This is a genomic window from Adhaeribacter swui (assembly GCF_014217805.1).
GTDB classification, from domain to species: Bacteria; Bacteroidota; Bacteroidia; order Cytophagales; family Hymenobacteraceae; genus Adhaeribacter; species Adhaeribacter swui.
In genome coordinates this window covers 5,767,140-5,882,482 of record NZ_CP055156.1, presented here as the reverse complement: position 1 = coordinate 5,882,482, position 115,343 = coordinate 5,767,140, and the positions used below count along the sequence as shown (strand labels likewise).

General features: G+C 43.5%; 79 protein-coding genes and 1 pseudogene (2 of these 80 cut by a window edge). 37 read left to right on the top strand and 43 right to left on the bottom strand.

Annotation, left to right across the window (positions count from 1 at the left end; genetic code table 11):
* The 3 genes from HUW51_RS24190 to HUW51_RS24180 all read right to left on the bottom strand — a co-directional run.
* Window positions 1-2,772: the 5' portion of a TonB-dependent receptor gene (locus HUW51_RS24190; RefSeq protein ID WP_185272147.1), read on the bottom strand. 654 nt of this gene lie to the left of the window's left edge; only the first 2,772 of its 3,426 coding nucleotides appear in the window; its start codon is at window positions 2,770-2,772; the stop codon falls past the left edge of the window.
* A 189-nt stretch (window positions 2,773-2,961) separates the two neighbouring features.
* Entirely contained in the window at window positions 2,962-4,158 is a 1,197-nt protein-coding gene (locus HUW51_RS24185) for a FecR family protein (RefSeq protein ID WP_185272146.1), read from the bottom strand.
* A 181-nt stretch (window positions 4,159-4,339) separates the two neighbouring features.
* A complete protein-coding gene (locus HUW51_RS24180; RefSeq protein WP_185272145.1) occupies window positions 4,340-4,891 on the bottom strand; it encodes an RNA polymerase sigma-70 factor in 552 nt (183 codons plus the stop codon).
* A 521-nt stretch (window positions 4,892-5,412) separates the two neighbouring features.
* Between HUW51_RS24180 and HUW51_RS24175 the strand changes: the two genes are divergently transcribed.
* Window positions 5,413-6,942: a sulfatase family protein gene (locus tag HUW51_RS24175; RefSeq protein ID WP_185272144.1), complete on the top strand. Its 1,530-nt coding sequence runs from the start codon at window positions 5,413-5,415 to the stop codon at window positions 6,940-6,942.
* A 12-nt stretch (window positions 6,943-6,954) separates the two neighbouring features.
* Window positions 6,955-8,364, top strand: a complete 1,410-nt coding sequence (locus HUW51_RS24170) for an arylsulfatase (protein ID WP_185272143.1) — start codon at window positions 6,955-6,957, stop codon at window positions 8,362-8,364.
* A 325-nt stretch (window positions 8,365-8,689) separates the two neighbouring features.
* On the opposite strand, the gene HUW51_RS24165 is transcribed toward HUW51_RS24170, so the two are convergent.
* On the bottom strand, window positions 8,690-9,742 hold the full coding sequence (locus HUW51_RS24165) for a glycerophosphodiester phosphodiesterase family protein (protein ID WP_185272142.1): 1,053 nt from the start codon (window positions 9,740-9,742) through the stop codon (window positions 8,690-8,692).
* Window positions 9,743-10,728: 986 nt separating this feature from the next.
* Here HUW51_RS24165 and HUW51_RS24160 point away from each other — a divergent pair.
* Entirely contained in the window at window positions 10,729-13,542 is a 2,814-nt protein-coding gene (locus HUW51_RS24160; RefSeq protein ID WP_185272141.1) for a S8 family serine peptidase, read from the top strand.
* Between the two features lie 788 nt (window positions 13,543-14,330).
* Here the strand turns inward: HUW51_RS24160 and HUW51_RS24155 are convergent.
* Together HUW51_RS24155 and HUW51_RS24150 are read right to left on the bottom strand one after the other, a co-directional pair.
* Entirely contained in the window at window positions 14,331-16,244 is a 1,914-nt protein-coding gene (locus tag HUW51_RS24155) for a CocE/NonD family hydrolase (RefSeq protein ID WP_185272140.1), read from the bottom strand.
* A gap of 369 nt (window positions 16,245-16,613) precedes the next feature.
* A complete protein-coding gene (locus HUW51_RS24150; protein WP_185272139.1) occupies window positions 16,614-20,114 on the bottom strand; it encodes a CHAT domain-containing protein in 3,501 nt (1,166 codons plus the stop codon).
* A 227-nt stretch (window positions 20,115-20,341) separates the two neighbouring features.
* Between HUW51_RS24150 and HUW51_RS24145 the strand changes: the two genes are divergently transcribed.
* The 3 genes from HUW51_RS24145 to HUW51_RS24135 all read left to right on the top strand — a co-directional run bounded on the left by HUW51_RS24145 (window position 20,342) and on the right by HUW51_RS24135 (window position 23,854).
* On the top strand, window positions 20,342-22,009 hold the full coding sequence (locus HUW51_RS24145) for a tetratricopeptide repeat protein (RefSeq protein ID WP_185272138.1): 1,668 nt from the start codon (window positions 20,342-20,344) through the stop codon (window positions 22,007-22,009).
* A gap of 440 nt (window positions 22,010-22,449) precedes the next feature.
* Window positions 22,450-23,019, top strand: coding sequence for an RNA polymerase sigma factor (locus tag HUW51_RS24140; protein ID WP_185272137.1), 570 nt, complete (start codon window positions 22,450-22,452; stop codon window positions 23,017-23,019).
* 4 nt (window positions 23,020-23,023) lie between these two features.
* A complete protein-coding gene (locus tag HUW51_RS24135) occupies window positions 23,024-23,854 on the top strand; it encodes a tetratricopeptide repeat protein (RefSeq protein WP_185272136.1) in 831 nt (276 codons plus the stop codon).
* Between the two features lie 829 nt (window positions 23,855-24,683).
* On the opposite strand, the gene HUW51_RS24130 is transcribed toward HUW51_RS24135, so the two are convergent.
* Entirely contained in the window at window positions 24,684-25,763 is a 1,080-nt protein-coding gene (locus HUW51_RS24130) for a PAS domain-containing sensor histidine kinase (protein WP_185272135.1), read from the bottom strand.
* An 832-nt stretch (window positions 25,764-26,595) separates the two neighbouring features.
* Here HUW51_RS24130 and HUW51_RS24125 point away from each other — a divergent pair.
* From HUW51_RS24125 to HUW51_RS24105, 5 genes are all read left to right on the top strand, one after another.
* The gene (locus HUW51_RS24125; protein ID WP_185272134.1) at window positions 26,596-26,919 is read left to right on the top strand and encodes a hypothetical protein; all 324 of its coding nucleotides are present in this window, start codon (window positions 26,596-26,598) and stop codon (window positions 26,917-26,919) included.
* Between the two features lie 54 nt (window positions 26,920-26,973).
* Window positions 26,974-28,218 carry a DUF4153 domain-containing protein gene (locus tag HUW51_RS24120; RefSeq protein ID WP_185272133.1) on the top strand — a complete coding sequence of 415 codons (1,245 nt, stop codon included), beginning with the start codon at window positions 26,974-26,976 and terminating at the stop codon, window positions 28,216-28,218.
* 115 nt (window positions 28,219-28,333) lie between these two features.
* Window positions 28,334-28,624, top strand: a complete 291-nt coding sequence (locus tag HUW51_RS24115; RefSeq protein ID WP_185272132.1) for a hypothetical protein — start codon at window positions 28,334-28,336, stop codon at window positions 28,622-28,624.
* Between the two features lie 321 nt (window positions 28,625-28,945).
* Complete coding sequence (locus tag HUW51_RS24110; RefSeq protein WP_185272131.1) at window positions 28,946-30,427, top strand: alginate lyase family protein; 1,482 nt, start codon at window positions 28,946-28,948, stop codon at window positions 30,425-30,427.
* 290 nt (window positions 30,428-30,717) lie between these two features.
* On the top strand, window positions 30,718-31,413 hold the full coding sequence (locus HUW51_RS24105; protein WP_185272130.1) for an SOS response-associated peptidase: 696 nt from the start codon (window positions 30,718-30,720) through the stop codon (window positions 31,411-31,413).
* 5 nt (window positions 31,414-31,418) lie between these two features.
* On the opposite strand, the gene HUW51_RS24100 is transcribed toward HUW51_RS24105, so the two are convergent.
* Complete coding sequence (locus HUW51_RS24100; protein WP_228466887.1) at window positions 31,419-31,724, bottom strand: helix-turn-helix domain-containing protein; 306 nt, start codon at window positions 31,722-31,724, stop codon at window positions 31,419-31,421.
* A gap of 151 nt (window positions 31,725-31,875) precedes the next feature.
* Here HUW51_RS24100 and dinB point away from each other — a divergent pair, with 151 nt between their 5' ends.
* Both dinB and HUW51_RS24090 read left to right on the top strand, forming a co-directional pair.
* Window positions 31,876-33,042, top strand: a complete 1,167-nt coding sequence (gene dinB, locus HUW51_RS24095; RefSeq protein WP_185272128.1) for a DNA polymerase IV — start codon at window positions 31,876-31,878, stop codon at window positions 33,040-33,042.
* 10 nt (window positions 33,043-33,052) lie between these two features.
* Window positions 33,053-35,995, top strand: a complete 2,943-nt coding sequence (locus HUW51_RS24090) for a DNA polymerase III subunit alpha (protein WP_185272127.1) — start codon at window positions 33,053-33,055, stop codon at window positions 35,993-35,995.
* A 343-nt stretch (window positions 35,996-36,338) separates the two neighbouring features.
* On the opposite strand, the gene HUW51_RS24085 is transcribed toward HUW51_RS24090, so the two are convergent.
* From HUW51_RS24085 to HUW51_RS24070, 4 genes are all read right to left on the bottom strand, one after another.
* Entirely contained in the window at window positions 36,339-36,779 is a 441-nt protein-coding gene (locus HUW51_RS24085) for a hypothetical protein (protein ID WP_185272126.1), read from the bottom strand.
* 144 nt (window positions 36,780-36,923) lie between these two features.
* Window positions 36,924-37,640, bottom strand: coding sequence for a YqjF family protein (locus tag HUW51_RS24080; RefSeq protein WP_185272125.1), 717 nt, complete (start codon window positions 37,638-37,640; stop codon window positions 36,924-36,926).
* A 107-nt stretch (window positions 37,641-37,747) separates the two neighbouring features.
* Complete coding sequence (locus HUW51_RS24075; RefSeq protein ID WP_185272124.1) at window positions 37,748-38,521, bottom strand: class I SAM-dependent methyltransferase; 774 nt, start codon at window positions 38,519-38,521, stop codon at window positions 37,748-37,750.
* A 183-nt stretch (window positions 38,522-38,704) separates the two neighbouring features.
* Window positions 38,705-40,438, bottom strand: coding sequence for a phospho-sugar mutase (locus HUW51_RS24070; RefSeq protein WP_185272123.1), 1,734 nt, complete (start codon window positions 40,436-40,438; stop codon window positions 38,705-38,707).
* 581 nt (window positions 40,439-41,019) lie between these two features.
* Between HUW51_RS24070 and HUW51_RS24065 the strand changes: the two genes are divergently transcribed.
* The 11 genes from HUW51_RS24065 (at window position 41,020) to HUW51_RS24015 (ending at window position 56,947) form a co-directional block, all read left to right on the top strand.
* Entirely contained in the window at window positions 41,020-41,418 is a 399-nt protein-coding gene (locus HUW51_RS24065) for a hypothetical protein (RefSeq protein WP_185272122.1), read from the top strand.
* Window positions 41,419-42,065: 647 nt separating this feature from the next.
* The gene (locus HUW51_RS24060; RefSeq protein ID WP_185272121.1) at window positions 42,066-45,233 is read left to right on the top strand and encodes a SusC/RagA family TonB-linked outer membrane protein; all 3,168 of its coding nucleotides are present in this window, start codon (window positions 42,066-42,068) and stop codon (window positions 45,231-45,233) included.
* A 15-nt stretch (window positions 45,234-45,248) separates the two neighbouring features.
* Complete coding sequence (locus HUW51_RS24055; RefSeq protein WP_185272120.1) at window positions 45,249-46,766, top strand: SusD/RagB family nutrient-binding outer membrane lipoprotein; 1,518 nt, start codon at window positions 45,249-45,251, stop codon at window positions 46,764-46,766.
* A gap of 185 nt (window positions 46,767-46,951) precedes the next feature.
* Window positions 46,952-47,917: an RraA family protein gene (locus tag HUW51_RS24050; protein ID WP_185272119.1), complete on the top strand. Its 966-nt coding sequence runs from the start codon at window positions 46,952-46,954 to the stop codon at window positions 47,915-47,917.
* A gap of 41 nt (window positions 47,918-47,958) precedes the next feature.
* Window positions 47,959-49,251 (top strand): mandelate racemase/muconate lactonizing enzyme family protein, encoded by a 1,293-nt coding sequence (locus HUW51_RS24045; protein ID WP_185272118.1) that lies wholly within the window; start codon window positions 47,959-47,961, stop codon window positions 49,249-49,251.
* Between the two features lie 75 nt (window positions 49,252-49,326).
* Window positions 49,327-50,826: a mandelate racemase/muconate lactonizing enzyme family protein gene (locus tag HUW51_RS24040; protein ID WP_185272117.1), complete on the top strand. Its 1,500-nt coding sequence runs from the start codon at window positions 49,327-49,329 to the stop codon at window positions 50,824-50,826.
* Between the two features lie 105 nt (window positions 50,827-50,931).
* On the top strand, window positions 50,932-52,062 hold the full coding sequence (locus tag HUW51_RS24035) for a bile acid:sodium symporter family protein (RefSeq protein ID WP_228466885.1): 1,131 nt from the start codon (window positions 50,932-50,934) through the stop codon (window positions 52,060-52,062).
* 67 nt (window positions 52,063-52,129) lie between these two features.
* Complete coding sequence (locus tag HUW51_RS24030; protein WP_185272116.1) at window positions 52,130-52,561, top strand: nuclear transport factor 2 family protein; 432 nt, start codon at window positions 52,130-52,132, stop codon at window positions 52,559-52,561.
* Between the two features lie 154 nt (window positions 52,562-52,715).
* On the top strand, window positions 52,716-53,648 hold the full coding sequence (locus tag HUW51_RS24025) for an RraA family protein (protein WP_185272115.1): 933 nt from the start codon (window positions 52,716-52,718) through the stop codon (window positions 53,646-53,648).
* A gap of 177 nt (window positions 53,649-53,825) precedes the next feature.
* A complete protein-coding gene (locus HUW51_RS24020) occupies window positions 53,826-54,758 on the top strand; it encodes an RraA family protein (RefSeq protein ID WP_185272114.1) in 933 nt (310 codons plus the stop codon).
* A gap of 674 nt (window positions 54,759-55,432) precedes the next feature.
* A complete protein-coding gene (locus HUW51_RS24015; protein WP_185272113.1) occupies window positions 55,433-56,947 on the top strand; it encodes a mandelate racemase/muconate lactonizing enzyme family protein in 1,515 nt (504 codons plus the stop codon).
* A 122-nt stretch (window positions 56,948-57,069) separates the two neighbouring features.
* On the opposite strand, the gene trpS is transcribed toward HUW51_RS24015, so the two are convergent.
* From trpS to HUW51_RS23965, 10 genes and pseudogenes are all read right to left on the bottom strand, one after another.
* Entirely contained in the window at window positions 57,070-58,050 is a 981-nt protein-coding gene (trpS, locus tag HUW51_RS24010) for a tryptophan--tRNA ligase (RefSeq protein ID WP_185272112.1), read from the bottom strand.
* A gap of 209 nt (window positions 58,051-58,259) precedes the next feature.
* Window positions 58,260-59,048 carry a queuosine precursor transporter gene (locus HUW51_RS24005; RefSeq protein ID WP_185272111.1) on the bottom strand — a complete coding sequence of 263 codons (789 nt, stop codon included), beginning with the start codon at window positions 59,046-59,048 and terminating at the stop codon, window positions 58,260-58,262.
* A gap of 196 nt (window positions 59,049-59,244) precedes the next feature.
* Window positions 59,245-60,162, bottom strand: a complete 918-nt coding sequence (locus tag HUW51_RS24000) for a ribonuclease Z (protein ID WP_185272110.1) — start codon at window positions 60,160-60,162, stop codon at window positions 59,245-59,247.
* A 24-nt stretch (window positions 60,163-60,186) separates the two neighbouring features.
* A complete protein-coding gene (locus HUW51_RS23995; RefSeq protein WP_185272109.1) occupies window positions 60,187-60,564 on the bottom strand; it encodes an STAS domain-containing protein in 378 nt (125 codons plus the stop codon).
* 84 nt (window positions 60,565-60,648) lie between these two features.
* On the bottom strand, window positions 60,649-61,581 hold the full coding sequence (locus tag HUW51_RS23990; protein ID WP_185272108.1) for a phosphoribosylaminoimidazolesuccinocarboxamide synthase: 933 nt from the start codon (window positions 61,579-61,581) through the stop codon (window positions 60,649-60,651).
* 217 nt (window positions 61,582-61,798) lie between these two features.
* A pseudogene (locus HUW51_RS24965) lies at window positions 61,799-62,017 on the bottom strand (PIN domain-containing protein); the annotation flags it as partial.
* Window positions 62,018-62,155: 138 nt separating this feature from the next.
* The gene (locus HUW51_RS23980; protein WP_185272107.1) at window positions 62,156-62,320 is read right to left on the bottom strand and encodes a hypothetical protein; all 165 of its coding nucleotides are present in this window, start codon (window positions 62,318-62,320) and stop codon (window positions 62,156-62,158) included.
* A gap of 150 nt (window positions 62,321-62,470) precedes the next feature.
* The gene (locus HUW51_RS23975) at window positions 62,471-62,854 is read right to left on the bottom strand and encodes a hypothetical protein (protein WP_185272106.1); all 384 of its coding nucleotides are present in this window, start codon (window positions 62,852-62,854) and stop codon (window positions 62,471-62,473) included.
* A gap of 227 nt (window positions 62,855-63,081) precedes the next feature.
* Window positions 63,082-64,230 (bottom strand): diaminopimelate decarboxylase, encoded by a 1,149-nt coding sequence (gene lysA / locus HUW51_RS23970; RefSeq protein WP_185272105.1) that lies wholly within the window; start codon window positions 64,228-64,230, stop codon window positions 63,082-63,084.
* A complete protein-coding gene (locus HUW51_RS23965; RefSeq protein ID WP_185272104.1) occupies window positions 64,223-65,554 on the bottom strand; it encodes an aspartate kinase in 1,332 nt (443 codons plus the stop codon). Before HUW51_RS23965 ends, lysA begins: the two co-directional genes overlap by 8 nt.
* A 333-nt stretch (window positions 65,555-65,887) precedes the next feature.
* Between HUW51_RS23965 and HUW51_RS23960 the strand changes: the two genes are divergently transcribed.
* Window positions 65,888-66,346: a hypothetical protein gene (locus HUW51_RS23960; RefSeq protein ID WP_185272103.1), complete on the top strand. Its 459-nt coding sequence runs from the start codon at window positions 65,888-65,890 to the stop codon at window positions 66,344-66,346.
* 437 nt (window positions 66,347-66,783) lie between these two features.
* Here the strand turns inward: HUW51_RS23960 and HUW51_RS23955 are convergent, their stop codons facing one another.
* The 8 genes from HUW51_RS23955 to HUW51_RS23920 all read right to left on the bottom strand — a co-directional run bounded on the left by HUW51_RS23955 (window position 66,784) and on the right by HUW51_RS23920 (window position 76,853).
* A complete protein-coding gene (locus HUW51_RS23955; RefSeq protein WP_185272102.1) occupies window positions 66,784-67,980 on the bottom strand; it encodes a beta-ketoacyl synthase N-terminal-like domain-containing protein in 1,197 nt (398 codons plus the stop codon).
* Between the two features lies 1 nt (window position 67,981).
* Entirely contained in the window at window positions 67,982-69,262 is a 1,281-nt protein-coding gene (gene bioA / locus HUW51_RS23950) for an adenosylmethionine--8-amino-7-oxononanoate transaminase (RefSeq protein ID WP_185272101.1), read from the bottom strand.
* Window positions 69,259-69,873 (bottom strand): dethiobiotin synthase, encoded by a 615-nt coding sequence (gene bioD / locus HUW51_RS23945; protein WP_185272100.1) that lies wholly within the window; start codon window positions 69,871-69,873, stop codon window positions 69,259-69,261. Before bioD ends, bioA begins: the two co-directional genes overlap by 4 nt.
* Window positions 69,870-70,997 (bottom strand): aminotransferase class I/II-fold pyridoxal phosphate-dependent enzyme, encoded by a 1,128-nt coding sequence (locus HUW51_RS23940; RefSeq protein ID WP_185272099.1) that lies wholly within the window; start codon window positions 70,995-70,997, stop codon window positions 69,870-69,872. Before HUW51_RS23940 ends, bioD begins: the two co-directional genes overlap by 4 nt.
* Window positions 70,998-71,000: 3 nt before the next feature.
* On the bottom strand, window positions 71,001-71,993 hold the full coding sequence (gene bioB / locus HUW51_RS23935) for a biotin synthase BioB (protein ID WP_185272098.1): 993 nt from the start codon (window positions 71,991-71,993) through the stop codon (window positions 71,001-71,003).
* Window positions 71,994-72,272: 279 nt separating this feature from the next.
* Complete coding sequence (murA, locus tag HUW51_RS23930) at window positions 72,273-73,580, bottom strand: UDP-N-acetylglucosamine 1-carboxyvinyltransferase (RefSeq protein ID WP_185272097.1); 1,308 nt, start codon at window positions 73,578-73,580, stop codon at window positions 72,273-72,275.
* 259 nt (window positions 73,581-73,839) lie between these two features.
* A complete protein-coding gene (locus tag HUW51_RS23925) occupies window positions 73,840-74,502 on the bottom strand; it encodes a DUF4290 domain-containing protein (RefSeq protein ID WP_185272096.1) in 663 nt (220 codons plus the stop codon).
* A 122-nt stretch (window positions 74,503-74,624) separates the two neighbouring features.
* On the bottom strand, window positions 74,625-76,853 hold the full coding sequence (locus tag HUW51_RS23920; protein WP_185272095.1) for an ATP-dependent helicase: 2,229 nt from the start codon (window positions 76,851-76,853) through the stop codon (window positions 74,625-74,627).
* 214 nt (window positions 76,854-77,067) lie between these two features.
* On the opposite strand from HUW51_RS23920, the gene HUW51_RS23915 reads away from it, so the two are divergent.
* From HUW51_RS23915 to HUW51_RS23900, 4 genes are all read left to right on the top strand, one after another.
* On the top strand, window positions 77,068-77,433 hold the full coding sequence (locus HUW51_RS23915) for a BlaI/MecI/CopY family transcriptional regulator (RefSeq protein WP_185272094.1): 366 nt from the start codon (window positions 77,068-77,070) through the stop codon (window positions 77,431-77,433).
* A gap of 10 nt (window positions 77,434-77,443) precedes the next feature.
* Window positions 77,444-78,757: a M56 family metallopeptidase gene (locus tag HUW51_RS23910; RefSeq protein ID WP_185272093.1), complete on the top strand. Its 1,314-nt coding sequence runs from the start codon at window positions 77,444-77,446 to the stop codon at window positions 78,755-78,757.
* Window positions 78,758-79,067: 310 nt separating this feature from the next.
* Window positions 79,068-81,512, top strand: a complete 2,445-nt coding sequence (gene hrpB, locus HUW51_RS23905; protein WP_185272092.1) for an ATP-dependent helicase HrpB — start codon at window positions 79,068-79,070, stop codon at window positions 81,510-81,512.
* A 404-nt stretch (window positions 81,513-81,916) separates the two neighbouring features.
* Window positions 81,917-82,480, top strand: a complete 564-nt coding sequence (locus HUW51_RS23900) for a hypothetical protein (RefSeq protein ID WP_185272091.1) — start codon at window positions 81,917-81,919, stop codon at window positions 82,478-82,480.
* Between the two features lie 137 nt (window positions 82,481-82,617).
* Here the strand turns inward: HUW51_RS23900 and HUW51_RS23895 are convergent, their stop codons facing one another.
* Both HUW51_RS23895 and HUW51_RS23890 read right to left on the bottom strand, forming a co-directional pair.
* Window positions 82,618-83,094, bottom strand: coding sequence for a DinB family protein (locus HUW51_RS23895; RefSeq protein ID WP_185272090.1), 477 nt, complete (start codon window positions 83,092-83,094; stop codon window positions 82,618-82,620).
* Between the two features lie 161 nt (window positions 83,095-83,255).
* On the bottom strand, window positions 83,256-84,299 hold the full coding sequence (locus HUW51_RS23890; RefSeq protein WP_185272089.1) for an aldo/keto reductase: 1,044 nt from the start codon (window positions 84,297-84,299) through the stop codon (window positions 83,256-83,258).
* Between the two features lie 203 nt (window positions 84,300-84,502).
* Between HUW51_RS23890 and HUW51_RS23885 the strand changes: the two genes are divergently transcribed.
* Window positions 84,503-85,165 (top strand): NAD-dependent epimerase/dehydratase family protein, encoded by a 663-nt coding sequence (locus HUW51_RS23885; protein WP_185272088.1) that lies wholly within the window; start codon window positions 84,503-84,505, stop codon window positions 85,163-85,165.
* 162 nt (window positions 85,166-85,327) lie between these two features.
* Here HUW51_RS23885 and HUW51_RS23880 read toward each other — a convergent pair whose 3' ends face one another.
* A complete protein-coding gene (locus HUW51_RS23880; RefSeq protein ID WP_185272087.1) occupies window positions 85,328-85,918 on the bottom strand; it encodes a DUF4304 domain-containing protein in 591 nt (196 codons plus the stop codon).
* Window positions 85,919-86,208: 290 nt separating this feature from the next.
* Between HUW51_RS23880 and treF the strand changes: the two genes are divergently transcribed.
* From treF to HUW51_RS23860, 4 genes are all read left to right on the top strand, one after another.
* The gene (gene treF / locus HUW51_RS23875; protein ID WP_228466883.1) at window positions 86,209-87,897 is read left to right on the top strand and encodes an alpha,alpha-trehalase TreF; all 1,689 of its coding nucleotides are present in this window, start codon (window positions 86,209-86,211) and stop codon (window positions 87,895-87,897) included.
* A 542-nt stretch (window positions 87,898-88,439) separates the two neighbouring features.
* The gene (locus HUW51_RS23870) at window positions 88,440-90,167 is read left to right on the top strand and encodes a GMC oxidoreductase (protein WP_185272086.1); all 1,728 of its coding nucleotides are present in this window, start codon (window positions 88,440-88,442) and stop codon (window positions 90,165-90,167) included.
* Window positions 90,168-90,281: 114 nt separating this feature from the next.
* Window positions 90,282-90,848 (top strand): gluconate 2-dehydrogenase subunit 3 family protein, encoded by a 567-nt coding sequence (locus HUW51_RS23865; RefSeq protein WP_185272085.1) that lies wholly within the window; start codon window positions 90,282-90,284, stop codon window positions 90,846-90,848.
* Between the two features lie 127 nt (window positions 90,849-90,975).
* Complete coding sequence (locus HUW51_RS23860) at window positions 90,976-92,070, top strand: Gfo/Idh/MocA family protein (RefSeq protein WP_185272084.1); 1,095 nt, start codon at window positions 90,976-90,978, stop codon at window positions 92,068-92,070.
* Window positions 92,071-92,282: 212 nt separating this feature from the next.
* Here the strand turns inward: HUW51_RS23860 and tamL are convergent, their stop codons facing one another.
* From tamL to HUW51_RS23825, 7 genes are all read right to left on the bottom strand, one after another.
* Window positions 92,283-94,637 carry a translocation and assembly module lipoprotein TamL gene (tamL, locus tag HUW51_RS23855; RefSeq protein WP_185272083.1) on the bottom strand — a complete coding sequence of 785 codons (2,355 nt, stop codon included), beginning with the start codon at window positions 94,635-94,637 and terminating at the stop codon, window positions 92,283-92,285.
* Window positions 94,638-94,748: 111 nt separating this feature from the next.
* A complete protein-coding gene (locus tag HUW51_RS23850; protein WP_185272082.1) occupies window positions 94,749-99,974 on the bottom strand; it encodes a translocation/assembly module TamB domain-containing protein in 5,226 nt (1,741 codons plus the stop codon).
* 398 nt (window positions 99,975-100,372) lie between these two features.
* A complete protein-coding gene (locus HUW51_RS23845; protein ID WP_185272081.1) occupies window positions 100,373-101,245 on the bottom strand; it encodes a manganese catalase family protein in 873 nt (290 codons plus the stop codon).
* Between the two features lie 44 nt (window positions 101,246-101,289).
* A complete protein-coding gene (locus tag HUW51_RS23840; RefSeq protein ID WP_185272080.1) occupies window positions 101,290-102,153 on the bottom strand; it encodes a hypothetical protein in 864 nt (287 codons plus the stop codon).
* A 551-nt stretch (window positions 102,154-102,704) separates the two neighbouring features.
* Window positions 102,705-103,427 carry a methyltransferase family protein gene (locus HUW51_RS23835; protein ID WP_185272079.1) on the bottom strand — a complete coding sequence of 241 codons (723 nt, stop codon included), beginning with the start codon at window positions 103,425-103,427 and terminating at the stop codon, window positions 102,705-102,707.
* A gap of 201 nt (window positions 103,428-103,628) precedes the next feature.
* Entirely contained in the window at window positions 103,629-104,375 is a 747-nt protein-coding gene (cmoA, locus tag HUW51_RS23830; RefSeq protein ID WP_185272078.1) for a carboxy-S-adenosyl-L-methionine synthase CmoA, read from the bottom strand.
* 207 nt (window positions 104,376-104,582) lie between these two features.
* The gene (locus tag HUW51_RS23825) at window positions 104,583-105,059 is read right to left on the bottom strand and encodes a hypothetical protein (RefSeq protein WP_185272077.1); all 477 of its coding nucleotides are present in this window, start codon (window positions 105,057-105,059) and stop codon (window positions 104,583-104,585) included.
* Between the two features lie 276 nt (window positions 105,060-105,335).
* Here HUW51_RS23825 and HUW51_RS23820 point away from each other — a divergent pair, with 276 nt between their 5' ends.
* Entirely contained in the window at window positions 105,336-105,536 is a 201-nt protein-coding gene (locus HUW51_RS23820; protein WP_185272076.1) for a hypothetical protein, read from the top strand.
* 161 nt (window positions 105,537-105,697) lie between these two features.
* Here HUW51_RS23820 and HUW51_RS23815 read toward each other — a convergent pair whose 3' ends face one another.
* Entirely contained in the window at window positions 105,698-107,158 is a 1,461-nt protein-coding gene (locus HUW51_RS23815; RefSeq protein WP_185272075.1) for an APC family permease, read from the bottom strand.
* 522 nt (window positions 107,159-107,680) lie between these two features.
* Here HUW51_RS23815 and corA point away from each other — a divergent pair.
* Window positions 107,681-108,634 (top strand): magnesium/cobalt transporter CorA, encoded by a 954-nt coding sequence (gene corA / locus HUW51_RS23810; protein WP_185272074.1) that lies wholly within the window; start codon window positions 107,681-107,683, stop codon window positions 108,632-108,634.
* Between the two features lie 144 nt (window positions 108,635-108,778).
* On the opposite strand, the gene HUW51_RS23805 is transcribed toward corA, so the two are convergent.
* Window positions 108,779-109,255, bottom strand: a complete 477-nt coding sequence (locus tag HUW51_RS23805; protein WP_185272073.1) for a hypothetical protein — start codon at window positions 109,253-109,255, stop codon at window positions 108,779-108,781.
* A gap of 720 nt (window positions 109,256-109,975) precedes the next feature.
* On the bottom strand, window positions 109,976-112,750 hold the full coding sequence (locus tag HUW51_RS23800; RefSeq protein WP_185272072.1) for a Kelch repeat-containing protein: 2,775 nt from the start codon (window positions 112,748-112,750) through the stop codon (window positions 109,976-109,978).
* Between the two features lie 791 nt (window positions 112,751-113,541).
* Between HUW51_RS23800 and HUW51_RS23795 the strand changes: the two genes are divergently transcribed.
* Window positions 113,542-115,343: the 5' portion of a beta strand repeat-containing protein gene (locus HUW51_RS23795; RefSeq protein WP_185272071.1), read on the top strand. The gene runs 1,588 nt beyond the window's last position; the window shows 1,802 of its 3,390 coding nt (coding positions 1-1,802); its start codon is at window positions 113,542-113,544; its stop codon lies beyond the right edge, outside the window.

The following is a 115,343-nucleotide window of genomic DNA, read 5'->3' as shown; positions in this document are numbered from 1 at the left end:
CTGAAAAATGCCATCGGTAAGCCAACCAAAATAATAACCCACCGGCATGCCTTCTTCGGTTTTGGTTATGGTTTCTCCTAAATGGGCAGTGGAGTAGATGGGTTCACCACCTCCTAATGTAAGTACCTCATTCTTGAACGTAGAAATGTTGGCCAGCACGCTATAATTAAAGGCGCCTAATTTATTTTTATGAGATATCTGGAACTCCCAACCTTTGTTAACCATACTTCCAGCGTTCGACCACGGGAAATTAGGATAGCCCATGGTAGTAGGCAGTGGTACAATCATCAGCATGTCATCTACTTGCTTGTTAAAGTAATCGGCCACAAACCCGATTTTTCCGTTCAGGAAATCTAATTCTAAACCAATATCGGCCTGTTTAGATGTTTCCCACTGTAAGTTAGGGTTACCAATAGAGGTGCGACCGGCGCCTAAATAAGCCGTATTAACATCGCCAAATAAATAGCGGCTGGTATTTCCGTATGTAGAAAGATAGGCTCCGCTCCCAATATTCTGGTTGCCAATTAAGCCATAACTGCCTCTTAATTTCCCGCTGTTAAACCAGGCTGGGATTACAGCTTGTAAAAACTCTTCTTCCGTAAACCGCCAGGCTCCGGAAACGGAGGGGAAGGTGCCCCAGCGGTTCTCTTTAGCAAATCGGGAAGTGCCATCGCGACGAATATTAGCGGTTAAAATGTATCTATCAGCAAAATTGTAACTAATACGACCAAAGTAAGAAGCCAGGGAATTAGATCCGGAAAACCCAGATGCGCCCGGGTTGATAGTTGCGGCATTTATGATGCGCATATCTTCGTCGTTATTCACTAAACCTTGCTTGGAGGCTCCGTATTCTAAGGCCTTGGTAAGTTCTGCTGACCCACCGGCTAAAGCTGTCACATGATGGTTTCCCCAGGTTCGGTCGAAGGTTAAGGTGTTTTCCCAAATAAAGTAATTGGTCCACCAGGAATAATTACTAATTGAATTTAAAACGCTTCTCTCTTCCGGATCTAAATCGTAGCGGGGCGTAAATCCGCGAGATAAATCCCGCCGGATATCTAAACCAAAATTACTTCGAAAAGCCAGCGGATCCAGAATTTTAAATTCTGCATTGGCCCCACCTTTAAAGTTAATTCCTTCCCAAATGCTTTGGCGCATTCTTTCTATCTGAGCCACCGGGTTAGGTTTGTTGGAGTATAAAACCCCGGCATACTGTGAGAATGGGTTATTGGCCTCGTACCCATCCAGAATGTTTTCCATGAAAGAGGGCACCTCTTTTAAATTATTGCGATAAACCGGAGTGATTGGATCAGCAGTCATTGCACTAAAGATGGTACCCGTATAAGGGTTGTTCTCATCAATATTCCGGCGGCTTTCATAAACTATAGCGAAGTTAGTACCGAACTTTATTCTTTCTGATAACTGGGCATCCAGATTAGTACGCCAGGAAATCCGGTTATAATCGGAGCCCTTTACAATACCTTTCTGGTCCATGTAGCCTAAAGAAGAAGAATAGCCTAGATTTTTACTGCCGCCAGAAAAAGAAAGGTTATGGTTTTGCAAGGGCGCTTGGTTGTCAATAATTTTTGCCCACCAATCGTTGCCACCAGGACCTGAGTTGGCATTAACAAAACGTAATACTTCATCAATGCGGGCCGGAGTAGAAAAATGAGAAGGAAGCGGCGCATTTACTGCCTGAGCAGCCCGGTTTTTATATTCTATAAATTCTTCAGCATTAAGCATGTGCGGCCTTTTCCATGCCGATTGAAATCCATAATAAGCATCATACGAAACACTTATTGGACGCTCTGTTTTGCTTCCTCTTTTTGTTGTGATAATAACTACCCCATTCGATGCCCGGGAGCCATAAATAGCTGCGGCCGAGGCATCTTTATGAATGTCCATCGATTCAATATCATTAGGGTTTAACCACCCAATGCTACTTTGTGGTAACCCATCTACCAGATATAAAGGATCATTACTGCCGTTTACAGAACCAATACCTCTAATGCGAACAACGCCCATAGAGCCTGGGCTGCCACTGCTTTGCGTTACCATTACACCAGCTGCTTTTCCCTGCAGGGCATCAGAAGCACTTCTAACTGGCATATTTTTTATTTCGTTGCCACTTACGCTACTAACAGCTCCCGTTATTTCTTTCTTTTCTACTGTACCATAACCAACTACTACCACCTCGCTTAAAGCTTTTACATCCGGGGCTAATGTTACATTAAGGGTAGTTGCATTACCTATAACAACTTCTTTCGATAGAAAACCAATGTAAGAGAAAACCAGAGTGCCCTTATTATCAGGTACAACTAACGAGTAATTGCCAGAAACATCCGTACTGCTTCCTGTGGAGGTGCCTTTTAGCACTACCGTTACCCCAATTAAAGGCTCCCCAGACTCGGAAGTTACTTTTCCGGTAAGGGTTACATCTACACTGGCTTTAGAGGCTGAATTTTGGGTTTCAGGTTTACTTACTTCTTTGGGTTTGATTACAACCGTTTTATTTAAAATTTCATAAGTAAAGGGTTGGTTTTCGAAGCATTTTTCTAAAGCTTCTTCCAAGGTTACTTCTTTAAGGTGCAGATTTACTGGCCGGGCTTTTTGTAGTAAATCAACTTTGTAGAAAAAAGAATAGTTGGTTTGCTTCCGTAATGATTTAAATACCTTTTCTAAAGAAATATTATTCTCCGAAATGGTGATTTGTTGTGAAACTGCTCTAGCACTTACCTGCAGACAGATAACTGTTAGTAAAATAACAAGCTTCATAATTAAAAATGGTTTGGGTGGATAGAAATAAGGAAGCGTTCCACTCTGAAAGAGTCGATTTAATTGCATAAATTTGTTTTTTAAGGTGAAGTATTAGTATTCTTTTGCTAAGGTATTTTTATTCAGCCTTTTCATTACCGGTGGTGTTGGCGCACTACCGGTATTTTTATTTTAAGCCGAAAAACGTATTTATTCTTTGGGTTCTACCATAATCCTCCTTCCTGCTTGCTTAAATTTAATTGAACCGGATAATTCTAACATTTGTAGTACCTGGTTAAGATTGGTATTGCGCGGAATAGCACCGGCAAATTTCCAGGAACCAATGGTGGGCGGATAAGTAAATTCTACATCGTACCATCTTTCCAGTTGGGGCACTATAGCATTAAAATCTTCATTGTCGAACTGAAAATAACCTTCTTTCCAGGCTATTACCTGATCCAGATCAGCGGTGGTTGTTTTTATTTTAGCTTCTTGGTCTGTTATGGCCTGGAAGCCTGGTTTTAATATTAATCCCTCAGCGGCCTTGTTTACTTTAACCGAGCCTTCCAATAAAGTGGTTCTGGTTACACCTTCCTCAGAGTAAGCTTTAACATTAAAGTGGGTACCCAGCACCTCCACGATAATAGCGTTGGCAGTTACTCTAAAAGGTTGTTTCTTATTTTTGGCTACCTCAAAATACCCTTCGCCGATTAAAGTAACTTGGCGTTCGCTTGAGGTAAAAGCTACCGGAAATCGCAAAGTAGAGGCAGCATTAAGCCAAACCTGGGTGCCATCCGGGAGAGAAAGCTGGTATTGTCCTCCTTTAGGTGTGGAAATAGTATGGTATTCCAAAGCCCTACCGGCAGCCGGCTTACCCATAAATTGGTAAACTACTCTGCCGTTTAGTTTGGTTATTTTAATCTGGTCGTTAGCTCGTAATATTCCATCTTTGGTTTCATCGAGTATTAATTCGGTGCCATCGGCCAGGGTGAGTTTGGCTTGGTTCTTACCGGGTTTAATTTCTGGTAACTCAGCAGAAATAGCAGGATGTAAAGCTATGTTGGGCTGTTTTTTACTTACATAAACTGCTAAAAACGACAAGGCAACCAACAGAAAGACAGCCGCATATTTAAAAATGGATGGGTTAGGCCAAAGCTTTCTAATTCTATTTTCCGGCTGCGATTTTTCTACTAATTGCTGCCAATTCTTTTGGGTATCAATCGAAGCATAAAAATCCAGCTCTGCCTTAAGTTTCTCCTCATCTTGAATTGTTTGAAGAAAGGCTGTATTGGCTTTACTCTGGTTTAACCACCCTATTATTGCCTCCTCTTCCGAAGAATTTAATTCCCCGCGCAGGTACTTCATAATGAAGATGGCATTTGCAAAAGGATCTCGCTTGTTTTCCATAAGTGTGCTTCTATTTATTAAGACACACTCCTGTTGCAATTGGATGGAATAGCTTGAAAGTTATTTTTTTAAAAAAAGCTGAAGAACTAAAAGGAAGTCCGCTAAAAGCAACCAGTACATAGGTTTAAAAGCAGGAAGGGCAATATGGGAAAGTATTTGCTAGCGTAATAAGTTAATAAATTTATTCCGAAAGGAAGATAAGTAGGATTGCACCGAATATTTCGGGTTTTAACCGGAGGCGAAGTAATTGCAGCGAACGTTGCTTTTGGGACTTAACTGTAGCAACCGAAATACCCAACTCCTGGGCAATTTCCTGATTTTTCTTTTCTTCAATAAAGCTTAAATACGAAATTTTTTTGCAGCCCTCCGGAAGAGCTTCTAAAGCTAAATGTAACTCCGCTATTACCTCGGCCCTAGTTATAGAGGTGGCAATATAATCTTCATCCACTTCCGAAACAGCTACTTGCTCTAAGTATTTTGCCTCTACTTTATGATGTCGTAAGGCATTGAGGCTGGCGTTTTTTACAGAACTGTACAAATAAGGAAGCAAATTATTAATTGCAGCATGGGCATTTTCTCCTTCCTGATTCTTGTAATATTTCAGAAAGATTTCCTGCACAATATCTTCAGCAGTTTCTTTGTTAGCTACAATTTGAAAGGAAAAATAAACCAATTTTCTGAAGTGGGCATTAAACACGGTTTCTAAATCCATATCAACTGAGCTGGTAGTCATGTATTGGCTTGCGGGTTAAATTATGTGCAAAATGTATATTACAACCATAAAATATTAGCATTACTTTAAATAAGCAAACTAAATTTTAAATTTTTAGCAAATTAATAAAGGCTAGTCGATTAAAAAGTATGTGTTTAGTTTGCGGGTAACGTAATACGCTCTGCCTTAATCGAGCAGGAGTAAGGGTTAGGTTTGCTTTTGCTATTAAGCACGCACCAACAAAAAGCCCAGTTCCAACAAATAATCCAGAATACGAATAAATAAATTTTAATTTAATGAGCCCCGAGTAAGGAAAAACTGAATTAACCAAACTGCTAAAAAAAAATCACTAGATTCCTACTGGTAAGTTCCCTGCGAGCATGGTAGTGCGGGTATTATACCAAAATAGGGGCTCCTGCTTTATCGAACATTTGTTTATATTTCGGCCGGAAAATTAAAATTTTAAAAATTTACAGATTCCCGGAGCTAAAAATCTAGATATATCCGGCAGTGTAGCTAATTACCTAACCAATAACTTACAAATGAGGAAACAATTATTTTTATTAGTACTGAGCCTTTTTACCAGCTTATCCATTTTTGCGCAGCAGAAAAAGAAACAACCTAATATTTTAATAATCGTTTCGGACGACCACGCTTACCAGGCCATCAGCGCCTACGGCAGCAAATTAATGCAAACCCCCAACATCGATCGTATTGCCCGGGAAGGTGCAATTTTTAAAAAAGCGTACGTTACCAATTCTATTTGCGGGCCTAGTCGGGCGGTACTCTTAACGGGCAAGTACAGCCACAAAAACGGCTTTAAAGACAACGAAAATTCGCATTTCGACGGTAGTCAGGATACTTTTATTAAACAATTACGCGCCGGCGGCTACCAAACGGCCTGGGTAGGCAAGTGGCATTTAGAAAGCCAGCCGCAGGGCTTCGACTTCTGGCAAATTCTGCCCGCCCAGGGCCACTATTACAACCCGGATTTTTTAATGATGGATGGCACCCAGAAGCAGATAGAAGGGTACGTATCGGATATAACGGCTGACGTGGCCGAAAATTGGCTGGAGAAGCGCAACCCCGAAAAACCTTTCTGTTTGGTAGTGGGCCATAAAGCTACCCACCGTACCTGGTTGCCCGCTCCCGAAGATATGGGGCGGTTTGATAAAGTTACCTTTCCCGTTCCGGCTAACTTTTACGACACCTACCAAAACCGTGAGGCCGCCCGGGTGCAGGATATGAGTGTAGAAAAAACCATGCTGATGGGCTACGATTTAAAAATGTTTCCGGCCGGCGAAGAAATTAAAGACGGCACCATTACCCGCATGAACGCCGCCCAACGTGCTAAATTTGATGCGTATTACCAACCCATTCAAGCTGATTTACAAGCCCGTAACTTAACCGGCCGGGCCTTAACCGAGTGGAAATACCAGCGCTACCTGCGCGACTACCTGAGCACTGCCGCCTCCCTGGACCGCAGCATTGGCCGTACTTTAGATTACCTGGATAAACATCAATTAACCGATAACACCATTGTGATTTATTTATCGGATCAGGGTTTTTTCATGGGCGAGCACGGCTGGTTTGATAAGCGGTTTATGTACGAAGAATCGTTCCGGACCCCAATGGTAATGCGTTACCCGGGAGTAATAAAACCCGGCACGGTTTCTAACGACATGGTCATGAACCTGGATATTGCCCCTACCATGCTGGAAGCCGCCGGTTTGCCGGTACCTCACCAGATGCAAGGCCAATCGTTTTTACCAATTTTAAAAAATAATAATTCCAAAGGCCGCGAAGCTCTCTATTACCATTACTATGAAAATGGTGAACACGCTGTTTCGCCGCACTTTGGCGTAAAAACCAGCCGGTATAAACTTATCCGGTTTTATAAGCGCGTAGAAAGCTGGGAACTCTACGATCTGCAAAAAGACCCCCAGGAGATGCATAACATATATGGCCAGAAAGGCTACGAAAAAATTACCGCTACATTGCAAAATCAACTGACTAGCTTAATTAATAAATACGAGGACGAGGACGCTAAAAAGTTGTTAGCTAGTAAATAAGTTATGTAACACATGATGCTGAAAAAGATAAGCTGCTTCTTTTTAATTGTACTTGGCGCCTTCACCAGCTTTGCCCAAAATAAACCCAACGTGGTTTTTATCTTGGCCGACGATTTAGGTTACGGCGATATTGGCGTTTTCGGTCAGAAATTAATTAAAACCCCCAACATTGATAAATTAGCGGCAAATGGTATACGCTTTACGCAATTTTACGCGGGTACCTCGGTGTGCGCCCCATCGCGGGCGGCTCTGTTAACCGGCAAACATACGGGCCATACACCGGTTCGCGGCAATTACGAGATCCAACCCGAAGGTCAGTTTCCGCTGGCGGATTCTGTTTTTACCACGGCTGAGCTGTTCCGGAAAGCGGGTTATGCTACGGGATTGTTTGGCAAATGGGGGTTGGGTTTTCCGGGTTCGCCGGGCGAGCCCAATAAACAAGGCTTCAACCAGTTTTACGGGTATAATTGCCAGCGGCAATCGCATAATTTCTTTCCAAGTCATTTGTGGCATAATCAGCAACGGGTTAATTTAACGAATACGCCCACGGTTCAGCCGCAATATGCTCCCGAACTGATTCAGGAAAAAGCCTTGGCTTTTCTGGCGGCGAATAGTAAAAAACCTTTTTTCTTGTACCTGGCTTATACTTTACCGCACGCTGCTTTGCAATTGCCAGCAGATGATAAAAATTTAAAATTTTACAAAAAGCAATTCAACGAGCAGCCCCAAACTGTGCCGGCTACCTGGAATGGCGTGGGCTACCAGCCCCAAGCTTACCCCCGGGCTACCTACGCGGCCATGGTTACCCGCCTCGACGATTACGTAGGGCAAGTAGTGAGTCAGCTTAAAACTTTAGGATTAGATAAAAATACATTAATTGTTTTTACCAGCGATAACGGCCCGCACCGCGAAGGAGGGAACCAACTGGAGTATTTTAACAGCAGTGGTGGCTTCCGGGGCATTAAGCGCGATTTATACGAAGGCGGCATCCGGGTACCCATGATTGTAAGCTGGCCAGCCGTCATTAAACAAGCCCGGCAATCGGATTTTGTGGGGGCTGCCTGGGACTTTATGCCCACTTTTGCCCAACTCGTAAATCAACCGTTACCTAAGAACCTGGACGGAATTTCGATTTTACCAACCATACGGAACCAAGGAAAACAAACGGCTCACGAATTTTTGTACTGGGAGTTTCACGAAGACGGGGGGCGGCAAGCCGTGCGACTGGGTAATTGGAAAGGCGTACGATTAAACGTAAAGAAAGACCGCAACGGCCCCATTCAATTATTTAACTTAGCTAACGATCCGGGCGAGAAAAATGATATTAGTGCAGCACATCCGGAAATAGTCAAGCAAATAGCTAACCTCATGGCACGGGAACATGTTCCGAACAAAGATTTTCCGTTGTTGGCGATGGAATAGAAAAAATTTAAAAAATAGTTGGCCAACCTGATAGGAAGATGAAAGGCAGTAAAAACGTTGCGCATTAGTAGTAAGAAAACTATCTAGCGAAAACGTTTTTGCTGCCTTTTATTTTAAAAGCTTTTTAGCTTGTAAAGTTTATTAATTGTAATTGCCTTTAAGGTTTATACCATCCGTATTTTGGTGAGATGCCCGGTAATTGGTGGTAAAGACACCACCCATGGCGATGATTTTCGATGTTATTTAAAATTCTAAACAGCTTTTACGACCAAAGTCTAACATCTAATATCTAGCATCTAAAATCCAGAACAGCCCAGCATTGCTTTTACTTTACAGAAATTAGGTTTAAAAGCATTTCGGGTTCGTTGGTAGTAATAAAATCCACGTTTTCTTTCAACAGATTTTCCATAACAGCTTTATCATTTACCGTCCAGACGTTGATGGTTAATTTGTTTTGTTGCGCTTGTTTTATCCAATCGGGGTTTTTCTGTAATACACTAAAATGATAATCCAACCCATAAAACTTAGCTTGAGCCAATTCGGCTGGCGATTTGTCGCCGTTTAAATAAGCTACATGGGCGTAGGGCGCCAGCTTCATTAATTCCTGGCACACCTCATAGTCAAAACTAATGTAATCTACCCAGGCAGAGGCTTGTAGTTTTTCGACCAGGGCCACAATTTTGCGGGTAGCCGCCAGCGAATTTTCTTTACCTAATTCCGAAGCTTTAATCTCCAGTACCAGCTTGGTTTTATTTTGCTTCATGCCGGCTACTAAGTAATCTTCCAGGGTAGGCAGGTTTTCGCCGCTGCTCAGCTTTACGCTTTTTAATTGATCTGAAGTAGATTTAGCAACAGAGAGTCCTTGAATATCGGGGTCGTGGTTAATAAACAAAACCGAATCGGCAGACATGCGCACATCGAATTCGCTGCCTTCGCAACCCAGCGCAACCGCTTGGTTTAGAGCTGCCACTGAGTTTTCGGCCGCGCCCGTGTTTTTCCAGGCGCCCCGGTGCGCTACCACTTTATTCCGGATAAAAGCATCTTTTACTACCCGGAAGTTAGCGCTTACGTTACCGTTCGTTGTTTTTGCCGATACCACCACATCGGCCCAGTTCTGGCCCGGTTGCAGTTTTTCTTTGCGAATAGTTAACTTGTTATCTTTGCTTATTTTAAAAATTCCGGCCTGCGGACCGCTTAAAGTAATGGCTTTAATTTGAGAACCATTCCCTGCCCGGAGTTTAACTTGGCCCACCTCGGGTTGCTTATCCGAAAAAGTATAATTTGTAAGATAAAGCGGAGATTGTTCTTTGGTTTGTCCGAAGCTGTTCACGGATAAAAATGCTAGTTGCAACAAAATAAGAAAAAAGAATTTCTTCATGAGCCGAAATAAGTTGAAGTTTAAAAATTTAAAAAGAAGTTCTAAAGTATAAAAAGTGTAGCACTCCCGTAGCATGCAGGGCGTCAATCCAAACAAATTTTAAAAATTTAAATTTTTTGCGTACCACAAAATTAGTATTTATCTGAATTGCAGAAGCATTCAACATCGCTGCTTACAGTTTTAAAGCCGGCGAAATTAGAATGTGGTTGTTACCGAAAAATTAGCCCAGGATTAATAAATGATTAATAATCCAACCAAAACTGGTAAAATCAAGGCAGAAGCTATAGTTATTCAGCGGGATAAAAGCTTTATTTCTCTTGTGATGGGAGGAATAAGTACTGCGGAAAAGTAAATTTTTAAAAAATTAATGAATCAATGGAGCAAATTAAATAATACCTGCTAAGTTGAAATACAAACATCCTTCTATGTGTAGTAGGGAGATTTTTCCCATTGAAGCGGCGTGTGTAAATAAACATTTAAGGTAGCTAACTGGTAAACAAGCGTGGGTACCTTCTTTTGTTTTTTATCGGCGAACTTCTTTTTTTACTTAGGTTGGAGCACATGCTGGTAGAGCAAAATTTTCTCGCTTCTTTTGCCAAAAAATAACTAACTATTTTCGGGTTCAGAAGTATGTACATTACAATTATACCTGTTATTCAGGGCATAATATTTTTTAACTTCTTTGGTTTCGGGCAAAATCAATTTACTTTGTGAAATCAGTTAAGCCTTTAATTAATTAAAGGTCAAGGGCTTGTTGCTGTATAAAGTGCAGTTAAATTTAAAATAATATAAACACCAAAGCCCCAGGTTAAAAGCTAGGCAATTGGGGTGCTATAGCCTTTATAAAGTTGTGGTTAAAAGTATATCTTAATATAAAGTTAGTTGTTATTTACCTGAACCGGGAATGTGCCTTATATAAAATTTACGTCCTAAACTAAAAATTAATACATGCAAAACATTATGTACTCTAAACTTTACGCACCTCTATGACCAACCTGTACCCTCCCTTATTAACGGTTTTAAACCGGCTTTTTTTATGCTTTTTTTTCTTTGCTCTAACCATTTCGGCCACTAAGGCGCAACGCTCTCCAAACGCAGGCAAGCCATCTTTAAAAATGGCGCCTAACCAGGCTTTACGCAAAATCGGGCCGGAACTAGCTACTTTAAAAGCCCAACAGGCAGCCCGCCAGAATAATGCGGCAGCGCCCTTGGTTGCACCCCGTACCAATAAAAGTTTGTTGCAGGTAAAAGGTAATTACGTAGTAATAGAAGCCCTCTCGGAAAATTCTACACCCCAATTACTCGCGGATTTGCAAGCCCTAGGCATGACCCAATCGGCTTCTTTTGGCCGCATGGTATCGGGCGTGGTGCCCATTGCGAACCTGGATAAAATTGCTAAACTTAAAAGTTTGCGCTCGGCCCGGCCCGCATATAAACCTATTTCTAAAATTGGTAAAACAACTTCGCAGGGAGCCCGGGCGCTGTACACCGACGAAGCCCGGAAACAACAGGTAATTACCGGTAAAGGCAGCAAAGTAGGCATTATTTCGGATAGCTATAATGCGTTAGGCGGCGCCGATCAGGGCGTTAAATCCGGTGACTTACCCGGCAAAAACAATCCGAATAATTTTACCACGCCCGTAGAAGTTTTGCTGGACGAAGCCGCCGATTTTGGAAGCGACGAAGGGCGGGCTATGGCCGAAATTGTGCATGATTTAGCGCCGGGTGCCGAATTAGCTTTTTACTCCGCCAATTTTGGCGAAGCCAGTTTTGCCCAGGGTATTCTGGATTTACAAAAAGCGGGTTGTAATGTAATCACCGACGATATTACTTACCTGGCTGAGCCCATGTTTCAGGATGGTATTATTGCCCAAGCCGTAGATTCAGTTAAAAAAGCGGGTGCCAGCTACTTTACGGCCGCCGGTAATAATGGGCGCGAATCATATCAGGCACCTTTTAAATCCGGCGGAGTGGCTTACTTTGGCAGTAAGTCTTCTTTTGGGTCGCAAAAGGTAAAAAATGCGCATAATTTCGCTCCGGCTGGTAAGAAAAAAGATCTAACGCAGAAGATATACGTGCCCCTGGGCGCCACCATTATTTTTGCTTTTCAATACAGCGAACCATTTTATTCCGTGGGCAATGGGGCAAGCGAGGGCGCTAAAACAGATCTAGATATTTACCTGCTCACCGAAGACACTACTGATGTAGTGGCTTCTTCGGTTTACGCCAACCAGGGCAGCGACCCCGTCGAGATAATGTCTTTTACTAACGATGGTTCTTACGATAGTAATTACTTTAACCTCCTCATCGATAAATTCGACGGTCCGGCTGTTGGTCCGGGTACCATGAAATACGTGGTTTTTAAAGATAACAACGATATTTCTATCGAAGAATACCATACCAGTAGCAGCACCATTTACGGGCACAATAACGCGGCTGGTGCTATAACTACCGGAGCCGTATTTTTTATGGATACCCCGGCTTACGGAATTTCTACGCCCGTAGCTGAAAGTTTTTCTTCGGTGGGCGGCACGCCTATTTTATTCGATAAAAACGGAAAATCACGGTCGCGGCTCATCCGGCGCAAACCCGAAGTTATGGCTCCCGATGGGGTAAATAACACTTTCTTCGGAGATTCTTTCTTAGACGAATTTTACTTTTTTGGTACATCGGCGGCGGCTCCGCACGTAGCGGCCGTAGCCGCCCTGATGCAGGAGGCCAACGGGAATAATTTAAATGCCGACCAAATTAAAACGGCCCTGCAGCAAACCGCCCTGAACATGAACGAACCCGGCTTTGACTATGAAACCGGTTACGGCTACATAAACGCGCAAAAAGCCATTGCCCGCGTTGCCAAACCCCGCATCCTGGATTTTGTGCTAATAGATGCCGATTCCCGGCAGATTATTCAAGTATTACATACCGGCGATGTCTTAAACCTGACCCGGTTACCTTCGCGTAACGTGTACATTCAGGCGCGTACCGGTCCGGCCAAAATAGGCAGTGTTTTAATCGATTTTAATGATAACCAAGTTATTGAAAACAAATTGCCTTATGTTTATCCCGGGGCTATGGCTGAATTTTTTAAATTAACTGAAGGCAGTTACACCTTAACCGCCGTGCCTTACTCGCAAGCCAAAGGCCAGGGCAACGAAGGCGTGCCTTCAACCATCAGCTTTCGGGCGGTAGAAGAAAAAATTGTACGCTTTGAGTTGTACCATGTAAGCGACGGTAATGTAATCCGGGAATTAAAAGAAAACACGGAACTGGACCTGGCGACTTTGCCAGCCGATTTAAACATCCGGGCGGTAACCAACCCGGTGGTAGTGGGCAGTGTACAATTTGATTTAAACGGGAATACTACCGTTGAGAATATTAATACCTACGACTTAGCGGGCAGCTCCGGGCAGAGTATTTCGTTTAAACCAGGCGATTATACGTTAACTGCCGGTATTTATCCTTATGCAAAGGCTCGCGGCCAGGTAGGCGGCTCTTTAACCATCAACTTCCGGGTAATTAACAGTACGGTGCGTGCTCAGGATGCGCAGCTAAGCGTTGCGCCGAACCCATTTGCGCAACAAGCCCGGCTTAGCTTTAGCGTGCCCACCACCGACAACGCTTCCCTGATTATTTACAACTTAAATGGGAAACAAGTAGCGGTATTGCATAACGGCGAAGCTGTTGCGGGCAAACAATACGAGTACGTGTTAAACGGGAACTCCTTACCGGGCGGTTGGTACATTAGCCGTTTAGTAACGAGTAAAACCAGTCTGCACCAAAAACTACGTTTAGTAAAGTAAATTTTTAAAAATTTAAATAGCCACCTGCTTCCTTTATTGTTCGGGAGCCAGGTGGCTTTATTTTAAATTTTTATTCCGGCAGCAACAATTTATCTTCTTTAAGGTTGCTTCCCGCCTTCATGTTTTGGTGCTATCTAACTAGCAAGTTAAAAGATTTGCCTCGTGGTCGGCGGGCCTCGTTTACCCCTCCACCTAAAGGCAAGCTAAAACAGGGGAGGAGATGCCGCTATTCTGTTTCCTCAACTCCGTTTGCTGAATTTTGCTGCGCAAAACCGAAATCCTAGCAGGTGCACTTGAGCCAAACTGGTATTTTTGCTTGTAGTCGCTGCTTTTCTTCCAAGTCTTGTATAATTAAGAATAAGAAAAATGGGTTTAATTGGCGGCTAAAAATTACAAGAGTTAATGGAATTAAACTTCCTTATTCCGCTTCCCTCTCTTAACATATTTAATAAATGTGGCTTCATACAATTTAATAATATTTTAAAAAGTAAAAACCAAAGCTAAGCGCTACTGACCCCAGTTTGGCTGTTGAGGACCTTCTAAGGTTCCGGTGCGCAGCATTGCGAGGCACGAGCAAAGGAAGCTTAGACCGTCCGAAAGAGCCAAATGAGGCCCGCCGGCCACGAGGCAAAATCTTGTAGTTAGCCAGTTAGATAGCACCACAGCCTGGAGACTTGAAAAGGCTCCAAAGAAAAAACTTGCTTCCACCGTACATGATCTAGAGTTCAATCTGTTTAAAATCATTATATAAAAATACCGCCTCTGCAAAAACAGCATTTTTAAAAAATTTACTTTTCCAGCACCTTTACTTGTAAACGCGAGGCATTTTGGGCATCGTGGTATACCCGGATGGTGGATTTAAGGTAATCTTTGGGTTCGGCTTCGTAGATGTTCATAAACTGCTGCGGATTGCGGTCCGAGAGTGGGAACCAGGAACTTTGAATCTGCACCATCACTTTGTGGCCTTTTTTAAAAGTATGCAGCAAATCCGGGATTTCATATTTAACTGGTGTAACAGTGTTGGGCTGAAAGGCCGTTGGTTTTTCGAAACTGTTCCGGTATTTGCCCCGCATAATTTCGGCGCGCACCAGTTGCTGGTAGCCACTCATGTTAACCGTGCGGTCTGGAGCCGCCACCGAATCAGGGGTATCTTCCGGGTACACATCAATCAATTTTACCACGAAATCGGCATCGGTGGTACTCAGGCTCACGCGCAAATCGGCTAAAATGGGACCCGCTAAAGTTAAATCGCTGGAAAGTGGCTCGGAGGTAAACGTTAATACATCGGGCCGGGTAGCGGCAAACCGTTGATCATCGAGCATGTATTCGCGGGTGCGGGTCCGGTGTACGGGGCCTTGATAAGGTACGGGTTTGGCCGGGTCCGAAACGTATTCGGCGAAGGCATTGGTAACGGTAGGAGCGGAGAAGCCTAGTTGGTTGTTTGGTAATAAATACTGGCTACGTTCTTGCAGGTTAGCTGGCGGCCAGTTAGCAAATTTGCGCCATTGATTGGTACCGGTCTGGAAAATAGTGGCTTCGGCAAGTTCAGGCGCATTGCCTTGGTTTTTTAAATGGTAATTCATGAAAGGTAGAAACAAGCTATCCAGATAAAATTGGCCGGTAGGCGCTCCAAACGAAATATCGCCTAACGAACTTGCTTCGGACCACCAGCAACCGTGACACCACGGACCCATTACTAATTTGTTATCTGCCCGCGGGTTTTGTTTTTCCAGTTTCTCGTAGGTTTCCAAAGCCCCGTATAAATCTTCGGCATCGTACCAGCCGCCTACGGTTAGCAATGTAGGTTTTAAGTTCTTCGCGTGCGAAAGCGGATTGCGGCTTTGCCAGTAACTGTCGTAATCTGGGTGGGCCAGTATATCGTTCCAGAACGGAATGCTGTCTTTAAAAAATTCAGTATTGGCGCGCTTGGGCGTTTGAATGGTATTTAAAAAATAATCGTAATTGTTCCGGTTTTTACTATTGGTTACGCCAAAGGTACGGGTGGCAGGTTTGTCGGGTGTGTCTTGGTTAAAGCGCGGCAGAAAATCAAAAAAATCCATCCAGAAAAAAGCGCCTTTGTGGTGCACATCGTCACCGATAAACCAATCCGTTACCGGCGCCTGCGGCGATACCGCTTTTAATGCCGGATGATTGCTGATAGCCGCGGCCGTGGCATAAAACCCCGGATATGATACACCGTGAATGCCCACTTTGCCGTTATTGCCTTTTATATTTTTCAGCAGCCAGTCAATCGCGTCGTACGTATCGGTGGCTTCGTCGGGTTGTTTTTGTTTCTTCTTTTCGGCGTTAGCTACCAGGGGACGTTCGTGGTCGAATTTGCCCGTGGAGCGCCAGCGGCCGCGGACATCTTGTTCTACCAAAATAAAACCTTCGCGCAGCAGGCGGGCAAAACTAGGCGCGGTATAAACCCGGCTGTACAAGCGCGTAGCATTATACGGCGTCCGGATCATTAAAAAAGGATATTGCTGCTTCGGCCCGGCATTATTGGGTACCAGTATTTCGGTGTATAATTTTACTCCGTCGCGCATGGGTATCATTTCTTTGCGCCATTGGTAGTTTTGCACCAGGTACAAACTATCTTGTTTTTGCTCGGCGGTAAGCTTCACTGCCGGGGTTTGAGCCTGCGCATTTACAGTAATCAGTACGCCGATCACGAAGAGGAAGAGTAGCTTTAATCGCATTATTTTAAAATTTAAAAATTTGGTGAGAAGCCGAACTAAAACTTGAATGTAGCGAGATTTGTAAACCCATGAAAGATTTATTTAAACAGAGAGGCAACAAGGCAAGAAACAATTTGATTATATCAGAAGCTGGTATCTTGTTATTTAAATAACGGCCAGATTATAAGTTGTTTAGCTTTGTAAAGTTTGTCATGAAAAGCATTAGCTAGGTATTGTGCCAGAAGTATTGTGGTGAGAATATTTCCAACGGCGACACTTTTCGAAAAAAATTAAAATACGAGGTAGCTTAATTAATCTGGCCCAAGTAAATTTTAAAAATTTTAAAAAATCACAGCGATGTTGCAGGTTAGATAGATAAAATAATTTTTGCTATTTCCCGATTAAAATAAAAGGAGCCCAGTAAAAAGGCGAGCGGTAGGAGCTATGGTTTATCAGTTTGCGTTTTGCAATTTGTAAAGCAGTGGCTTTATCCTTGCCGGCTAAAAGGGCCTGGTAAAAGTATTTCATTAAGTTAGCCGTAGATTCGTCGGACACTTTCCATAAAGAAACAACGATGTTTTTGGCGCCCGCAAACAATAAAGCCCGGCTTAGGCCAATAACGCCTTCGCCTTGCGCTAATTTCCCTAATCCGGTTTCACAAGCCGAAAGGGTTACTAAATCGGCATTTAAATGTAAATTATAAATTTCGCCGGTATACAAAATGCCATCTTCCGGACCAGGGTTGTTTTGAGCCAGCATTAGACCAGATAATTCCGGAAAGGTTTGGTTCACGAAGCCGTGGGTGGCCAGGTGCAGGTAATTATACTGGCTAATATCCGGACTTTTTAAATGATCTTCGGTGGCTTTTTGGTACAAGTATACTTGCGCCCTGGCTCCTTTGGCCCGGAACAATTGCCCAATAGTTTCGACCTCGCCTTCCGAAGCCAGCAGCGGCATAATAGGTTGCTCTTCTGCTATTTGGGTGCCGATTCGGGTAATTTCCTGATGAAGCGCGTAGTGTTGCTTGCTTCCCAATTTAATTTTGCTGGTAGCTGCGGAATGGCTCAACATTGAATCTGCAAATACTGGCGCCAAGGCTAACAAATGCTTCGCGGTAGTTTCTTTGGTTTGCATTAACCGTTCGTAAAGCAAGCGCCCCGAATACGCATAACTTACGTTGTATTTATGCAGCAAGTAAGCCCCCGATCTATTAAGTTTCACTTTGCCGGCTTGGGTGAGTAGCGCTTCAAACGGAAATAAATTTAATTTCCCGTCCGGTATAATAATTAAAGATTTTGTATTGGCCGGAATAGACGAAGGTATTAATATCCGGTACAGTTTATAAGCTACTTGCCGGTACAGATCGGCGTCTTTTAAAACAATGGCATCCCGGAAAGCATCTAGTTGTCGTTCAAAAAGACTGTCGATGGGGATGGATTTTACCTCAAAAAAGTGATTGCCCAACATAAATACCTGCAGCGCATCTGGGCTCAGGGCATACTCCAGCACTACCGTCCGGTCAGTTAGTTTTTCCTGCAACTGCTGCGGCGAAACTACCGCGGCCTGGTACTTTAAATCGTAGTACCGGGGATAAAATTCTTCGAATTGGTTTACCAGTTTTTCTTTTTGGCGGTGCGCATTAAATAATTGGTTTTGGTAGCTTATTAGTTTTGCGCTGTCTGCTTCCGTGCCTTTGTTTAATTCTTTAGCTAAGTGTTGGGTATACTGGGCTAGCTGGCTGCGTAAGTTTTGATCTTGTTGTAACAACGAATCGGGAATGCCCGCAAAAATTTTTGCTTTAGACTCCAGCAAAGAAGAAAGTAACACGCTGGATTTTCCGCGTTCCGCAAAGTAAAAAGCTTTATCCAGATAAGTTTGTTGTCGGGTTAGGTTATACAATTTTAAACATAAAGGCAAAGCTTGTTGGTAAAGCTCTACGGTGCTGGCGTTAAAGGCCACCTTATCGCTTTCACTTTCCTGGTTTCGCTGAATTTTGTTGGCTAAAGAATCGGTGAGGCAGGCAGTTTGGTAAGCTACTAGCAGGTCGGTAGTATCGTGCGATTGATTAAACGAGGTTTCCAGCACTTTGGCCTTGGTTCGTAACGAAACAAGCAAGGTTTTAGAAGTTAAATATGGTTTAGTTTGCCCCGCCAGAATAGGATTGCGAGCAACCAGGGTATCCTGAAAGGCGGGTACGTTCGCGATAATAGCTTGCTGATACAATTGCAATGCTTTTCGCAACTGTCCTTGCTGGGCATATACTTTTCCTAATTGGTTGTAAGAATCGGCTACGCTGGGATGCGATGTGCCAAAAATTTTTAAAAAGTGGTGTAAAGCCTGGTTGTGGTAAGCCGCGGCTTTGGCATAATCTTTTTTGGCCAGGTATAAAATACCGTGTTGCGTGTATGATTCGCCAATGCTGGGGTGGTTTTCGCCAAATACCGAACGCCGGATTAAAAGGGCCATTTGATGGTAATCCAAGGCTGTTTCATAATCACCTTGCATTAAGTATACGTTGCCTAAATTATAGTAAGCATCGGCTACTTTGGGATGTTTTTCGCCCAACCCAGAACATTTTATTTGCAGGGCTTTCAGGTGGTATTCTAAAGCTGTTTTGTAATCTTTTCTTAATTCAAAAACATTGCCTATATCGTTGTAAGAAGTGGCCACGTGCGGGTGCGATTCGCCCAGGGCCACCCGCCGGATTTGCAGGGCTTTCTGGTAGTATTCTAAAGCTTTGCTGGATTCTCCTTTAATCAGGTAAATGCTCCCGATGGTTTGGTGCGAACTGGCCCTGCCGGGATGCATTTCCGGTAAAATGGAACTTCTGATTTGCAACGATTTCTGGTAATATTCTAACGCTTTATCGTAGTCGCCTTTTTCGCTGTATAAATTGCCGAAAACGTGGTAAGAGTCGGCTACGTCCAGGTGTTGTTCGCCAAAAACCACTAGCCGGATTTGCAATCCTTTTTGGTGGTATTCCAAGGCTTTGTCAAACTCCCCGGTAAGGTGGTACACGTTGCCAATATTGTTGTAAGAACCGGCAACACTCGGGTGGTTTTCACCGAATAAAGTACGCCGGATGTGCAAGGCCTTCTGGTGATACTCCAGGGCTTTATCGTACTCGCCTTTATAATGGTAGTTGTTGCCGATGCTGTTTAAAGAATTACCTACATCCAGATGGATTTCGCCCAGGGCAGCTTTCCGGATCTGTAATCCTTTTAAATGGTATTCCAGACCTTTATCGTACTGACCCGTTATAAAATAAACGTTGCCGATATAATAATACGAATTACCTATTCCTAGGTGTGTTTCGTTTAAAGTAGCGCGCCTAACTTTTAACGATTTCTGGTGGTATTCTAACGCTTTGGGGTATTCGCCCTGCCCGAAGTAAATGTTACCGATTAAATTATAAGAATCGGCTACATCCGGATGGAGCTGCCCCAGAGTGGCTATCCGCAAGAGCAAAGCCTTTTGCTGGTAATTTAAGGCTTGCGGGTACTCGGCTTTTATTAAATGCACATGGCCCAACGTAATATACGTGGAAATGGCCTTGCTGGAATCAATAGGTTGTTTAGTAAATATCTCTTTTAATGTTTGGTTGGCTTTTTCTAAGGCTTCGGGGTATTTACCAACCAAATATAAACTCCGCGAAAGCTTATTGTCGCAATCTATTTTTTCGGCCCATTTTTTATTTTTCTGAAATAAAACAGATGCCTGATTAAAAAGTGGGACTGAGGCGCTGTAGTTTCCTTTTTGTTCGAAGGCCTCGGCTTGCTGGTAATACTGGCGGGCCGTGTTTATTTCGGTTTGTGATGGCAGTTTTTGCGCCCAAACAGTCTGTAATGTAATGCCACACAAAAGAAAGAAACCTGCTAAAAAAAACTTCATCGGGGTAAATACCGGGTAGTAGTTTAAATACTTGCCAAATTTGAATATACCAGTAGAAAAGTAATAATTTAAACTGCTTATTCCTATTTAAAATAAAAAATTTACCATAAATTGTAAGTCATTGAAGCTAAATTAGCTATTTGAAAAAAAGCAGGTTCATGGACTTAAAGTATCTTGCCTGGTTTAACTTTAAACAGAAATGGTAGGTGAACGAAGCTTAGGTAAAAATGAAAATACAGTTACATACCCGAAATTTATTTTTTTTTAAAAATCGTCATTTATCTGGTTTCCGGAAGAGCCTTTGCTTTAGCTTGCTTTTTACCGTAATAGCAGTAAAAGCCAATAGCCAGGAATTATTGTCGGTTGCATCGCCTAAGTACCAGGTAGCGCACCAGGTGTTCGACCGGTTAACGTATGCTTTTGCCGATACTCGTCCGCAGCCCCGCCTGGAAATAGTAGCCCGCAGTTCTAAAAAAAATAAAGTAATAGCGCAATACCGCCCGGGCAGTCAACCGGTTATTCAACTGGACGAAGAAGTATACGACTTATGCCGGAAATTACAACAGGATTCGCTGAATGCATTGGCCGTTTTGCTTAGCCACGAGTTAGCGCATCATTACAAAAACCACGATTGGTATTTTACTTTTGGCATTGCAAATAACACAACTTCTAAAGAAAGCATCCGGCAGTTTGAGTCGGCGGCCGATTTTTACGGTTGCTTTTACGGCGAATTATCCGGTTTTGCTACGGCTCGGGTTTTTCCGCGGGTACTGGATTTAATTTACCAACATTTTAATCTGGCAAACCACCTGGAGGGATATCCTACCAAAGAAGAACGTAAAGCCATTTACGCCGAAAAGCAAAAAGAAGCCATTAAAATGGTGGCGGTGTTTAAGTCAGGTTTGTTTCTTTATTTGATTCAGGAGTTTGGGCCGGCCGCCCAGTGTTTCGATTATCTGGCCAACCAGTTTCCGAGCCGGGAAATCATCAATAATTTAGCGGCGGCCAAGCTGCAACTGGCCTTGCAAATTTATAATAAGCAAGAGCAGCCTGGCTTTGTATACCCAGTAGAGTTAGACGCCAATAGCCGTTTGGCATCTGCCCGCCGCGATATGCCCGATGCTTACAATAATAAACAGTTAGAAGATTTATTAACGGATGCGCGGCGCAACGCCGAAAAGTCGCGGGAAATTGATCCAAGCTATGTGCCGGCGTACATTAACCTGGCTTGTATTTATTCGTTGCAAGGCAACCAACCCGCGGCCATTGGCATTATAAACGAGTTAAAACCCGCCACGATCACGGGCAATGCTCATGCGGTTCGGGCTATTGCTTATTATAAAGATAACCAGTTAGTTAAAGCCAAAAAAGATTTTGAACTAGCCCAGCAGAAAGGCGCCTATAAAGCGCAGTATAACCTGGAACTATTTGGTAGAATGAATGAATCGCTGGCCGGTAGTTTAACTACCTGGATCATGAGCTGGTTTCAGGAAGAAGCTGCGCTGCATACCACCCGGTCTGGAATGAAAGAAAAAATAGGAAACCAGCCTATTAGCGCACCTTTGCCGGCCCAAACTCCGCGCGTAGCCGTAAACAAAAACCCCGCGCTGGTTATTCAATGGAGTGAGCAAAATGATTACCTGCAACTGGGTATCCAAAATGCGAACCGCCATTACCTGGTGCACCTAACTCAGGAAAACTACAATCACCCTACGGCCCGCAAAATAAAACGAGGTACCTCGCTGGAAAATTTAAAAAATAAGTACGGCGATCCGGCCTATAGCTTTTCGGGTGCTACCGGCGATTACCTGGTTTACCCTGAAAATAAAATAGCGTTTCTGCTGGATAAAAGTAAACGGGTAAACAGTTGGCTGGTATATGGCCGCACCTTGTAAGGCAAAACAACGCCGTTTTTAATTTAATATTAGCTAGACTACAGCCTTTTTTTTGGCCTGATTACGCCGGAAAAAAGGTTGTATTTTTTTGTACGTACAAAATATACTTTGTTCATTTTAAAGTCTTTGTTACGCTTTTTACAAGTCCACTGGTTTTATTGCTAAGCAGGATAATTCGTAGTTGCCACTCACCTAAACCTAAAATAACAAATTCAAACTCAAGCAATTTTTTTAAAAATTTTTATTGTAGCGGTAACAAACCGGCCGTTAAAAGTATGTAAGATTGATTGGTGCTGGTTTTCCGCCAAAGTTAATAGAGTTTATATTTTAAAATTTTTTAATAATTAACAATTACGAAATAAGGTTGTAAGCCTAACTTTCTGGATGATTTTACAGCCACTCATTTTATAAACATTAAAACTTTACATAATTTACGCTGGATGAAACATCCAGATCAAAAATACATCGAAGCCTTAGTATCTAACAACGAAATTCTGGTAGAAGAAATTTACCGAAGGTTCTCCGGCAAAATTAAGTGGATGGTTATAAAAAATAATGGTACGGAAGCCGAGGCGGGTGATATTTTTCAGGAAGCTTTATTGGCTATTTCGCACAGAGCAAAAACGCAGGGGCTTATTTTGTCTTGCCCTTTTGATGCCTTTATTTATTCTATTTGTAAGAATCTTTGGCTTAAAGTTTTAAACAAGAAAAAGTCACATTCTTCCGTAACAGACCCCGAAGAAATGGAAATAGGAGAAGACAGCTTGCAACTGGCCGAAGAATGCCTAATACAGGAGCAACGGCTACAATTATTGAATGAGAAACTAGACGAACTAGGCGGCAAATGCGCCGAACTGCTCCGGTTAAACTGGAGCGGAAAATCCATGGAAGAAGTAGCCGAGGATTTACAAATAAGTTACGCCTTTGCCCGCAAAAAAAAGGTGGGTTGTATGGATAAATTAATTAATCTAATAAAGCGCGACCCGCAGTTTAATACTTTGAAATGGTAATGTAATGAATACAGATTATTTAGAGAAAATAGAAGCTTACTTAAATAACGAAATGAGTCCGAGCGATAAAAAACAGTTTGAAGCGGATTTAACTACCGATCCAGAACTGCAAAGTGCGTTGCAAATGTACCGTACCATTGATGCCGATATGCGGGGCTACGAAAAATACAAGTTACAGAATAATGCCCTGAAAAGCACCTTAAGTAACTTAAATAATAAATATTTTGAAAATGAGCCACAAGCAGTAGCTAAAGTGGTGCCGCTGTATTCCCGGAATATTTTCAAAATACTTACGGCCGTAGCTGCCAGCGCTGTACTGTTGTTGGTTACGTATTTTGCCTTTTTCCGGTCAACAGCCGATGTGCAGTACCTGGCAAATGCTTACGTGAAAGAAAATTTGCAACACATAAACCAAACAGTTAGCGTGCCCGAAGATACCCTGCAATTTGGTTTAGCCGGAAGATATACCGTGAAAAATCCAGGCCTGGATAGTTTAGAGGCCGGCATTACAGCTTTCAACAATCAGGAATTTAATTCGGCTTTGCGTTATTTTCAGGGATTATTAAAAACTCATCCGGATGATGAAGCGGCAAAAAAATATACGGGGATGGTTTACCTGCGAACTAAAGCGTATGACCAGGCTTTGCGGGAGTTTACCGAACTAGCTCATAAACAAGAATCGTCGGACAATCCCGGACTTTTCCTGCAAGCAGTAACCTTAATGCTGCGGAACCAGCCCGGAGACCAGCACGAAGCCAAACAAGTTTTACAACAGGTAGTAAAAACAAAAGCCGAAGGCAGCCAAGAAGCAGCCCGGTGGCTGGAAGAATTTTAAAATTTAATTTATAAGATTCCTTATAAAATCTGCTACTCCAGCTCAGAGGAAGAACAATACGCGTCCGGGGAAAAAGTACAATTATCCTTTCTGGTTAGTAAATTGCCTTCTGTTTTCCTAAATATCCGGAAAGTTATAGAATTTATTTATTTCTTAAGTGGGCCATACTTCATTGAAAAGCTATCGCAATCAGCATATCTTCATTTGCTTTCATTAGAGAAGACAAAAACGCCTAAACTCAGATAAAAAAACAAAAAATTAAAATACAGGGTAACAAATGGCAGCTCTACAGAATATATAAACGAAAGTTCGGGTGATAGTACCTGTTTTGTTGTAAACAATAGTAATTTCTTTCGAGGTGTTTTAAAAAAAATATCTGAGGAACAACAAGTACTATCGCAATTTTAAAAAACGCAAAGGCTGGGATATAAAGTTGGATTTTTATAAAAATTGAAAAGCTGATTTTTTAAAAAATAAGAATAAGTAACTGAAGAAATAAGTCGCTGCAATTAAGGTGCTTGAAATAAAAAAGTTTGGTATTTGGCTTGGCTAGACTAAAGTTAAATCGAATAGCTTAATCCGGCGTCTTGTAACTCTTTGCAATGCTGCTCCCGCTCTCCGCAGTTCCGTTTACAGTATCTGCGCACAGGGACACGAACAAAAGTCTGGGCTACCATTTGCCTTTAATTGCCAGAACTCGCCCCGAGTATTAGTTGTACTACCACTTAGTGCAACCCGTAGGAAATGGTAGTACCGGCCGGAGAGCGGCCAGCATTGCAAACTAATATTTAAAAAATTAACGGCAAATAACGCCGGTGCCTCGATCAAATTAAGCCAGCAACGGAAAAGTTAAAGTAAAAGTAGTGCCCTTATTTTCCTGACTTTTCAGGGCTATTCGCCCGCCTTGTACTTCTACCAGATCTTTAATAATAGACAAGCCAATGCCATTGGGTTCTTCGCCGTTTAAGCCATTTCTGCGGGCCTTGTTGCTGTACTTATCAAACAAGTAAGGTTGTATTTCTTCCGGAATACCAATACCCGTATCGGTGTGCGTTAATATAAAATCAGAACCATGTGTATTTAAAACGAGCGAAATTTTTCCGTTTGCCGGAGTAAATTTTATCGAATTTGTTATCAGGTTATTTAAAATCTGGGTAAACTTCATCTCATCCAGCTCCACAATTATTTTGTCTTCCGGACTTTCTACCAGAATGGGCACTTTTACTACCTGAGATTTAATGTAATACTCCACGGTTTGACGGGTTTTTTCTACGGCATCAAACCGTTTTCTTTTAACCGGGGTGCCCGCCGACTTTATATGTTCGTCCTGTAATACTTCTTTTATTAATTTTAAGCAATCTTCGTAAGCCCGGTCGATTAACTCGGTGTAATTGGCAATTTCTTCGTAACGGCCCTCGGCATGGTCCATACTCAGTAAAGAAGTTACGCCTTTCATAATAGCTAAAGGGCCCTGTAAATCGTGGGCTACCACCTGCAATACGTTATTTTTTTTGCGGCCAAACTCCAGCAAGTGCTCGCGGTATTGGGCTTGTTGGGTAACGTCTTCGGCATAGCCCATTAAGTGTGTAAGCGTGCCAGATCCGTCCGCGATGGGTTGGGCATCTACTTTTACCTGCTTCAAGCGTTTATCCGGAAACTCTAAACCAAATTCAATTTCACAAGCATTGCCCTGGCAGGCTTTCTCGAAACGTAATCCGACGGCCTCGCGATCATCTTCTTCCACCAGCGCAAAGAGTTGCCCGGGATTTTTTAAAATTAAATCCCGGTTTATTTCCCAAATAAACTCAAAGGCAGTACTGAGGTAATCAAACTGTTTGCTTTGCAGATTAAAGATATACAGTACCTTTTTGCTGGATTGGCTCCATTGGTCGAAAATAGCCGGGATCATAGTAGCGTTGTAAGAATTTGTTTTGGTAAAATTACAAATACCCAGATGTAAAGTTTTTCTGGAGCTAATATTAATGAATAAAGTTTAAAATACGCGGCGCCTCGCAGACCTGCTATTTAAATAAATAAGAATAATTAGCACTATACTTATAAGGGCGTGGTGTCCGCTATTTATATTTATTCATTAAAAGAACTTTTAGATTTTTTGCTGCTAAAATGCGGGGAGATGGCCGGTATTAATTGGGACGAAAACCCATTGCCAGGTTTAGTACTACTATACAAGATAAAAAATGCTTCAAAACTCGCTCCGAGAGCTTTCAACTTGTTTATAATTTTATAAATAAACCTTTAAAGGCTTATTTATAGATAAGCCCAACTTGATAAATAAAAAAATATATTAACCATCTTGCTTGTAAATACGTTATCAATCAGTAGCTTTGAAGTGCAAAGTACTTTAATATTATTTTTAAAGTATATCAGCTAAAATGTTCAGGTAAAATCAGAGCAAGGGCATTGTTTCGTTAGTATTTAACCACTGAATAACCTAAACATAGTTTCTGCTGGTGAGATGGTTTTGATTTTTGCGTTTGGAAGTATGATTACCGATACAGTTGCGCTGAGAGATTAGGAATTACTTATTTTAAAAAATTAGGCAATTAACATTAAGTTAAAGCAAGTTATGTATCTACCTTCTAATTTGGAATAATTTAAAAGGCTGATACATGACTTGGGATTAAAGCAGTGAGCAGAAATTTTTTTGATTCTATACTTTGTAAAGCAAAGTTCTTTTATTGATTGTTATTTATTTTTAATTCTAAAACCAGTATCCCATTATGATGACTCCCAGAGAAATTCAGACCCAAACAGTAGGTAAACGTGCTGGACAAGGAGCCTTAATTGCGCTTGGGCTCGTTACTATTTTTATTGTGCAATTACAGGCTATGGACGTGGATTATGGAGCTTGGGTGTTGTTACCTTTGCTTACGGTTTCGGTAGGTGGCGCTATTGGCGGAATAATTTACTACCTGGTGGAGCCAGCGCGACAAGGAAGCAATGGGAGAAAATGGCTCGTAAATATAAGCTGCGCCTTGGTTTATTGCTTGATATTGTGGCTAAGTTTAATTGCGGCCCTGAGTGTAACGGGGCACTGGGATTAAACAATAAGCATATACTTACCTCAGTATCATTTTTTAAATTTTTAAAATTTAGCCATGCGCGACGACATTTTAGCTCACCTCCACGACCCAGCGCAACTGGAGCAGCTATACCGAAACAATAAAGCCGCTTTTAAGCAACAATTTCAGGAGATTTACCCCCAATTAAACAATAATGTACTGGCCAACTTCTGGTACGAAAGGTTGCGTTACGAAACCGACGAAATAGCCTGGGGATCCGCTAAAGAACTTAAGTTTGTGGTGCTGGCCTGTTTGCTGGCGGGTTTGCTGGCTAAATGGCCCGCAATTTTCGCTGTTAGCGAAGAATTCTTTTATCCGCGTAATATCGGCTTTATCGTGTTCCCGTTTTTAGCAGCTTATTTTGTCTGGAAAAACAAAATTCCTGGTAACAAGAAAGCGTTCCTGGCTGGAGTTCTGCTTGTTTGTTTGGTATACATTAACTTATTGCCCCACCAACCCGAAAGCGATACTTTAATTTTAGCCTGCATCCATTTGCCTTTGTTGCTATGGGCCGTTTTGGGAGTTTCGTTTGCCGGCGACGATTTTCGTTCAACCCAAAAACGGCTGGATTTTTTGCGTTTCAACGGCGATTTGGCTGTAATGTGTGCGCTTCTGGGAATTGCTGGCGTTATTATGACGGCGATCACCATAAATTTATTCTTACTGATAAACTTACCCATCGATCAGTTTTATTTTAAATACGTTGCTGCTTTTGGATTGCCCGCCGTGCCTATTGTAGCCACCCACCTTACCCAGACTAACCCGCAACTGGTAAACAAAGTGTCACCGGTTATTGCCAAAGTATTCAGCCCGTTGGTACTCGTAATGCTGGTTATTTATTTGGGTGCCATTATCTTTTCGGGCAAAGACCCTTACAACGACCGCGAATTTCTGTTGCTGTTTAACCTACTTTTAATGGGGGTAATGGCTTTAATATTCTTTTCTGTGGCCGAAAGCTCAAATAAACCCATTGCTCCTTTAAACACCGGCGTGCTTTTGCTACTGGCTTTTGTTACGGTAGTGGTAAATGGCATTGCGTTATCGGCCATATTATTTCGTTTAGTGGAGTGGGGGATTACGCCGAACCGCGTGGCGGTGCTGGGCGCTAATGTTTTAATAATGGTTCATCTGCTTCTAATAACGGTTATGCTTTATAAAAACATTACCCAAAAAGTTGCTATTAGCGCAGTAGGTCAAGCCATTGCAAGGTACTTGCCCATTTACTTTATCTGGACATTAATCGTAGTTTTCATTTTTCCTTTACTTTTCAACTTTAAATAGCAAGTGAAATGAATTAAAAAAACAGTATTAATAAAGTGATTCAGGTAATACAGTATAAATAAGATGCCTGATTTTATAGGATTGGAATTCTAAAATTTTAAAAATTTAATAACAGATGATTATGCAAAACAAAAGATTATGGAGCATGGTGCTCATAGTAGCGCTGCTGTTGTTTATCCCTTTCGTGGCCATGCAATTTACTGCAGAAGTAAACTGGTCCTTGTTCGATTTTATAGTGGCCGCTGTATTGTTGCTCGGCACGGGGCTTTTATGCGCACTGGTAATAAGAAAGGTAAGTACAATCAATCGCCGGGTAGTTATTTGCGCCGCTATTCTTGTGGCCTTGGCCCTGATTTGGTTAGAACTGGCAGTAGGAATACTGGGAACACCGTTTGCCGGCAGTTAAATTAAAATTTATCCAGGATAAAGATGATACCGGTTCCTGGTTTGGGGTAGTGGTAATGTGAAGCGTATAAAATCTGTTGTTGGTATACCCCGTACCAGGATCGGTTATTACAAGCAATTAACTGCAAAAAATAAGAGAACCGGTACTTTGTTCGTAGGCTAACTAAAGAAATATAGTGCTATTTACCTTACTTCACGTTGCTTTATCGTTAGAAGATTGTATGCCATGTTTTAGATTTAAAAAAGAAAAGATTTAATTCTGGTATAATTTTTTCGCGTAAATCTCAACCGAAAAGGCTGGTTTGGTGTTATACTGATTCCTATGAAACAATTTGCTCTGCTTTTACTTTGCTTTGATTTAACCATTGCTTGTACTTTCGAAAAAAAAACGGAAAATAATCAAAGCGCTACTGCTTTGCCTTCAACTGCCGATATTAAACTTTTGCCCGATTCTACTCCGCAAGTAAATACAGCAACCCGGCTGGTTGCCCAGGAAACACCGGCTCTTCCGGAAACGTTGGCTTTAAAGCAGGTACCGAAACGCCAGGCAGCGCAAGACACCACAAAATTTAAAAAAATAACTCCTTCCGGTAAAAAATTACCCGACGTACCGGTTAAGCCAGGTGCCCGCGGCGTAATGACCAATACGGCCTTATTAAACAAAAATTTGCGGGCTGCTTCTTCCGGTAATCTGCTTTTGAGCAAAGCAGTAGAAAAAGCCATTACCAACGGGTACAAAGCCTTGCAGCAACCCATTCAGGTAATTACCACCAAAACCTACATGGTAGATACCGACGATAAGCACAATTTTAATACCGTGGCCCCTTACTGGCATCAGCAACCCGATGGCAGCTGGGAAAAAATAGATGGCAAAGGCAACGGTTTAAGCAAAAAAATTGGCGACACCGAAAAGCTGCAAAAAGGCATCGGTAAAGTGGTGCCGGATTTAGCCTTGGCTTACGTAGCCAGCAGCGACCCCGTAGAAAAAGAAAAGTTTGCGGCCCGCGCCATTGAGTACTGCCAGCAATTTTTTCTGGATCCGGCTACCCGCATGAACCCTAATCTGGATTACGCCCAACTCATACCGGGGAAAAAGAAAATCCGGATAGAAACGGCCGTAGAAGGAGAGAAGCTCGTGGATATTGTGGATGCCTTGTTGCTGCTGCAAACCAGCAAGCACTACACGCCCGAGTTCGACCGCCAGATCCGGAAATGGTTCGCCGATATGGCCGATTGGATGGCCAACAGCCCCACCGGTAAACAAGCCGATAAAAGAACCGTTGGCAACATTGGGGTGATCTACGAAAGCATGCGGGCGGCCTTTGCTATTTACGGCGGCGATACCTCGTATGCCCGCCAACGTTTGCCCCGCATTAAAGAACGCTTATCCGACGAAATGAACGCCGATGGCGGTCTGGAACACGAATTGGATCGGGCTAAACCCAACATGTACAGCAACAAAGCCTTACAAGCCTGGGTACGGCTGGCGCGTATTTTATCTATCCAGGGCATTAACCTCTGGACCCTGGAAGAAGACGGTAAAAGCTTAGAAAAAGCTATTTTGTTTATGGTGCCCTACATGCTGGGCGAGAAGAAAATGAATAATACCGAAAAAATTCAGCCTAATTATTTTAGAAAAGTAGCCCGTACCGCGCAGTATGCCTACCGCGACCACCCGAAAACTGTGCAGGAACTCGAACGCTTTTTAGTAAAATACGATCAGGGTTTCCGGGAAGGCTACGACCCCTCTATTTTAACCGAACCATATTTGCCCTGGCAAGGGCTTGATGTAAGCAGTCAGTAAAGCTTGCAAATAGCTTGAATACTATGATGGTAAAAGATAGGATAAACTTTATCTTCGTGATCACCTTGTTTTGTTTTTAGCCTTTTTTAATGGCTTCTCCGGAAATGAGTAGAAATTTTTTACTTAAATTAAGATATTCTATTCCTGCTTTAAATCTAAATCATTGAATTGAGATACCGCACAATTGAGTATTGTGAAACTAGAATGTAATTGATATTTAATCTGTAATTCGGTAAATTGCTATTACAATTTTGTGTCTTTCCTCCTAAACTACAACGACCTAGTAAACCATGTGCGGACGGGCTTCTCAAACCAAGAAAAGAGTACCGGTAGAACATCGGTTTGCGCCTTATATCAACGAGGCTGATCTGGAGCCGGTTTACAATGCGGTGCCTTCCCAAAACTTACCCGTTATTACCAGTGAACAACCGGACAAGCTGCAATCTTTAGCCTGGGGCATTCCGATGGTGATTAATGGCAAAAACGATTTGCTCAGTAACTCCCGGCAGGATAAGCTCCTGCTTTGGAGCTATTACACGCAATTGTTGCAAAAAGGGCAAACCTGTCTGATTCTGGTTGATGGCTTTTACGAATGGCAAACGGTGCAGAAAAATTTTAAAATTCCGTACCGATTGGAGTTAAAAGATAAGGATGTATTTGCCATGGCGGGTTTATGGGATAAGAAAATAAACTCGAAGACCGGGCAGGAAGCTACTTTCTTCAGCGTGATTACGCTGGACCCTAATGAACTCATAAGATCCTTGCATGACCGTATGCCCGCTATTTTGCCGCCCGGCGAAGAAATGGTCTGGCTGCAATACTATTCCAAGAGCCAGAATTACCTGGACCAGATTAAAGCTTTTCCCGCCGACCAAATGACGGCTTATACCATTTCTAAAAAAATAAACACGCCGGGTTATAACGAGCCCGATATTCTGGAGCCGTATACCTGGCCTGCTTTACCCGAGCAATTGAATCTTTTTTAAAAATTTTACTCTTCCCGGTGCACACGCATGGAGGGAAATGGTACGGCGTTTTTCCAGGCCGGATTTTCCAGGGTGCCGTCGGTGCGGGGGAGCTGGCTAATAGCTATTTCTCTTAAATCCTGGGCTACTAACCCATCCAGGGTAATTTTAAAATAATTAGCCAACAGGATTAGCTTATCCAGGCTCGGTTCGCCCACGCCATTCTCGTAACCGCTGTACGTCGAGCGTTTGATGTTTAAGGCAAACGCTACGTCTTCCTGCGTCTTTTTTTTCAACTGTCGTAACCATTTTAAGTTCGAGGGTAGAAACATGTTCCTAGGTATTTTAGTATAAATGCTAAAATAATTAGTTAAATATAGCGCAAGTATGATTTATTTGGTTACATTTTACCAAAAATATTTGCTTAAAAACTAATCATTTTACCAAATGCAGTACCAGGTAGGTTTCTAACTTCTTGATTATATGCTACTCAACGACCAGCGAACCATTGCCCATTTTGATCTGGACACCTTTTTTGTATCGGTGGAGCGGCTGCGCAACAGCCAGCTAATGGGCAAACCCGTGATTGTGGGAGGAATGTCGGACCGGGGGGTGGTGGCTAGTTGCAGTTACGAAACGCGGTATTTTGGGGTACACGCCGGCATGCCCATGAAAATGGCCCGGCAGCTTTGCCAGGAAGCCATTGTACTGCGCGGCGACATGGAAGCTTACAGTAAGTATTCTACGGACGTTACCCAGGTAATTGCGGCGAAGGCGCCAGTTTACGAAAAATCATCCATCGACGAGCATTACCTGGACGTGAGCGGCATGGACCGGTTTCACGGTACCTGGCAGTGGACCAACGAGCTCCGGAATCTAATCATCAAGGAAACCGGCTTGCCCATTTCTTTTGGCTTATCCATCAACAAAACGGTATCTAAAATTGCGACGGGGCAGGCGAAACCCAACGGTAAAATGCAGGTACGCTCCGCGGAAGTAAAGCCTTTTCTGGCGCCGCTTTCCATTAAAAAAATACCGGGCGTGGGGCAAAAAAATTATCAGCTTTTGCGCAACATGGGCATTCCCACCATTGAGGTGCTCACCATGATTCCGGTAGAAATGATGCAGAAAGTACTGGGCAAAGAAGGCGTGAGCATCTGGGAAAAAGCCAACGGCATCGACGGGGCTCCCGTGGTTCCTTACTCCGAGCAAAAGTCCATCAGCACGGAGCAAACCTTCAGTACCGACACCACCGATATTGGTAAACTCAACAATTTGCTCGTTTCCATGACCGAAGGTTTGGCCTTTGAACTACGCAAACAAGGCAAGCTGGCAGGTTGCATTACGGTAAAAATCAGGTACGCCAACTTCGATACGCACACCCAGCAACTCACCATTCCGTACAATGCCGCCGACCACGTTTTAATCCGCAAAGCGAAAGAACTTTTTCAAAAATTATATAACCGGCGCTTGCTTATCCGGCTGCTGGGCGTGCGGTTGAGCAATTTGGTGCAGGGTTTTCAGCAGATTGATTTATTTGAAGATACCGCCGAAATGGCGAACCTCTACCAGGCCATGGATAAAATCCGGGTACGTTACGGCGACACGGCGGTGCAGCGGGCGGTAGGGTTAAAATCAGGTTTAAGATAAAAAACAACGTATGCTGGCATTTGTCCATTCGTATTATAGTTTGCGCTACGGCACCCTGTCGGTAGAAGACTTAGCCGCCGAAGCCCGGGCTCAGGGGTATAAAGCTTTAGCCTTAACCGATATTAACAACACTTCGGGTGTATTTCCTTTTATTAAAGCTTGCCTGGCGCAAAACATTCAGCCGCTGGTGGGTATGGAGTTTCGGCGCGATAACCAGTTGCTGTATACCGGCCTGGCTTTAAACCAAAAAGGCTTTGAGGAACTTAACAGTTTTTTAACTTACCACTTGCTGCGGCATCAGCCTTTGCCCGCTGCGCCCCCAGCTTTTACGCAGGCTATTATTATTTACCCGTTTGCCGCCGGTAAAAACAGGCAACTCCAGGAGCATGAATTTATCGGCGTTAGCCCCCAGGATTTAAATAAATTAGTATTCTCGGATTTACGACAGCAAGGCGCTAAACTACTCATGCAGCCGCTATTCACCTGCCAAAACGAGGAAGGCTACCACCTGCACCAGCATCTGCGGGCTGTAGATAATAATATTTTGCTGAGTCAGTTAAGGCCGGAACATGGCGTGGCCCAGGATGCTTGCTTTTATGCTTGCACCAAGCTGCTGACGCAATACCAGCGTTTTCCCGAACTTATCCGGAACACCGAAAAATTAGTGCAGCAAGCCACTTTTACGTTCGATTTTGAGAGCCGCAAGAACAAACGCCATTTTACCAACACCGCTTACGACGATAAATTGCTGCTGGAAAAATTAGCCCGGGATGGATTACAAAAAAGGTATACCGCATCGAACAAGGAAGCTAAACGACGCGTAGAGCATGAGCTGGGCATCATCGATAAATTAGGTTTTGCCGCGTATTTCCTGATTACCGAAGACGTAGTTACTTATGCCCGCAAGCGTAACTATTATCACATCGGGCGGGGGAGTGGAGCCAATAGCGTGGTGGCTTATTGTCTGGGTTTAACCGATGTGGACCCGATTGAGCTGGACTTGTATTTCGAGCGTTTTTTAAATCCCAAGCGCACGAGCCCGCCGGATTTTGACATTGATTTTAGTTGGAACGAACGCGACGAAGTGCTGGATTATATTTTTAAACGGTATGGCCGCGGCTACACTGCCTTGCTGGGCGCCATGAGTACGTTTCAGCATAACTCTATTCTGCGCGAGCTGGGCAAAGTATACGGCTTACCCAAAACCGAATTAGATGCGCTGGTCGAAAACCCGCACACAGCCGCTAACTCCGACCATATTACCAAAAAAATTCTGCAGTACGGTCGCTTGCTCTCGGATTTTCCGAATCTCCGTTCCATCCATGCCGGCGGGGTACTTATTTCGGAAGTTCCCATTACCAACTACACCGCGTTGGATTTGCCCCCCAAAGGTTTCCCGACCAGCCAGTGGGACATGTACACTGCCGAAAGCATTGGTTTCGAGAAGCTGGATATTCTGAGTCAACGCGGTATTGGCCACATTAAAGAATGCAAAAACCTGGTACAGCAAAATCAAAAAATCACCATCGATACCCACGATATTGCCCGGTTTAAAACCGATGAAAAGGTCCGCCAACAATTAAAATCCGGCGATACCATTGGCTGCTTTTACATCGAAAGCCCAGCTATGAGGGGTTTACTCAAAAAATTGCATTGCGATAATTATTTGTCCCTGGTAGCCGCCAGCTCCATTATCCGGCCAGGCGTGGCGCAATCGGGCATGATGCGGGCCTACATCCAGCGGTTTCACGAGCCAGATAAAATTCAGTACCTGCACCCGGTGATGGAAGAACAACTGAAAGAAACTTATGGGGTAATGGTGTACCAAGAAGACGTGATTAAAATTTGTCACCATTTTGCCGGTCTGGATTTATCGGACGCCGATGTGTTGCGCCGGGCCATGAGCGGGAAGTTCCGGTCGAAGAAAGAATTTGAAAAACTGGTAAATAAATTTCATGATAGTTGCCGCGCCAAAGGCCACCCCGAAGCCTTAATCAAGGAAGTCTGGCGACAGGTAGAATCATTTGCCGGCTATTCTTTTTCCAAAGCGCACTCGGCCTCGTTCGCCGTGGAAAGCTACCAGAGCTTATTTTTAAAAACCTACTACCCGCTGGAGTTTATGGTGGCGGTAATCAACAACTTCGGCGGCTTTTACAAAACCTGGGTGTACGTGCAGCAAGCGCAAAAAGCTGGGGCCGCCATGCATTTGCCTTGTTGCAACCGCAGTAACGTAACCACCACCATTTACGGGCAGGATATTTACCTGGGCTTTATTCACATCCAGAATTTAGAGCAAAAAGTAGCCAGTACCATTATGGCCGAACGGGAGCAGAATGGTCTTTATACCAGCCTGGAAGACTTTGTTACCCGCACCCAAATTACCCTGGAACAATTGTTAATTTTAATCCGGGTGCAGGCACTCCGGTTTACCGGTCAGGATAAAAAAAAATTACTCTGGGAAGCGCATCTGGTACTGGGGCATAAAGTAACGAACCCCTCGGCAAATGTATTATTCCGGGAACCCGCCCGGCAGTTTACGCTGCCCACCCTGTGCCACACGCGCATTGAGGACGCTTACGACGAAATGGAATTACTGGGCTTCCCGGTTACCTGCACTTATTTTGATTTGCTGCAAACCCCACATCGGGGCGATGTAAAAACCAAAAACATGCTGTTGCACCTGAATCAGAAAGTGCGCATGATGGGCGTTTTAGTGACGACCAAATACGTGCGCACCATCAAAGGCGAAGTGATGCAGTTTGGTACTTTCCTGGACGCCAGCGGCGATTTTTTCGATACCGTCCACTTTCCGCAATCACTCAAGCACTGGCCGTTTAAAGGCAACGGTATTTATCTGCTGTACGGCAAAATTGTCGAAGAATTTGGTTTCCCGAGCATGGAAGTAGAAAAAATGGCCAAACTCCCTTTCCAGAAAGATCCCCGGTACGGCTAAGCGTAACGGCGAGCGTTTTTTAAATTTCTAACCTGCAACCCAAATCCAATTCATCTTCAAATTATAATTTTTAAAAAATATGGCTATTTATTATCCCGCAAACCTTTACGGCATCCGCGGTTACTCTGCTTAAAAAGAATAAACAGGGAAGGTCTTAAATTTTTCCTTTTCTCTCCAAACTCTCTCCGCAACTTGCCTTGTTTTAACTTTGATTGTTCTCTGCTGTAATACTAGATCCCATACAATTGAATGTCAATTGCGGCTATTTAAAGACAAAGCTACTTCAATATGTAAGGCTTCCCGATTACAATACTTGCTACTATCTGGTTGTAGATTCTTCCGGCTAAGAAAATGGTTCATTTTGGGAGATGGGGGCAAACAGCCATTGGAGGGCGTGATCGATATCTACGAATATGGCTACTTTTATTCTGGATTGGAGATTAGCGTCTAATTCTACTAAGTCGTGGATGTGGTAAGCGCTCACTACTTCTGACACCCGGGGCTGAATGATGTAAGCATAGTTATGGTGTAAAACCGGGTCGAAAGCGGTAAATACGTGCTTTACTAACCATTTCTGGTCCTCGGATTCTATAAAATCTGCTTGTTGAATATTACACAGCCATTTGGTTAAATGATGCTCTTGGGCATAAGTCTGAGCCTGGATAATTACTTCCCGGAAAACCTGGCTGCTCGGGTGAGTTAACCATTCTAACTCGATGTAGCTACTTGCCAGATTTACCTGTATAACGGCGCTGTCGGTGCTTAGGATAGTTTGTAGTTCCATGGTTTATTAAAGTATAAGCTACCGGTAAAACCCAATAAAAGTTGTTAGTTTTAAATAAATATTTTTAAATCTATATTGCTGATATATAGATAATTATAAAATATTGGATAATCTGTAAATAACGCGTGGCAAACGGCGCAGCTTTTAATTGGGGGTAATATTGGTTTTGTTTTCGATGGTTATTGCGGAGCCTTCGGCAAGCATAACGGAGCTGGGAACGCAATTATTTAAAAAACGAAATGCTTTGCCGTAGTTCAGTTCAAAGTCTACCGAGATGGTGTAATCTGTAACGGCGTATTGCTGCCAGCGGGGGTGGGTAACCTCATACTGATTACTTTTTAAATTATTTACTTGGGCGTATCCCCAATAATGTTCCGAAATAAATTCCGTTTTGCTACCAATTGGTATCGGGATAGCCTCTTTATTGGCCAATAGGCTTATTACTTGCCAATTGCCTTTTATTTTCCATTGGTAGGCTATTTCCTGGTTGTTTTCCTGCTCGCGCCAGTGGTATTGCATCGGCCGGGTTTCGTACTTTTCGTTGTACAAAATGTTAGCCACAAGGGCCAAAGCAGGTAAAGGCACTATTTCTTTAATAAATACCACACCCCGGCGCCACTCCTGGTTTACTTTTCTTTTTACATAAAAACGCAGGTTAACTTCTTCAAAATTTACGTGGAAAGGGATTTTAAAGTCTAACAAGCGCGTGTTTAAGAACCGGAAGCCAATTAAACTTACATAACATTGGTCTTCCCAAAAATCCAGTTCGGTGCCAAAAGGTAAATAAGGTTGGAGTACAGTAGGGTTTACCTCGTAATTTGCAATGGCCAGCTTGCGCCATTCAGCAGTTAAAAAACTCATATAAGATAACGGGTGGTTTACCTTTACCAGATACGAAGAATCTCAGGAAGTAGGATTTAATTATTATAAAGGATAACCGGAAAGTAAATGTACCGGAAGTATAAAACTTATTTGGTGCCTATAAAAAGGTCTTCGTCCGGGTTTATGCCGTAGCGACTAAACTCGTTAAACAAGTTTAGTCGGGCTACTTTAAAGCCGGCTTGTTCTAGTCGTTGGGGGTAGTCCTGACCATAAATTCTAATGTGGTCCTTTTGGCCGAATATTATTTCCCTTTGTTGAGGATCGGAGATCGAGAAATCTTCAAATGTTTTTGCTGTATTCTTAGAAATAGGCACCTGCAAAATGGCTTGACCTTCTTTTTTTAAAACGCGTCTGAGTTCTTGCATGGCTTCTAAATCCGGAGGAACGTGCTCTAAAACATGGTTACAGAGAACCAGGTCAAAGGTATCATCGGGATAAGGTATGTCTAAAACATTCATGTTTTGAACGTGCGGCGGGTAACTGTATCCTGGGGTAAACAAATCGCCGCAAATGTATTGGCGAAAGTTAAAATTAAGTAAAACCCGGGATAACTGCTTTTCGGGAGCAATGTGCAGAATGCTTTTGTTCTTGTCTGCATCAAACAGCAAAAGTTTTTCTTTTAAATACGCGTAAATTAATCTTTCGCGGTCGGTAGAGCCGCATTGGTAACAACCACCTAACCTTCGGCCGCCGCCAATAATTTGTTTTTCCCGGTTAACCGGAATATCTAACCCAATAGGAGCTAAGTTTTTAGAGGAGTAGTGGCAAAAAGGGCAAAAGTATTTATCTCCCTGGTGTAAGAATACATTAACTCGCTTCTTCAGGCCGGCAGGAGTAATCTTGTTTATTAGATGTAACATGCTTACAAAAGATATGAGTGGAACGAAGCAATAATTTTAAAAAAGTGGTGTAAACCTCTCCGAAGTAGGGGATGCCGGGTAGTGACTGGCTTGTGCTTGTTATTATAAATTTAATAAAAAAGTATAAAACAAAAAGCCTGATGCGAAAAACACATCAGGCTTAAAATTTAAAATTTTAAAAAATTAACGTAACTGCATATCCGCAATTATCTCGTGGATGCGGCGGGTAAGCTGGGCATCTACCCGATCGAAGTCGGCTTCGGAAGGCAGTTTTTGCTGCACGCTAAAGTAAAATTTAATTTTAGGCTCCGTGCCGGATGGCCGGGCCGATATTTTAGAGCCATCGGCGGTAATAAACTGCAGCACGTTGGAGCGTTCCATATCAATGGTGTGCTCGGTACCGGTTTCCAGGTTTTTAATAATGCCGGTTTTATAATCCCGGATTTCGTGTACCCGGGCGCCGTTTATTACCTGTGGCGGATTGTCGCGCAAGGCCTGCATCATTTCGGCAATTTCCTGCTGACCGCGCTGGCCTTTTTTAGTTAAAGAAATTAAGTCTTCTTTAAAAAACTTAAACTCTTCGTACATGCTAATCATGAGCTGGTACAAGGTTTTGCCTTGGTCTTTGGCCACGGCGGCCATTTCGGCAATCATGGCGCAGGAAGCAATGGCGTCTTTATCACGCACAAAATCGCCGATTAAATAACCGTAACTTTCTTCGCCGCCGCCAATAAACGTTTCTTTGCCTTCCAGGCCCCGGATTACTTCGGCAATGTATTTAAAGCCGGTAAGTGTTTGGTACGATTTTACTCCGTATTTTTCGGCTACCCGGTTCATGAGTTCCGTGGTAACAATGGTGTTGGCAATAAATTCTTTGCCGGTTAATTTACCCGCGTCGTTCCAGGCTTTTACTAAATAATAAATAAGCAAACTGCCGGTTTGGTTACCGTTGAGCAGCACAAATTCGCCGTGAATATTTTTTACGCCAATACCTACCCGGTCAGCATCGGGGTCGGTGGCCAGCACTAAATCGGCATCTATTTCCTGGGCTTTTTGCAAAGCCAGGCTCATGGCTTCTTTTTCTTCGGGGTTGGGGTAAATTACCGTCGGGAAATTACCATCCGGGGTGGCTTGTTCTTCCACGATGGTAACGTTGGTAAAACCGAGTTTCTCCAGAATGCGGGGAACCAGCGTAATACCGGTGCCGTGCAATGGCGTGTACACAATTTTTAAATCGTGCTGGCGCTTAATGGCATCATGGGAGATAGATAAACCGGCAACCCGCTCCAGGTAAGCTTCGTCTACCTCGTTGCCAATCAGTTGAATGTTTTCGGGCTTGGCTGTAAACTTAATGTCCTCGATGGAAGTAATGGCGTTTACTTCGTTAATAATGTTTTTATCGTGCGGAGCTACTACCTGGCCGCCATCGTTCCAGTAAGCTTTGTAGCCGTTGTATTCTTTGGGATTATGTGAGGCCGTTAAAACCACGCCGCTGTGGCAGCCTAAGTGCCGAATGGCAAAAGATAGCTCCGGCGTAGGGCGCAATTCTTCAAAGAAAAATACCTTGATATCGTTGGCGCTAAAAACATCGGCTACAATTTGGGCAAACTCGGGGCTGTTATTACGGCTGTCGTGGGCAATGGCTACTTTCACTTGCTCGCCCGGAAATGATTTTTTTAAATAATTGCTTAATCCTTGTGTGGCGGCTCCCAAAGTGTACCGGTTCATGCGGTTGCTACCTACCCCCATTAAGCCCCGGAGGCCCCCCGTACCAAATTCCAGGTCGCGGTAAAAGGCATCGGTTAGCGACTCGTTTTGGGTACCGGTCATGAGTTCCCGAATTTGCGCTTTGGTGGCATCGTCGTAGGGTCCGTTTAACCAGGCGTCTATTTTACTTTGGATAGCTGGGTCAATCATAGTTTTATTTAAAATTAGAATGTGGATATAAATCGTTTTTTATACTAGTTATACGCAAACCAGTAATCTTATATATACTATTAAGTAATGAGAAAAAATTAAGTTAATTTAGTTATCTGGCAACTTTATACGCGCCGCAAAAGAAACTTTCGGTTATACCAACCAAGGTAACTAAAGCGGGCAATTTTTTACCGAAACAAAATTAAAAAATGCTGCTATATAAATCTGTTTCATTCTGGGTGTGTACTGTACGAAATTTAACGCCATCCGGATATAAAAACCTAAGTTTAAAAGTAAATATTAAAACCTATCAGCTTGGCAGTTGCCGGATTTAGCAAAATTTTAAAAATTTTATATTTTAAACCGGATAGTAGCTATTACCGTAATTGCTTTTTTAAAAGAGGTTTAAAGGTTATGCTCCCCGGGCAGGCGCCTATAAAGGTAAAATTTACTTAATTTTTTAAAGTAAATATTTGCTTAAAATACCTTGCAACATGCGGATTGCCGTTTTAAATTATTTGGTATTTACTTGCAATTGCTGATACATGTTTTAAAATTTGTAGAAATCATAGCATGCACACATGAACACGAATGAATTAAATTCATCCCTTGTAGCCATTATTCAAAAAAAGCAGGAACTAGGGCAGCTCACTTACGACGATGACCGGTACGATGAAGTGGAAGAAGAACTGCACGATCTGGAAGATGATTTTAATGAAAGATTTGGCGATTATTTAGAAGATATTTTAACCCAGGTACACGATAAAGTTTGTCCGGATACGGATGTTTTATTGCCAACTGCTTATTTGCCCACCCAACTGGCCACCGACGATAACACCACGATTTCGGCGAAAGAAGGGGTTTGGGTAGATACGGAAGAATACCCGGACCGGGAAGCCCGGTTAGTTTTAGTACCTAACCCAACGCGTTTGGTTTTATCTGTTGGTAAAAACGTGCGGAAGGAAGTTTGGAAAGCTTAATTTGCCGTAACTAACGTATTATTTTAAAAAAGTCCGGTGTGGTTTACCCACGCCGGACTTTTTACTTTTACCCCTTGAAGCTATTCGTATTTTCGCCAAAGCCCACCTTCTTTTATAAATTGTATTTCCGAGTGCCTTTGCACTTATTCTAAGGGTTTATATACACGATGGCATATTGCTGTTTTTTCTTAAAATGATACTAACAGTAAAGTGATACCCTATCTGCTTAGAAGTATAAATTATACCTAAATTTAATTAATTTTTACTATTGTATTTTTTACAATAAGTAATATATTTGTTAGATCGTGTTTTAGAAAATTGCTAAACAGTAGGGTAGAATGCTTCTTAAAATTAATTATTTTTCAAATTTTAAGCATCGAATTAGTTAAATTTTCAACAATAGTATTTTTTTAAAAATAATATTTTAGTGAAACCCGGATTTTAGTTAAATATTATATAAACAAGATGTTAGAGCGCTTTCTGCTACGTTTAGGGTTATATTAGTTTAAGCTGTCTTTTTATGTAAGGCTGCCGCAATAACAAAAAACTAGGCCAACAGAAGGGTTTAAAAACAAAAAGTAAGTAACCGGACGAGCAACAGATTCTTTTAGTTAATAAACCATTCAATTAATTTAAATAAAAAGTGTATGCACAAATCTAGACTCATTTTTTACTTGCTAACATTTTGCCTGGGAGTCTTCGGGGCAATAAATGTTCAGGCCCAAGGAAGGCAAATTACCGGAACCGTTACTTCGGCCAAAGACAAGCAGGCTATTATCGGAGCAACTATCCTGGTTAAAAACACCACTACCGGTACTACTACCGATGCAGAAGGAAAATTTAGTTTAAACGTTCCGGATAATGCCACTTTAGTAGTTAGTTATATTGGTTACACCAACCGCGAAATTGCAGTAGGCAATCAAACTACCATTAATATTGTGCTGGAAGAAAATTCGGAAGCTCTGGAAGAAGTAGTTGTAACGGCTTTTGGTATTAAGCGCGATGCCAAGAAATTAGGTTATGCCACTTCTACGGTAAATACCGAGCAATTAACTACCACCCGCACTACCAACGTGGGTAATAGCCTGGTAGGTAAAGTGCCTGGTTTACAGGTACAAGCGCCACCAAGCGGTCCGGGCGGTTCTTCTAAAATCCGGATCCGGGGCCAAGCTTCTTTTGGGGCAAATAACTCGCCATTGATTATTGTAAACGGCGTGCCGATTAACAACTCTACCGGCGGCTCGGCCAACAGCGGCGGCACTGGCTTTAACGGTGAAGCCCGTACTGATACCGGCGATGGTTTGCAAAGCATTAACCCCGACGATATTGAGTCCATGACCGTATTAAAAGGAGCAGCAGCTTCGGCACTGTACGGTTTTAGAGCAGCCAATGGCGCTATTATTATTACTACCAAATCGGGTAAAGGCCAAACTGGTATTGGGGTAGAGGTTAACTCTAACTTCCAGGCCGACCAAGCTTTAGATTATACGGATTTTCAGTATGAATACGGTCAGGGAGAAAACGGCATCCGGCCGCAAGTACTTGAAGGCGGCCCGAACGCAGCCCGTGGTCCATCTACCGGTACCGGTACATGGAGCTTCGGCGAACGCTTTGATGGCCAACCTACTATTGCGGTAGATGGTCAGTTACATCCGTACAGCCCGTATAAAAACCGGGTAAAAGATTTTTACCGCACCGGTACCACCTGGACTAATTCCGTTGCTTTAAGCGGTGGCAGCGATAAAGGGAACTTCCGTTTATCTTTTGCCAACACCGATGCCAACAGCATTATCCCGAACTCGGAGTACAACAAGAAAATTTTAAATTTTGGCTTAACCTATAACCTGACGGATAAATTATCGACTCAGTTTAACGCCAACTATTCGAACGAGTACACCAAAAACCCGCCGGTAGTAGCACAGCAGGATTATAACATTAACCAAACTGTTTATACCATTGCCAACAGTATTGATGTAGCCTGGCTAGAAGCAGCTTATCAGAATGCCGCTGGTAACGAAATCCACCCTTCCCGTTTTACTAACCGGACGAACCCGTACTGGACCATTAACAAACGTTTAGAAGAAAACCGCCGCGACCGGATTTTTGGTAATGCGTCTATTCGTTATCAGTTTACCCCGTGGTTATACGCTCAAGGCCGGGTAGGACAGGATTATTTCACCAACCCGTACAATGCCAACCGCCCTACAGGTACCGCTTTCTTAGTATCGGCAACTACCGGGTTTAACGGTAACTTCTACCAGAGAGAGAATACTTTCCGGGAGCGCAACTTAGACTTCTTAATCGGGGCTAACCGCGAGTTTGGTAAGTTTGGTATTGATGCAACTTTCGGTGGTAACTCCATGGATATTAAAACTACCAGCATTGGTACTTCGGTAACTAACTTCTACGTGCGCGACCTCTATACCATAGGCAACGGCCAGGTAAAAGAGCCGGTAGCTTCTTATTCACAGAACCGGGTTAACTCCTTGTTTGGTACCGTTGATTTCTCGTTCAATAATTACTTGTTTTTAAATTTAACGGGCCGTAATGACTGGTTCTCTACGTTAAACCCAAAATCAAATAACTACCTGTATCCATCTATTAGCTCCAGCTTCGTATTCAGCCAAGCGTTCCCTAGTTTGCCAGCCTGGTTAAACTACGGTAAAGTGCGGGTAGCTTACGCCGAAGTAGGTGGTGCCACCGATCCGTATTCTAACGCTTTGTTCTATAACATCAACGCCAACCCATTATCAATAAATGGCAGCAACTACGCTTTAGGTAACATCTCTGGTTCTGTTAGCCCGAACCCGAATTTACGCCCACTAAGCGTACGCGAAGCCGAAGCTGGTATTGAGTTAAGAACCCTGGATAACCGCATTAACTTAGACTTTAGCGTTTACCGGAAAAACACTGTAGATGAAATCCTGAACGTAGATATCTCGAACACGTCTGGTTTTAACCAAACCAAAGTAAACGTAGGTAAATTAAGAAACCAGGGTATTGAAGCTTTATTAACTTTAGAACCCGTACGCAACGATGCTATTACCTGGACCAGTGCCTTTAACTTTACCATTAACAAAAGTGAAGTACTGGAGTTAGCTAATAATCAAGCTCGTTTTGATGTGGCCAATGCCCAGGATTTAGGTGCCTTCATCGGTTACGTATCGCACGAAGTGGGTAAGCCTTTAGCTTCCTTACGCGGCTTTGATTACAAACGCAATGCGCAAGGTCAGATAGAAACTGCCAATGGCCGTTTCTCACAAGGTAATCTGGTAACTTATGGCAGCGCTATTCCTACCCACACCGGCGGTTGGTTAAACACCGTTAATTTTAAAGGATTCCGCTTGTTTGCTCAGATCGATTTCAAAGCCGGTCATAAGTTAATCTCTAACTCTAACTTTAACTGGTACCGTCACGGCTTGCACAAAGCATCTTTGGTTGGCCGCGAAGGTGGTGTAGTAATGCCAGATGCGGTAAATGCCGATGGTACGCCAAATACTACTCCGGTACCAGCCCAAGAATTTTACAATAACTACCGCAGTGTAAACGTAACCACCCCATTTGTTTACAACGCCAGCTTCGTGCGTTGGAGAACCTTGTCCTTAGGCTATGACTTATCGCGGTTCGTGAACAAATCTTTCGTGAAAGGTTTATCCCTGAATGCCTTTGTAAACAACGTGCTCATCATTAAAAAATACGTCGACAATCTGGATCCGGAAACACAGTTCTCCGCATCTGACCTTAACACTGGTTTAGAGGCGCACGCCCTGCCTACCACCCGCAGTTATGGTTTAAACATTAACATTAAGCTTTAAGCAATTATGATTTACATGAAAAAATATATATCCCTGGCCTTTGCCGCTCTGTTGTTAAGCGTGAGTAGCTGCGACAAGGATTTCGAAGAAATTAATACCAACCCGAACCAAGCTACTGATCTCGATCCGGTTTATTTGTTAAACAATGCCCAATTTGCATCGGGTAACCAGTCCATGCATTTTTACGAAGGCAATATTGTACAACAAGTAAATACGCCTTTTACCGGGGTAGTAGAGGCTGGTAACCACAACGTACTCAACGATGCCAACACCCGCTCTTTATGGAACGGCTTGTACGAAGGACCGGTGCGCAATACTGTAGCCATTATTGAAAAAACCAAGGCTGATCCGGCGCAGAGTAACATCTACAACATGGCCCGGATTTTAAAGGCCTACAACTTTATTGTGCTGGTAGATACCTACGGCGACGTACCTTACTTCCAAGCCGGTAAAGGTTTTCTGGAAAGCACTTACCTGCCGAAGTACGACGACCAAAAAGCCATTTACGATGATATTCTGAAGGAATTAGAAGAAGCTACGGCGGCTCTGGATCCAGCTAAACCAACTGTAGTAGGAGGCGATATTTTCTACAACGGCAACATTGAAAAGTGGAAGAAATTAGGCAACTCTATCTTGTTGCGGGCAGCCATGCGCTTCACCGAATTAGATCCGGCTAAAGCCGACCAATGGGTAGATAAAGCTGTGGCTGGTCCATTAATGGCTTCGAACGATGATAATGCTTACGTGCGGTTTAACTCGCCGGCTTATGTGCACCCCACCACTGCCGGACTTACTGCTACCGAAAGAGCTAACTTCTTCGCCGGTGAGCCATTCGTTAATTTCCTGAAAACTTACAACGATCCCCGGTCGCCTTACATTGTAGTGCGGTATTCGCAACGCGGTTCCGATACTGGTGGTGAGATGAATACCAATTTGGCTGATCAGTTTGGCCTGCCTTACGGTTATTCCGATGTAACCTTGCCTACAGCTCCGGGTTATCGCGGTTCTTTGGATGCCTATTCGCAATTCCGCCGCAATACGGTATTAAATCAAAATTCGCCGGAGTTTTTGGTAACCTTCGCCCAAACCCAATTATTATTAGCCGAAGCAGCCCAAAGAGGATTTATTGACGGTGATGCCAAGACCTATTACGAAAATGGAATCAAAGGTCACATGGATCAACTAAAAGGTTATGATGCTACCATTAACATACCCGAAGAAGTAAAAAATGCTTACGTGCAACAACCGGGCATTTTATATGACCCGGCAACAGCTTTGGAGCAAATTAATACGCAGTACTGGGTAGCTTCTTTCCGGAGCTGGTCCGAAGCTTGGGCTAACTTCCGCCGTACCGAGTTGCCAAGATTGCAGCCTATTAACTATCCGGGCGAAGATGTTTCCGTTAAAGGAGGTTTTATCCGCCGCTTAGTGTATCCAAACCGCGAAGTATCGGTGAACCAGGCTAACGTGAACGAAGCTATCACGCGCATGGGGCCAAATGTGCTGGGTACCCGTTTGTTTTGGGATAAATAAAAATTTAAAAAACCGCCTGTTTGCCAACAGGTAGCGGGCGGTTTTTTAAATTTTTTCCTTTTCTATCAACTTTAAATCAAGGTTAATTCAGTTTTAAGGTAAAACAACAGAATTCCTATAGAATTGCTATTATACCTTACTGCTGTTTAGCGCAAGTTTTGTACCCGCATTTGATTATCTGGCTAATGAAAAAAGTATTTACCCTACTGTTATTATCCTGTTTTTTAATTCCTGTTTCTTTAACGCAAGCGCAACAGATTTCGAAAGAAGAATTAAATTTCCTTACGCCTGAGTGGAAAGGCGAGCGCTTCCCGGATGGCCGACCTAAAGTTTCGGATGATATTCTGAAACGCATGAAAGCAGTAAGTATTGAAGAAGCCTGGGCCACGATGGTGGGTGCGCAATTTACTTACCAATTAGCGGAGGACTGGCCCGTTCGGATTAATCCGGACAGCGTACTGGTTGGCCGTGCTTTTACCACTACTTTTATGCCGTATCGCCCGGATATGTGGAAAGTAATAGACGAGCGCGGTAAAAAAGAAGGCCGCCGGAACCAAAACGTTTGGGGAGTAGAGCAATTGCAAAAAGGCGATGTATATGTGGGAAGTCAGTTTGGCTTGCACAAAAACGGCCCCACCATTGGCGACCGCGTAGCCGCCGATATTTACCGGAGATCTGGGAATGGTATTATCTACGATGGTGCCATCCGGGATATTGAAGGGCTGAAAGACATGGGTGGATTTACTTCCTATGTAACTAGTTATTCCCCTACTTACCATAACCCGCGCAGCGATTTAAATACCATGATCATGGGCATTAACCAACCTACCCGCATTCGGCAGGTAACGGTAATGCCGGGCGATGTGGTGTTGGGCAAAGAAGGGGTAGTGATTTTTATTCCGCCGCACCTGGCCGAAAAAGTAGTGAAAGCATCTGAAAAAACCCGCCTCGAAGACATGTTTGCCCATATTCGTACCGCCGAAGGCAAATATACTGCCGGACAAATGGACGCAAACTGGCCACCGGAAATTCAGAAAGATTACCTGGGCTGGTTAAAAGCCAGCGTGAATAATAAAAAAATAAAATTACCGGTTGCTAAAGCTCAGGTAGAGGAAATTATAGCAACCAGTAGTGTTAATAATGTTTTTTAAAATTTAACCTAAACACGTAGCAAATTCATAATTTAAAATATATGTTAAATAAACAAAATCGACGCTCCTTTTTAGGTAAGCTTTCAATGGCTGGGGCTGCTGGTCTGTTAGGTGCTCCGGCTCTTGCTTCGGCGGGTACTGGTTTGGTTGGTGCTAAAGAAAGAACGTCGCACGCTTCCGCTCCCTCTGATCTGAAAATTACCGATGTAACCTGCGCTTTTATTAAAGGTGGCCACGATTTAATTGTCAAGATTTCGACTAACCAAGGCATTGTAGGATGGGGGCAAGGGGTAGATGCCGTTGCCGGAACCTACTATATGGTAAAGCAAATGGGCAACCGCCTAAAAGGCCAAAACCCATTAAATCCCAACCGCATTCAGGAAGATTTACGGAAAGGTGCTTTCTTTGGTGGTGCCCAATCGGGGGTTTATGTAGCCGTAATGGGAGCCATTGAATCCGCTCTTTGGGATGTTACCGGTAAAGCGTTAGCTCTGCCCGTTTACCAATTACTAGGCGGTAAATTCCGTGATAAGATTCGGGTGTACTGCGACACTGCACTGTATACCTCCCGCAACCCAACCCCCGATGATTACGCCAAATCGGCAAAAGGAGCCGTGGATAAAGGGTATACCGCAGTTAAGTTTGATATTGATGAAGGCAACGACCCAAACAAATACGACCGTTATAACTGGACCGCCAGCCCCGCTGAGCTAGACCGGATGTACAATGCCATTGCCGCAGTTCGGAAATCGGTAGGACCCAAGATTGATATTTGCGTGGATATGCACGGCCGTTACGATGCCACCACGGGCCACCGGGTAGCTAAATTGATGGAGCCTTTAAACCTGATGTTTTTAGAGGAGCCCATTCCGGCCGATAACATGGACGTGTACAAAGAAATTACCAAAAGCACTTCTACTCCTATTTGTGCCGGCGAAAACATGTATTTAGCTTATGGCTTTACCAAGGTTTTAGCTGATGGCGGCGTGGATATTATCATGCCGGATTTACAGAAAGTAGGTGGTTTAGGCGAAGGCCAACGCATTGCTAATTTAGCAAACTTGTATTACGTGCCTTTCTCGCCGCACATGGTGGCTACTTTCCTAGGGGCGATGGCATCAGCCCACGTTTGTGCTTCGGTGCCAAACTTCCATATTCTGGAGTGGCAAACGTACATGGATACGGAGCAGATTTACAAGGATGTTGTAAAATACGACAAACCATTCATAGAAAAAGGTTTTCTTACCGTTTCCGATAAGCCCGGTGTTGGGGTAGATATCAACGAAGAAGGCTTGAAAAAATACCACCCGAAGGATATACCATTCTTTGTGTAAAAGAACCCTGCTTAAACTTCTAAACTTTAATTTTTTAAAATTTTATTTTCATTACGCCTAACTATTTAAAACTTTATGAAAAGCATTTTACAGAAGATTATTGCCCAAAACAAACAACAGGAGAAAGAAACGGCCGACGCCATGCAGGCCGAAATAAATGATCCGCAAACCTCAGACAGTCGCCGCTCTTTTTTAAAAAAATCAGCTTTAGGCGGTATCTCGCTGGGTGCTTTTATGGGCCTTTCTTTTGAAGATACCATTGCTCAAACTACTTCTAAAGTTAAACGGGCATCAAATCCTTCGGAGTTGAAAATTACGGATATGCGTTATGCCTTAACCAGCGTGTTGGGCGGTACCGCAATCATCCGGATTGATACCAACCAAGGTATTTATGGTTTAGGTGAAGTACGGGACGGGGCCGATCCACGGTATGCGTTAATGCTGAAAAGCCGCATATTGGGCATGAACCCTTGTAACGTGGAAATGATTTTTAAAGCCATTAAACAGTTTGGTGGTCAAAGCCGGCAGGCTGGTGGTGTTTGCGCCGTAGAAATGGCCCTTTGGGATTTATGTGGTAAAGCGTATAACGTACCAGCATGGCAGTTATTAGGTGGCCGCTACCGCGATAAAGTGCGTTTATACGCCGATACGCCGGAAGCGGGCTCACCAGAAGAACAAGCCAAATTAATTAAGTTCCGGACAGAGGATCAAGGTTATACCTGGCTGAAAATGGATATTTCTATTGGCGAATTAAAAGGCAAACCTGGCACGGTAGTTAACTCTAAATTCTGGGAAAATGCGCAAGGTAACTTAGCGCAGTGGGGCGATCAAAGCAATTACATGTCTTATGGCAATACCTTGCACCCATTCACGCAAATTCAAATTACCGATAAAGGTTTTGAGGAATTAGCTAAAATTGCCGAAAATGTGCGCAGCATGGTGGGTTACGATATTCCGATTTCTACGGACCACTACGGCCACTTCGACCATAACAATGGTATACGGTTAGGTAAAGCTTTAGAAAAATACCGCTTAGCCTGGTTAGAAGATATCATCTCCTGGGAATATACCGACCAATGGAAAACCATATCGGACGCATTGGAAACCCCAACTACTACCGGCGAAGATATTTACTTGCTGAAATACTTTAAGCCGTTGATTGATAAAAAAGCGGTAGATATTATTCACCCGGATTTAGCGAGCTCCGGTGGTTTGCTGGAAACCAAGCGCATTGGCGATTACGCTGAAGAAGCGGGTATTGCCATGGCCATGCACCAGGCTGGTACGCCGGTTTCGTTTATGGCAAACGTGCATTGTGCCGCCGCTACCCAAAACTTCCTGGCGCTGGAGCACCACTCCGTAGATTTACCGTGGTGGGAAAGTTTAGTTAAAACTACCGATGGTAGAAAAATGATTACCAAAGGTTACGCCAATGTGCCGTTATCAGCTCCTGGGTTAGGCATTGAGTTAAACGAAGATGTGGTAAAACAACACTTGGATAAAAGAGATAAAACGTTTTTTGCCCCAACCAAAGAGTGGGACGAAAGACGTTCGCATGACCGTATATTCAGTTAATCTTAAAATAAAGCGGATGGTAGCACTACCTTCCGCTTTATTTTTTAAATTTTTAAAATACCAGGCAGTACTAAAAAATATCTATTACGCATAACAGTTTATACCTTGAAAAAGAATAGTATTCATAAAGTAGCCTTAGGGATAGCCGCTGTTGCTCTTCTGGTGGCGCTTGCCATGATATTTAGCGGGAACAATGCGCAGTCTGGTCCCTTATTTATCTTGTTTTTTGTGGCCTTGGGCGTTGGTTTCCGGGGCTTTGCCGTAACCAAAGGCTTTGCCTATACCATGATGATATTTGCGGCCGTAACTACCGCGCTTAATTTTCCGCAGTATTTCGTGGAAGTAAACGGATTTAAATTTGCCACGCTCATTACGCCACTTATTCAAATTATTATGTTTGGCATGGGCACCGAAATGGGCCTGAAAGATTTTGCCGGCGTTTTAAAAATGCCGAAAGCGGTATTAATTGGCTTAGTAGGGCACTTTACCGTAATGCCTTTGCTGGGATTTTCTTTGGCCAAAGCGTTTGGTTTTCCGCCAGAAATTGCGGCGGGCGTTGTTTTGATTGGCAGTATGCCTTGCGGCTTAGCGTCAAACGTTATGTCGTACCTGGCTAATGCTAACCTGGCCTTATCGGTAACCCTTACTGCAGTGGCCACCTTACTGGCTCCTTTTTTAACTCCTATGTGGATGAAAATTTTAGGTGGTCAGTTTGTGGCGGTGGATGTTCTAGATATGATGTGGGATATCGTGAAAATGGTGATTTTCCCAATAGGTGGCGGGTTGTTGTTTAATAAATTTTTTAAAGGCAAAGCCGACTGGGTAGATAAAGCCATGCCTTTGGTTTCGATGATCGGGATTGCTTTTATTATTACCATTATTACGGCGGCTGGCCGCGATAACCTGATTGTTATTGGTCCGGCTTTAATCGTTTGTGCCCTTATTCATAATACCGGTGGTTATATGTTCGGCTACTGGATTGGTCGTTTGTTTGGTTTAAAAGAGCGCGATGCCCGTACCATTGCCATTGAGGTGGGTATGCAAAACGGTGGTTTAGCGTCTGGTTTGGCCAAAGAAATGGGAAAAGCCGCTACCATTGGTTTAGCACCCGCGGTGTTTGGTCCGTTAATGAACATCACCGGCTCCATCCTGGCTTCTTACTGGCACCGCAAACCACCCCGCGACGACGAGGAAACCTTAAACCTGGAAGTAAACGAGCTGGCTGTTAAATCTTAAGCAACATGCGTCAGGTAAAATCCAGGAACCTGTAAAATTTAAATTTTTTAAAATTGCAGATTTTTAGATGAAAAAAATATATGTCTTGTGCCTCCTTTGGGTAGGACTTTCCTGGGGTAGTTGGGCACAAACCGCCGAAGAAAAGCAAGTAGCCGAAGCCGTAGAAATTTTTAAAAATGCCTTAACCACCGCCGATAAAAATTTGCTGGAATCGATTACGGCTGAGGAGCTGAGTTACGGGCACTCCAGCGGGAAAGTAGAAGACAAAGCTGCTTTTGTGAATGGCGTACTCCACGACCCGATTAAGTTTAATATTATTGATTTACAAGATCAAACCATCCGGGTGGCGGGTAATACGGCTTTGGTGCGGCATGCCTTTAACGCCAAAATAACCAACAACGGCACTCCCGGCGAAATCAAAATCCGGAATTTACTGGTTTGGCAAAAGCAAAAAGGAAAATGGAAATTACTGGCCCGCCAGGCTTTTAGGGTGCCATAAATTTTTAAAATTTTAAATTTTCTGCTGCGCTGGTTTGGGCGCTACCCGGCAAAATTTGCCTGTTGTTTTATAGCCTAAACAATTTAACAGCAGCCTATTGCAAAGCATATTACAACTGAGTTACATTTTCTTAAATTTTTAAATTTTCAGGATAATGAATAAAAAACTATTACTTGTTGGCGCTTTTGTTTTTAGCGGATTATTCGCAAATGCACAGGTGCGGGTGGGTTCCACACCCGAAACAGTAAAAGCCTTAACCGCTAACTGGAAAGGCGAACGCTTTCCGGATGGCCGCCCCAAAGTATCGGATTTAGTTTTGGAACGCTTGCAGAACTGTACTTTAGAGCAAATCTGGGGTTATTTGGGCAATAAAGGCTACCGCAACCAGGTAGAAAAAAACTGGGTTATTTTAAAACCTGGCGAAACCATGACGGGCCGCGTAGTTACCGCGCAATTTATGCCTACCCGCCCCGATCTGGATAGTTTAGTAAGAGCCCAGGGCAAAGCCGAAGGCCGTTCGCAAAAAGGGGGGATTAACATTTGGCCCATCGATATTTTAACCAAAGGCGATATTTACGTGGCCGATGGTTACGGTAAAGTAAAAGACGGTACTTTAATTGGCTCCAGTTTAGGAAACGCGATTTACGGCAAAACCGGCAAAGGCGTTATTTTCTATGGCTCCATCCGCGATATGCAGGAACTAAAAGATACCAAAGGTTTTAACGCCTGGGTAAAAGGCCACGATCCGTCGTACATTAAAGACATGACTCCGGCTTCCATTAACGCCCCCATCCGCATTGGTGAGGTAACTGTTTTCCCCGGCGACGTGGTTTTTGCCAACGAATACGGCGTGGTATTTATTCCGGCGCACTTAGTAGAGGGTTTAGTTTCGGCTTCGGAAATGACGGCTTTGCGCGACGAGTTTGAGCGGGTGCTGTTAACCCAGGGCAAATATCCGTCCGGCGAAATTCACGGCGATTGGTCTGATAAAATTAAAGATGAGTTTAGAACCTGGATTGGCAAGTATCCAAAAAAACTGGCTATCACGAAGAAAGACATTGAAGCTTACTTAGCCAAAGGTCATTAATCAACAAAAGCTTATTGTTGCTTTTAAACAGATGCTTTTTTAAAATTTTGCGTTTGTTTTTTATTTGGTCTTTTATTTCATAAGATTATAGCCTGGTTAGTTAGCCAAATCTGTCTGCAGATGAAGCTAACTAACCAGCTTGTTTTTTACCAATCATTCATTTAATTACAAACCCTAATGAATTTTAAAATTTCATTCGTAGTCCTTTCTGCTGTAAGCCTTTTCGGTTTTCAATCATTACAAGCCCAAACAATTTCGAAAGAAGAACTTACTTTTTTAACCTCGGAGTGGAAGGGGGAACGTTTCCCGGACGGCCGCCCGAAAGTAGCAGAAAGCTTACTGGAAAGAGCAAAAAAAGTAGGTATTGCCGATGCTTGGACCGTTTTAAAAAATGAAGGCTACCTGAACCAATACGAAGGTAACTGGAAAACTGTAGACGATGTAACGCCGGTAGTGGGCCGGGCGGTAACCGCTCAGTTTATGCCCAGCCGCCCCGATGTAGAAAAAAGCATTCTGGACCGTGGCCAAAAAGTGCAAGGCCGCAAAGGCGCTTCTAACTCCTGGCCGATTGATGTATTAGTAAAAGGCGACGTGTACGTGGCTGATGGCTTCGGCAAAATAAACGGCGGTACTTTAATGGGCGCTACTCTGGCTAATTCTATTTACAACAAATCGGGTAATGGTGTGGTGTTTAACGCTGCTGCCCGAGACCTGGAAGAAATTCAAACCATTAAAGGCTTCAACGCTTTTGTACGCGATTGGCACCCGTCGTTTTTAGAAGGCAGTGTGTTAACGGGTTTAAATACCCCCATCCGGATGGGCAACGTAATGGTAATGCCCGGCGATTTAGTAATTGCTAAGCGCGAAGGCGTATTGTTTATTCCGGCGCATTTGGCCGAACAAGTAATTAGCACCTGCGAATTCGTAATCCGGAAAGACAAGTTTGGTTTCGAAATGATTAAAGCCGGCAAGTACTCGGCGGGCCAGATTGATAGCCAGTGGAACGACCAGCTAAAGAACGATTTTCTGAAATGGTTAGGGCAGCACCCCGAAATGGGCACCATGACCAAAGCCGAAGTAGACAAAATGATGAGCAAAAGAACCTGGTAGGTAGAATTAGACGCTAGTAGCTAGACACTAGAAGCCAGACTTTTTACTTTTTTTAAATATTTGTGAATAACAGTAAAGCAGTTTGTGAAGACACAAACTGCGGCAGTGAAATAATGCCGTTAAGCCAATAACCGTTTTCACGCTGCCCGTCTGGAGATTGTTTGCGAAGAGACAAACGACGGCACTAGAAATAATGTAAAGCTGTTTGTGGAGAAAAAAACAGTCGCATCGCAACTAATCGCAACGGCCAAGGTGAGTGTTCTTGTGACTAGCACTTGAAAGTTGTTTGTGAAGACATTAACGATAGCACTAAACACAAGTAACAACAAACGGAGACATAAAAAGCGACACTTGATAGAAACAAGGGCGCCAAAAATGAAAGTTACTTGTGATTGCACAAAAGCAGCACCGCGTATTTGGGAGAATATAATAGGCTGCTTCATCCCGCCCGTTGGCAGTGTCCTCACACTGCCCACTTTTGCGCAGGTTGTGTTTAGGTAAACTTTGATTATAGATAAGGTATCAGTTGTATGGTGTACCTATCTCAGTTTTTAAATGTAAATAAGAAAAGCTGGAAGAGATTCCAGCTTTTCTTCTCTGTAGCTTAATTTATTTCCTGATTTCAGTTTTATTCCGGTACCATCCTCATTCCAACATTAAACCGTATAGAGCCAATGAAGCGTATTTTACAACAAATAATGGGGGCTAACCTCGCGCAGGAAAAAAGCCAGAAAGCCGCCCAATTAGCCGAGCTCAATAACCCGTTTACGAACGACAACCGGCGGAATTTTTTAAAAAAATCCATGTTGGGTGGTATTTCCCTGGCGGGTTTCCGAAGCGCATCGCTGGAAGATACGCTGGCGCTTAGTACTGCCCAGGTAAACCGCGCTTCAAACCCTTCGGAATTAAAAATTACGGATATGCGCTACGCTACCGTGAGCAACGGTACTTCGTTTACCAATGCCCGCAACGTTATTATCCGGATTGATACCAACCAAGGCATTTACGGCTTAGGCGAAGTGCGGGATGGGGGAGATGCCCGTTACGCCTTATTTTTAAAAAGTCGGCTCTTAGGGCAAAATCCCTGCAACGTAGAAATGCTTTTTAAAATTATTAAACAATTTGGCAACCATGGCCGTTTGGGTGGCGGCGTAAGTGGTGTGGAAATGGCACTTTGGGATTTAGCCGGCAAAGCATACGGTGTGCCGGTGTGGCAGTTATTAGGTGGGCGCTACCGCGACAAAGTGCGTTTGTATTCGTACGTGCCGGGCCATTCGGTAACTAACATGGATGTAGCCAAGTTTAAAGCCGATATCAAACACCGAATGGAGGAACAAGGTTTTACCTGGTTAAAAATGCACCCGGGTATCCAGGTATACAGCAGTATTTTAGGCACTACGGTAAATACTAAGTTTGTGCCTGGCTTCGGCACCGACGATCTGAGTTTTGGATCTTACCAAAGTACGCGCCATCCGTTTACCGCCATCCAGGTTACCGATAAAGGACTGGACTTGCTGGCCAAATACGTGGATACCATTCGTTCTATTGTGGGTTACGAAGTTCCTTTATCCGCCGATCACATGGGGCACTTTGACGTGAATAACTGCATCCGGGTTGCGCGGGCACTGGAACCGTTTCGGATGGCTTCGCTGGAAGATTTTGTGCCCTGGGACAGCACCGAGCAACTCAAAACCATTACCGATGCCATTACAACGCCCACCATGACCGGCGAAGATATTTACTTGAAAGAAACTTTCCAGCAGCTCTGCGATGTGCACGCCGTAGATATTGTGCAACCAGACATGGGAAGTTCTGGCGGTATTCTGGAAACCAAAAAAATTGGCGATTACGCCGAAGAAAAAGGCATTGCCATGGGGCTGCACTTTGCCGGCACCCCGGTTTGTTTTATGGCCAACGTGCACAGTGCTGCTGCTACTCAAAACGTTTTAGCCTTAGAAGTACCTAATCAGGTAGTAGATAATCCGTGGTGGCCCACTTTAGTAAAAATGGTGGGTAAACAACCTTTATACACCAAAGGTTACGCGCACGTACCTCTGGATGCCCCGGGCTTAGGCATAGAGTTAAACGACGAAGTTATGAAACAGCACTTGCATAAAGAAGATACCAGCTACTTTGGACCAACACCCGAGTGGAACGAAAGACGCTCCCATGACCGGATTTTTAGTTAAACATTATAATAATATAACGCTGTAAAAAAGGAAAGCCGGAACATGTTCCGGCTTTCTTATATTGGGTTATGTGATAAAAAAACGTAAAATTTAAAAATTGAAGATTGCTGAATTATTTAACACTATGATTGTGTAGTATAACCTAATTTTTGCCGTACCCGCGCGAGTACCTGCGAGCCGATGGCCCGGGCTTTGGCGGCACCTTCGGCCAATTTCTGGTCTACTTCAGGCAGGTTGTTCATGTAGTAATTAAACAGCTCCCGTTCTTTTTTAAATTTAGTAATAATCAGTTCGTATAAAGCTTGTTTTGCGTGGCCGTAGCCGTAATTACCGGCCAGGTAATTAGCGCGCATTTTCTCAGTTTCTTCCGGCGATGCTAACAAGGCATATAAAGTAAATGTAGTATCGTTTTCCGGATCTTTAGGTTCTTCCAACGTTTTGCTGTCCGAAATAATCGACATCACCGATTTGCGCAAGGCTTTATCATCCACAAAGATATCAATGATATTGCCGTACGACTTACTCATTTTAGTACCATCCGTGCCGGGAATAGTCATTACGTTTTCATCCACGCGGGCCTGCGGAATCACGAAAGTTTCGCCGTACGTATTGTTAAAAGCAGTAGCAATGTCGCGGGCAATTTCCAGGTGTTGAATCTGGTCTTTTCCAACCGGCACAAACTCAGCATCATACAAAATAATATCGGCAGTCATTAACACCGGGTAAGTAAATAACCCCGCGTTTACATCGGCTAAGCGGTTAGATTTATCTTTAAACGAATGCGCATTGGCCAGCATGGGGTAAGGCGTAAGCGTGCTTAAATACCAGGTAAGCTCGGTTACCTCCGGCACATCTGATTGGCGGTAAAATATGTTACGGTCGGTATCGAAGCCAAATGCTAACCAGGCCGCCGCCACCGCATACGTGTTCGCGCGTAATTGCTGGGCATCGCGCACCGTGGTTAAAGAATGTAAATCGGCGATAAAGTACAGCGAATCGTTGGCGGAATTCTTAGATAGCGCAATGGCCGGGATAATAGCCCCCAATAAATTGCCTAAATGCGGCCGACCAGAGCTTTGAATTCCAGTTAAAATACGAGACATACTAGTTTTTTAAATTTTTGGCAAGTTAGTTAATTAGTTGGAAGGTTGAAAGGTTGGAAAGTTAGAAGGTTACGCAGTTGATATAGTTGTATTCAAGCTAACATTAAAACTAAAAATGTATATCCTAAATAGAAATTGGCAATAGCCTAAAAATTATAAATTTAAAAATCTAACCAACTTTCTAACCTTTTAACTTTTAAACTTTCCAACTAAATCTCTACCGCCTCATTTTGGATTTGCTCGGAGAGGTTTTGGCCTAAGTAGTTATCAATGGCGAAATGAGCCAGGTACAGGAGAGGGGTAAGCCCCACGGCCACTACAAATTTGTAAATGTAGTTAATGGTAGCCACGGCTAACACTTGTTTTAAAGGCCAGTTACCAAACAGGTAAAAAGCCACAAATAACACTACCAGAGAATCAATTAACTGCGATACCAGCGTGGAGCCCGTGGCGCGTAACCAGATTTTGCGGCTGCCGGTAACCCGCCGTAGCCAATGAAACACCGAAGCATCTAAAAACTGTGAAATTAAAAAAGCCGTTACCGACCCGATGATAATGCCCGAACTCTGGCGAAAAATGCTGTTAAAAGCGTAGTTAATATTAAAAGGATTGCCGGCGGCATCTTTGCTGTTTACATCCAGCCAAAAAGGAGCCGGCGGCAAAGCACTGATTACCGAAATAATCAAAAACATGTACAAAATAAGCAGAACCGTAATGATGCTGATTTTTTTAACCCCGGCTTTCCCGAAATATTCATTAATAATATCGGTACTGATAAACACAATGGGCCAGATTACTACCCCGGCCGTTAAATTAAAATCGAGCTTAAAATCAAAGAGTACCGGAATCTGGGCGCCCGGTAAACCAAATATGGCTTCCGCCGAAAATATTTTTACCCCAATTAACTCGGCCAATAAGGCGTTAGCCAGAAAAATGCTGCATAAAATTAAAAATAAGGTGTTTTTCTTATGTTTTGCCGGAGTAGTTATATCAGCCATAAATTATTTTTATCAGCAATTTACACGAAGATATTTACTTTAAAAGCGCCGGATTTTAAAAAAACAAGCTTTAAACTTATCGAAAACCAAGATTAGTTTTAATCCGGAACTTACCGGATTTTACACCGCAGATTATAGCAGGATGATAAATAAAGCGCCCGAAGAAAAATTTAAAAAATTGATAAAGTTAAATTAGTTACTCCAGAACCTGGATGGTTTTACCCTCTGTGGCGAGTTGCGTGTTAGCAAAAACGGATTGGGCTTCCAGAAGCAAAGGTTCCAGGTCGCGGTAACGTACCGAAAAGTGGCCGATTAACAAACGTTTTACTTCGGCTTTTAAGGCCAGCGTAGCAGCTTGCCGGGCCGTAGAATGCATGGTATACGCCGCCTGTTGTTGCAACTCGTCCAGAAAAGTAGCCTCGTGGTACAATAAATCTACGTGTTTGATATAAGGCAAAATATCTTCTTTGTACCGGGTATCGGAACAATAAGCGTAGGTGCGGCTGTAGTTGGGTTCGCGGGTTACATCGGCGTTGGCTACCAGTAATTCGCCGTTTTCAGCATAAATATCTTCGCCGTGTTTTAAGCGGATTAATTGGGGCGGCGTTAAAAAGTTGGGTAGTTTCTCTTTTACTAAATGGCGCAGCTTAGGCTTTTCCCGGAAAATAAACCCGCAGCACGGAATGCGGTGCTGCATGGGCAAAGTATGGACCGTAATAAACTTATCTTCAAATATTTGCTCATGAACGCTGGTGTTTAGTTCATGAAAAATAAGTTTAAAGCTAAGCTGGGTAAAAGAATACCGAAACTGGGTAGTAAGAATTTCGGCTAAACCGGGCGGGCCAAACAGTTGCAGGGGAGCGGAGCGGTGCTGCAGGTGCATGGTAGATAACAGCCCGAATAAACCGAAAAAATGATCGCCGTGGAGGTGGCTGATAAAGATATTAGAAATGCGCTGATGCTTTACTTTGTATCGCATCAGCTGCATTTGAGTGTTTTCGCCGCAATCAATCAGGTTAATTTGATTGCCGATAGTTAAAACCTGGGCGGTATGGTGCCGGTCAGGGGCGGGAGTGGCGGAAGAACTGCCCAGTATTTTAAGTTCAAAATCCAATACTTCCGCGGCTTACCTTAACTACTACTCTTCTTTGTTGGTTAAATCACGCTCAATCTCGTGCAAAAATACCCGGTCAATGGCTTCTTCCACGGTTGGCAAAATATTTAAAACTGTTTCCAGTTTAGAAATAGTGATCAACTTCATTACGTGGTCCTGCAAACCAGCTAAAATTAACAAACCATTGGCGGAGTTGCACAAACGGTTGGCAATTAAAATAGAGCTAAGTCCGGATGAATCGGTATATTTAACGTTGCTTAAGTCCAGAATAAGGTTGGTAATGCCTTCTGCGTTTAATTTAACAAATTCTGATTTCAGGTCAGGGGCAATGGTTGTATCAAGCTTTTTCTCATCAATGGTGATGATCGTATAATTTTCTTTTTTATCAATAGTGTATTTCATAACAACTGAAATAAAGTTTAGAATGCGAATGTACTAAAAATAATTAATAATTTATTATTAAGCAGGCTCTATAAAGCGGCCGCATTAAACATTTTGCAATATATTGGCTTTTATGCGATCATTTATATTGTCATAATCCATTTTTTCGAAAGCCTTGCCGATAACCACTTCAAATAGCTCAATATAGCGTTCGGAGATACTTTGGATCCAGGCATCGTCCATGTCGGGTACGCTTTGGCCGGTTTTTCCCTGAAAATTATTCTCGATTAACCACTTACGAACAAACTCCTTAGATAATTGTTTTTGCGGCTCCCCGGCTTTTTGCCGTTCTTCGTAACCATCGGCGTAGAAGTAACGCGAAGAATCCGGCGTGTGTACTTCATCAATCAAATAAATTTTACCATCGGCTTTGCCAAACTCGTATTTAGTATCTACTAAAAGCAAACCGCGTTCAGCGGCTATTTCGGTGCCGCGGGCAAATAACTGGTAGGTATACTGCTCCAGTTGCCGGTAATCTTCTTCCGAAACAATACCATTCGCCACAATATCTTGCGCCGATATGTCGGCATCGTGCCCTTCGGCGGCTTTGGTTGTAGGCGTAATTATAGGGGTGGGCAGTTTGTCGTTTTCTTTCAATCCTTCAGGTAAAGCCACGCCGCAAACTTCGCGTTTCCCGCTGTGGTATTCCCGCCAGGCATGGCCCGCCAAATAACCCCGGATTACCATTTCTACCTTAAATGGTTCGCAGTTTATCCCAATGGTCACATTCGGATCTGGGTGCGAGATTACCCAATTGGGTACGATATCGGCGGTAGCTTTTAAAAATGTAGCGGCAATCTGGTTAAGTACCTGTCCTTTATACGGAATAGCCCGTGGCAGCACCACATCAAAGGCCGAAATACGATCGGTGGCCACTACCGCCAGTTTATCTTGGAAGTAATACACATCCCGAACCTTACCCCGGTAAAAACCAGTTTGCTTATCGAAGTTAAAATTTGTCTCTTTAAGAGCCTGCATTCATTTAATTTAAAATGGAACACAAAGTTAGTAAGATATTCGGTAGGTCAAAATAAGTCTAAATACGGAAATAAAGCTGGTTTTTACGGGCTTGGGGAATTGGGAAATTTTAAAAAATACGAGATGGAGTAATACTGTATTAAGAGCTATTTTACTGTAGTAGCTTTTTATTAACTGTCAGCCGAAGAATGGCACAAACGTATTGTAAGCAATGTGTTTATTTTGTATACAACAACAGGGTTAATTTATTTATTTGGGACAACTGCTTGTCGGCGGTGAACAGAGGAAGTTTGGAATATAGTGCAGAAGCAACCACTATGGCATCGGGCAACTTAATTTTATAGCTTTTTCTTAATAAAACTACCAGCCGCTTAATTTCTGCATCAATATCAATTACGGTTAGTTCTTGTATAAGCTCCTGAATAATTTTTAAGTCGCTTTCAGATAAATTTTTATAGCTTAATAGCTATAATTTGGTAACAAAGGAAATAACGAGGTGCTTTCCGTTAAGCAGTTCTGCCACCGTTTCGTCTCCAGAGATAAGATAAAGCAGAATATTAGTGCTACGAAGATACTATTCCCACCAATGCCTTAAGTTTTTCTGCATTGCAAGCGGTTCTTTTTCTAACTTAACTTTACCACAATATGCAAAAGCATTTATTCCCATTAGTACGCTTACGCTTTCAAGAGCTTTTTGGATTTGGGTTTTGTCTGTACCTTTTTTAATAACCGTTACCATATTAAATTTAACTGTAAGCAGTAGATAAATATAATGATTTTTACTGAGGTATTTTGATTTTGTTTTGCCTTACGTGTAACGCCTCTGCTAACGGTTGAGCTAAGACACGTTTTAATGTGTTTTAGCATTTGTTGGACATAGTTTTTCTTTTTAGTTATGAGTTATTATTCTTTTTGGTGAGCCTTTCCATTCCTGTTTGAGAACATAACTCCTAAGCTCCTTTTTTGGATATTCTCCGTTATGTGACCAAATTTCTAAATAATCTATAAGTCCATTTTTAAAGAACAGGGTAGCATCTGCTTCTGCGGTTAATTCAGAAGAAATTATTTTTACTCCATTCACAATCAGAGTCGGATTTTCTACTTGGTATTTCTCAATTTCCTTTATCTGATTAAAGTAAATAAATACCCCAGCTCCTGTATATTCAACTTTCCTTTCAGTTATATAATCTATTTGGTTCCTAGCGAGTACTCCATCTTTGTCGCCATCCAGAAGTAGAGTTAAAATCTCTTGAATAAATATTGATTGAACCACAGTTTTAACTTTAAATTTTGCCCAACTAGCAGATAAACGGAGTCGTTCCGGTTATCTGCACTATAATTGGATGGTTACAACTTAACAAAAAGCAAGAGAAGCTACTTTCTTCATTATAGTAGTTTGCTAATATAATGAAAAGAACATAGATAGTGGCTACACAAGAATTATTTAACAATAAAAAAAGCCTGAGTTCAGGCTTTTTTTTTAATTTTAAAAATGTTTGATTAGTTAGAACTGTAAATAGCAGTGGCTTTTTCGCGGAGGTTATAATTAGAAGCCATTACCTCGCCGTAAGCACCCGCGGTCCGGATGGCAATAACATCGTGGCGGTGGGTTTCGGGTAATACTACATTTTGCGCAAAGCAATCCGATGATTCGCAAATAGGGCCTACTACATCGTAGGTTTGTTCAGGTAAATTGCTGCTTAAATTTTCAATCTTATGATGCGCCTGGTATAGCATAGGCCGGATCAGCTCGGTCATGCCGGCATCCAGAATGGCAAAATTCTTTTTCTGCCCTTTTTTAATGTACAACACCCGGCTAATTAAAGCGCCGCATTGGGCTACTAAAGCGCGGCCTAATTCAAAATGAACTACCTGACCGGGTTGCACTTCTAACAAACGGTTGAATATGGCAAAGTAAGCGGCAAAATCCGGAATAGCGTTATTTTCTGGGGTGTAATAATCTACGCCTAAGCCACCGCCTACGTTTAAATGTTTCAGGTTAAAGCCTTGCTCCCGGAACCATTGCTGAATTTCGTTTACGCGCACGCATAATTGCTCGAAAACCTGTAAATCCGTTATCTGCGAACCAATATGAAAATGAATACCAATAAACTCGAGGTGGGTTAACTGGTTGAGCAAGGTAAGTACCTCGGGTAATTCCCAGGTGTTAATGCCAAATTTGTTCTCTTCCAGGCCCGTGGTAATGTATTTATGCGTATTGGCGTTTACGTTGGGGTTAATGCGCAAGGCAATCCAGGCAGTTGTATTTTGTTGTGCGGCCAGTTCATTAATTATTTCCAGTTCCTGCACCGATTCGCAGTTAAAGCAAAAAATATCCGCATCCAGCGCAATTTTAATTTCAGCGTCGGACTTGCCAACTCCCGCAAACACAATCTGGTCGGCACCAAAGCCATTCGCTAACGCTTGCTTAATTTCGTTGCCGCTTACGCAGTCGGCACCAAAGCCGTATTGCTGCATGGTTTTTAAAATGGGTGCGTTGCTGTTGGCCTTTAACGCATAATGCACGTGGTAACCGTACCGGGCCGCTTCCTGGTGCGCCAAGGTTACGGTTTGATTTAATAATTCTAAATCGTAGTAATAAAAGGGGGTGGGCGTGTTCTCCCAGTTTTGATTTTTTAAATTAAGCATGTTCGGCTATTCTTTCAAAAACTCCTCTGTTTAAAGCTTGCAAAGCTCGCTTTTTTTCGGCGGTTGGTATCAATAAACTGATATTATTTTTACTGCCCCCGTACGAAATCATGCGAAGCGGAATTTCTTTTAACGATTCAAAAATTCTTACAGTAGTTCCGGGTACTTCTTCAATGGAGTCGCCGACCAGGCAAATAATGGTTTGGTTTTCGTCAACCTGTACCGAGCCAAATTCTTTTAGCTCCGCAATAATCTCGGATAAGTATTTGGTGTTATCAATAGTTAAAGAAACGGCTACTTCCGAAGTAGTAATCATGTCGATGGGGGTTTTGTATTCTTCAAAAACCTCGAAGATGCGCCGCAAAAAACCGTACGCCAGCAACATGCGGCTCGATTTTACATTAATGGCCACAATGCCGTCTTTCGCCGCTACGGCCTTAATGCTTTTACCCGAAGACCGCCCCGAAATAGTGGTACCCTTGGCAGTAGGCTGCATGGTGTTCAGTAGTTTTACCGGAATGTTTTTTTGTTTGGCTGGCAATATGCTGGATGGATGCAGAATTTTAGCCCCGAAATAAGCCAGCTCGGCGGCTTCATCAAACGACAACTCGGCAATGGGGTAGGTGTCGGGTACCACCCGCGGATCGTTGTTGTGCATGCCATCAATGTCGGTCCAGATTTGGATTTCGGTGGCTTTAATGGCGGCCCCAATCAAAGAAGCCGAGTAATCGCTGCCACCCCGCTTTAGGTTATCAATTTCTCCAAAAGCGTCGCGGCAAATATAACCTTGGGTAATAAAAAGTTTATGTTGGGGATATTTGGCTAAGGCAGTCGTTAATTCCTGTTGCAAAAAGCTGGTGTCTGGTTCTTCGTTTTCATCAATCCGCATAAAAGATAAAGCGGGCAATAAAACCGAATCCAGGTTTAACTCTTCCAGCAAAAACTGAAACAAATGCGTAGAAAGTAATTCGCCCTGTGACAGTACCGCTCGTTCTTCGCGGATGGAAAAAGGGCCGGAGGCTAATGATTTAATAAACTCCATGTGCGAAAGCAACAAGTCGAGCGCCGCAAACTTTTTCTTTTCGGTGGTATATAGCTCGTTAATTACCTCGCGGTAGGTTTTGTGCAAACTCTCGGTAAGCTCCAGCGCCTCCTGGGTTTTTTGGCGGCATAACTTAGCCGCAATTTCCACTAATTTATTAGTAGTACCCGACATGGCCGATAATACCACTATTTTGGGTTCCGGGTCGTTGATGAGATTGGCTACTAACCGCATGTTTTGCGGGGAACCTACCGAAGTTCCGCCAAATTTTAATACTTTCATCGGCATTGGTTTTTAGCACTTGCTACAAATCTAATAAATTACCCTAGATGATTTTTAAATTTTCAGGGTAATGTTAAATAATTGTAAAATTTTTTGAACAAAACAATATTTTGCTGTAAATATGAAAGTTAAATAGCCGAAAAGGCAAGATTTTTAAAAATTTGCCAAAATGGCCGCAAGTAATAGAATGCTTGTTTTTGAAATTTCGTTAATTCGTTCTTAATTGCCTTATAAAGTGCGGTTTATATTAAAAAAAAAGCAACCTTATTGTAGTAATTAGAGTAAAAGATTTTTACCCGGTTTGCCTACCTACCTTTTTAAATAAGCTTACTTATGGACGACTACAATTACACCTATTCCGACACGGACTTAGACGTTTTTTCGAAAAAAGAATTCTGGAAATTGCTGAAAGCCGGATTAATTATTGATGCCCGCAACGGCGGATTAATTCTGGGGCCTTCGATTGAGCAGGGCGGCATTGATTGCGTAGCCGAAACTGCCGAAGGCTTTATGAAAATTGGCAAAATAGAAGGCGGGGTTTTTATTATTAACTCCTTGGCCAACAAGAACTACGGCGAAAAACTGCAAGCCTTTAACGCTTACGATGTACTTTTTCTGGAAGATGAGCCGGTAGACTATATTATTTCGCCGACCACTAGCGTGTACAACACGTTTGGCAACGACGACAAACTGGTTTGGTTGCGCGGCGATGAATTTATCATGAATAAATATGCTTCTTTTAAGTTCCTAAAAGAAATTGAAGAAATCAATTATTTCGATTTTCAGGTTTGAGTGGTAGTTGGAAGGTTTGAAAGTTGAAAGGTTGGAAAGTTTCGACGGGGTTAGTATAATTTAGGTTTTGAATTGCATTTATTAATTTTTAGAAATTGGTTGTGAAGACACAACCAATGGCGAACATACACAACCTACCGCAAACAGACACAGCTAACGGTACACAACGGCAAATAAACCTTACCCAAAGCAGCGTATTTCATCAGTATTAGTTCATACATCCCACCGTAGTACGATAAAAGCAAATCCAAGAAATCTTTAAAATTCGGGTATTATATAAGTTCCCTTAAAAGATAGCGTTTAAAACTAGCGTTAGCGCCCATTCCCCGCGTATTTACTACTAAACTCGTTCTGTGCCTGTTGTCAGAATTTTAAAAAATTCTATTTAACGTGAGTTAATTTCTGTGGACTATCGATTATTGACTAACAACTATCGACTATTCATTTCCTTTACAGATAATTAAAGCGGAGGCGTTGCCGCCGAACCCAGCGGCTAATAATAGAATTCGCCGGATTTGTTTGGGATTTTGCTGCTCTAGTGTAAACACCGGGTATGGAAATTTTAAAAATTTTTGATTTTCTAAAATCCACACGGCGTACTCCAGGCTTAAAGCGGCCGAAGCGCCTAAAGTATGACCAATGAGCAATTTATTGGAAGTGAGCAAAGGTATATTCTCTCCAAAAACTGATTTTATAGCAGTTATTTCGGCGGCATCGCCTATGGCTGTACCGGGGGCGTGTAATACCACCGCATCAATATTTGAGTCGTTTGCCGGTAACTGCTGAATGACATTCCGGATTGCTTTTTGAAAATTTAACCCCTCTCGCGAAATACCCGTTTTACTTGTTATTTTTTCAAAGCCAAAACCAATAGCCTCCAGCACAATAGAATCAGGCGTTAATTGGTGCTCGGGTTGCCGTTCCAAAGCAAACAAAGCGGCTCCTTCGCCCAACACAAACGTATTATGCTTTTCCAGATTTAAGGGGCGGCACCAGTAATTGTGGACCGGTTCTTTGGCGTAAATTCCGATGGCTTGCATTTGAGCCACGGTAAAAGGCGTAAGTGGCGCTTCGGCGGCACCCGCTAAAAAACGCATTGCCATATTGGATTGCAGCCAGGCAAACCCGTTGGCAATGGCCTGCAAAGCGGTACTGCACGTAACCGAGTGACTGATCACGGGGCCTTCGGCTTGTAAATCGTTGGCTACCCAACTCGAGATATTGCCTAAAGTAGTGGTGGGCGAGGTTTGGGAAGATAGTTGTGCTGGGTTCGTCCGGAAATCTTCCAGGTATTGTTCGGTTAAACCGGTAGCACCGCGCGAAGAGCCAATGTTAACGGCTATCTCGTTCTCAGTTTGCCAACCTGCCTGCGCAATGGCTTGCCGGGCCGCGTACATTGCCAGGAGCACTGTGCGGTCCAGGTTTTTGTACATTTTATTTTCCTGCTGGAGAGCGGTTATTTGTTCTTCTGTTGCAGGAAATAATGCCGCTGCCGGCGCGGATAAATTTTTAAAACTTTTAAAATTTATCCGCGAAGCGGCCCCCAGGTAGGCGCTGTTTACTTCGACCGGGGTAGCGCCCAAAGGCGAAATAGAGCCGAAGCCCTGCAGGGTGATGTAGCTTTTAGGAATCAAATCAGTTTTCTGCAATTAAGGTAAGCATGCCCGAAATTACCTGGTAAATCTGCGCCAATTGTTCATTGGTGGTGCAATACGGCGGCATTACGTAAATAATATTGCCAAGCGGTCGCAAAATAACCTGGTTATCCAGGGCAAATTGATACAGTTTCTGGCGGATGTTGTTGAAGTAAGAAGTCTCGCCGGCGTTAAATTCCAGGGCTAACACGGTACCCAACTGCCGGCATTCTTTTATAACCGAGTGATGCGCAATTTGAGTCCGGAAATGTTCGTGTTGCTGGCTTATTCGTTGGATATTTTGCTGGCAAGTAGCCGCCACAAACAAATCAAGGCTGGCTAAAGCGGTGGCACAAGCAATGGGGTTTGCCGTGAAAGAATGACCGTGAAAAAAAGTTTTAGCCGGGCTATCGCTTAAAAAGGCCTCGTAAATAGCTGCGGTGCAACTGGTAACTCCTAAGGCCATAACGCCGCCGGTTAACCCTTTGGAAAAACACATGATATCCGGCTGATTTTTTAAAAATTCCGTAGCAAAGTTTTTTCCGGTTCTTCCAAACCCGGTCATTACTTCGTCGGCAATGGTAATCACCTGATGCTGTTGGCACATTTCCAGAAGTTTATCCAATACAGCGGGTTCGTACATGACCATGCCGGCGGTTCCGAGCAGTAATGGCTCAAAGATAAAAGCCGCGACATCGTCTTTTTTTAAAATTACCTCTAATTGCGCTAGAACCAACTCTTCTTTTCCTGGAACCGGCACATCCAGAAAATCTACCTCGAATAAATATTGCACAAAGGGCTGAGTAAACGCACTGCGGCTACTCACCGACATCGCGCCAAAGGTATCGCCATGGTATGAATCCCGGAAAGCAATAATCCGGCGTTTGGCTGTGCCGGTGTTTTCCCAAAATTGGATAGACATTTTTAAAGCTACTTCCACGGCCGTAGAACCATTATCGGAGTAAAAAATCCGTTTTTGGTTTTGGGGCAACAGAAGTAATAGTTTTTCGGCTAGTTCCACGGCCGGTTGGTGGGTAAAACCGGCAAATATCACATGGTCTAATTCTTTAATCTGAGCGGCTACTTTTTCGGCAATGTACGGGTGCGAATGGCCGTGGATATTTACCCACCACGACGATACCGCATCCAGGTAAACGGCGCCATCCTCGGCATACAACAAACTGCCTTCGCCGCGCACAATGCCGATGGGCAAGGCAGCGGTTTGCATTTGGGTATAGGGGTGCCAGATAATATCGTGGTCGCGGGTTGCTAAATTCTTCATAAATAAGGGTGCCATTGGGCAGCGTAACGCTGTACTACAGTCGGGTTGATTTCGGTTTCCGGCAGCAAAGCACCCAGCTTAGCAACTCCGGTGTATTGGGTAATAAAATCTTCGGAAGAAGGAGTAGGAGTACCGTTAAAGATGATGCCTTTAATTGGAATCTGCCGTTGTTGCAGCGCCAGAATAGTGAGCAAAGTATGATTGATACTGCCCAGGTAATTTTGCGAAACCAAAATTACTTCGGCCTGTAATTGAGCGATTAAATCAATAATTAAAAAATCAGAAGCTAAAGGCACCAGTAACCCCCCGGCCCCTTCAATAACTAAATGATTTTGGGTTTGAGGTAAAACAAACTGCTCCGAATCGATAATAATGTTTTCTTGAGCCGCAGCCAGGTGCGGCGAAGCCGGTAATTGCAAGCGGTACGCTTCCGGGTGAAAAACGGATTGCGGATTAGAAACCAGCTCTTTTACCCGGTCCGTGTCTGTGAATTCTAAATTTCCGGCTTGCACGGGCTTCCAGTAGTCGGCGTGTAAGGCTTCGGTTAAGATGGCTGCCACCAAAGTTTTTCCTATGTCGGTTCCAATGCCGGTAACAAATATTTTTTTCAAAATTTTAAAAAATCAATGTGTTGCAATAAAAGATCTACTTCCGCGCGCGAATTATATGCGTGCAAAATAACACGCAACCGCTCTTTGCCAGCCGGCACCGTTGGGCTGAAAACCGGGCGAACATCTACATTGGCAGCTTGCAATTGCTCACTTATTTTTTTGAGTTGAGCCACGTCGCTGCTGAAAATACAGTTGATAGGACCGGGGTTTTTTAAAAAAAATCTTTTGGAGGCTGCTAATTTCTGGTTCAGGTACCCCGACAGTTGCCTGATATGTTCCCGTTCGGCCTGCAATGAGGGTAAAAAGCTATACGCACCTTTAATGGCTAAAATGTTATGCAATGGCAAAGCCGTGCTGTAAATAAACGGACGGCTAAAATTAATGAGGTACTCGCGCAGGGTAGTGGAGCCCACAACGGCTGCCCCGTGGCTGCCAATAGCTTTGCCAAAAGTCATGATGCGGGCAAATACCTGATTTGTTAAATTTTGTTCTACCACTAAGCCTTCTCCGTTCTCCCCAAATAAACCGTTTGAATGCGCTTCGTCCACGATTAAATAAGCGCCTTTTTCTTCGCAAAAAGTAACTAATTCAGCTAAGGGTGCCTGATCGCCATCCATGGAGTAAACGGATTCTACGGCTACGTAGGCATTACCCGTAGCGTGTTTAAACTTGCGGCTTAAATCTTCGAGGGAGCTGTGTTTGAAAGAATACGCTTTGGCTAAACTCAACCGGATGCCTTCTTTAATGGACGCGTGGCTGGCTTCGTCGTAAAAAATCGTATCGCCTCGTTGCGGCACCGCCGAAAATATCCCCAGATTAGCCACGTACCCCGAATTAAACAACAAAGCGGCTTCCGCTTGGTGAAAGGTAGCCAGTTGCGTTTCGAGTAACTCATACACGGGGTGATTGCCGGATAAAAGCCGGGAGCCGGTAGCGCCCAGCAAATAATCCGAAAACTGCTCGGCTTCTAACGCTACCAGCTGCTTTAAAGCCTTAGACCGGGCCAGACCTAAATAGTCGTTCGAGCAAAAATCTATGGTAGCCGCACTGGTTTTCAGGCGACGGTACGTGCCTTGCTCGAGCCGGGTATTTAGTTTTTGCTGTAAATTATCAGGGAACGGCATGGCTTAACTAGCCGGTTCCAGGGCGTTTTTAAAAGCCTTGCGGGGCTCTAAACCCAATAACTCAAACATGGCCTGGTCTTCGTTAAAGTCCGGGTTAGGCGTAGTGAGTAATTTTTCGCCGGAGAAAATAGAATTAGCGCCTGCCAAGAAGCAAAGGGCTTGTTCCGTAACACTCATGGTATTGCGGCCCGCCGATAAGCGCACCATGGCTTTAGGCATGGTAATGCGAGCAGTGGCAATCATCCGGATCATATCCCAAACCAAAACCCGTGGTTGATTTTCCAGGGGCGTACCGGCTACGGGTACCAGTGCGTTAACGGGCACCGATTCAGGGTGCTCCGGCATAGTAGCCAGAACGTGCAGCATTTCAATCCGGTCTTCGGTAGTTTCGCCTAAACCAATAATACCGCCGCTGCAAACCGAAATACCGGCCTTGCGCACGTGATCAATGGTGTTTAATCGGTCTTCGTATTTACGGGTGGTGATAATGTTGCTGTAATGATCGCCGGACGTATCCAGGTTATGGTTGTAGGCGTATAAACCGGCTTGTTTCAAACGCTCAGCCTGGTATTCGTTTACCATGCCTAAGGTACAGCATACTTCCAGGCCCATGCTGTTTACTTGCGTCACCATGCCTAACACCCGGTCAAAATCGCGGTTATCGCGCACTTCGCGCCAAGCCGCGCCCATACAGAATCGGGTAGAACCGGCATTTTTCGCGCGGGTTGCGGCTTCCAGCACTTCTTCGTCTTTTAACAAGCCATGGGCTTTTACGCCGGTCTGGTAGCGGGCCGCCTGCGGACAATACGCACAATCTTCGGGACAACCCCCGGTTTTTACCGAAAGCAAGGTGCATACCTGCACTTCGCTGCCGGTTTGGTATTGGCGGTGCACATTCGCGGCATCTACTATAAGTTCGAGTAGCGGTTTGCTATAAATTTCCCGAATCTCGTCAATCTCCCAATCGTTGCGGATGCTGTAATTTGTGTTGGACATGGCCTGTAATGTTAAGATTTCGAAAGTAAAGAAGAATTTACTATTTTAAAAAATTACAATAACGGAGGAATTACCGTTTTTTCTTTAACTATCAGGTTTTGAATCCAATTAAACAACCTAGAGGAGCTGTTGTTTTAGTTTTTAAAAAATTTACATTTTTCTTTAACCTCTGGCGCAAGTCTGAATTTTATTGGAATATAGCGTGGGTAAAAGCAAAAAGCGTCTGATAATGATTATTAGACGCTTTCTTTTATTTATAAAAAAAAGATTTTTTAAAATTTACTTTCGTCTGATATCGGCTCCAATGGCATTTAAGCGTTTGTCGATGTACTGGTAGCCGCGGTCAATTTGCTCCACGTTCTCAATTACACTTTTACCTTCTGCGGATAAAGCAGCAATGAGTAAAGCAACACCGGCCCGAATATCCGGCGAAGTCATGTTGATACCCCGCAGCGAAATTTTACGGTTATGACCGATTACGGTAGCCCGGTGCGGGTCACACAAAATAATCTGGGCACCCATGTCAATTAACTTGTCCACGAAAAATAAGCGGCTCTCAAACATTTTCTGGTGAATGAGTACCGTGCCTTTCGCCTGGGTAGCGGTTACCAAAGCTACACTGATTAAGTCAGGGGTAAAACCGGGCCAAATGGCATCCGCAATAGTTAAAATGCTGCCATCAATGTAGGTGTCGATTTCATAAGAATCCTGGGCCGGAATGTAAATATCATCGCCCCGGAACTCCATCTGAATACCCAGCCGGCGGAAAGTATCCGGAATAATGCCTAATTCCTGAATCTGAGCGTCTTTTATCGTGATTTCGGAACCCGTCATGCCGGCTAAGCCGATAAAAGAACCAATTTCGATCATGTCGGGTAACATGCGGTGTTCGGTGCCGCCCAGTTTTTCAACGCCTTCAATCACAAGTAAGTTAGATCCAATGCCGCTAATAATAGCGCCCATACGCACCAACATGCGGCATAACTGCTGCAAATACGGTTCGCAAGCGGCGTTGTAAATGGTAGTGGTACCTTCAGCGAGCACAGCACCCATCACAATATTAGCCGTTCCGGTTACCGATGCTTCATCGAGCAACATGTAGGTGCCTTTTAATTTATTTGGTGCCGTTATATGAAAGAAAGAATCCTGCGAATCGTAATTAAAGGTAGCGCCTAATTTTTTTAAACCGTTAAAGTGAGTATCCATCGGCCGTCGGCCAATTTTATCTCCGCCCGGTTTAGGTAAAGCACATACCCCGAAACGCGCCAACATTGGGCCCATAATCATAACAGAGCCCCGCAAGGCCCGGCCTTGTGCTGCGTATTGGTCGGTTTTTAAATAATCCAGGTTAATGTCGTCGGCTATAAACGTGTAGGTAGAAGCATCTTTCTTGTCTACTTTTACGCCTAAATCCGCCAGAATTTCTATTAATTTATTTACGTCCCGAATATCCGGTACATTGGAAATAGTAACGGGTTCGGAGGTAAGTAATACGGCACATAAAATTTGCAAAGCTTCGTTTTTGGCGCCTTGCGGTATAATTTCTCCTTGTAGTTTGTTGCCACCAATTACTTCAAAACAGGCCATTGAAATGAGTTAAAAGTTATAAGTTAAGAGTTATAAGTAAGAAACTTCAGGCAAATGATTGCCTAAAACACGAACTTAAACTCCGAAATTTTATAGTAGAGATGTAAGTTAAGGACTTCCGCTAAAGTTTATCGTGAAAACAATGCCAATAAGCCGTGCCGTTGTTTATGTCTGTACAAACAACTTTTAAGTCTTTTTGCGAAAATATTATTTAAAAAATTGATACGAACAACGAGTAACGAACAACCGGCAACTAGAACTATTGTTGCTTTTTGCGTTGCTGTTGCTTGTTATCCTGCATTTTCTTCCGGTTGTTGTTATTGTTATTATTATTGTTGGAAGAATTATTTTGATGAGCGGCTTTAACGCTAACTTCAAACAAGCTATTAGCTTCTATGCGGGCCAAATCCATGTTTAATTTACCACCGGAAAGCTCGCGGATGTTGTTGAGAATAATTTCGTCGGTGATGGAATCTTTATTGTACGTGCGGTAAAGCGTTTTCATGAGTTTGCCCAAAGAAATAATGGCCGCATCCTGCTCGTCTTTGTCTTTTATCTCAATGGCTTTGTTGATTAAATGCTCCACGTTTTTGCCGTAGTGTTTGTACTTCGGAATGTCGCGGGGAATTTCCATGTGGGATGGTTTATCGTTGAGGTACTCCATCGCACTCAACGGGTACGGACAATCCACGTCCAGTTTGCCATCCGACATCACAAAAAGGTGATTCCACAGTTTTTGCTGCATGTCCTGAATATCGCGGATAGACGGATTAAGCTTCGCCATGAGGTTGACGAGCAATTGCGCGCTCCGGCTGCGTTGTGCCCGATCCTCGATAGATAAAATGTAAGAAACGATATTCTGAACATTTCTGCCGTATTCCCGCAGCAGCAGTTCTTGTTTAAAACTGGAATTAGCAATCATAGGGTAAAGGTAAGGATTTTATTTAGTATCAGGTAGCAGGTAGCAAGTATCAGGATTGTAAAATTAGCTTTGTTGTATGTTTGATTATTAAGTCTTGATACTTGCTACCTGTTACCTGATACTTATTCATGTATGCGTAATTTGGCGAAGCTGAGGAGTAAGGTTTTTTCACCGGCTTCTTCAAACTCAATAATGGCTTTGGTGCTATTGCCCTGGGTATCCATTTTGGAAACCACGCCGAAGCCAAATTTAGGATGTTCTACGCGCATACCGGCTTGTAAGTTGGCCGTATCGCTGGGTACAAAATCGGCAGGGGGCACGTAGTTAGTTGCTTTCTTTACAACGGGCGTAGCCGGAATCAGATTGCTTTTGCGTTTTAAAACTTTGTCGAAAACGCCCGGACCTTCGCCGTACTGAAAATTTAAAAATCGGGGGTCAATCTCGTCGATAAACCTACTTTTTTCGCAGGCGCGCAAGTTGCCCCATTGGTAGCGGCTGGTCGCGTAGGAAAGGGTCAGTCTTTTCTCGGCGCGGGTAATGGCTACGTAAAACAGGCGGCGTTCTTCTTCTAAATCAGCCCGGGTATTCAGCATCATCTGGCTCGGGAATAAGTTTTCTTCCATGCCCACAATGTGCACATTCCGGAACTCCAGACCTTTGGCCGAGTGAATCGTCATCATGGTCACATATTCGCTGCCATCATCTTGTTGTTTATCGGCGTCGGTTATTAAAGCAATGTCTTGTAGAAAGGCCGATAAGCTTTTGTCTTCTTTCTCAGGGTCATCCACAAATTCTTTAATCCCGTTGAGCAATTCCTGGATGTTTTCGTAACGTGCCAAGCCTTCAATGGATTTATCGGCGTACAATTCTTCCACGATGCCGGATTGTTTGGCAATGTGCTTAGCTACCTCAAAGGCATCCTGGTGCTCGGCCATAATAGCAAAGCTTTTAATCTTAGTCGCAAAATCTTCGATAGGTGCAGCTACCCGGCCCGTTAAAAAGCTCTTAGCATTGCTCACCACTTCCCAAATGGTATGATTGGATTCGTCGGCCGAAACAATAATTTTTTCAATCGTTGTATCGCCAATTCCGCGTTTGGGGTAATTAATTACCCGGCGCAAAGCTTGTTCGTCGTTGGGGTTTACGGTGAGGCGCAGGTAAGCAATTAAATCTTTAATTTCTTTGCGTTGGTAGAATGACAAGCCACCGATAATACGGTATTTAATGTTCATCTTCCGCAAGGCTTCTTCCATGGCCCGGCTTTGGGCGTTGGTGCGGTACAGAATCGCAAAATCTTCGTAGGAGAGGTGGTTGTTCATTTTTTCTTCAAAAATGGCGTTGGCCACCAGCTTGCCTTCTTCGTTGTCGGAGTTGGCTTTTATTACTTCAATCAGCGGACCTTCCTCGTTGTCGGTGAAAACATCTTTGCGCAACTGGGCTTTGTTGTTTTTAATTACTGAATTGGCCGCGTACACAATGTTTTTGGTAGAACGGTAATTCTGCTCCAGTTTAAAAACTTCCAGCTCCGGATAATCGCGTTCGTAATTTAAAATATTCTGAATATCAGCTCCCCGGAAAGCGTAAATACTTTGAGCATCATCACCCACCACGCAAATATTACGGTTTTTAGCGGCCAGTTTGCGGGTAATCAGGTACTGTGAGTAGTTGGTGTCCTGATACTCATCCACCATCACATATTTAAAAATGTTCTGGTATTTGTTCAGGGCATCTACGTGGTCTTTAAACAGAACATTGGTGTTAAACAACAAATCGTCGAAATCCATGGCGCCGGCCTTAAAGCAGCGACTCTGGTACGCTTGGTAAATTTCGCCAATCTTCGGACGCATCGCCGCTTCGTCGTCGGCCTGAATGGTAGGGTCTTGCCGGTACTGCGCCACAGTAATCAATTTGTTTTTAGCCGCCGAAATCCGGCCCAGCACCATCCCAGGCTTATATAATTTTTCGTCGAGGTTCATTTCCTTTACGATGTTCCGGATCAGGGTTTTAGAGTCGTCGGTATCGTAAATGGTAAAGTTGCTGGGATAACCAATTTTTGGCGCTTCGGATCGCAAAATTTTGGCAAACACCGAGTGAAACGTGCCCATCCAGATGTTTTTGGCTTCGTTGCCAATTACTTTTTCAATCCGCTGCCGCATTTCTTTAGCGGCTTTGTTGGTAAAAGTTAGCGATAAAATATTAAAAGGATCTACGCCTTTGCTAATTAAGTGGGCAATCCGGTAGGTTAACACGCGGGTTTTACCGGAGCCGGCGCCAGCTATAATCATTACCGGTCCATCGGTATGTAGCACGGCATCTCTTTGTGATTCGTTTAGTAATTTCAGGTAATCCATCTGCATCAGGGCTGTCTGAGAAAAAGATTGGCAAGTTAAAAAAAAATGTGGTACCCGCCTTCATTCTAACACGCAAACTGCCCGGTTCATTTTCTTAAAATTTCGTTCGGCCTGTTTCAAAACAATGTTGTACGAAAATTTTTAAATTTTACTAATTTATAGTAACATTACGAAATATTCGTAGTATATAGAAGTGTATTTAAAAATAGAATATATGGAAAAATTAACTGCCCCAGAGGAGCAAGCGATGCAAGCCGTTTGGAAAATGGGTGAAGGCCACGTAAAGTTATTTCTGGAACAAATTCCGGATCCCAAACCACCTTATACTACGCTCGCTTCTACCATTAAAAACCTAGAAAAAAAAGGCTACCTGAGCAGCCGACTAGTTGGCAATACTTACCTCTACCAGCCTGCTATTCTGGAAGAAGAATACAAAAAGAAGTTTATGAACAACGTGGTGCAGAACTACTTTGCTAATTCTTACAAAGAGCTGGTTAACTTTTTCGTGGAGCAAAAGAAATTATCGGCCGAGGAGTTGAAGGAAATTATAAATATGATAGAGGGAAAAGACAAAATTTAAAAAAACAGCTATGCCTTTACTATTTTCCTATATCCTGAAAGTGTCATTTTGCTTAGGAGCAATTTACTTGTTTTACTACTCTATTTTAAGACCGCTTACTTTCTTTAACTGGAACCGTTGGTATTTTTTAGTAGGTACGGGCTTGTGTTTTTTTATTCCTCTTATTGCTGTTTCTGGCATTTGGGAAAGCATGCCAGAGCCAATTGTAATTAAGTATATTCCTTCCATTGCAGCAGTAAGAAATACAACGTTTGTGCGTTTGGAGCCAGTAAGTAATTCCTATAGTATGTGGGATTGGCTTTTATTGCTAATTATAGGCGGGTACGTTTTGTTATTTATTAGAACATTGGTGCAAGTCTTTTCTTTGGTAAGGCTCCGACGGAAAGCTAATCTAATCTCAAATGTAGGCGCTAAAATCTACCACATTAATGGCCACATTCAACCTTTTTCTTTCTGGAATTCTGTTTTTATAAACCGCACTTTACACCCAGAAGAAGATCTTTTAAAAATAATCCGGCATGAACTGGTGCACGTGCGGCAAGCGCATACTTTGGATATAATCTGGATGGAATTAGTATGCATTCTCAATTGGTTCAACCCATTTGTTTGGTTGCTGCGCCAGCAGGTACGGCAAAACCTAGAGTTTATCTCCGACCATCAAGTATTACAATCCGGTACGGATAAAAAGCACTACCAATATTTACTTCTCCAGGTAACCGGGCAACCAAATTTTAGATTAGCTAATCAGTTTAATTTTTCACCACTTAAAAACCGAATTGTTATGATGAACAAAATTCCTAGTGCTAAACGTCATTTAGCTAAATTTTTACTTGTAGTGCCCCTAAGTGCCGGATTATTATTTGCTTGCCGGGAAGTAAAAGCACAAGTGCCCAGTGAAAATAAAAATCTTGTAACTCACAGACATGAAGGACAAAATATTATTCTGGCCGAGTTCCAGGATGGTACCCAGGAAAAATTTGATATTTCAACGGAAGTCGGTAAAAAAGCCTTTATGCAAGCTCAAAAGTTTTTTGGCGATAGTTACAATCCGGCCGATGTCTCGCGGGGATGGTCGGAAGGCTTTAAAACATTATTAAAACGCAACCCAGACATAGCCCAAATTAAATGGCGATATGATATAGATCAGTTGAATAAAAATGATTTCCCTTTCATTGCCGATCGACTTTATATAACCTTAAAATCGGGTGTAGAAAAAGTTTACCCAATAGAAAGTAAAACAGATCTGGCAAAGGTGGAAAATGAGTTAGGAAAATTACCCTTATTTCCACCCCCACCACCAACGGTTAGCATTGTAAAATATTAACCTCCGCATTATGTCGTGAAAACTAATTATTAACGGAGATGAATTTTATCTAAGTTAAAACAGAAAGAGCAGGAAATTCCACTTCCTGCTTTTTCTGTTTTAACTTTCTTATTTTTCATATCCTCCCGGTGGTTACTCGTTTATCTGGACTATTCATATTATTTACTTGGTGTTCTTACTACCACTATATCATCAGAATATTTTTAAGTTGAGTGTAGGTCTAGGCTAATTTCTGGGTCCTATGTTAATATTACCTAACTTTGTTGCTTAATAGCTTTGATTTTAAGTCTAAATTTTTAAAATAATTACTTTGCCCTTTAACCCCTTCACCATCGATTTACCTGTTCGGGAAATAATCCCGGACGTACAAGCCCAACTCACCGACCGCAACACGCTGATTGTACAAGCTCCGCCGGGTGCCGGAAAAAGTACCTTGTTGCCATTGGCTTTGCTAAACGAACCCTGGTTAGCGAATCAGAAAATTATTATGTTGGAGCCCCGGCGTTTGGCGGCCCGCACCATTGCCGAGCGTATGGCCTTTTTGCTGGGCGAAGAAGTAGGGCAAACTGTGGGGTACCGCATCCGTTTCGAGAACCGCATTTCTGATAAAACCCGCATTGAGGTAGTAACCGAAGGCATTTTAACCCGTATGCTCCACACCGACAATGCTTTGAGTAGCGTAGGTTTGGTGATCTTCGATGAATTTCACGAGCGCAGCATCCACGCTGATGTGGCCATGGCCCTTAGCCGCGAAGCCCAGCGCACCCGCCGTCCCGATTTACGTTTGCTCGTGATGTCGGCTACGCTGGATATGCCTACGCTGTCGGGTTTGCTGCAAGCGCCGGTGGTGCAAAGCCAGGGGCGGCAATACCCCGTAGAAACTATTTACACCGGCGACCTGGACGAATCGCTGTTACCGGAACTCACGGCCCGTACCGTGCAGCGCGCCCTCCGCGAAAAAACCGGCGATGTATTGGTGTTTTTGCCCGGCGAAGGCGACATTAAAAAAGTGGAAGGTTTGCTGCGACGTCAAATCTCCCGCGATATAATGATTCATCCGTTGTTTGGCATGTTACCGCCCAACAAGCAATACGCTGCCATTATGCCCGACCGCCAGGGCAAGCGCAAAGTAGTGCTGGCTACCTCTATTGCCGAAACCAGCTTAACTATCGAGGGCGTATCGGTGGTGGTGGATTGTGGCTTTGGCAAAACGAGCCGTTTCGATCCGAACTCTGGATTGTCGCGCCTCGAAACCGTGCGCATCAGCAAAGACGCCGCCGATCAACGGGCTGGTCGGGCTGGTCGTTTAGGACCTGGAACCGCTTACCGCCTCTGGACCGAAGCTACCCACGCCCGCCTCGCGCCACATCGTACCCCCGAAATCCTGGAAGCCGACCTAGCCTCACTGGTGTTGGACATGGCTTCGTGGGGCATAATGGATGTAAACCAACTTACCTGGCTGAGTCCGCCGCCCAAAGCTGCTTTGTTGCAAGCCACCGAAACCCTGCACCAACTCAATGCCCTGGAGCACGGCCGCATTGCGGAGCACGGCAAAAAAGTGCACGCCTTGCCCACGCACCCGCGCATTGCCCACATGTTACTGGCCGCTAAAGAGTCAGACCAAGTAGCCTTAGCTACCGATATTGCTGCCATTCTGGAAGAGCGCGACCCATTGCCCCGGGATTCAGGTATTGATATTAATTTGCGCATTGAAGCCTTACGCCGGTTCCGGCAAGAAAACGTGGGTGGCAAAGGTTTAAAGAAAATTGAAAAAATAGCCGCTCAGTATCGCCGCATGTTCGAGCTGGCTCCTGATAACGGCACTTTAGATCCCTATGAAACCGGCGTGCTGCTGGCGCACTGCTACCCCGAACGCATTGCTTACGCCCGCCCCGGAAACAACGCGCAGTTCCAGCTCGCCAACGGCAAGTACGCCCAGGCCGGCCACCGCGATGACCTGGCCCACGATCCCTGGCTGGCCGTGGCTAACCTGGATGCGCGGCAGGGTATGGGTAAAATATTTCTGGCATCGCCGCTTAACCCCAAAGATTTGGCGCCACTCGTTAAAAAACAGGAAACCATTACCTGGGACACCAGCGATGGCGAACTCACGGCTTCTCAGGATTTACGCATCGGCTCCATTGTGCTGCAACGCAAACCCTTGCCTACCCCCAACGACAAACACCGACCCGCCGCTATCTCGGAAGCTATAAAACGCGAAGGCGAAGACTTGTTGAACTTCTCGGAAGCCGTTACGCAATGGCAAAACCGGGTACTAAGTCTGCGGAAATGGCGGCCCCAGGAAGCTTGGCCCGACGTGAGCACGCCCACTTTGCTGATTACCAACTACGAATGGCTGCGGCCTTATTTAACTGATGTGGAAGTACCCGAAGATTTATTTCAAATTGATTTGCTACCCATTCTGCAACAATTTTTAACGCCGGAGCAACGCGCGCGTTTAGAAGAATTAGTGCCTTCCGAAATAACCTTATCCGATGGTTCCCTGATGGAGTTGCAATACTTTGCCCACGGTAACCCGCCCGTACTGGAAATCCGGTTGCAGGATGTGTTGGATTGGCTAAAGCAGCCGCTTGTAGACGCCGGCGAAATGCCCGTAGAGCTGCAACTGCTTACGCCGGATTTAAAGCCCTTGGCTACGGTTACAGATTTAGCCACGTTTTGGCAAGCAGAATACCCGGCGTTACGGACAGATTTACTGAAGCAATTTCCTAAAGTTAACTGGCCGGTGAATTAGGTGCAGGATAATACTAAAATTTAAAAAATGGCAATAACTACCTGCAATCTGCATTCTTTTACGCGTCATGCCTTGCTGGCTCGGGATGACGCGTGAAAGTAGAATTAGAAAGACTTTAGTGTGACCATTACGAAAGTAAGTAATATCAGAAATTCTGATTCATTGCTAAATAATTTAAGCCCGGGATTTTGGCTTTAGATAAGCACTTTTTGCTTGAGGCCGGGGCAGCATTTAAGTTATCCATTTAAAAGTTCGCATACAGTCAAAATTACCTGATCCAAAAATTTACCTTAAAAGTTAAATTTTTTATTTTAAAGATAGCGAGCCATCTTTGTTTCGGGAAAGAAATTTGCATTGTGCACTATTCGAAGCCTTAAAGACAAAAGATTTTGAAAATAGTTACCATGAAAAAACTGCACCAGTTATTGTTTTGCTTGATTCTGATTACTACGGCGGTATTTTCGGCTAAAGCCCAGGAACCAGACGTAGACGAGTTAGCCGCCGATAAAATAGCCATTGTAAAAAATAATAGTAAAACCAGTAAAGCTTTTAAAATTTCGGGTACGCCGGCCAATTTGTTAGCGGCCTTTGGGAAACCGAAAAGTAAAACGGTAGAATTTGCCGAAATGGACCAGGTTGATTTTACCGTGTACCGCTACAACGGCGGAGAGTTTTCGTTCTATGCCGATACCCTGTACTACTTCCGGATAACCGGTCCGGCATTTCAGGTTTTAACCCCTAAACTGGCTGGTGGTTCTGCCAAGTACACTTTAAAAGTGGGCGACCAAACGAGTAAAATGAAAACGGTTTACCCGAAAACCTACCAAGCCCGCAACAGCGAAAACGTGTTTTTCTTTTGGCTGTACCAGCTAAGTGGCAGTAACAAAGCTACCCGCACCCGCTTAGAACGCGGACTCGGTATTTTTACCACCAACGGTCGCATCACCGACATTGTTTACGAAGAATAAGCGGTAATTCAAGCGGCTTCCTCCTCTTTTGTGTTTTCCGGCAGTTTGCCTGATGGATGCCTCATTCGGTTTATAATGCGTACCGGATTTATTAGAGCACTCCTGTAGCTAGCCTGGAATTTTAAATTTTTAAAAATTTACTTCCAGGTGCCGAGCAACCGGCGTAGGATTAATATTTGGCCCAAGTGGTAAGCGTTGTGTTCGGCTACCAACATAGCCTCCCGGAGCAGGTTTTGACCATTACCGTGCGCGAAAGGCTGGTATAAATCGTTGGTTTGGTCTTGTACCAGATGTATCATTTGCGCTATTCCCTGCTGTATGGTTTTCATGCTTTCGTCGAGCACTGCCTGGTTTGCAGGTTTGGTTTCTTGGGGCCAGTAACCCACTGGCCACTCCGCCGATTGGTAATTGGGATCGCGGCTAAATTCCAGGATGTCGTACAAGGCAATGCGCAGGTGTTCTATTAACTGCCACAGGGTATAAGGCAATTCCGGAATAGCAGTACCTGCTTCTTCGGCGGTAATGCCTTGCAGCAGTTCCGGCATGGGGGTAAAAGCCTGTCCGCCTTGCATTAATTTTACCAATTGGTCGCGTACTATCTGGTCGGGGTTCATAACGTAATCTTACTATTCGATTTATTGATGCACCAAAATTTAAAAATTAGTTTTCACTAAATAGTTCTTGTATTGTATCCGGATAGACTGTTAAAGTTAAATCTGGGGAAAAAGAAAAGCCACGCGGATATAGGCAGAACCGCGTGGCTTTTTTAAATTTTTTAATTTTTATAGAAGTCAGGAGTCGGGTTTAATCTAGTGTTTTGCCGCTGGTGCCAGTACGGGTAAATGGGTGGCACTTCGCTGGCTTTATCTAATTTTTTCACTTGCTCGGTGGTCAGGTTCCAGCCAACAGCGCCTAAGTTTTGTTTTAGTTGTTCTTCGTTGCGGGCACCAATAATAATGCTGGAAACGGTTGGGCGTTGCAGCAACCAGTTTAGCGCCACCTGCGCCACGGTTTTATTTACTTCCTGGGCTACTTCGTCTAAAGCATCCAGAGTGTTGTAAAATATTTCTTCATTAACTACCGCTTCCGGCACGGGGCTACCACCCTGGGCTACCCGGCTATCCTGCGGGTACGGTTGGTTGCGGCGGTACTTGCCGCCTAAACGACCGGCGGCCAGCGGCGACCAGATTAAACTGCCTACTTTTTGATCCAGGCCCAGGGGCATTAACTCCCATTCGTAATCGCGGTTGGCCAAAGAGTAATATACCTGATGACCGACGTATTTGGTCCAACCATATTTTTCGGCTACAGCTTGAGATTTCATGAGGTGCCAACCCGAAAAGTTTGATGCCGCGATGTACCGGATTTTGCCGGCTTTCACCAAGGTATCCAGGGTATGCAAGGTTTCTTCCACGGGGGTGTTGCCATCGAAGCCGTGCATGTGGTAAATATCAATATAATCGGTGCCCAGGCGTTTTAAGCTGCCTTCTATTTGTTTAATTAAATGAAACCGCGAGGAACCCTGATTATTCGGCCCTTCGCCGAAGGGAAAAGTACCTTTGGTAGAAATGATCATTTTATCGCGCCGACCCACAATTGCTTTACCCAGAACTTCCTCGGATACTCCCTGCGAGTAAATATCGGCAGTGTCAAAAAAGTTTACGCCAGCATCCAGGCACACGTCTATTAAACGGCTGGCTTCGTTTACCTGGGTGCTGCCCCAAGCTTTAAAAAAATCTCCTGCCCCGCCAAAGGTGGCGGTACCAAAACTTAAAACCGGTACAAATAAACCCGATGCTCCTAATTGTCTAAATTCCATAAAGTAAATTTTTTGTAATTGCGCTGTAAAAAATGCAGTTTGCTAGTACAATACAAGAATACCGGCCTTTCTGTTTGCTTTTCTTCCGGGCCAAAACCTTATGCTCGTACGTAATTCTTTCGGTTAAAAGTTAAAAGACGCGTTAATTTTAGTTTAACAAAGAAGCAAAAATTTAAAAAATTACCATTAAAGTTAATAGAGCGATGAAGTTAAGCGTAATTATAACCGGTGCTACCGGCATGGTAGGCGAAGGGGTTTTGCACGAATGTCTGCAGCATCCGGATGTGGAGAAAGTGCTGGTGATTAACCGCCGGCCCGGCGATATTACGCATCCGAAACTGCTGGAAGTTATTCATCCGGATTTTTTAAATTTTTCTGCTATCGACGTTAATTTAACGGCTTATAATGCTTGTTTCTTTTGTTTGGGTGTATCGTCGGTGGGAATGACTAAAGACGAATATTACCGCTTAACCTACGATTTAACCTTACACGTGGCACAAACCATGGTTCGTCAAAATCCCGAGATGGTATTTTGCTACGTATCCGGGGCCGGCACCGACAGCACCGAAAAAGGACGTTTACATTGGGCTCGGGTAAAAGGCAAAACCGAAAACGATTTACTTCGGCTTTCTTTTAAAGCGGCTTACATGTTCCGGCCCGGCTTTTTAAGTGCCACTCCCGGTTTAAAAAACGTAAAATCCTATTATAAATACTTTGCTTGGCTGGCGCCGGTGTTACGGTTGTTTTTCCCCGGGGCTATTTCGTCGTTGCGGGAGTTAGGTTTAGCCATGATTCAGGTGGTGCAACAGGGGTATTCTAAGCCGGTGCTGGAGGTGCCGGATATTAAGGCTTTGGCCAAGGTTTAAGTTTTTAGCAAAGCGCTAGTATTTACTACCACCGTTTTCAAGAACTCTATGCTATATTTTTTAATTTTTAACTGTAACGGACTAGTATAAACGACGGCGAGGCCGTCGGCCGATGCTGACGTTTATGGCTTGTTAGCTGTAGATTTTATTTTAAATTTTTGCTCAATCTCTTTGAGGTCTTTTTATTAAATAAGGATTATTAGTTGACCTTAATTCATCTTGCAATTGTTGATTAGCTAGTTCAAAGTAACCATTATGGTGCAAAGTTTGGATTTGAGCAGTTTTATATTCTGATTTATGACCGTTGATTAATATTTGCAGAATATCTTCTTTATTCCTGACCTTGTCTAGAAAAGGTAAAATGTAATCATTAAAATATCTTTCTACATTATTGAACAATACTTGCTTGTCAGTATCAATATTAATACTAAACCAAGTGTCTTTTTGGTCGTCCGATAAATAACCAATTCTTTTTCTGACAAGGCACATTGATTCCTGGAATTTTTCTGCTGATTGACGGTTGCAGTGGAATTGTTCAGCCTCTGCTAAATAAAGTCCTGTATTGATTGTGAATTGAATATTATCTTTATCGTAAAAAGAGCTCTTCTGAAAATTAACAATTTTTCCCCAGCCGCTTTGGTCGTAAAAGCGGAAATTATTAACCGATTTTTTATATCCTCTTTCTTTGAACTTCGGCCAAATTATTTTAGCAACTAGAAAATCAAAGATTTGTTCAGAATCTGACTTTGGCATTTTTTGTAATTTACAGCTAACTACTAGATAAACAACACAACATACGCTGATCGACATATGTACTTCCGTTTTATATCAACCATCGTGCCTGAGAAAATTTAAAAACCAGGAGCGCTTATCTTCCTTTAACCAATAAAGTTTGTAAACCAAGTCCTAAGTAAATAGCTAAATAGGAAATACCTGATGTATTATAAAACTTTAAGCAGAGTTTTTAAAAAATAAACTTATATTCTTTTACTTCCGGGTACTTACTTCGTAAAACAACCCGACGTAGAGTAATTACCTGAACTATGACCTGGCTCCACATATTGTTAAATATTCCTTCTGAAAAAATAGATTCTATTGATATTATGGTTTTCCTGTTTTTGGGTAGTGTTTTGTTTTTGTTTAGCTACCTGGCCCAGGAAGAACAACTAAAACCGCAGGAACAATACCCCGAACTTTTTAAAGCAGTGCAAAGCCAGGGGATTTTTCCGGATTCCAAAACCTTTCCGGATTGTATTCCGGTACTGGCGCCGGCGCTCATCCGGGAGGCGTACAACAGCGAAAAAGACAAACCCGACTTTGACCTGAAAGCCTTTGTGCTGCAAAATTTTAAATTACCGGCCACCCCGGCTGCTAATTTTACTTCCGATACCAGTTTGCCCGTAACCGAGCACATTAATAAACTATGGCCTTTACTTACCCGGCAGGCGATCAATGATTTTAGCTCCCGTATTCATTTGCCTAATCCGTATCTGGTGCCGGGCGGGCGTTTCCGCGAAATTTATTACTGGGATAGTTATTTTGGCATGCTGGGCCTGCAGGTAAACGGCGACTACCAGTTAATCGAGGAAATGGTAGATAATTTTACTTTCTTAATAGAATCGGTAGGCCATATTCCGAATGGTAACCGCAGTTATTACACGACCCGGTCGCAGCCACCTTTTTATGCCTTAATGCTGCAAACGTTAAGCGAAATTAAAGGTGAGGAGGTGTGGCTGAAATACGGCCCGGCTTTAAAAAAAGAATATCATTTCTGGATGGATGGATCGAATAATTTATCCGAAGAAAAACCTACGTACCGCCGATCGGTGCGTATGCCTGATGGTTGCATCCTGAACCGCTACTGGGACGATTGCCCCGATCCTAGGCCGGAATCTTACATTGAAGACGTGCACCTGGCCCGGTTAAGTGACCAGCGCCCCGAAGATTTATACCGCCACATCCGGGCGGCCGCCGAGTCGGGTTGGGATTTTAGCAGTCGCTGGTTCGCCGATAGCCAAACTATGAAAACCATTCATACCACTGATATTATTCCGGTAGATTTAAATGCCTTGCTCTACAACGTAGAAATGACGTTGGCCCATATCGTACAACTAGAAAATAACCCAGAGCAAGCCGAACATTACAAAGACCTGGCGCACAAACGCAAGAAAACACTGCTACGCTATTGCTGGTCTACGAAAGAAAACTTTTTTATGGACTACGATATGGTACAGCGGCATAATACCCCCACTTTTAGCCTGGCCGCTTGTTTTCCATTGTATTTTAATATGGTCCTGCCCAAACAAGCCAACTGCGTAGCCGAAAAGCTGGAGAAAGATTTTTTTAAACCAGGCGGTTTAATTACGACGCTTAACCACACCCCGGAGCAATGGGATGCCCCCAACGCCTGGGCGCCGCTGCAATACATCAGCATTGTGGCTTTGCGCAACTACGGCTACCACGAACTGGCCGAAAAAATAAAAAATAACTGGATTCAACTGAACATTGAAGTATTTAAAGCAACCGGCAAGCTCGTAGAGAAATATAATGTCGAGAACAGCGAAGCCGAAGCCGGGGGAGGAGAGTACCCGCTGCAGGATGGTTTTGGCTGGACCAACGGGGTATTATTAAAATTGCTATCTGAAGGTAAAGAAGAAACTACCGAACAAGGTAAAAAAGATGCTTCAGAAGGCGCAACAGCACAAGAGAGCGTACCTGCTTCTCCGGCTTAAATTTTGAAATTTTAGATAATAGCTCATTTTAAGCTAAGTATCTGTACCGGATGATTTAGTCTACTTAACGGGAGTTCGACGTAAGCTTTTTAGCGGATTAAATAGCCGTATATTTTACTTTACTTACTATCAAATACAGTCATTCTGGAATAATCTAACCAGTAGGTAACCGATTAGATTCTTCTGGAATTCTTCGAATTCTACAGAATGACGGAGATGAAGAATGGCTTAGCTCGAACTCACGTTACTTAATTCAGAAAAATTTAAAATTATTGGTAATCAGATGATTTATTCAATAAAAGTCTGCTGTCTGATTTCTGGATACTTATGTTTCTTTACTTATAAATTTGTTGCTATTTCTGTTAGGTTTGCGGTAGTTTCTTAAACCGTATAAAATTATTTTTTCGTTGCCTCCTGAAAATTAACGAAAATGCCTTACATTACTAGGTACAAACCGGGTGGATACGCACTAGAATATTAAGAATTACCGGAGCATTAATGCTGCTGGTGCCCACCGTTTTTTACTTAGAATTACAAGAAACATGGCAGTGGAAGCACCACAGATAAATACCAAGGGCAAGGCCCAAAATACCTACGATGCTATTATCATCGGTTCGGGAATAAGTGGCGGGTGGGCCGCCAAAGAGTTGTGCGATAAAGGTTTAAAAACCCTGGTGCTGGAGCGGGGCCGCAACGTAGAACACAACAAAGATTATCCCACCGCCAACAAAGATTTATGGGAATTTCCGCACCGGGGCGGCATGACCCGGCAATTTTTAAAAGATAACCCGATTATCAGCAAAGCCGCCGGTTTTGGCGAAGATACCGCGCATTTTTTTATTCAGGACAAAGACCATCCCTACGTGCAGGAAAAGCCTTTTGATTGGATCCGGGGCTACCAGGTAGGCGGTAAATCGTTAACCTGGGGCCGCGCTTGCCAGCGTTGGAGCAATTTTGAATTTACTGCTCCGGCCCGGTACGGCTACGGTTTAGATTGGCCCATTCGCTACGACGATGTGGCTCCCTGGTATTCGCACGTCGAAAAGTTTGCCGGGGTTTGCGGCCACCAAGATGGTATTGAAGCCATGCCGGATGGGGAATTTCTGCCGCCTTTTGATTTAAACTGCGTGGAAGCGCACGTCCAGAAAAGGATAAAAGAACATTTCCCGGACCGGCATTTAGTGCAAGCCCGTTGGGCGCACATAACCCAACCCACCGAAACGCACTTAAAATTAGGCAGGGGTAAATGCCAGGCGCGTAATTTGTGCATGCGGGGTTGCCCGTACGGGGCGTATTTTAGTTCGGTTTCGGCTACTTTGCCCTGGGCGGCGCGTACCGGCAACTTAACCGTGCGGCCTTTTTCGGTGGTGCATTCTATTATTTACGACGAGCAGAAAAACAAAGCTACCGGCGTGCGCATTATTGATGCGCAAACTAAAGCCGTTACAGATTATTTTGCCCGGATAATTTTTGTGAATGCCTCGGCTTTAAATACCAACTTAATTCTGTTAAATTCTACCTCTAACCGCTTTCCGCAGGGTTTGGGTAATGACAACGGCTTAATGGGAAAATACGTGGCTTTTCATAACTACCGGGCCAGCGTAAACGGCGATTTAGCTGGTTTTGAAGATTTTTATTACTTCGGCCGCAATCCTACCGAACCTATTATTGCCAACTACCGGAATTTACATCAACAAGATACCGATTACCTGGGCGGTTTTACCACTTTTATGGGTGCTTACCGGCAGCGGGGCAACACCGCTAGCCTAACCGAAGAAATTGGTGCCGCATACAAAGAAGCTTTAACGCAGCCCGGCGGCTGGCGCGTGTACATGTACATGCAAGGCGAAACCATACCCAAAGAAAGCAACCACGTGCGCTTAAGTACCACCGATAAAGACCAGTGGGGCATTCCGCAGCTTATTACCTCGGTGGGTTACGACGACAACGACGAGAAAATGATTAAAGATTTTCTGGCGCAAAGCACGGCCATGCTGGAAAAAGCCGGTTGTACCAACATCAAACAAAACGACAGCAAGCAAGCGCCTGGTCTGGATATTCACGAAATGGGTGGCGTGCGCATGGGCCACGATCCTAAAACATCGTTACTGAATAAGTATAACCAACTGCACCATTGCCCCAACGTGTTTGTAACCGATGGCGCCTGCATGACGAGTACCGGTAACCAAAGTCCGTCGATATTATACATGGCGCTTACGGCCCGTGCTGCCGACCACGCCGCTAAAGAAATGAAAAATGGGAACTTGTAAGTTTAATTTACCTGTCGGAAAAGAAAAATTTAAAAATTCGGCGTAGCACCGGTAAATACAGTTTGACTATTTACCTTTTAATAACGCCCTACTCAGAATTAACAAATACAAAGAATGAACAGACGAGAAGCATTATCGGCGGTTGCTTTTTTAATGGGTACAGCGGTTATAGGAGCCGAGGCTTTTTTAACCGGCTGCCAGCGTTCGACCGCAACAGATGAACTATTCTCTATTCAGGATGTGTCGTTGCTGAATGAAGTAGCCGACACTATATTGCCCACTACCAAGTCTTCGCCGGGAGCCAAAGCAGCCAACATAGGTGCATTTATAAAAACCATGGTTACCGATTGCTACCAGGAAATAGACCAGCAAACGTTTACGGCAGGCTTAAAAAAGCTGCAGGAAATTAGCCAAACCCAATTTAATAAGGCTTTCGAAGATTTAATGCCATCGCAAAAACATACGTTAGTTGTTAGCCTGGATCGCGAAGCCAAAAATTACCAGCAAGATAAAGCAGAAGGCCAACCCAATCATTACTTTACTAATTTAAAACAGCTCACATTATTGGGCTATTTCACTTCGGAACCCGGCGCTACCCTAGCTTTGCGCTACTTGCCGGTGCCGGGCCGCTTTATTGGTTGTATGCCTTATGAGCCGGGTACCAAAGCTTGGGCAATGTAAATTTTTAAAATTTTAAATTTTATGTTAAATAGAAATAATTGCTAAGTCAGGGAATTCAGCTAATTTTTATTGACAACAAAACTTAATATCACTAAATATTTAAAAAAGCATCTATTATCAGAAAACTATGAACAGAACCAAAGTAGCCATTTTGGGAGCGGGATTTATTTCGGATATTCATCTGGAGTGTTACCACCGGTTTATTCCGGAAGCCGAAGTAGTAGCGGTTTATGCCCGTAACCGGAATAAGGCCCAAGCATTTGCCGAGAAACACCACATTGCCCAATATTACGATGACTACGAAAAAGCCATTTTGGAGTCGGCTTGTGAGGTGGTAGATATTTGTTTGCCTAATTTCTTGCACGCCCAAGTAACTTTAAAAGCTGCTGCTGCCGGTAAACACGTGATTATTGAAAAGCCTTTGGCTGTTACTTTGGAAGAAGCCGATGCCATGATTGCTGCTTGTAAACAAAACAACGTAAAGCTGATGTACGCCGAAGAACTTTGCTTTGCGCCTAAATACGAGCGGGCCCGGTTTTTGGTAAAAGAAGGAGCCGTAGGCGATATATACATGCTGAAAAACTCCGAAAAACATTCCGGGCCGCATTCCGATTGGTTTTACGATATTAACCAGGCGGGTGGGGGCGTACTCATGGACATGGGATGCCACGCTTTAGGTTGGTTCCGGTGGATGTTGGGCAATGCCAAAGTAAGCAGCGTATACGCCACCATGAACACTGTTTTGCACCAGGGGCGCACGAAAGGCGAAGATAACTCGGTGGTAATCGTGGAATTTGAAAATAAAGTAACCTGCATTGCCGAAGACAGTTGGGCCAAACACGGCGGCATGGACGACCGCAGTGAAATTTACGGTACCGGCGGGGTAATCTATGCCGATTTGTTTATGGGTAACTCCGCGGTTACTTACAGCAAAAACGGTTACGGGTATGCCATGGAAAAAGCCGATACTACCCAAGGTTGGAGCTTTACCGTGTTCGAAGAAGTGTTCAACCAAGGCTATCCGCACGAATTAAAACATTTTATCCAGTGCGTGCGCGAAGATTTACAGCCCCTGGTTACCGGCGAAGACGGCCGGGCGGTGCTGGAAATTATTTACGCGGCTTATGCTTCGGCGGGTACAGGTAAAAAAATAACCCTGCCGTTTGCCCCTGAAGTAACTAAACCCATTGATCTTTGGCTCAATCCAGGCGCAGCAGAATAACAAGCGTTTAAGGTAAGAAAAATATCTATTTTGGGGTAAGCTATCCTGATCTATTGGGGTCGTCCTGCTGGAATTCTTCGGATTCTTACAAGACAACTTCATTAATTCAGGATGGCTTTTTTATTATAGGCTTAGTTCAAATCCACGTTAAAATAGAGTTTTTTAAAAATTTGAAAATCTATTAACCCAGAAAGCCAGAAACTACCCGTTGGTTAGAACGGGTAGCCAATAGCAATATTCAGGATAGGTTTGCGGCTAGGCGATGGAAATGGTTTTTCGTTGGGTAAATAATCCTCGGGTTGGCGCGTTGGAATCCGGAGCGGAAAGCCTACATCAAAGCGCAAAACAATTACCTGCGCATCAATCCGGATACCGGGGCCTACGCCAACGGCTAATTGTTGAAAAAACTTGTTCGGCTCAAACTTAGCGCCTTGTTTTTCATTTTGGCCGGTTTCTTTATTAACTGCTTCCCGCGATAACCAGATATTACCGGCATCCACAAACAAAGCACCTTTCACGTAGGGGAATAAATCAACCCGGTATTCCACGTTCGCTTCAAAACGGATGTCGCCGGTTTGATCAAAGAAACTGGTAGCACTAGTATCCTGGTAGGTACCAGGCCCCACAGCCCGCGACCTAAAGGCTCGTAAACTGTTTGGTCCACCTATAAAAAATTGTTTCACGTAGGGCAATGTCCGGGAGTTGCCGTAGGTAAAGCCCACGCCCGTAAGCAGGCGCATCGCTATCATGCTGCCTTTGGTTAATTTTAAATAATACCGCGTATCCAGGTCCAGGCGGGTGTACTGGGCATAAGCTTGGTTAAATAACGTGCCGCTTTGGTTCACTAAACTAAACAAGTTACCCGAGGCATCAATATTGGCATTAAAGTAAAAATGGTTGCGTAAATCGGCACGAGCCTGGTCATTGTAATTAAAATTATAAATCCCGCCCAAGATAAACTGGTTTTCGAAACTTTGCCGCAAATAGGCGCTGGTATCTAACCGGGCCTGGAACTCGGGGGAAACCCGCGCCAGGTTCACGTATTGCAGGTTAATGGGGGTAAACTCGTGGGTAATCGTGGCTTTTGGTTTCCAGATGTAGCTGTAGCTGGCGTTGTAGCCGGTCATCTGGAAAAAGCCTACCCGATTCATGTAGTTAGCGCCTACCCGGAAACGGGTTTTAGGTACAAATTCGCTGCGTACGTTGCGTAAACCCTTAATCGGCGAAATAATCCGGGGAATGTATAAATCGGCGGTAACCCCCACCGAAAAAGAATTAAGCGAGGCATTGGCCGTATTGTTATCGGTGCCAGTTTTTTGTTCGTCTTTGCGGCTGCCGCCCACCTGGGTTTCCTGGTTGGCGTTTAAGGTAACCACAAATAACTCCGCTCCCCGACCCAGGTTCCGGTGCCGGTAATTCAGGTTAATGCCCGGACCGGTAAAACTGTTGCTTTTGCTCACGTATTCTGCTTCGGCTCGGAGCGATTGATTAACAATCGGGGTTAAGCGCATTTCGGCGTTTAACAGGTTGGGTTCGGCATCTACTTCAAAAAACTTTAAATCGACGTACTGAAAGGTACCTAATCCCATTAACCGGCTCAGCGTTAAGGCATGATCGCGCCGGGTGTACAACGAATCTGGCGTTAAAAATACCGAAGGCAACAAGCGTTTGGCCTTTAAAGTTAATTCATTGGGATAGTATTTATACCCTTGTATCTCTACTGGTGGTGTTTTAGGCGGAGTTTCGTAACCAACCCGGTAATCTGTAAATATGGAAATATCGTTTAAGCGGTAGGCGCGTTTGGCCCGGGCCGGAGTTTCGGGCTTTAGCTGCACGTATAAATTAATGGTGCGGTCGTGGCGCATGCTATCGGCTTTAAAAATAATTACGTCGGGGCCGAAAAAGAAGAATCCTTGATTTTTTAATTCCCCATCAATGCGGGTGCGTTCCGCAATTAAAGTGTTTAGATTATACACTTGGCCCACTTTTAACAGCGAGGTTTTTTGCGTAGCTGCCATGGCTTTAGAAGCTTCGCTGATAGAATCGCCGGAAGGCCATATAATTTCTTTGATGCGGTAAGGCGCGCTTACCTGGGCGCGGTAAATTACCCGGACCATGCGCTCTTTTTCTTCTTTAACTTCGTAGGTAACCCGCGAACCAAAATAGCCATTGTTACTCAGCCGGTTGCTCAATAAGCTCACCACATTTTTAGTTTTTACCGAATCCAACAATACCGGCTCCTGCCCGAATTTGCGCCGGATCCAGGCGGCTAATCCTTTCTTTTTGTTGGGGTTGCCAATATTATTAATCCACAAAGTAGGGCGGATACCTAAAAACGAGGTGTTGGGCTTGGGTGTGATCACACTTTCCAGCTCGGGTTCCAGTGTTTTTTTTGTAGGAATGATAGTATCGGATTGCAGTTCGAGTTTATGGCCAATGTATAATTTGCGGCCGGGCGGCAAGGTTTTGGTGCTGCTGCAACTTGCCAGAACCAGCAACAACAGACCAGACGCAGCCACTACCAAACGGCGAAGAACAAATAAGCGCAGAAGATAAAATCGTATCATTAATAAGATATAATCGGTTTATCAGGTTGAAGAATTGCAGCAGGCAGCAGCGGCCTAAAAGCCTGGCTGCCTGCCACTATATGTTTATGAAAAAGTAATTTTTTAAAAAATTTAATTTTGAGCGCTTACATCCGGCGCTTGCTGTTGCTTCGCTCTTTTTTGCGCTTTGGAAATTCGCCGGAACAACTCCGCGAAGCTGTTGTAATCGCGCTGGAAAACCACGGCAGCACCGGTTTCAATCACCTGGGCATCGGTTAAAGTTTCAAAGGCATCTTGCCGGAAGCCCCGCACCCGTAAACGGCCATCCGGTAATACCAGGTACTCCACCGAAAAATTACCCGCAAAACCGCTGCCACCATTTCGTTCGCTACTTGGGCTGCCCCCGCCTTCTAAGCCTACGTTGGTACCTACTCTAAATTGTAAACGATCGTTTAAAAATTGGCGACGAACCGCCACGTTTAAATCGGTCCGGTTTTGTGCCGAGCCGGTGGAATAATCTTCGTAGGTATTCAGGCCTAACTCCAAGCCTAAACCGCCGGCGTACCGGTCGGTTAAGTTATCCAGTTGGTCGTTGAGCACATCGCTTAAACTGTTGCGGATGGTACCCTCCAAACCGCCGCCGCCAGATGATTGCAATGGATCGGGCGCTAAGAACCGGTTTAATACCAATAAGGCAAATACCTGTTTATTCATTTCGGATGGCTCTTGCCGCAGTTGCTGAATGGCTGGGTAAGCCGCTGTAGCTGCTGGCGACGAAGCCCGGTCTTCTTCCGGAATATCTATATCAAAAGTGATATCGGGTTTAAGTAAAGCATTTTTAACATTTACGTAAACCATAAAAGGTACTTTTTGCCGCAGAGTTTCCGAGGTATTACCGGAGGTTTGGCTGGCAATTAGTTCCCGTACCGGCGCCTCTACCCGGTAAATGGCCCGGAGGTCGGCATTCGCTTCCAAGGGGTCGCCCAGCCAGGTAATCGTTCCCCCTTCGGCAAATTCCAATTCGCGGGTTATATTCAGGAAGCTTAAGCGGTATTTTCCTTCTTTTACGGTGTACGTTCCGGTTAAGTCCATGCTCCCGCCGGGGTCCATGCCAAAGTTAAGCCGGGTGTTTCCCCGCACGTCCAAAAAGTCGCCGGTTACCGGGTCCACGATTACCGTAAATAGCGTTTCGTCGGTTAAGTTAATGGTAGCCGTTAATTCAAAACCGCTCATGGCTGTATTCTGGATGGTATCTTCTTCGGCCTCTACCAGCTGGTTTCGCCGGCGGCGCATATCCACAAACTGCACAATACCTTCCTGCGATTGCTCGGTTGCTTCGTTTGGTAAAACCAAGGTTAACCGCGACCCATTTACCACAGTAACATCCGAATTAATGATTGGTGTTACAATATCGCCCTGAATACGGGTACGGCTATCCAGTATCAATTTGCCGTAATACAAATCATTATCTTTGCCGGAAGAATTTATTGCCAAGAAATCATCCGTTGTGGCTGTTAAGTCGAAGCGATAATAGGCGTAGTCGGGCGTAAATACGGTTCCGGATATTACAGCTTTGTTGTTTAATGAATCCAGGATAGTGAAATTATTAAAATTTATTCCCTGGTCGTTTAACGATATGGTTTCGTTTACCAGGCGGTAAGCCGAATTAAACATGGCTACGGTAAAGGCTGCATTGGTAAAGGTGGCCGCTCCGCGGATAATGGGTTTAGAAGTGCTACCGTTAATGGTAAAGTTACCGCCAATATTCCCTGATACCCGCTTCAGCATGCCGCCGCTAAAACCTTCGACCATGGCCATGTTGATGCTGCCAATGGTAGCGGTTAAGTTTAAGGCGTTGGTTGTATCCTGCGCCAGGTAGTACCCCGTTACCGAGGCATTGTTGCCGTTGCCGGTTAAGTTGGCATTTACGTTGTAACGGGTTGGTTCGGGGTTGCTGGCTTGCACGGCAATATTACCGATAGGAGTAGCCATATAAGCCAGGTTGGCTACCGAAATATCCGAAGTAAAACGTAAGGCTTTCATAACATCCCGCAACACAACGTTTCCGTTTAATACGCCGGCAATCATTAACGTATCCGGGTTTTTCTGGATAGAACGGGAAATGTAACCCAAATCAAAATTGGCGAAGTTTACTTCTAAAGGCGCATTTACCGGGTTAGTACCCTGGCTATTTATAGCCAACGAACTATTATCGTGAGAAAGCCGGACATTGCGGGCAAAAATGTTATTGTCTTGGTATTGGATGTAGTTATCCGGAGTAACGGTCCATTGTTCGCCGTTAATAATTAACTCATTGGAGGCAAAGCTAAAGCGGTAACCTTTGGTAATGGTGCTGAGCAAGCCGCCCAAACCAAAGCGAGGCTGGCTGTTGTTGTTTAACACCTGAGCGCGGGTACGCAAAGTATTATTTTGCAAATCGGTGGTTACGGCAATGTTCCGGACCTGCATGGAAGAGTCGGCTAGCTCCATTACATTTAGGGCTAAGGCAATTTTGTTGCGGTCGCTGTTAATGTTTACCCGGGCCGTGTCGATGTTATAGGTCATGTATTTCATGCCGGGAACATTGGCGTTTACACGCAAATTTTGGTTGGCGCTGCTGTACGAACCGTTAAAAGTACTGGGGCGCAGGCGTTTTAAATCGGGTACAAAAGCCCGGATCACGCGGGAGCGCTGCAACTTAAAAGCAAACTCAAAATCCTGCAGGTTCACCGTTGAGGCAAAAGGCGCTTCCTGAATATCAAAATAGCCGTCAATAAATTTCTGTAAGGCCACCGGTAAATCCGATACGCTGTTATTGCCCCGGAAAAAGCCCGACAAAATATTAGACTGCAAACGGATGTCGGTTCGGCCAATGGCATTATTTAACTGTAATTGTAAAGTATCGATGGGGTAATTACGTTTGTTCTGGCGCATCAATAAATCGCTAATGCCCAAAGTACCTTTCATTTCGTCGGGCGAGGCACCGCTTAAATCGGCGCTGATGATGCCCCGTAGTTGAAAATCGGTAGGGTAAAAGTGTAAGGCTTTTAAGTTGGCGTTGGCAATGTTTAAGTTGGCCCGGTATACCGGTACTTTCTCGTTGCGCAAATTAAAATTACCATCCAGGTTAAACGAAAGGTTAGAATCCTGCATGTTACCAGTTACGGCGTACACGTTGCGGTCGATGTTGCCTTTCAGGTTTACGTTGGCGTAGCGGTACTTATTATAAAATGCTTCCTGCACGGTGGCCGTAAAATCAGCTTGCATCTTATCGGGGCTAAACCCGCTACCTGTAGCTGTGGCCGTAGCCGATACTGTACCCAAAGTAGGCTCTTGTTTTAATAAGCGACCCACGTTAAACCGGATTAAACGAGCCGTAGCATTAAACCGCTCGCCAGGTTGCAACTGCGCTTCTACCCGGCCATTGCCAAAAGAAGTGGTAATGTTGGCGTTGGTAATAAAGTTTTCCAGGGAACCGTTAAAACTGCCGGCTAATTTTAAATTTTGGGGAATTTGAATAGACGTAGGAATAGTGCCCTTGGGTAATAAAGCCATTAAAGCACTGCGGGTGGTGGCAAAATTTTGAATGTGTAAATTCATACGCAGCCGGTCGGGGTCGGTGGCATTTAGAATGGAGCCACTTAAAGCCAGAGCAGTACCGCCCGTAGCATTGGCCCGGAAATTATTCAGCATTAAATTTTTCATGGTTCCCCGTACGCCACCCGCCAACGAAATGCGCGTTGGGAGCGAAATGGTGTTGGGGATGGTACCGGCCGGTACTAAAGCCAAAATATCGGTGCGGGTAGTGGTAAATTCGTTCACGTGCAGGTCCAAAGCGCCTTTGTCCACGAAATCCAACATTTGCTTTAAATTACCGGTCAGGTTTATGGAGGTGCCGGTTAAACCGCGCAAGCGCAAGCTTTCGGCGTTTAAATTATCCATGCGGCCAAACAAGCGACCATCCAGGGTAATAAAACGATTGGTAATTTTCCGGAAAGATGGATTTTCCGCGAGGGTAGGAACAAAGTATAAAATATCTTGTAAGCCGATTTTCGAGTTTTCTAAGTCGGCGTCAAGCCGTAACTGGTTAATATCTTCGCCAATGGTGGCTAACGAAGGGTAACCCAAGGCAAAACTTGGCCGCAAGTGGCTTTCGTTGGTTTGTAAATCCAGGTTGGTTAAAGCCGCGCGGGTAGAATCTACGTTAATGTTGGCGGCAAAATTATTTATCCGGAAACCGCTTTTTTCTTGTAAGGTTAACTGGTTTAAATCGGCGGTAATGCGGTCAGTGCTATAATACAGGTCGTTTAAATCCAGGTTAATGTTTTTAAAGGACAGGTGGTTAAAGTCCATGCCGGTTTTTTGTTCCGGGGTGTTATAGTTACCAAAGTCCACGTTTAAATTGCCCACGTTTAAATCGCCGAGTGTTACTACCCAGTTAACCGGTTCGCCAGCTTGAGCTTCGGCGGCGCTATCAATTTTAGCGGCGGTTTCGGCCGGATTAATGGCTAAAGAATCCGGGGACGTGTTTTTATCCTGGAAATAAGCAAAATAGGCATTGTTTAAATCAAAGTTTTTCAGGTCGATCCGGGCATTTTTTAAATCGATTTTATTCGCACCCAGTTCAGATTTTTTAACATCCAGAATAATGCGTTGCGCGGCTACCTTGTTGTTAAAATTAACTTTTATGTTTTCCAGGTTAACCCGGCGCAGGCCCAGATCTAAAGTGGTAGAGTCGGTGGTGGTAGTATCGGGTACTACTTTGCTTTGGGTAATGTTAGCGTAACTGTTTTGAAGCGTAACTTCCCCGATGTGGTACAACGATTTTTCCGGATTAAATTCATCCATATTAGCCGACACAAAACCAATGCGGGTGCGAATATCATTACCTCCCACCTGATCGGCCATGGTAAAGAAAATATTCTTTAGCTGAATGGTGCCTATTTTATAATCGAAAGGCTTACTGGCCGTGGTATCCACCGGAGCCGCGGTAGTGTCGCCAGCAAAAGCCGCAATAATAAAGTCGTAGTTGTTTACGCTATCCGGCATGGTAGAACTAATGTGCACGGTGGCATCATCGAGCTTTACCGAACTCACATTAATTTGGTTTTTTAGCAAGCCGAAGATGTTAATGTCCACGCCTAAACGGCCGGCGTACACCAGGGTGTCGCGTTTTTGATCTTCGAGGTAAAATTCTTTTAAAACCAGGCTATTACGCCAATCGGTGGTAAAGCCGCCGATGGTAACTTTGGTGTTTAGCGTTTTAGCCAGATAACTAGCGCCCTTTTGGGCGGCAAACCGTTGCACACCCGGAATTTGAAGGGCAATAACCAACAGAATAACCAGTACCAATGGCACACTGATTACCCATAGTAGGGCTTTTAAAAGCCGACGCGGAGTTTTACTTAGAGGTGAAATAGGTTTAACTGTTTAAATTAGCTGGATTAATTCAAGCTTTCTACGCAAAAATTTAAAGAAAGGTGCTTTTTTGGTGAAGCTAGCATAAAAGTTTAGTAAAGTTCCTGAACGGAGGAGTTACTAAATGCTTCTTGCTTTAGGTATTTTTTAAATTTTAGCCAAGTTTATAATTTTATAAAACGGCTATTTAATTATTAAATATTATAAAATAAAAACACCTTCTGCAGTTCTGCAGAAGGTGTTTTCGAAAGTTCGGGTTTATGAAAATTTTAAAAAAATCAGTTTTTGTGTACTGCATACCCGAGCAGCAGTAGCTGGGCTAATCAGCCTGGAAGAAACTAATCAATCGCATCTTTTATTTTGCCCATTACAGTGCCCAAGGGCCCCATCATCTCTTCGGTTTGAGCGTGGCCACGCGGGTCAGGTGGTGCTAATTGCGGCTCATCGCCCAGCGGCTGGATGGGTTGAACAGTAAACTGACCTTTACCATCAATAGAAGGTCCGGATGTCCAGCGGCCTTCGGGCGTAGTGCCGTCGGCAATGTTGGTAGAAACAAAAGTATAGTTGAAATCCTGGTTTTCGGAGCTTTGCGGAAAGCTGTTAGGTACCGGGAATGCCCCATTTAGTCCGCCTAATTCTTCAATCACGGCCATCCATTGGTTTTGGTGCATGGTGTCGCGGGCAATTAAAAACGAAAGCATGTCTTTCATGCCTAGGTCATCAGTCATTTCCCAGAGGCGGGTAGCCAATACCCGGCCACTGGCTTCGGCATTTACGTTGGCTAGCATATTGGCGGCAATATTACCCGAACCTACAACCCACGAACCATTAAATGGTACGCCGTTAGCATCGGTTGCTAAAGCCGCTAAACCACTCGATAAAATGTGGCGCGGGTCCATACCGCCTAATATCGCTCCAATCATGCTGTCTTTGGCCATCTCGTCTTTTAAACTCATGGGCGCCCCTTCTAAATTCAGGGCTACGGCCGTGGCGAGCATTTCAATGTGGCCAATTTCTTCGGTGCCGGTTTCCAGCAACATATCGCGGTATTTTACCGGTCCGCGGGTGCCCCAGGCTTGAAACAAATACTGCAAACACACCCGGATTTCGCCTTCGATGCCGCCAATAGCTTGTTGTAACATGCGGGCAAATGCCGGATTTGGTTTGTCTACTTTTACTTTGTACTGCAATCGTTTATCGTGGTAAAACATAGTTAACTGGGTTTAGTAGTGAGAAAATTATTCAGGTAAAATTTTTAAATTCCGGGCGGTACCGTAACCGAACCAGATCGCGTTGCTTGAAAATTTATTTTATCAATGGGTACACCTACGGGTTCCAGAATCAGGGTGGTATTTAGCTGATACGCTAAGGTATTATTGGCCCGGAATAGGTTATTTTTATCTAATTTTTCAATGGCTTTAGCCGATGTAATTTTGATCGGGGTTACCTGATTGGTTTTGATTAGGTAATTAGCCGGTATGTTATCTGCCACCGCTTTATACCCCGGAAACTGGGCGCTCACGGACAAGTTGCGCAGGTAATAGTCATATTTATTAGGGTTACTTACTTGTAGGGTAAGTACTACCTGCATGTGCTGAAAACCTATTTCTTCGGTGGCCAGGCTAGTTATTTCGGGCACTATTATTATCGGAATTTCAATAGGCAGTGTTGCCTGGGTTGCAATAGTTTGGATACCGGCTAAGGGTACGCGGCAGGTTAAATTAAAGCTGGCATTTACCGGGGTACTATCGGCTAATTGGCGCTGGAGCAATGGTAATATCTGAGGATAGTTAGCCCGGATAGATAAGTTGATAGGTTGCACTTTGCCGTTCTGCGCGTTGGTAAAAGACTGACTACCTCGGGCCACACTTTGGTCGAAAATTTTAAAATAATATTGCAGCTTACTGATATAAACCGGCAACCAAGGCGAAGTAGCTTGTAAATGCAACTGCATGGTGGCTTGCTCTTTTTTTATTTGCAGGTTGCTGATGCGAACCACTTTTATTTGGGGGGCAACGTAACGCAGTAGTTTCTCTTGAGGCGTAAAGGCATAGATTCCTAAACTGGCCACAACAACCAAAATAAGTACGATACCAATAAACTGCCCAAATCTTTTCATTCGTTATAAAATCACCCGGTGTTGTTTTAAATTCCCGCTACGATTACCGAAGAAAATAAAATTAAATAGGTGGGTATACGCTGATATAAAATTGGGGAAGGTGGGTTATCTACGGAAATACAATAGGGGAAAATACGGAATTTAAAAATTAGTATACTGCTATACAATTCTTGAAAGGTAAGTAAAGCGACACAAGTATCAAGATATTAGATGCTAGACTTTTGTAAGAATAAGTGGTTGTTTTAAAATAATATTACACTGAAACTCCGACAGCAATTAGATAAAATTAATTTTGCTCCTTTACTTAAAAGCAAAATCAGGCTTATTTAAAAATTAAGATGAGAGCTAACTGAAAGGTTGTTGGGGAAATAGCAGAGCCAGGCATAAAGTAACCATGAAGCACGCACAAAAGCATTACCGGTAATACACAAAAAAGCCGAAACAATTTCTGCCTTTGGCATTTTGTTTCGGCTTTTACCGGGCTGTTGCCTGGGAAAGTAGGCTAGCAGCTAAATTTTAAAAAAAAAGATTATAGCGTAAACACGGTGAGACTAGGCTACCATTTTACCGGTTTTTTTTAAATATTTAACAAAAAGGTAAACCACTAATAATACCGGCAGAATAATGTACAATATACTATTGCGGGTTTCTTCGTTAAAATTGGTAAGCTGCGGGTAATTAAAAAGTAAGATTAATGTAATACCTACCAGCCACACAAATTGGGTATTGTATTCTTTTAAAATCCAGCGGTTAGCGTTAAAGTACATGCCTTCAAAAGTTTTACTTATTCCTTTTAGATTCGGAATCCAGCGGTTTACCCGGCTACAATAAGCATCGAATTGCGTACCGAATTTGTTCCGTAAAAAATTTTCTTCGGCCAGCACAATAGCCTGGTAAATAAATAAAAACAGCGGAATCAGGATACCCACGTAAATAAGCGAGTTTGATAAAATACCTACTCCCAAGAGCATGAGAATATTACCCACGTACAACGGGTTGCGGCAATGATTAAAAATACCTTGCGTAACCAATTCTTCGGCGTATACTTTTTTGTCTTTCCCGCCCCGGATAATATATGCTAAACCAATAGTAGCGCCCCGGATGACCTGGCCCGCAATGGTTATAGTTAATCCCAGAATAATCGGCCACCAGTAATAATTATCCCCGAACATTTGGGGTGTAAAAATATCCGGCGAGGGAATAAACAAGGCCAGATACAAAAAGATAAATAATAAATTGCGGTATTTAAAAAAGAAATTACCTATGGTTACCATTAGAAGGATGTAGGAGGTTGTATGTTTTAAGTATTACGTTTTAGGTTGGTAAAAACGGCTAATATTTGCAATAGTAATTTAAGTCTTCGGCTATGCTGCAAAATGCAAGTTCGTTAAGTATAGAAAGAGATTAGCTGCATACACGCATTAATATACTTACCACTTATAACCTAAAACTTACCACCTTACTATCTAACCAGTTTATTTTTTTACCGCAATCAGGCCCGAAAAATTATACCATTTAAAAAATACCTCGCAGTGCGCAAAGCCCGCATCGCGCAGCATGTGAATGTTTTCGGATAATTTATAAGGAATCAACACATTTTCCAATGCTTCGCGTTTTTGCGATATTTCTAACTCGCTGTATTGGTTGCGCCGTTTGTGGTTGTAATAGTATTTAATAAACTCCCGATTAAATACGCTGTCTTCGGCCAGAATTTTCTCCACCAGAATTAAAGCGCCACCGGGCACTAAGCCATTCAGAATAGTTTTTACTAATTTCTCGCGGAAAATAGGCCGCACAAATTGCAGGGTTAAGCAAAGCACTACCACCGAGGCATTCTGAATATCGACGTTTACGTTTAAATCGGCTACCTGCAAATCGTAAGGTCTTTCGAAACCGGCTTCTTTTAATTTAGAATCGCATTTTTCCAACATTTCTACGGCATCGTCAACGCCAATAAATTTAATGTCGGGTGGTATCAGGGTGTTCATGCCCAACATGGTGGTGCCCGTAGAGCAGCCCAGGTCGTACACGTTGGTACCCGGTTGCACAAAATCGGCGGCTAGTTCGGCGGTCATGCGTTGCATTTCGCCGTAAAAAGGTACCGACCGGTTTACCATATCGTCGAATACGCCGGCCACTTTGGCGCTAAATTTAAAATCCGAAACTTTGTTGATTTCGTCTTTAAAAACTTCGTCTTTTCCCGTTTTTTCTTCTGAAGACATATAATTTGCGCTGGAAATTAAAATTACGAGCTATTTGCTTTATATAAATTGCTTAAAATTTAAAAAATAGTCTGATTTACATTCTTATGGGTTAGAACATAAGACGGCAGCTACTTTTTAGAAAGTTGGCAATTTAAATAAATTTTACCTTTGCCAAGACGAATGTTTTAAAATAATGTGGCGCTTGGTGTTGGCATTACCGGTAATTTAAAAATTAGTGGTATTGCTGTAATAATGAACAATGCCTTCTTTGGTGTTCGCAATTTCGCCGTAAGTAAGCGTAATGTTTTCGCCGTTCCATTCCAGCACATTATCAAACGATTCTACCCAAGGGTAAAGGCGCTCGCCTTCGCCGTATAAACTTTCGAGTAAGGCCACAAATTTGCGGCTGTTTTCTACGCCATTCAAGGTGATAAACACATGGCTTAAGCGGTCTTTGTAAAAAGCGTAGGTAATATCTGCGAATTTTACGCCTTTCATGGTCATTACATCGGTTTTGCGGCGGTAGTATTTGGTGTTGCCTTCTTTTTCGGTTAACACCAGGTTCCGGAAAGTTTTAATGGAAGCTCCCAGCCGGGCATCCCGGAAACCATTTTTCTTTTCGAGTTGCGTTATGGTTTGGGCCGAAGCCGTAAAACCAGAAATAAAAAACAGAACTAATAAAAATTTAAAAAATAGAATCATCCCCAGTGGCTTTCGTGAATTTGACGCAAAAATAATTAATTATTTTGTGGAAAGCAGAAGGTGGGTAAATTCTGATTTTTAAATTTTGATGTATTTGGCCAAAATATTTTAAATTATTTTTGGGTTGAGGGAATTAATTAAAAATATTTTCAGTTTAATGCTCAAAGGTTGAATATATTATAAATTTATTCGGAATAAGTTATATATTTGCACAACCAAGATCTAAAAATAAAGTATAAACCAGTATAGAAATTCTACTAAAAACTTATATAACTTATGATTGATCTTTCAGCTACCGACGCGAAAAACCTGGTTAAATCAGTTAAAAAAAATTGGTTATTTGTGCAGGAAATTAATGCAGTCCCTGCTTCCGGATCGGGTTGGAATGAGGATTATCAACCGGCTAATAAATTTTTATATTTTTCCGAAATAGTAGCTGCCGACAATAAGTTAACGCCCGTTAGCTCTTTAAATTAATTAAGCAGATTAATCGGCACTTATTTATTTCCCTGGTTTACCTAAACGGAGTTTGGTTGTATAATTCCTTAAAAGTAAATTTTTTAAAATTTTTATAAAACAGAAGAGCCCGTTACTTACTTGTAGCGGGCTCTTCTGTTTTATTGAACTTTAAATGTAATTTAGTTGGCAACCGGTACTTCTTTAAACTGTTTCCGGAAAACATAATACACCGGAATTCCCAGCGCTACCAGAATAAGGCCCGCACCCGCGTAAGCCGGTTGAAAAAGCAGTAAAACCAAACAAATACCCGAAGTAAGAATTACGTAGAGCGCCGGCAGAATGGGGTAACCCAATGCCCGGTATGGCCGTGGCCGCTCAGGTTGGGTGCGGCGCAAAACAAAAATGCCAATTATGGTAATAATATAAAACAGCAGTACCGCAAACATCACGTAGTTTAACATATCGCCGTACTTACCCGAAACGCAGAGCAAACACGCCCAGGCCGTTTGGCAATACAAGGCTACTGCCGGTACGCCGTTTTTATTTAAACGGGCCAACTGCGGAAAAAACAAACCGTCACGGGCAATGGTGTAATACACGCGCGCCCCGGAGAGCATTACCGTATTAATACAGCCAAAAGTGGATACCATAATTAAAAAAGCAATAAACAAAGTAGCTTTCGGGCCACCAACGGCTTCGGCTACGGCAGTACCCACCCGGTCGTCGGCAGCAAACTGAATGCCGCGGCTTAATACGCTGGTACCTTCGGGCGAACCTTGCAGGGGCAGCACCAATAGATAAACCACGTTTACTAACACGTAAAGCACCGTTACAATAATAGTTCCGATAACCATGCTCAGCACAATGGTGCGCTTGGGGTTCACAATTTCGTCGCCCGAAAAACCAATAACGTTCCAGCAATCGCTCGAAAACATAGAACCAATCATGGCTAAACCTATGGCAATTAATAAACCCGAACCGCCCAGCGGCAAAGGATTGGGGGCGGCAGCTGTTACCTGGTTGGCTTGCCACAAATTGGCAAAATTGGTTTGTACCACGTTGGCATCCATCCCAAAAGCAATGCCCAACACGATTAAAGCCAGCAAAGCCAGAATTTTAGTACTACTGAAGATATTGGCAATCCATTTACCGCTTTTTACGCCGCTGGCGTTTATAAAATTTAATAACAGCAAAACGCCCACGGCTAATAATTGCACCGTGGTAAACGGAAAGCCGCCTACGGTGAACAACACATTCGCTTCGGAAAACCAGGGCAAAAACACGCCGGTAAATCGGGCAAAAGCCATCGCTACGGCCGCAATAACGCCGGTCTGAATGACCAGAAAAAGTGTCCAGCCGTACAGAAAAGCCACCATTTTGTTGTAAGCTTCGCGCAAATACACGTACTGCCCGCCCACGTTCGGGAACATCGCCGAAAGCTCTCCGTAACTCAGGGCCGCAATAATGGTAATAAAACCAGCCAACAGCCACACGGCCAGCAGCCAACCCGCCGACCCTACCAGGCGGGCAATATCAGCGCTTACAATAAAAATACCGGAGCCAATCATGCCGCCGGTTACAATCATTACTGCGTCGAATAATTTAATTTCTCGTTTAAAACCCGTTGAATTTTCTGCCATAAGTACGTGCCCCCAAACAGGGCTAAATTGTAAAGGAAAGATACAGTAATTTTTCGGGAAGGAAATAAGCCAAACCAAAGGCGGCCCCTAGAATAGAAAAAATTTAAAAAATTAACCTGCAGGAATAGTTAAACACGCACAAAATAGCCGCCTTACGCACCATCAGAAAACAGGTAAATTCATAAATCCGGAATTTTTAAAAAAACTGTTGTTGCGTAATTTAAAATAGCTAAAAACTTATATCCGGTACTGAGCGCTTATTTACATTTATCAGTACCGTGCCAATTCATTCTATTTGTGCAGCGGTAAATAGTAATTTTACTTTATTTGTAGTTAAATCCGGGTAATTTTAGCGGTTACATGGCAATGTTAGCTTAAAATTAAATAAGTTTGCGGCAGATTTCTGGCGGTTACCGGGGCCATAAGACTTTCGGCCCACCAGAATTTTAATGTAAATTTTACGAGAGGCAATAAACGGACAATCTGCCTTTAAAATTGCCTTTTTACGAGCACACGCGGGTTATGATCAGAAGCTTTTACATTCAGGACAACGAATTGCATTGGGAGAAAAATCCAACAAATTTTTTGCCCGATGGCGAGAAAGAAATTGTTTGGGTGGACTTGCAATCGCCTTCGGCGGAAGAAATGAAACAGGTAGAAAAACATTTTGGTATTGAGTTTTTTACCGCCCAGGAAGCCGCCGAAATTGAAAGTAGTTCGCGTTACTTTGAAGATAGCAGTGGTTTTGAGGCCAATAGCGCTTTTGTGGTGTACGAAGGAGCGTCGTATACTACCCGGCAAGTTTCCTTTATTTTAAAAGATGATTTACTGTTTACCTTGCGCCGGGCCGATTTAAAATCTTTTGCCGAAACCGTAAGAAAAATAAAAACTTTTAAAAAAGGCACCACTACCAAAGCCATTCAAATCTGGCTACTGATCCTGGAAACCCAAATTGACCACGACGCCGACTTTATCGAATACCTGACCCGCACCACCAATACCGTTAGTAGAAAGTTAGTTAAGGAAAAATCTATTCAGGAAGAAAACCTGTTGCGCATTACCGAGTTACAGGAAAATACCATTTTAATCCGGGAAAGTATCGTGGATAAGCAACGCCTGGTTTCGTCGATGCTGAAGAGTTTTCAGGTGGAGGAGCCGGAAAAAGAACGTTTACGCATTGTAATTAAAGATATTAACTCACTGCTGCAACACACCCAGTTTAGCTTCGAACGACTGGAATACTTGCAGAATACGTTTCTGGGTTTGGTGAATATTGAGCAAAACCAGGTAATTAAAATTTTTACGGTAGTTACTGTGGTGTTTATGCCGCCCACTCTTATCGCGAGCATTTACGGTATGAATTTTAAATTTATGCCCGAACTAGCCTGGCAAGCTGGTTACCCCTTTGCGCTGGCCTTAATGGTTATTTCATCGCTAACCTTCTTATGGTATTTTAAACGCAAAAAGTGGCTTTAATTTGGATGTTGGATCTTAGATTATAAAAAAGATGCTTACTAACTTCAATAATATAGTTCATTGAGATCCGTCAAAATATATATATCTTTTATTTTAGTCTAACATCCAATATCTAACATCTAAAATCTAAAATCTAAAATCCACCTATTTACGGGTAGCTTTTACTTGCCATAAAACGGGTTGGCTGCGGTAAACCACGGTATTTTGGCCGGTCATGTTGCGGCCGTGAATGGTGCCGATTAAGGTGAAAGGAATGTTGCCTTCCGGGGTGATAACTTCGCCTTCGTAGATAAAATTAGCGCCGTTGAGTTGGGCTTTCTTAATGGCCATTTCGTTCTCAGACCGAAACCCGTTTAACGTAATCGATCCGGTATAACCCGCCGCCCCTCCCCGCTGAATGGTTAATAGTCCGCTAACCGGTTCTTGTTGGTCGTTGGTCATGGTGTACTCCCAGGTGCCGCTCAATTGGGCGTGTTCTTCGGGTGGGCTGTTAACGGCTACCGCAGTAACCGGCGCACTACCCGTATTTCCGGAAGCAGCAGTTTTCTGACGAACACAACCATTGCCTAAAATTGAAAGGAATAATCCACTTATTAATAAAGTTAAGCTGGTTGGTTTCATAAGTATCTTATTTTGAACTTAATTGGAGCATAATATAAGCACTAAAACGAAAGGAAATTTAAAATTTACTGTAGGAAAATAAACCCCGGCCTACTATGCAACAAGCACTCGTTCCTGCTGTAGAAAATAATTATCAACCAACTATGCAACTGATAGCCTGAGCCAGGTGCATGTGTTGACGCTAACCTGTTCTGTTGTTCCGCGAGTTTTAAGCGCCTTGCTTTTCGTTGATTCTGGGGTGGGGCCCTGTTACTTTGGGGCAAGATAAAAAGAACACAACCTCAGCAATCAAACAACTTTACTTAGAACCTGTTTCGTATTTATAAAAAAGAGGCAACCTTCGCCTTAGGGGGTGTCTCCATCACCAAAACGGGATAGCTCCACAAAATACTGCTCCTAAAAGCTTCTAATTGGTTCTTTTAATTAGTAGATTTCAAAATGCTAAACAGCTTCTTAGAAATCAAAGCAACACAGCTAACTGTGCGAACGAGAATTTTAACTGTTGTGCATTAACCAGTAAGGCACGGAAGTAAATCCGCGCCATAGTAGATGTACTTGTTTTAAAGTTAATACTTGTTGAAGAAGTTTATTGCCGGATTTTTTATGAAATCTCCCGCAAAGCTAAATTCCTAAAATACAAAATTTTAAAAAATGACCCTTGTCCTCTGACCAGAGCAGCGACAAGGGTCATTTTTAAATTCTAAAAAGAAAACGGATGACTTACCGGACTAACAGTCTGGTTTGCGTTGCACCACTTTTACTCACAGCCCGGATTAAGTAAGTGCCTGCACTAAACTTATCGGTAAGCAGATAATCCAAACGCGCCACACCATAATCATCTGGTTTTAAAATATCAGTTTGAATAAGCTTGCCGGTTATATCGTACAGGCTTACCGTAATTTCTTCCTGCGGAGCAGCATGGCTTAATTCCAATGTAGTTTTATCGCCGAATGTACCCGGATTAGGATAAACGTGAACAGCTAAACCTGTTTCCTGGCCAGGCAATTGCCGGGCAGTAGAGTCGTGGGTTGTAGGTTCTGCTGTTCTAAGTTCCTGGTAAACAATCGTGGTGATTGTATCGGGTTTAATGGATTGGGCAGCCGCTTTTACCCGGATGGTAGTGGTAACGGTGTGAATAGCCCGGGCATTATCTTTTACCAAAAGTTTAACCTGGTGGGTGCCTACCTTTAAGTTTACCGGGTAAGTAACGCCATTGCCCAAGAATTTATCGTTCAAATACCATTGGTGTAAAACCAGGTAACCATCTTTATCATAAGATTCTGAGCCGTTTAACGTTACGGGGGCATAGCCCGATGCGTTGGCTGTTACGGTTCGGCTATTCCCGGCTTTAGCTACGGGTTCTTTATTTAACTCGGCATTTTTGTAAGGCACAATGGCAATGGCATTTACTTTGGCTTTGTCAATCCGATTAATAAAATCAATGCGCACGGAGCCATCGGTAACTGTTACCGGAAAACTACGAACAATGGCCCGGTTTTTACCGCTGGCTGCCGCATAAATATCAAAATTAGGTAGTACTACGTCGCCTTCGATGCGCACATCAAATTCGCGTTGGTTCGAGCCGTTTTTATCTGATTCAACAAAGAAAAGCTGCACCAGGTATTTGCCATTTTTTACTGGTACGCGGTAAATAAAATAATTATTCCGGCCTGGCCCGGTTCGGGTACTGGTCCATTCGGTTTGATACATTGCTTGGTTTAAGCTGTTATAATCCGCGCCCATTATGGTATTTCCCGGATTTACTTTTCGGGCATAACCCCCCTCTACGTAGTTTTTACAATTTTTGCCCGTAGGGCAACCGCGCCATGTAATGTTGTTAACGGTTTGTGTGGCACCGCCGGCGTTAATGCGTACGGTAGCTAATTCAGGGGCTTTGCGGCGGAAATTAGCCGTAATCTTTTGGTTTCCTTTAATGGTTATATACACCGGGTTTTTAGTACCAGAAGCATCGCCGGACCAATTCGCAAAAGTGTAGCCGCTGGCCGCTTTAGCCGTTAATTTCACTTTTTCGCCATTTTTATAAGTTGCTTTATCCGGCGATTTAGTAACCGACCCATTGCCCGTTTGCTTGATAGTTAATACCGAAGAACCTTTTGTTACTTTTAAGTTAACGCAAAAACTAGCTTTGGTAAAAGTTCTCCCTTCTTTAACTCCCTCGGCAGTAATGGTGGCCTGGTAAGAGCCAGCCGCTAAACCAGTTGCCTGAATGGTGGCTTCTACGTAAGTGCCAGTAGGTAAAGCCCGACCAGTAGTGCGGGAAGTAATTTTAAGCCAGGCAGCATTGGAAGTTAAGCGGTAATTTTTTTCTCCCTCCATGGTAAATAATAAATTTTTAATTTTTACCGGCTCATCAGCGGCTACCGTGCGGCTAAAGCAATTTTCCAGAAAGTCTAATTTGTAAGTTGTGCGGCGGGGGAATGGTGCACTATAAGTATCCAGAAGTGGCAAGTGTTTGTTATATGGCCGACCACCGGCCAGTATTAATTTATTACCAATTACTTTGGCCGAAGTAGCAGTTAAAGCCCGCGGTAAAGTTAAGGCCGGTAGCTCGGTCCAGGAACCCCGGCCGCTGTTTGTTTCCGGATTAAACCGGGTAACTTTATTAGGACCACCATCGCCGCCCACCATGTAAATTTTTCCGTCGGCCACAAAAGTACTAGCTTCGCAGTGCGAGCGAACCATTGGTAAATCGGTTAAGCGGGTCCATTTATCGGTTAAGGGGTTATACACGTGCGAATATTTTTGGTCCTGACCGCCTCCGCAATCGTGCCCAAACTGCCCGCCGAGTACATACATTTTGCCATTAAATACAATCGTACTGAAATGATTGCGTTTGATGGGCATAGGCGTAAGCTTGTTTTCCCAGGTAGTCTGTCGCGGGTTGGCTAACCATTTATCTACGTTAAGGGTAAAGTGATATTGGTCCTGGTCGCTTTTACAGGATGTATAAATAAACCCGCCAACCAAGTGAATGGTACGCCCGATGAGCGCCGCGCCGCCCCCCCCCCAGGGAATGGGTTTACCGGTGGCTGGGTCTTTCAGCTCTGGTCCTTTTGCCCAACTGTTACGATTAACATCATAGATCCAGACTTCACTGGTGAGCGGGCCTAGGGTATTATCTAGACGGCCACCAATGTGCCATATTTTATTATCTACTACCACAATGCCTTGGTGTGTTACCGTTTTGCCGGCAGGCATGGACGCTAAGGATTTCCACTTATTCCGGGCCGGATCGTATACTTCCGGAATTGGTTCTACGATGGGCCAGGTGCCAATACCTCCAAAAGAATACATTTTATCTTGGTACAATACATTCACCATTTCGGCACGCGTATGATTGGCTTTTTGCTGGCGGGTCCATTGTGCCCAGGAGTACTGCCCCTGGCCAAGTAGCAGCATTAAAAAAACAAAGCGGCCAATAAGCGGAAATCTAGTTTTAAAATTCCGGTTTTTAAAAAAGTAAAGTTCTGACATGGTAATCCTAATAATAAGAGTTTAACAACAACTAAAAGCATTTGTGTACCTACAAAGCTACATAGTCTTACTATGTATAACACGCCTAAGTTGGGCTATATTAAACTTAGTTTTCATAAAAAGACCTTATTTTAAAAAATCAATCGTGTTGATTTACGAAGAAGAAGGCGACCCCAATAATTTTTTAAATTTGAAGTACAATCTTAAATAAACGTAGAACCTGCTAAAATTTTCAGGAACATAGGATAAGAACTAGCAAATGGCTTTGCTTGGAGGAATGTAATATAAATTTAAGATTAAATATTTAGATTTACCTGATGTATAAATAAAAATTTTATTTGCTTAACGCTAACTTAAACCACTTTTACTCTAGTTATTCGTATAATTCTAAATTAAAAATCATTCTTGTTAAAAATCAATAAGGCATGCCCATAATTGGTATAACAATTTAGCCGAAGTAAATCTTCTGCACTTGTAAATAGTGTATTTGAAGTTTTAAATATTATAAACTTAAACTAATTACATTCTTTAAAAACATTAGTAATTATTTGAAGCCAATCTTTAAATTAAAGCAATACCCAGGTGGGCAAAACAACAATAATTATTTAATTGCTCTTATTAGTCGATGATTTAATTTTGATGATTATACTTTGCCCGATTACTATACTTTTAAAATAATGATAGTAGGTTAATCAACTTAAGGTATTAATTTCCCTTTTATCAACTCCGCTCTTAAGTTTTGTATCTAAATCAAACTTATACATACTCCTTATACTTACGCATTGGTTATTATGAATTTTATTAAACTTAAACTTGGTTTATTGTTACCGCTGCTAATAAGTGGCAAAATGCTGTTAGCGCAAAATACAGGAATAAGTGATGAGGCGCGTACCCCCGATGCTTCGGCAGTTTTAGATGTTTATTCTACTTCTAAAGGGATGCTGGTACCCCGGGTAACGGAATTACAACGAACTAACATTGTTAATCCGGCTCAGGGATTACTTGTTTACCAAACTAATGGCACGGCACCGGGCTTTTATTATTATACCGGTACCACTTGGACGCCTATTGTTTCAGGTAGTGGCAGTCGCTGGTCATTGGAAACTGGAACAAACAATATATACTATAATTCAGGTTTTGTGGGCGTAGGTGTAACTAACCCGAGAAACCAAATGGTTGTAAGCAACAACTTGGAAATCCGCCGCACCGGTACTGCTGCTACCGACCTCGCGCAACTAATATTTTCAAATACTGCTAACCAAGGTAACTTCCGGATTGGTGGTGATGGGGGAGATATTTTCTGGCAAGGTGGTGGAGGTCAAGCTTTACAAATGGGTTCTTTCTGGACAACTATTTTAACAGGAGATCGCCAATCAGCAGTTTTTCCAAATTTTTCAACAGGCGGAACTGGTACCAACGCTAACAGGGGGGTTTTAGTAAAAGGAGCCCGGGATGCTAGTATTCCATTATCTATTCAGGGAAACTCTGTTAATCAAACTGCTAACCTAACCGAATGGCTAAACGCATCTGGCACAGCAATTAATGTGGTAAATAGTGCGGGTAATTTCGGTATTGGTGTTACGACGCCAACTCAGAAATTAGATGTAGCCGGTAATTTAAGATTTTCAGGTACTTTACTGCCGGGGGGCAATGCCGGCACTTCCGGACAAGTGCTGCAATCAACGGGCAATGCTACTGCCCCGGTTTGGGCCGATCTGAGTACCGCTACCAGCTCTTTGAACTGGGCTTTGGGAGGAAACACGTTGCCGGCTACGCCAGGCATCCGGAACTTAGGTACTATTTCAAACCATGATCTTCCGTTTATCACCAATAATTCCGAAAAAATGCGGATTCAGGCTGGTGGTAATGTGGGTATAGGGTTAACAACACCTACCGAACGATTAGAAATAAATGGCAATATGCGGTTAACCGGGGTAAGTTCGGGAACCAGGCGCATTGCTTTTGCCGGCACAACTTTAGGGGGCGGCGGCGGCGACCCCGACGGAATTATCGAATTAAGACCGGTAAATACAAATGAGCAGCAAGAAATGCTCTTTTACGTGGGCAACGATAATACTACCACTTATGGCCCTGACCGCATCCGGATGGTGGCAGAAGAAATACGTTTTCAGAATTTTAATGATGCCGGGGCCAGCAGTATTGCTAATGCCGAAACCCAAACAGGGGTAAATACCCGCATGATTATAACTCCGGAAGGCAATGTGGGTATAAACACCGATACGCCCACCGAAAGAGTAGATGTAACTGGTAATTTGAAATTAACGGGTGCCTTTATGCCTAATAACCAACCTGGTACAGCTGGCTTTGTATTACAATCGGCTGGTGTTAATGCCCCACCAGTGTGGGTCGATCCTAATACCACCAGTAGTTCTGTTAATTGGGCACTCGGAGGAAATAACCTAACGGGTATCCGAACTTTGGGTACAATCAGCAATTTTGACTTGCCTTTTATTACCAACAATATAGAAAAAATGCGGATATCGGCTGCAGGTAATGTAGGAATTGGCGTTAATACTTTTAATGGAGCCAACCCCGAAAAATTACTGGTAAATGCGGGTACAACCACTTCAGT

Excerpts from the sequence above, each read along its gene's own strand:
- HUW51_RS23835 (WP_185272079.1), bottom strand. The coding sequence starts at position 103,427 with ATGGTAACCATAGGTAATTTCTTTTTTAAATACCGCAATTTATTATTT.
- HUW51_RS23885 (WP_185272088.1), top strand. The coding sequence starts at position 84,503 with ATGAAGTTAAGCGTAATTATAACCGGTGCTACCGGCATGGTAGGCGAA.
- cmoA (WP_185272078.1), bottom strand. The coding sequence starts at position 104,375 with ATGTCTTCAGAAGAAAAAACGGGAAAAGACGAAGTTTTTAAAGACGAA.
- HUW51_RS23895 (WP_185272090.1), bottom strand. The coding sequence starts at position 83,094 with ATGAACCCCGACCAGATAGTACGCGACCAATTGGTAAAATTAATGCAA.
- HUW51_RS24130 (WP_185272135.1), bottom strand. The coding sequence starts at position 25,763 with ATGATCCCGGCTATTTTCGACCAATGGAGCCAATCCAGCAAAAAGGTA.
- dinB (WP_185272128.1), top strand. The coding sequence starts at position 31,876 with ATGCTACTCAACGACCAGCGAACCATTGCCCATTTTGATCTGGACACC.
- HUW51_RS24145 (WP_185272138.1), top strand. The coding sequence starts at position 20,342 with ATGAAAATACAGTTACATACCCGAAATTTATTTTTTTTTAAAAATCGT.
- trpS (WP_185272112.1), bottom strand. The coding sequence starts at position 58,050 with ATGTCTCGTATTTTAACTGGAATTCAAAGCTCTGGTCGGCCGCATTTA.
- HUW51_RS24180 (WP_185272145.1), bottom strand. The coding sequence starts at position 4,891 with ATGACTACCAGCTCAGTTGATATGGATTTAGAAACCGTGTTTAATGCC.
- HUW51_RS24170 (WP_185272143.1), top strand. The coding sequence starts at position 6,955 with ATGATGCTGAAAAAGATAAGCTGCTTCTTTTTAATTGTACTTGGCGCC.
- HUW51_RS23910 (WP_185272093.1), top strand. The coding sequence starts at position 77,444 with ATGCCTTTACTATTTTCCTATATCCTGAAAGTGTCATTTTGCTTAGGA.
- HUW51_RS24055 (WP_185272120.1), top strand. The coding sequence starts at position 45,249 with ATGAAAAAATATATATCCCTGGCCTTTGCCGCTCTGTTGTTAAGCGTG.
- HUW51_RS24090 (WP_185272127.1), top strand. The coding sequence starts at position 33,053 with ATGCTGGCATTTGTCCATTCGTATTATAGTTTGCGCTACGGCACCCTG.
- HUW51_RS24085 (WP_185272126.1), bottom strand. The coding sequence starts at position 36,779 with ATGGAACTACAAACTATCCTAAGCACCGACAGCGCCGTTATACAGGTA.
- HUW51_RS24050 (WP_185272119.1), top strand. The coding sequence starts at position 46,952 with ATGAAAAAAGTATTTACCCTACTGTTATTATCCTGTTTTTTAATTCCT.
- HUW51_RS23960 (WP_185272103.1), top strand. The coding sequence starts at position 65,888 with ATGGACGACTACAATTACACCTATTCCGACACGGACTTAGACGTTTTT.
- HUW51_RS24070 (WP_185272123.1), bottom strand. The coding sequence starts at position 40,438 with ATGATTGACCCAGCTATCCAAAGTAAAATAGACGCCTGGTTAAACGGA.
- HUW51_RS23840 (WP_185272080.1), bottom strand. The coding sequence starts at position 102,153 with ATGAAAAGATTTGGGCAGTTTATTGGTATCGTACTTATTTTGGTTGTT.
- HUW51_RS24120 (WP_185272133.1), top strand. The coding sequence starts at position 26,974 with ATGCGCGACGACATTTTAGCTCACCTCCACGACCCAGCGCAACTGGAG.
- HUW51_RS23995 (WP_185272109.1), bottom strand. The coding sequence starts at position 60,564 with ATGAAATACACTATTGATAAAAAAGAAAATTATACGATCATCACCATT.
- HUW51_RS23800 (WP_185272072.1), bottom strand. The coding sequence starts at position 112,750 with ATGTCAGAACTTTACTTTTTTAAAAACCGGAATTTTAAAACTAGATTT.
- HUW51_RS24135 (WP_185272136.1), top strand. The coding sequence starts at position 23,024 with ATGAATACAGATTATTTAGAGAAAATAGAAGCTTACTTAAATAACGAA.
- HUW51_RS23915 (WP_185272094.1), top strand. The coding sequence starts at position 77,068 with ATGGAAAAATTAACTGCCCCAGAGGAGCAAGCGATGCAAGCCGTTTGG.
- HUW51_RS23965 (WP_185272104.1), bottom strand. The coding sequence starts at position 65,554 with ATGAAAGTATTAAAATTTGGCGGAACTTCGGTAGGTTCCCCGCAAAAC.
- HUW51_RS23990 (WP_185272108.1), bottom strand. The coding sequence starts at position 61,581 with ATGCAGGCTCTTAAAGAGACAAATTTTAACTTCGATAAGCAAACTGGT.
- HUW51_RS24125 (WP_185272134.1), top strand. The coding sequence starts at position 26,596 with ATGATGACTCCCAGAGAAATTCAGACCCAAACAGTAGGTAAACGTGCT.
- HUW51_RS24140 (WP_185272137.1), top strand. The coding sequence starts at position 22,450 with ATGAAACATCCAGATCAAAAATACATCGAAGCCTTAGTATCTAACAAC.
- HUW51_RS24045 (WP_185272118.1), top strand. The coding sequence starts at position 47,959 with ATGTTAAATAAACAAAATCGACGCTCCTTTTTAGGTAAGCTTTCAATG.
- HUW51_RS24075 (WP_185272124.1), bottom strand. The coding sequence starts at position 38,521 with ATGTTACATCTAATAAACAAGATTACTCCTGCCGGCCTGAAGAAGCGA.
- HUW51_RS24015 (WP_185272113.1), top strand. The coding sequence starts at position 55,433 with ATGAAGCGTATTTTACAACAAATAATGGGGGCTAACCTCGCGCAGGAA.
- HUW51_RS23980 (WP_185272107.1), bottom strand. The coding sequence starts at position 62,320 with ATGGTAACGGTTATTAAAAAAGGTACAGACAAAACCCAAATCCAAAAA.
- HUW51_RS23815 (WP_185272075.1), bottom strand. The coding sequence starts at position 107,158 with ATGGCAGAAAATTCAACGGGTTTTAAACGAGAAATTAAATTATTCGAC.
- HUW51_RS23820 (WP_185272076.1), top strand. The coding sequence starts at position 105,336 with ATGATTGATCTTTCAGCTACCGACGCGAAAAACCTGGTTAAATCAGTT.
- HUW51_RS23925 (WP_185272096.1), bottom strand. The coding sequence starts at position 74,502 with ATGATTGCTAATTCCAGTTTTAAACAAGAACTGCTGCTGCGGGAATAC.
- HUW51_RS24030 (WP_185272116.1), top strand. The coding sequence starts at position 52,130 with ATGAAAAAAATATATGTCTTGTGCCTCCTTTGGGTAGGACTTTCCTGG.
- treF (WP_228466883.1), top strand. The coding sequence starts at position 86,209 with ATGACCTGGCTCCACATATTGTTAAATATTCCTTCTGAAAAAATAGAT.
- lysA (WP_185272105.1), bottom strand. The coding sequence starts at position 64,230 with ATGCTTAATTTAAAAAATCAAAACTGGGAGAACACGCCCACCCCCTTT.
- HUW51_RS24115 (WP_185272132.1), top strand. The coding sequence starts at position 28,334 with ATGATTATGCAAAACAAAAGATTATGGAGCATGGTGCTCATAGTAGCG.
- HUW51_RS23880 (WP_185272087.1), bottom strand. The coding sequence starts at position 85,918 with ATGCCAAAGTCAGATTCTGAACAAATCTTTGATTTTCTAGTTGCTAAA.
- HUW51_RS24160 (WP_185272141.1), top strand. The coding sequence starts at position 10,729 with ATGACCAACCTGTACCCTCCCTTATTAACGGTTTTAAACCGGCTTTTT.
- HUW51_RS24080 (WP_185272125.1), bottom strand. The coding sequence starts at position 37,640 with ATGAGTTTTTTAACTGCTGAATGGCGCAAGCTGGCCATTGCAAATTAC.
- HUW51_RS23940 (WP_185272099.1), bottom strand. The coding sequence starts at position 70,997 with ATGCCGTTCCCTGATAATTTACAGCAAAAACTAAATACCCGGCTCGAG.
- HUW51_RS24005 (WP_185272111.1), bottom strand. The coding sequence starts at position 59,048 with ATGGCTGATATAACTACTCCGGCAAAACATAAGAAAAACACCTTATTT.
- HUW51_RS24150 (WP_185272139.1), bottom strand. The coding sequence starts at position 20,114 with ATGAAGTTTTTTTTAGCAGGTTTCTTTCTTTTGTGTGGCATTACATTA.
- corA (WP_185272074.1), top strand. The coding sequence starts at position 107,681 with ATGATCAGAAGCTTTTACATTCAGGACAACGAATTGCATTGGGAGAAA.
- bioA (WP_185272101.1), bottom strand. The coding sequence starts at position 69,262 with ATGAAGAATTTAGCAACCCGCGACCACGATATTATCTGGCACCCCTAT.
- HUW51_RS23860 (WP_185272084.1), top strand. The coding sequence starts at position 90,976 with ATGAACAGAACCAAAGTAGCCATTTTGGGAGCGGGATTTATTTCGGAT.
- HUW51_RS23805 (WP_185272073.1), bottom strand. The coding sequence starts at position 109,255 with ATGAAACCAACCAGCTTAACTTTATTAATAAGTGGATTATTCCTTTCA.
- HUW51_RS24100 (WP_228466887.1), bottom strand. The coding sequence starts at position 31,724 with ATGTTTCTACCCTCGAACTTAAAATGGTTACGACAGTTGAAAAAAAAG.
- HUW51_RS23900 (WP_185272091.1), top strand. The coding sequence starts at position 81,917 with ATGAAAAAACTGCACCAGTTATTGTTTTGCTTGATTCTGATTACTACG.
- HUW51_RS23845 (WP_185272081.1), bottom strand. The coding sequence starts at position 101,245 with ATGTTTTACCACGATAAACGATTGCAGTACAAAGTAAAAGTAGACAAA.
- HUW51_RS23920 (WP_185272095.1), bottom strand. The coding sequence starts at position 76,853 with ATGGATTACCTGAAATTACTAAACGAATCACAAAGAGATGCCGTGCTA.
- murA (WP_185272097.1), bottom strand. The coding sequence starts at position 73,580 with ATGGCCTGTTTTGAAGTAATTGGTGGCAACAAACTACAAGGAGAAATT.
- tamL (WP_185272083.1), bottom strand. The coding sequence starts at position 94,637 with ATGATACGATTTTATCTTCTGCGCTTATTTGTTCTTCGCCGTTTGGTA.
- HUW51_RS24155 (WP_185272140.1), bottom strand. The coding sequence starts at position 16,244 with ATGCGATTAAAGCTACTCTTCCTCTTCGTGATCGGCGTACTGATTACT.
- HUW51_RS24060 (WP_185272121.1), top strand. The coding sequence starts at position 42,066 with ATGCACAAATCTAGACTCATTTTTTACTTGCTAACATTTTGCCTGGGA.
- HUW51_RS24110 (WP_185272131.1), top strand. The coding sequence starts at position 28,946 with ATGAAACAATTTGCTCTGCTTTTACTTTGCTTTGATTTAACCATTGCT.
- HUW51_RS23825 (WP_185272077.1), bottom strand. The coding sequence starts at position 105,059 with ATGATTCTATTTTTTAAATTTTTATTAGTTCTGTTTTTTATTTCTGGT.
- HUW51_RS24040 (WP_185272117.1), top strand. The coding sequence starts at position 49,327 with ATGAAAAGCATTTTACAGAAGATTATTGCCCAAAACAAACAACAGGAG.
- HUW51_RS24175 (WP_185272144.1), top strand. The coding sequence starts at position 5,413 with ATGAGGAAACAATTATTTTTATTAGTACTGAGCCTTTTTACCAGCTTA.
- HUW51_RS24185 (WP_185272146.1), bottom strand. The coding sequence starts at position 4,158 with ATGGAAAACAAGCGAGATCCTTTTGCAAATGCCATCTTCATTATGAAG.
- HUW51_RS24025 (WP_185272115.1), top strand. The coding sequence starts at position 52,716 with ATGAATAAAAAACTATTACTTGTTGGCGCTTTTGTTTTTAGCGGATTA.
- HUW51_RS23865 (WP_185272085.1), top strand. The coding sequence starts at position 90,282 with ATGAACAGACGAGAAGCATTATCGGCGGTTGCTTTTTTAATGGGTACA.
- HUW51_RS24165 (WP_185272142.1), bottom strand. The coding sequence starts at position 9,742 with ATGAAGAAATTCTTTTTTCTTATTTTGTTGCAACTAGCATTTTTATCC.
- HUW51_RS23890 (WP_185272089.1), bottom strand. The coding sequence starts at position 84,299 with ATGGAATTTAGACAATTAGGAGCATCGGGTTTATTTGTACCGGTTTTA.
- bioB (WP_185272098.1), bottom strand. The coding sequence starts at position 71,993 with ATGTCCAACACAAATTACAGCATCCGCAACGATTGGGAGATTGACGAG.
- HUW51_RS23870 (WP_185272086.1), top strand. The coding sequence starts at position 88,440 with ATGGCAGTGGAAGCACCACAGATAAATACCAAGGGCAAGGCCCAAAAT.
- HUW51_RS24020 (WP_185272114.1), top strand. The coding sequence starts at position 53,826 with ATGAATTTTAAAATTTCATTCGTAGTCCTTTCTGCTGTAAGCCTTTTC.
- HUW51_RS24065 (WP_185272122.1), top strand. The coding sequence starts at position 41,020 with ATGAACACGAATGAATTAAATTCATCCCTTGTAGCCATTATTCAAAAA.
- HUW51_RS24105 (WP_185272130.1), top strand. The coding sequence starts at position 30,718 with ATGTGCGGACGGGCTTCTCAAACCAAGAAAAGAGTACCGGTAGAACAT.